This is a genomic window from Polaribacter vadi (genome assembly GCF_001761365.1).
Taxonomy (GTDB): Bacteria; Bacteroidota; Bacteroidia; order Flavobacteriales; family Flavobacteriaceae; genus Polaribacter; species Polaribacter vadi.
This window is the reverse complement of record NZ_CP017477.1, coordinates 2,621,371-2,736,713: the sequence shown is the minus strand read 5'-3', so window position 1 is coordinate 2,736,713 and position 115,343 is coordinate 2,621,371. Positions and strand designations below refer to the sequence as shown.

Annotated in this window: 105 protein-coding genes (2 of these 105 only partly in view); 50 read left to right on the top strand and 55 right to left on the bottom strand. The window is 29.7% G+C overall.

All coding sequences use genetic code 11. The features are described from left to right. From acs to kduI, 6 genes are all read right to left on the bottom strand, one after another. Nucleotides 1-1,747, bottom strand: partial view of an acetate--CoA ligase gene (gene acs / locus LPB03_RS11840; protein WP_065319810.1) — the 5' portion only. It extends 161 nt beyond the left edge of the window; 1,747 of the gene's 1,908 nt are visible here — the first part of the coding sequence; its start codon is at nucleotides 1,745-1,747; its stop codon lies off the left edge, out of view. Nucleotides 1,748-1,767: 20 nt separating this feature from the next. Next, complete coding sequence (locus LPB03_RS11835) at nucleotides 1,768-3,072, bottom strand: sugar MFS transporter (RefSeq protein ID WP_065319809.1); 1,305 nt, start codon at nucleotides 3,070-3,072, stop codon at nucleotides 1,768-1,770. A gap of 40 nt (nucleotides 3,073-3,112) precedes the next feature. Beyond that, entirely contained in the window at nucleotides 3,113-4,174 is a 1,062-nt protein-coding gene (locus LPB03_RS11830; protein WP_065319808.1) for a phosphotransferase enzyme family protein, read from the bottom strand. Between the two features lies 1 nt (nucleotide 4,175). Next, the gene (locus LPB03_RS11825; protein ID WP_065319807.1) at nucleotides 4,176-5,087 is read right to left on the bottom strand and encodes a nucleotidyltransferase family protein; all 912 of its coding nucleotides are present in this window, start codon (nucleotides 5,085-5,087) and stop codon (nucleotides 4,176-4,178) included. 354 nt (nucleotides 5,088-5,441) lie between these two features. Continuing rightward, the gene (locus LPB03_RS11820) at nucleotides 5,442-6,236 is read right to left on the bottom strand and encodes a gluconate 5-dehydrogenase (protein ID WP_065319806.1); all 795 of its coding nucleotides are present in this window, start codon (nucleotides 6,234-6,236) and stop codon (nucleotides 5,442-5,444) included. A 19-nt stretch (nucleotides 6,237-6,255) separates the two neighbouring features. Further along, nucleotides 6,256-7,098, bottom strand: a complete 843-nt coding sequence (kduI, locus tag LPB03_RS11815; RefSeq protein ID WP_065319805.1) for a 5-dehydro-4-deoxy-D-glucuronate isomerase — start codon at nucleotides 7,096-7,098, stop codon at nucleotides 6,256-6,258. A 174-nt stretch (nucleotides 7,099-7,272) separates the two neighbouring features. On the opposite strand from kduI, the gene LPB03_RS11810 reads away from it, so the two are divergent. Continuing rightward, nucleotides 7,273-8,298, top strand: coding sequence for a LacI family DNA-binding transcriptional regulator (locus tag LPB03_RS11810; protein WP_065319804.1), 1,026 nt, complete (start codon nucleotides 7,273-7,275; stop codon nucleotides 8,296-8,298). Here LPB03_RS11810 and LPB03_RS11805 read toward each other — a convergent pair. The 3 genes from LPB03_RS11805 to LPB03_RS11795 form a co-directional block, all read right to left on the bottom strand. After that, nucleotides 8,295-9,266, bottom strand: a complete 972-nt coding sequence (locus LPB03_RS11805) for a type I phosphomannose isomerase catalytic subunit (RefSeq protein WP_065320132.1) — start codon at nucleotides 9,264-9,266, stop codon at nucleotides 8,295-8,297. The genes LPB03_RS11810 and LPB03_RS11805 overlap by 4 nt on opposite strands. Before the next feature lie 158 nt (nucleotides 9,267-9,424). Continuing rightward, entirely contained in the window at nucleotides 9,425-10,093 is a 669-nt protein-coding gene (locus LPB03_RS11800) for a bifunctional 4-hydroxy-2-oxoglutarate aldolase/2-dehydro-3-deoxy-phosphogluconate aldolase (protein ID WP_065319803.1), read from the bottom strand. Between the two features lie 89 nt (nucleotides 10,094-10,182). Further along, nucleotides 10,183-11,229 (bottom strand): sugar kinase, encoded by a 1,047-nt coding sequence (locus LPB03_RS11795; RefSeq protein WP_065319802.1) that lies wholly within the window; start codon nucleotides 11,227-11,229, stop codon nucleotides 10,183-10,185. Between the two features lie 148 nt (nucleotides 11,230-11,377). Here LPB03_RS11795 and LPB03_RS11790 point away from each other — a divergent pair, with 148 nt between their 5' ends. Next, nucleotides 11,378-12,409: a LacI family DNA-binding transcriptional regulator gene (locus LPB03_RS11790; RefSeq protein ID WP_065319801.1), complete on the top strand. Its 1,032-nt coding sequence runs from the start codon at nucleotides 11,378-11,380 to the stop codon at nucleotides 12,407-12,409. A gap of 97 nt (nucleotides 12,410-12,506) precedes the next feature. Here the strand turns inward: LPB03_RS11790 and LPB03_RS11785 are convergent, their stop codons facing one another. The 12 genes from LPB03_RS11785 to pdxA form a co-directional block, all read right to left on the bottom strand. Continuing rightward, nucleotides 12,507-13,697 carry a DUF1501 domain-containing protein gene (locus LPB03_RS11785; RefSeq protein ID WP_065319800.1) on the bottom strand — a complete coding sequence of 397 codons (1,191 nt, stop codon included), beginning with the start codon at nucleotides 13,695-13,697 and terminating at the stop codon, nucleotides 12,507-12,509. A gap of 9 nt (nucleotides 13,698-13,706) precedes the next feature. Next, nucleotides 13,707-15,098, bottom strand: a complete 1,392-nt coding sequence (locus LPB03_RS11780; RefSeq protein ID WP_065319799.1) for a DUF1800 domain-containing protein — start codon at nucleotides 15,096-15,098, stop codon at nucleotides 13,707-13,709. 329 nt (nucleotides 15,099-15,427) lie between these two features. After that, nucleotides 15,428-16,126, bottom strand: coding sequence for a LytR/AlgR family response regulator transcription factor (locus tag LPB03_RS11775; protein WP_065319798.1), 699 nt, complete (start codon nucleotides 16,124-16,126; stop codon nucleotides 15,428-15,430). Between the two features lie 20 nt (nucleotides 16,127-16,146). After that, nucleotides 16,147-16,461 carry a hypothetical protein gene (locus tag LPB03_RS11770; RefSeq protein WP_065319797.1) on the bottom strand — a complete coding sequence of 105 codons (315 nt, stop codon included), beginning with the start codon at nucleotides 16,459-16,461 and terminating at the stop codon, nucleotides 16,147-16,149. Nucleotides 16,462-16,523: 62 nt separating this feature from the next. Continuing rightward, a complete protein-coding gene (locus tag LPB03_RS11765) occupies nucleotides 16,524-16,946 on the bottom strand; it encodes a response regulator (protein ID WP_065319796.1) in 423 nt (140 codons plus the stop codon). Between the two features lie 119 nt (nucleotides 16,947-17,065). Continuing rightward, a complete protein-coding gene (locus LPB03_RS11760; RefSeq protein WP_065319795.1) occupies nucleotides 17,066-17,515 on the bottom strand; it encodes an Lrp/AsnC ligand binding domain-containing protein in 450 nt (149 codons plus the stop codon). 90 nt (nucleotides 17,516-17,605) lie between these two features. Then, nucleotides 17,606-18,946, bottom strand: coding sequence for an acetyl-CoA carboxylase biotin carboxylase subunit (gene accC, locus LPB03_RS11755; protein ID WP_065319794.1), 1,341 nt, complete (start codon nucleotides 18,944-18,946; stop codon nucleotides 17,606-17,608). An 82-nt stretch (nucleotides 18,947-19,028) separates the two neighbouring features. Next, a complete protein-coding gene (gene accB, locus LPB03_RS11750; RefSeq protein WP_065319793.1) occupies nucleotides 19,029-19,502 on the bottom strand; it encodes an acetyl-CoA carboxylase biotin carboxyl carrier protein in 474 nt (157 codons plus the stop codon). A gap of 28 nt (nucleotides 19,503-19,530) precedes the next feature. Continuing rightward, on the bottom strand, nucleotides 19,531-20,526 hold the full coding sequence (locus LPB03_RS11745) for a beta-ketoacyl-ACP synthase III (RefSeq protein ID WP_065319792.1): 996 nt from the start codon (nucleotides 20,524-20,526) through the stop codon (nucleotides 19,531-19,533). Between the two features lie 157 nt (nucleotides 20,527-20,683). Continuing rightward, complete coding sequence (gene rpmF / locus LPB03_RS11740; RefSeq protein WP_026776022.1) at nucleotides 20,684-20,884, bottom strand: 50S ribosomal protein L32; 201 nt, start codon at nucleotides 20,882-20,884, stop codon at nucleotides 20,684-20,686. Nucleotide 20,885: 1 nt separating this feature from the next. After that, a complete protein-coding gene (locus tag LPB03_RS11735; protein WP_065319791.1) occupies nucleotides 20,886-21,422 on the bottom strand; it encodes a YceD family protein in 537 nt (178 codons plus the stop codon). Nucleotides 21,423-21,499: 77 nt separating this feature from the next. After that, nucleotides 21,500-22,540 (bottom strand): 4-hydroxythreonine-4-phosphate dehydrogenase PdxA, encoded by a 1,041-nt coding sequence (gene pdxA / locus LPB03_RS11730; RefSeq protein ID WP_026776024.1) that lies wholly within the window; start codon nucleotides 22,538-22,540, stop codon nucleotides 21,500-21,502. A gap of 58 nt (nucleotides 22,541-22,598) precedes the next feature. Here pdxA and LPB03_RS11725 point away from each other — a divergent pair, with 58 nt between their 5' ends. Then, on the top strand, nucleotides 22,599-23,183 hold the full coding sequence (locus tag LPB03_RS11725) for a riboflavin synthase (protein WP_065319790.1): 585 nt from the start codon (nucleotides 22,599-22,601) through the stop codon (nucleotides 23,181-23,183). Nucleotides 23,184-23,196: 13 nt separating this feature from the next. Here the strand turns inward: LPB03_RS11725 and LPB03_RS11720 are convergent, their stop codons facing one another. Further along, on the bottom strand, nucleotides 23,197-24,339 hold the full coding sequence (locus LPB03_RS11720) for a DNA polymerase III subunit (RefSeq protein WP_065319789.1): 1,143 nt from the start codon (nucleotides 24,337-24,339) through the stop codon (nucleotides 23,197-23,199). A 77-nt stretch (nucleotides 24,340-24,416) separates the two neighbouring features. On the opposite strand from LPB03_RS11720, the gene LPB03_RS11715 reads away from it, so the two are divergent. The 3 genes from LPB03_RS11715 (at nucleotide 24,417) to LPB03_RS11705 (ending at nucleotide 27,771) form a co-directional block, all read left to right on the top strand. Further along, a complete protein-coding gene (locus tag LPB03_RS11715) occupies nucleotides 24,417-25,208 on the top strand; it encodes a TspO-related membrane protein (protein ID WP_065319788.1) in 792 nt (263 codons plus the stop codon). Between the two features lie 134 nt (nucleotides 25,209-25,342). Next, on the top strand, nucleotides 25,343-26,530 hold the full coding sequence (locus tag LPB03_RS11710; RefSeq protein ID WP_065319787.1) for a phosphoglycerate kinase: 1,188 nt from the start codon (nucleotides 25,343-25,345) through the stop codon (nucleotides 26,528-26,530). 200 nt (nucleotides 26,531-26,730) lie between these two features. Further along, a complete protein-coding gene (locus tag LPB03_RS11705) occupies nucleotides 26,731-27,771 on the top strand; it encodes an aldo/keto reductase (RefSeq protein ID WP_065319786.1) in 1,041 nt (346 codons plus the stop codon). A 165-nt stretch (nucleotides 27,772-27,936) separates the two neighbouring features. Here LPB03_RS11705 and LPB03_RS11700 read toward each other — a convergent pair whose 3' ends face one another. The 4 genes from LPB03_RS11700 to LPB03_RS11685 form a co-directional block, all read right to left on the bottom strand. Next, nucleotides 27,937-28,515, bottom strand: coding sequence for an acyltransferase (locus tag LPB03_RS11700; RefSeq protein ID WP_065319785.1), 579 nt, complete (start codon nucleotides 28,513-28,515; stop codon nucleotides 27,937-27,939). 7 nt (nucleotides 28,516-28,522) lie between these two features. Continuing rightward, complete coding sequence (gene deoC / locus LPB03_RS11695; protein ID WP_065319784.1) at nucleotides 28,523-29,269, bottom strand: deoxyribose-phosphate aldolase; 747 nt, start codon at nucleotides 29,267-29,269, stop codon at nucleotides 28,523-28,525. 92 nt (nucleotides 29,270-29,361) lie between these two features. Continuing rightward, the gene (locus tag LPB03_RS11690; protein WP_065319783.1) at nucleotides 29,362-30,111 is read right to left on the bottom strand and encodes an energy transducer TonB; all 750 of its coding nucleotides are present in this window, start codon (nucleotides 30,109-30,111) and stop codon (nucleotides 29,362-29,364) included. Between the two features lie 401 nt (nucleotides 30,112-30,512). Continuing rightward, complete coding sequence (locus tag LPB03_RS11685; RefSeq protein WP_065319782.1) at nucleotides 30,513-31,088, bottom strand: DUF3109 family protein; 576 nt, start codon at nucleotides 31,086-31,088, stop codon at nucleotides 30,513-30,515. 84 nt (nucleotides 31,089-31,172) lie between these two features. On the opposite strand from LPB03_RS11685, the gene LPB03_RS11680 reads away from it, so the two are divergent. Together LPB03_RS11680 and LPB03_RS11675 are read left to right on the top strand one after the other, a co-directional pair. Next, complete coding sequence (locus tag LPB03_RS11680; protein ID WP_065319781.1) at nucleotides 31,173-31,757, top strand: MarC family protein; 585 nt, start codon at nucleotides 31,173-31,175, stop codon at nucleotides 31,755-31,757. Between the two features lies 1 nt (nucleotide 31,758). Then, nucleotides 31,759-32,364 carry an FAD-dependent oxidoreductase gene (locus LPB03_RS11675; protein WP_065319780.1) on the top strand — a complete coding sequence of 202 codons (606 nt, stop codon included), beginning with the start codon at nucleotides 31,759-31,761 and terminating at the stop codon, nucleotides 32,362-32,364. A 592-nt stretch (nucleotides 32,365-32,956) separates the two neighbouring features. Here the strand turns inward: LPB03_RS11675 and LPB03_RS11670 are convergent. The 6 genes from LPB03_RS11670 to LPB03_RS11645 all read right to left on the bottom strand — a co-directional run bounded on the left by LPB03_RS11670 (nucleotide 32,957) and on the right by LPB03_RS11645 (nucleotide 44,542). Next, nucleotides 32,957-33,328, bottom strand: coding sequence for a response regulator (locus LPB03_RS11670; protein ID WP_065319779.1), 372 nt, complete (start codon nucleotides 33,326-33,328; stop codon nucleotides 32,957-32,959). Nucleotides 33,329-33,405: 77 nt separating this feature from the next. Continuing rightward, nucleotides 33,406-34,059, bottom strand: coding sequence for a response regulator (locus LPB03_RS11665; RefSeq protein WP_065319778.1), 654 nt, complete (start codon nucleotides 34,057-34,059; stop codon nucleotides 33,406-33,408). Continuing rightward, a complete protein-coding gene (locus LPB03_RS11660) occupies nucleotides 34,056-40,070 on the bottom strand; it encodes a PAS domain-containing protein (RefSeq protein WP_083187229.1) in 6,015 nt (2,004 codons plus the stop codon). Before LPB03_RS11660 ends, LPB03_RS11665 begins: the two co-directional genes overlap by 4 nt. 217 nt (nucleotides 40,071-40,287) lie before the next feature. Beyond that, entirely contained in the window at nucleotides 40,288-42,144 is a 1,857-nt protein-coding gene (gene glmS, locus LPB03_RS11655) for a glutamine--fructose-6-phosphate transaminase (isomerizing) (RefSeq protein WP_065319776.1), read from the bottom strand. A gap of 24 nt (nucleotides 42,145-42,168) precedes the next feature. After that, nucleotides 42,169-43,722, bottom strand: a complete 1,554-nt coding sequence (locus LPB03_RS11650) for a DUF4270 domain-containing protein (protein ID WP_065320131.1) — start codon at nucleotides 43,720-43,722, stop codon at nucleotides 42,169-42,171. 10 nt (nucleotides 43,723-43,732) lie between these two features. After that, nucleotides 43,733-44,542: a glycogen/starch synthase gene (locus LPB03_RS11645; protein ID WP_065319775.1), complete on the bottom strand. Its 810-nt coding sequence runs from the start codon at nucleotides 44,540-44,542 to the stop codon at nucleotides 43,733-43,735. Between the two features lie 97 nt (nucleotides 44,543-44,639). Here LPB03_RS11645 and panC point away from each other — a divergent pair, with 97 nt between their 5' ends. The 10 genes from panC (at nucleotide 44,640) to LPB03_RS11595 (ending at nucleotide 52,458) form a co-directional block, all read left to right on the top strand. Further along, complete coding sequence (gene panC, locus LPB03_RS11640; RefSeq protein ID WP_065319774.1) at nucleotides 44,640-45,488, top strand: pantoate--beta-alanine ligase; 849 nt, start codon at nucleotides 44,640-44,642, stop codon at nucleotides 45,486-45,488. A gap of 27 nt (nucleotides 45,489-45,515) precedes the next feature. Further along, nucleotides 45,516-45,866, top strand: a complete 351-nt coding sequence (gene panD, locus LPB03_RS11635; RefSeq protein WP_026776382.1) for an aspartate 1-decarboxylase — start codon at nucleotides 45,516-45,518, stop codon at nucleotides 45,864-45,866. Between the two features lie 2 nt (nucleotides 45,867-45,868). Then, on the top strand, nucleotides 45,869-46,813 hold the full coding sequence (locus LPB03_RS11630) for a lysylphosphatidylglycerol synthase transmembrane domain-containing protein (RefSeq protein WP_065319773.1): 945 nt from the start codon (nucleotides 45,869-45,871) through the stop codon (nucleotides 46,811-46,813). A 197-nt stretch (nucleotides 46,814-47,010) separates the two neighbouring features. Next, entirely contained in the window at nucleotides 47,011-47,271 is a 261-nt protein-coding gene (locus tag LPB03_RS11625; protein WP_065319772.1) for a hypothetical protein, read from the top strand. Then, nucleotides 47,272-47,574: a type II toxin-antitoxin system RelE/ParE family toxin gene (locus LPB03_RS11620; protein WP_065319771.1), complete on the top strand. Its 303-nt coding sequence runs from the start codon at nucleotides 47,272-47,274 to the stop codon at nucleotides 47,572-47,574. Between the two features lie 8 nt (nucleotides 47,575-47,582). Then, entirely contained in the window at nucleotides 47,583-48,944 is a 1,362-nt protein-coding gene (gene radA / locus LPB03_RS11615) for a DNA repair protein RadA (RefSeq protein WP_065319770.1), read from the top strand. An 86-nt stretch (nucleotides 48,945-49,030) separates the two neighbouring features. Continuing rightward, nucleotides 49,031-49,612, top strand: a complete 582-nt coding sequence (locus LPB03_RS11610; protein WP_065319769.1) for a HupE/UreJ family protein — start codon at nucleotides 49,031-49,033, stop codon at nucleotides 49,610-49,612. Between the two features lie 58 nt (nucleotides 49,613-49,670). Next, on the top strand, nucleotides 49,671-50,096 hold the full coding sequence (locus LPB03_RS11605; RefSeq protein WP_065319768.1) for a deoxycytidylate deaminase: 426 nt from the start codon (nucleotides 49,671-49,673) through the stop codon (nucleotides 50,094-50,096). Next, nucleotides 50,089-51,684 carry a S41 family peptidase gene (locus LPB03_RS11600; protein WP_065319767.1) on the top strand — a complete coding sequence of 532 codons (1,596 nt, stop codon included), beginning with the start codon at nucleotides 50,089-50,091 and terminating at the stop codon, nucleotides 51,682-51,684. Before LPB03_RS11605 ends, LPB03_RS11600 begins: the two co-directional genes overlap by 8 nt. Before the next feature lie 15 nt (nucleotides 51,685-51,699). Further along, complete coding sequence (locus LPB03_RS11595; protein WP_065319766.1) at nucleotides 51,700-52,458, top strand: UDP-2,3-diacylglucosamine diphosphatase; 759 nt, start codon at nucleotides 51,700-51,702, stop codon at nucleotides 52,456-52,458. 51 nt (nucleotides 52,459-52,509) lie between these two features. Here the strand turns inward: LPB03_RS11595 and LPB03_RS11590 are convergent, their stop codons facing one another. Then, complete coding sequence (locus tag LPB03_RS11590) at nucleotides 52,510-55,485, bottom strand: TonB-dependent receptor (RefSeq protein ID WP_065319765.1); 2,976 nt, start codon at nucleotides 55,483-55,485, stop codon at nucleotides 52,510-52,512. 242 nt (nucleotides 55,486-55,727) lie between these two features. Here LPB03_RS11590 and LPB03_RS11585 point away from each other — a divergent pair, with 242 nt between their 5' ends. The 14 genes from LPB03_RS11585 to LPB03_RS11520 all read left to right on the top strand — a co-directional run bounded on the left by LPB03_RS11585 (nucleotide 55,728) and on the right by LPB03_RS11520 (nucleotide 70,253). Next, on the top strand, nucleotides 55,728-56,717 hold the full coding sequence (locus LPB03_RS11585; protein ID WP_065319764.1) for an AAA family ATPase: 990 nt from the start codon (nucleotides 55,728-55,730) through the stop codon (nucleotides 56,715-56,717). A 118-nt stretch (nucleotides 56,718-56,835) separates the two neighbouring features. After that, nucleotides 56,836-57,705 (top strand): DUF58 domain-containing protein, encoded by an 870-nt coding sequence (locus LPB03_RS11580; RefSeq protein ID WP_065319763.1) that lies wholly within the window; start codon nucleotides 56,836-56,838, stop codon nucleotides 57,703-57,705. A 90-nt stretch (nucleotides 57,706-57,795) separates the two neighbouring features. Then, nucleotides 57,796-58,794, top strand: a complete 999-nt coding sequence (locus tag LPB03_RS11575) for a BatD family protein (protein WP_231953095.1) — start codon at nucleotides 57,796-57,798, stop codon at nucleotides 58,792-58,794. Beyond that, nucleotides 58,778-59,788 carry a vWA domain-containing protein gene (locus tag LPB03_RS11570; RefSeq protein ID WP_065319762.1) on the top strand — a complete coding sequence of 337 codons (1,011 nt, stop codon included), beginning with the start codon at nucleotides 58,778-58,780 and terminating at the stop codon, nucleotides 59,786-59,788. Before LPB03_RS11575 ends, LPB03_RS11570 begins: the two co-directional genes overlap by 17 nt. Before the next feature lie 46 nt (nucleotides 59,789-59,834). Then, nucleotides 59,835-60,197, top strand: a complete 363-nt coding sequence (locus LPB03_RS11565; RefSeq protein ID WP_065319761.1) for a four helix bundle protein — start codon at nucleotides 59,835-59,837, stop codon at nucleotides 60,195-60,197. A gap of 65 nt (nucleotides 60,198-60,262) precedes the next feature. After that, nucleotides 60,263-61,309 (top strand): vWA domain-containing protein, encoded by a 1,047-nt coding sequence (locus tag LPB03_RS11560; RefSeq protein WP_083187226.1) that lies wholly within the window; start codon nucleotides 60,263-60,265, stop codon nucleotides 61,307-61,309. Nucleotides 61,310-61,314: 5 nt separating this feature from the next. Then, on the top strand, nucleotides 61,315-62,139 hold the full coding sequence (locus LPB03_RS11555) for a tetratricopeptide repeat protein (protein WP_065319760.1): 825 nt from the start codon (nucleotides 61,315-61,317) through the stop codon (nucleotides 62,137-62,139). A 103-nt stretch (nucleotides 62,140-62,242) separates the two neighbouring features. Next, a complete protein-coding gene (locus tag LPB03_RS11550) occupies nucleotides 62,243-64,063 on the top strand; it encodes a BatD family protein (RefSeq protein WP_231953094.1) in 1,821 nt (606 codons plus the stop codon). 1 nt (nucleotide 64,064) lies between these two features. After that, nucleotides 64,065-64,817: a tetratricopeptide repeat protein gene (locus LPB03_RS11545; protein ID WP_065319759.1), complete on the top strand. Its 753-nt coding sequence runs from the start codon at nucleotides 64,065-64,067 to the stop codon at nucleotides 64,815-64,817. A gap of 68 nt (nucleotides 64,818-64,885) precedes the next feature. Continuing rightward, nucleotides 64,886-65,182, top strand: coding sequence for a hypothetical protein (locus tag LPB03_RS11540; protein ID WP_065319758.1), 297 nt, complete (start codon nucleotides 64,886-64,888; stop codon nucleotides 65,180-65,182). 85 nt (nucleotides 65,183-65,267) lie between these two features. Beyond that, nucleotides 65,268-66,851, top strand: a complete 1,584-nt coding sequence (locus tag LPB03_RS11535) for a SulP family inorganic anion transporter (protein ID WP_065319757.1) — start codon at nucleotides 65,268-65,270, stop codon at nucleotides 66,849-66,851. 10 nt (nucleotides 66,852-66,861) lie between these two features. Further along, the gene (locus tag LPB03_RS11530) at nucleotides 66,862-67,647 is read left to right on the top strand and encodes a putative universal stress family protein (protein WP_065319756.1); all 786 of its coding nucleotides are present in this window, start codon (nucleotides 66,862-66,864) and stop codon (nucleotides 67,645-67,647) included. A 90-nt stretch (nucleotides 67,648-67,737) separates the two neighbouring features. Further along, entirely contained in the window at nucleotides 67,738-69,600 is a 1,863-nt protein-coding gene (locus LPB03_RS11525; protein ID WP_065319755.1) for a SulP family inorganic anion transporter, read from the top strand. A 17-nt stretch (nucleotides 69,601-69,617) separates the two neighbouring features. After that, complete coding sequence (locus tag LPB03_RS11520; protein ID WP_065320127.1) at nucleotides 69,618-70,253, top strand: carbonic anhydrase family protein; 636 nt, start codon at nucleotides 69,618-69,620, stop codon at nucleotides 70,251-70,253. Between the two features lie 79 nt (nucleotides 70,254-70,332). On the opposite strand, the gene LPB03_RS11515 is transcribed toward LPB03_RS11520, so the two are convergent. Then, nucleotides 70,333-70,842 (bottom strand): CvpA family protein, encoded by a 510-nt coding sequence (locus LPB03_RS11515; RefSeq protein ID WP_065319754.1) that lies wholly within the window; start codon nucleotides 70,840-70,842, stop codon nucleotides 70,333-70,335. 82 nt (nucleotides 70,843-70,924) lie between these two features. Between LPB03_RS11515 and LPB03_RS11510 the strand changes: the two genes are divergently transcribed. Next, on the top strand, nucleotides 70,925-71,284 hold the full coding sequence (locus LPB03_RS11510) for a hypothetical protein (protein ID WP_065319753.1): 360 nt from the start codon (nucleotides 70,925-70,927) through the stop codon (nucleotides 71,282-71,284). 228 nt (nucleotides 71,285-71,512) lie between these two features. On the opposite strand, the gene LPB03_RS11505 is transcribed toward LPB03_RS11510, so the two are convergent. Continuing rightward, complete coding sequence (locus tag LPB03_RS11505) at nucleotides 71,513-72,307, bottom strand: SDR family oxidoreductase (RefSeq protein WP_065319752.1); 795 nt, start codon at nucleotides 72,305-72,307, stop codon at nucleotides 71,513-71,515. A 98-nt stretch (nucleotides 72,308-72,405) separates the two neighbouring features. On the opposite strand from LPB03_RS11505, the gene LPB03_RS11500 reads away from it, so the two are divergent. Further along, complete coding sequence (locus tag LPB03_RS11500) at nucleotides 72,406-73,776, top strand: TlpA family protein disulfide reductase (RefSeq protein WP_170324221.1); 1,371 nt, start codon at nucleotides 72,406-72,408, stop codon at nucleotides 73,774-73,776. Nucleotides 73,777-73,847: 71 nt separating this feature from the next. Here LPB03_RS11500 and LPB03_RS11495 read toward each other — a convergent pair whose 3' ends face one another. Further along, complete coding sequence (locus LPB03_RS11495) at nucleotides 73,848-74,207, bottom strand: YraN family protein (RefSeq protein ID WP_065319751.1); 360 nt, start codon at nucleotides 74,205-74,207, stop codon at nucleotides 73,848-73,850. 49 nt (nucleotides 74,208-74,256) lie between these two features. On the opposite strand from LPB03_RS11495, the gene LPB03_RS11490 reads away from it, so the two are divergent. Continuing rightward, nucleotides 74,257-74,664, top strand: a complete 408-nt coding sequence (locus tag LPB03_RS11490; RefSeq protein WP_065319750.1) for a hypothetical protein — start codon at nucleotides 74,257-74,259, stop codon at nucleotides 74,662-74,664. Here the strand turns inward: LPB03_RS11490 and LPB03_RS11485 are convergent. After that, nucleotides 74,661-75,665: a S66 peptidase family protein gene (locus LPB03_RS11485; protein WP_231953157.1), complete on the bottom strand. Its 1,005-nt coding sequence runs from the start codon at nucleotides 75,663-75,665 to the stop codon at nucleotides 74,661-74,663. The genes LPB03_RS11490 and LPB03_RS11485 overlap by 4 nt on opposite strands. Nucleotides 75,666-75,807: 142 nt before the next feature. Here LPB03_RS11485 and metG point away from each other — a divergent pair, with 142 nt between their 5' ends. The 4 genes from metG to LPB03_RS11470 all read left to right on the top strand — a co-directional run bounded on the left by metG (nucleotide 75,808) and on the right by LPB03_RS11470 (nucleotide 80,685). Beyond that, entirely contained in the window at nucleotides 75,808-77,856 is a 2,049-nt protein-coding gene (gene metG / locus LPB03_RS11480) for a methionine--tRNA ligase (RefSeq protein WP_065319749.1), read from the top strand. Nucleotides 77,857-77,865: 9 nt separating this feature from the next. Further along, on the top strand, nucleotides 77,866-79,281 hold the full coding sequence (locus LPB03_RS11475; RefSeq protein WP_065319748.1) for a hypothetical protein: 1,416 nt from the start codon (nucleotides 77,866-77,868) through the stop codon (nucleotides 79,279-79,281). 8 nt (nucleotides 79,282-79,289) lie between these two features. Then, nucleotides 79,290-79,463 (top strand): hypothetical protein, encoded by a 174-nt coding sequence (locus LPB03_RS16645; protein WP_157579361.1) that lies wholly within the window; start codon nucleotides 79,290-79,292, stop codon nucleotides 79,461-79,463. A 319-nt stretch (nucleotides 79,464-79,782) separates the two neighbouring features. After that, on the top strand, nucleotides 79,783-80,685 hold the full coding sequence (locus tag LPB03_RS11470; RefSeq protein ID WP_065319747.1) for a histone deacetylase family protein: 903 nt from the start codon (nucleotides 79,783-79,785) through the stop codon (nucleotides 80,683-80,685). Nucleotides 80,686-80,919: 234 nt separating this feature from the next. Here the strand turns inward: LPB03_RS11470 and LPB03_RS11465 are convergent, their stop codons facing one another. From LPB03_RS11465 to LPB03_RS11455, 3 genes are all read right to left on the bottom strand, one after another. After that, nucleotides 80,920-83,070 (bottom strand): xanthine dehydrogenase family protein molybdopterin-binding subunit, encoded by a 2,151-nt coding sequence (locus tag LPB03_RS11465; protein ID WP_065319746.1) that lies wholly within the window; start codon nucleotides 83,068-83,070, stop codon nucleotides 80,920-80,922. A gap of 83 nt (nucleotides 83,071-83,153) precedes the next feature. Further along, entirely contained in the window at nucleotides 83,154-83,615 is a 462-nt protein-coding gene (locus LPB03_RS11460) for a (2Fe-2S)-binding protein (protein WP_065319745.1), read from the bottom strand. Nucleotides 83,616-83,761: 146 nt separating this feature from the next. Then, nucleotides 83,762-84,097: a single-stranded DNA-binding protein gene (locus tag LPB03_RS11455; RefSeq protein ID WP_065319744.1), complete on the bottom strand. Its 336-nt coding sequence runs from the start codon at nucleotides 84,095-84,097 to the stop codon at nucleotides 83,762-83,764. Between the two features lie 178 nt (nucleotides 84,098-84,275). On the opposite strand from LPB03_RS11455, the gene LPB03_RS11450 reads away from it, so the two are divergent. Next, nucleotides 84,276-84,629, top strand: a complete 354-nt coding sequence (locus LPB03_RS11450) for a hypothetical protein (protein ID WP_065319743.1) — start codon at nucleotides 84,276-84,278, stop codon at nucleotides 84,627-84,629. A gap of 37 nt (nucleotides 84,630-84,666) precedes the next feature. Here the strand turns inward: LPB03_RS11450 and LPB03_RS11445 are convergent, their stop codons facing one another. After that, nucleotides 84,667-85,134, bottom strand: coding sequence for a CBS domain-containing protein (locus LPB03_RS11445; protein ID WP_065319742.1), 468 nt, complete (start codon nucleotides 85,132-85,134; stop codon nucleotides 84,667-84,669). Nucleotides 85,135-85,239: 105 nt separating this feature from the next. Between LPB03_RS11445 and LPB03_RS11440 the strand changes: the two genes are divergently transcribed. Further along, on the top strand, nucleotides 85,240-87,537 hold the full coding sequence (locus tag LPB03_RS11440) for a M28 family peptidase (protein WP_065319741.1): 2,298 nt from the start codon (nucleotides 85,240-85,242) through the stop codon (nucleotides 87,535-87,537). A 78-nt stretch (nucleotides 87,538-87,615) separates the two neighbouring features. Here LPB03_RS11440 and pyk read toward each other — a convergent pair whose 3' ends face one another. From pyk to LPB03_RS11415, 5 genes are all read right to left on the bottom strand, one after another. Then, nucleotides 87,616-89,043, bottom strand: coding sequence for a pyruvate kinase (pyk, locus tag LPB03_RS11435; protein WP_065319740.1), 1,428 nt, complete (start codon nucleotides 89,041-89,043; stop codon nucleotides 87,616-87,618). A 4-nt stretch (nucleotides 89,044-89,047) separates the two neighbouring features. After that, nucleotides 89,048-89,518: an IPExxxVDY family protein gene (locus LPB03_RS11430; RefSeq protein ID WP_065319739.1), complete on the bottom strand. Its 471-nt coding sequence runs from the start codon at nucleotides 89,516-89,518 to the stop codon at nucleotides 89,048-89,050. A 93-nt stretch (nucleotides 89,519-89,611) separates the two neighbouring features. Continuing rightward, nucleotides 89,612-90,349 (bottom strand): ribonuclease III, encoded by a 738-nt coding sequence (gene rnc / locus LPB03_RS11425; protein ID WP_065319738.1) that lies wholly within the window; start codon nucleotides 90,347-90,349, stop codon nucleotides 89,612-89,614. Nucleotides 90,350-90,352: 3 nt separating this feature from the next. Beyond that, complete coding sequence (gene fabF, locus LPB03_RS11420; protein ID WP_065319737.1) at nucleotides 90,353-91,606, bottom strand: beta-ketoacyl-ACP synthase II; 1,254 nt, start codon at nucleotides 91,604-91,606, stop codon at nucleotides 90,353-90,355. Nucleotides 91,607-91,613: 7 nt separating this feature from the next. Beyond that, entirely contained in the window at nucleotides 91,614-91,850 is a 237-nt protein-coding gene (locus LPB03_RS11415) for an acyl carrier protein (RefSeq protein WP_004569249.1), read from the bottom strand. 175 nt (nucleotides 91,851-92,025) lie between these two features. On the opposite strand from LPB03_RS11415, the gene purN reads away from it, so the two are divergent. The 4 genes from purN to LPB03_RS11395 all read left to right on the top strand — a co-directional run bounded on the left by purN (nucleotide 92,026) and on the right by LPB03_RS11395 (nucleotide 97,877). Further along, nucleotides 92,026-92,598 carry a phosphoribosylglycinamide formyltransferase gene (gene purN, locus LPB03_RS11410; RefSeq protein WP_065319736.1) on the top strand — a complete coding sequence of 191 codons (573 nt, stop codon included), beginning with the start codon at nucleotides 92,026-92,028 and terminating at the stop codon, nucleotides 92,596-92,598. Beyond that, nucleotides 92,591-93,229, top strand: a complete 639-nt coding sequence (locus LPB03_RS11405) for a ribonuclease H1 domain-containing protein (RefSeq protein ID WP_065319735.1) — start codon at nucleotides 92,591-92,593, stop codon at nucleotides 93,227-93,229. The genes purN and LPB03_RS11405 overlap by 8 nt, the downstream gene beginning before the upstream one ends. A 74-nt stretch (nucleotides 93,230-93,303) precedes the next feature. After that, nucleotides 93,304-96,555, top strand: a complete 3,252-nt coding sequence (locus LPB03_RS11400; RefSeq protein WP_065319734.1) for a VCBS repeat-containing protein — start codon at nucleotides 93,304-93,306, stop codon at nucleotides 96,553-96,555. A gap of 2 nt (nucleotides 96,556-96,557) precedes the next feature. Next, nucleotides 96,558-97,877 (top strand): vanadium-dependent haloperoxidase, encoded by a 1,320-nt coding sequence (locus LPB03_RS11395; protein ID WP_065319733.1) that lies wholly within the window; start codon nucleotides 96,558-96,560, stop codon nucleotides 97,875-97,877. Between the two features lie 401 nt (nucleotides 97,878-98,278). Here the strand turns inward: LPB03_RS11395 and LPB03_RS11390 are convergent, their stop codons facing one another. The 5 genes from LPB03_RS11390 to LPB03_RS11370 form a co-directional block, all read right to left on the bottom strand. Continuing rightward, nucleotides 98,279-99,019, bottom strand: a complete 741-nt coding sequence (locus tag LPB03_RS11390) for a succinate dehydrogenase/fumarate reductase iron-sulfur subunit (RefSeq protein WP_065319732.1) — start codon at nucleotides 99,017-99,019, stop codon at nucleotides 98,279-98,281. 12 nt (nucleotides 99,020-99,031) lie between these two features. Beyond that, nucleotides 99,032-101,044: a fumarate reductase/succinate dehydrogenase flavoprotein subunit gene (locus LPB03_RS11385; protein WP_065319731.1), complete on the bottom strand. Its 2,013-nt coding sequence runs from the start codon at nucleotides 101,042-101,044 to the stop codon at nucleotides 99,032-99,034. A gap of 12 nt (nucleotides 101,045-101,056) precedes the next feature. Beyond that, nucleotides 101,057-101,734 (bottom strand): succinate dehydrogenase cytochrome b subunit, encoded by a 678-nt coding sequence (locus LPB03_RS11380; RefSeq protein WP_065319730.1) that lies wholly within the window; start codon nucleotides 101,732-101,734, stop codon nucleotides 101,057-101,059. A gap of 148 nt (nucleotides 101,735-101,882) precedes the next feature. Continuing rightward, nucleotides 101,883-102,494 carry a DUF6973 domain-containing protein gene (locus LPB03_RS11375; RefSeq protein ID WP_065319729.1) on the bottom strand — a complete coding sequence of 204 codons (612 nt, stop codon included), beginning with the start codon at nucleotides 102,492-102,494 and terminating at the stop codon, nucleotides 101,883-101,885. A gap of 106 nt (nucleotides 102,495-102,600) precedes the next feature. Then, nucleotides 102,601-105,432, bottom strand: a complete 2,832-nt coding sequence (locus LPB03_RS11370) for a VPS10 domain-containing protein (RefSeq protein WP_083187223.1) — start codon at nucleotides 105,430-105,432, stop codon at nucleotides 102,601-102,603. A gap of 120 nt (nucleotides 105,433-105,552) precedes the next feature. Between LPB03_RS11370 and LPB03_RS11365 the strand changes: the two genes are divergently transcribed. Continuing rightward, nucleotides 105,553-105,819 (top strand): GlsB/YeaQ/YmgE family stress response membrane protein, encoded by a 267-nt coding sequence (locus LPB03_RS11365; protein WP_065320123.1) that lies wholly within the window; start codon nucleotides 105,553-105,555, stop codon nucleotides 105,817-105,819. 169 nt (nucleotides 105,820-105,988) lie between these two features. Beyond that, nucleotides 105,989-107,308 carry a DEAD/DEAH box helicase gene (locus tag LPB03_RS11360; protein ID WP_065319728.1) on the top strand — a complete coding sequence of 440 codons (1,320 nt, stop codon included), beginning with the start codon at nucleotides 105,989-105,991 and terminating at the stop codon, nucleotides 107,306-107,308. Between the two features lie 101 nt (nucleotides 107,309-107,409). Here LPB03_RS11360 and LPB03_RS11355 read toward each other — a convergent pair whose 3' ends face one another. From LPB03_RS11355 to LPB03_RS11345, 3 genes are read right to left on the bottom strand one after another with little or no spacing between them, the layout of a single operon-like run. Continuing rightward, entirely contained in the window at nucleotides 107,410-108,177 is a 768-nt protein-coding gene (locus tag LPB03_RS11355; protein WP_065319727.1) for an MbnP family protein, read from the bottom strand. Between the two features lie 4 nt (nucleotides 108,178-108,181). Continuing rightward, on the bottom strand, nucleotides 108,182-109,519 hold the full coding sequence (locus LPB03_RS11350; RefSeq protein ID WP_065319726.1) for a hypothetical protein: 1,338 nt from the start codon (nucleotides 109,517-109,519) through the stop codon (nucleotides 108,182-108,184). Between the two features lie 12 nt (nucleotides 109,520-109,531). Beyond that, nucleotides 109,532-110,779, bottom strand: coding sequence for a choice-of-anchor B family protein (locus tag LPB03_RS11345; RefSeq protein ID WP_065319725.1), 1,248 nt, complete (start codon nucleotides 110,777-110,779; stop codon nucleotides 109,532-109,534). A 164-nt stretch (nucleotides 110,780-110,943) separates the two neighbouring features. Here LPB03_RS11345 and thiL point away from each other — a divergent pair, with 164 nt between their 5' ends. Both thiL and LPB03_RS11335 read left to right on the top strand, forming a co-directional pair. After that, entirely contained in the window at nucleotides 110,944-111,993 is a 1,050-nt protein-coding gene (gene thiL / locus LPB03_RS11340) for a thiamine-phosphate kinase (protein WP_065319724.1), read from the top strand. A 29-nt stretch (nucleotides 111,994-112,022) separates the two neighbouring features. Continuing rightward, nucleotides 112,023-113,192, top strand: a complete 1,170-nt coding sequence (locus LPB03_RS11335; protein ID WP_065319723.1) for an MFS transporter — start codon at nucleotides 112,023-112,025, stop codon at nucleotides 113,190-113,192. A gap of 30 nt (nucleotides 113,193-113,222) precedes the next feature. Here LPB03_RS11335 and LPB03_RS11330 read toward each other — a convergent pair whose 3' ends face one another. Beyond that, on the bottom strand, nucleotides 113,223-114,011 hold the full coding sequence (locus LPB03_RS11330) for an alpha/beta fold hydrolase (RefSeq protein WP_317039011.1): 789 nt from the start codon (nucleotides 114,009-114,011) through the stop codon (nucleotides 113,223-113,225). 42 nt (nucleotides 114,012-114,053) lie between these two features. On the opposite strand from LPB03_RS11330, the gene LPB03_RS11325 reads away from it, so the two are divergent. Then, nucleotides 114,054-115,343 carry the 5' portion of a serine hydrolase gene (locus LPB03_RS11325; protein ID WP_065319721.1) on the top strand. The gene runs 261 nt beyond the window's last position, so 1,290 of the gene's 1,551 nt are visible here — the first part of the coding sequence; the start codon lies at nucleotides 114,054-114,056; the stop codon falls past the right edge of the window.

Sequence of the window (115,343 nt, the reverse complement as noted above, 5' to 3'; positions counted from 1 at the left end):
CTAGTTTTGCAATCGGTCCAATTCTGTCTGTAATTAATTGGTTAATTTCTTTTCTTAAATTATTGTGATCTCTACTTTCTCCAATATCTTTTAAAGTTACATAGCCATACAATGCACTTCCTTTAATGTCATGTGGAAAACCAACAATCGCAGATTCTGCTACTGCAGGATGTTCATTAATAGCATCTTCAATAGGTGCAGTTCCTAAATTATGCCCAGAAACAATAATTACATCATCTACTCTACCCGTAATTCTATAATACCCAACTTCATCTCTTAAAGCGCCATCTCCTGTAAAATACATGTTTTCGTAAGCAGAAAAATACGTTTCTTTATAACGTTGGTGGTTGCCCCAAATAGTTCTTGCCATACTTGGCCAAGGAAATTTTATACACAATCTTCCTTCAACTTGATTTCCTTTTAATTCTTGTCCATTTTCATCCATTAAAGCAGGCTGAACTCCTATAAAAGGCAAGGTTGCATAGGTTGGTTTTGTTGGAGTTACATAAGGAATTGGGGTGATCATAATGCCACCAGTTTCTGTTTGCCACCAAGTATCTATAATCGGACTTTTCTTTTTCCCAATCGTATCATTATACCAATGCCAAGCTTCTTCATTAATCGGTTCTCCAACAGATCCTAAAACTTTTAAGGTTGATAAATCATATTGATCCACCAATTCTGTTCCATGTTTTGCCAAAGCTCTAATGGCTGTGGGTGCTGTATAAAATTGAGTTACTTTATGCTTCTGTATAATTTCCCAAAAACGACCAAAATCGGGATAACTTGGTACGCCTTCAAACAAAACTGTGGTGGCTCCATTGGCCAAAGGTCCATAAACGATGTATGAGTGTCCAGTGATCCAACCTATATCTGCTGTACACCAATACACATCATTTTCTTGATATTGAAACGCGTTTTTAAAAGTATAGGCACTATACACCATATACCCAGCAGTGGTATGCACCATTCCTTTGGGTTTTCCTGTAGAACCAGAGGTGTATAAAATAAATAAAGGATCTTCTGCTTCCATCGTTTCTGCTACACATTCTTTAGATGCTTTGTCTAGCAAAGGTTGTAACCATTGGTCTCTTCCTTCTTTCATATGGATGTCAGAATTGATTCTTTTTACAACCAAAACTGTTTTAACTCCTGCACAATCTTCTAAAGCTTCATCTACAATGCCTTTTAAATCGATTGATTTTTTCCCTCTAAAAGAGCCATCACTTGTAATGACTATTTTACAGTCAGAATCGTTAATTCTAGAAAACAATGCTGCTGCTGAAAAGCCTGCAAAAACAACAGAATGAATCGCACCAATTCTTGCACAGGCTAATGTGGCAATGGCCAATTCAGGAATCATGGGCACATAAATACAAACTCTATCGCCTTTTTTTACGCCTTGTTCTTTTAAAACATTCGCAAATTGATTAACTCTTTCTGATAACTGTTTATACGTAATATGTTGTGCTGGTTCATCTGGATTATTAGGTTCAAATAAAATAGCTGTTTTATTGGCTCTTGTTCCTAAATGCCTATCAATACAGTTTTCTGTAATGTTTAATTGCGCGCCTTGAAACCATTTTATTGCTGGCTTGGTAAAATCCCATTCTAAAACTTTATCCCATTTTTTTCTCCATAAAAAATGCTCTTCTGCTATTTCTGCCCAAAAATTTTCTGGCTCTCGAATCGATTTTCTATATACTTGATAATATTCCTCTAAATGTTTTATGTGATAATTGCTCATGTATATATTTTTAAAAACTATTATTTACTCCAATTTTTAATTTTATGACCCCAAATTGCAAAAAAGAGAATGATTGCATAACAAGGTATTAAAATCCAATAACTTTCTGTAGATGCTGTAGACATTGCATCTGCTTCTTGAATTCCGTTTGCAATTAATTCTGATTTATTGGCATCTACAATTCTACCATATAAAGGTGGAATAATGGCACCACCAGAAATTGCCATAATTAATAATGCAGAGGCTGTTTTTGTAAACTTGCCCAAACCTTCTAATGTTAAGGGCCAAATTGCTGGCCAAACCAAGGCATTTGCAATTCCTAAAGCTGCAACAAAAGCTACTGATGTAAAGCCAGAAGTATTTATGATACAAAAGCTAAAAATAATCCCCAGAATTGCACTTATAATTAATGCCGTTTTTTGTTTTACATATTTAGGAATTAAGAAAACCCCCAAACCATACGTGGCAACCATTGCTAATAATGTATAAGTTGTAAAATATTTGGCTTCTTCTCCTGTAAAACCAAGTGAAATTCCATAAGCGATAATAGTATCACCAGCAATAACCTCTGCACCAACATAAACAAAAAGTGCTAAAACACCCAACCATAAATTTGGGAATTGAAAAATACTAGTTTTTGCTGTTTTACCTTCTTCAATCACTTCATTTTCTTCAACATCTACATTTGGTAAAGGTGCTTTTCTAATTAAAACTCCTAATATAAATAGCACTATTGCCATTATTATATAAGGCATAAAAACGCTATCAGCCATGGTATCTAAAAGCACATTTTTTTCCTCTAAAGTTGCACCTGCTAATTTTTCTTTGGTGTCATCAATTCCAGATAATAAAATAGCTCCGAAAATTAATGATCCTAAAGCGCCTGCAGTTTTGTTCGCAATTCCCATAATAGCAATTCTTTTGGCACCACTTTCTATGGGTCCTAAAATGGTAATGTATGGATTTGAGGCTGTTTGTAAAATCGTCATTCCTAATCCTTGAATAAAAATACCTGCTAGAAAAACCCAATACGTTCTTGCTTCTGCTGCTGGGATAAAAACCAAAGCTCCAATTCCCATAATAATTAATCCTAAAGACATCCCTTTTTTATAGCCTATCTTATTTAAAATATAAGATGCTGGCAAAGCCATCACCACAAAAGAAATATAACTTGCAGATGCCACTAAATAAGATTGGGCATCTGTTAGTTCGTTAATGGTTTTCATAAACGGAATTAATGCTCCATTTATCCAAGTTACAAAACCAAATATGAAAAATAAACTTGCAATAATGATGATTGCTGTCGTATTGTTTTTTTGTTGCATTTTTATTTGTTTAGTTGATATTTCAATTTATTTTTCAATTTTAGAGCATCTTTTTATAAAAACTTTCTATTAATTTAAATTGATTTTTTGCCCTGTCTAAATTATGATCTTGGTAGATTGTTTTATAATACACATCGTTATTTAAGTAATCTGTTAAAAAACGAAGTGCCATTATAAAAATCATTGTTTTTGCAGCTAATGGTAAATACTTTAACTCTATTTCTGATAAAGATGCTTTCGTTTCTTCTAAAAATCCTTTTTTGTAAGCTTCATAAAATTCTAGATTAAACGTTACTTTTTCTAAATTCTTTTCATCTTCTGTAGCTGTGTTACAGATTGTTCTTATTGCATCACCAAAATCATAATGTATAATTCCTGGCATTACAGTATCTGTATCAATCATGCAAATACCTTTGTTGTTTTTATCAAAAAGAGAATTGGAAATTTTTGTATCATTATGTGTTACTCTTGTTGGTATTTCTCCAGCTTCTTTTAAATGTTGTAAAATGTGCATTTCTTCTTTTAAATCTGCAACTAGTTTTGTGTATTTTTCAGCATTTTGTAATCTAACATTTGATGCATTTTTTAATGCATTTTCATATTGAGAATACCTAAAAGACATATCATGAAAATTAGGAATTACATCTATCAATTGATTGCTCTCAAAATCTGAAGTATTATTTAAAAAATTTCCTAAAAGTTTGCCAGCTTCAAAAGCGATTCCTTTATCTTTTACTGTTTCATGTGTAACACTATTGTTGATGAAAATCATCAGATTCCAAAAATCTTGTCCCTTTTTAAAATAGTGTAAATCGCTGTTTTTAACTTTTACAAAACTTAATACTTTTTGGTCTAAATCTTTATCTGATTTATTTGAAAATTTACTTTTTAAATGATTACTTACCAATACTTTATTATTTACTAAACCAGCAACATCTTTAAAAATTTTATGATTTATTCTTTGTAAAATATAGTTTGTTTTACCTTCTGTTTCTATGAAAAAAGTATCATTTATATGTCCAGAATTTAATTCTGTATAACCTTTATAAATTGATTGATGTTCAAATTGATTAAAAAAAAATTTTAGCGTTTTTGCATCCATATTAACTCCATATTTTTTTTGGATACATACCTTTTTCTTTCAATGCATTAATCTCTTTTTGTACTTTTTCTTTATCATCACTATAAGTAACTCCAAACCATTTAGAGTCTGACTCTAAGACTTTTACAGATGCTTTTTTTGATGTTATCATTTTATTTACAATCGTTGGCAAATAAAATTCGGCTTTTAAATTTGATGCATTTTTTTCTAAAAAGTCTAAAAACAAATCCTCACCAAACTCAAAACATTTAGGCGTAAATCCCCAGAAATTCATGGAAACAATTGTGTTTTTATCAATCGATATTAATTCTCCGTTTTCAATTTCACTTTTAAGAATTCCATCAATTATTTCAATTTTAGTTCTTTCGATTATATTTTTTAAAAAACCATTTTTATCCACAAAACATTCTCCTCTAGACACAAATCCATTTTCCGATAATGTGTTTTTTAAAGAATAGCCAATCACACTAAAATTACAGCTATTTTTATCAGTATTCTTTAGCTGATTTACCATTGTTTTAAAAGCTTGTCTTCCATAAAAATCATCAGCATTTATAATGGCAAAATTTTCTTTTACAACATCTTTGGTCATCAACAAAGCATGTCCTGTTCCCCAAGGTTTTATTCTCTCTAGATTCATGTATTTTTCTGGAATACTGTCTATTTCTTGATACACATATTCTACATCAATTTTATTTACCAATTTTTGACTAAAATTTGCTTTAAATTCGGCTTGAAAACTTTTTCTGATGATAAAAATGACTTTACCAAAGCCAGCCTGAATTGCATCATATAAAGAAAAATCGATAATAGTATCTCCTTCTGGAGTAAAAGTATCCATTTGTTTTAATCCTCCATATCTACTACCCATTCCTGCTGCTAAGATGACTAATGTAGGCTTGTTGTGTATCATAATTATTCTTTCGTTATTCAAAATTGTAAGTTTTAAATATATAAAAAAATTGAGACTATCTTACTTAAAAACAAAAAAGGGATTGTATTGCTACAATCCCTTAATTTTTAAAATAAAATGTCATTGAATACTAACTCCTAAAGGATTATGAAGCATTGTGCTATTTTTCTCCTGATTACAAGTTAATAAAACAGATATAAGTACTAAAAAGGAAAAAGTCTTTATAATTTATATCTTATTCATGAAGGGTGTAAATTTTTTCTTTAAATAGCTCAAGACCTCACAGCTTTTAAAAAACTGTGAGGTCTAAAAACTTCTATTTTGTTATGACTAATTGTTGACTAAAACTGCCAACTAATCTTCATTCGCTGGTTTGCCAATCGTTGCTAAAATTCCACCATCAACATAAACAACTTGTCCATTTACAAAATCGCTAGCTTTAGAACTTAAAAAGATTGCTGCTCCTTGTAAATCATCTGGATTCCCCCATTTTCCTGCAGGAGTTCTACTTACTATAAAATCGTTAAAAGGATGTCCATCAACTCTAATTGGTTCTGTTTGACTGGTTGCAAAATAACCTGGTCCAATTCCGTTTGTTTGAATATTGAATTTTGCCCATTCAGTAGCCATATTTTGAGTTAGCATTTTTAAACCACCTTTTGCAGCTGCATAAGCTCCAACAGAATTTCTACCTAACTCGCTCATCATAGAACAAATATTGATGATTTTTCCATTTTTTCTGGCAATCATTCCTTTTACAACATGTTTAGAAACGATAAAAGGAGCCACTAAATCTATATCAATTACTTCTTTAAAGTCGGCAACTTCCATATCAACTAAAGGAGTTCTCTTAATAATACCTGCGTTGTTTACCAAAATATCAATTGCACCAACTTCAGATTCGATTTTAGCAATATTTTCTTTTACGGCCTTTTCATCTGCAACATTAAAAAGATATCCATAAGCATCAATTCCTAAAGCTTTATATGCTGCAACTGCTTTGTCTAATTTTTCTTGAGATGAATTTCCATTCACTACAATTTTAGCACCAGCATTTCCAATTCCAGTAGCCATTGCCATTCCAAGACCATGAGTTGCACCAGTAATTAATGCTATTTTTCCTGATAAATCAAATAAATTAATTGACATATTTTTGGTTTTTAGTTGTTTATCTTAACTCATTAATTTTACAATGATCCATATCACCATAATCTAAATTTTCACCAGCCATTCCCCAAATAAAAGAGTAACTACTTGTACCAGAACCAGAATGGATAGACCAAGGAGGAGAAATTACAGCTTGGTTATTTGCCATCCAAATATGTCTTGTTTCTGTTGGTTCTCCCATAAAATGAGAAACTGCTTGATCTGAAGGAATTTCAAAATAGAAATAAACTTCCATTCTTCTGTCATGCACGTGAGCTGGCATTGTATTCCAAGAACTTCCTGGTTTAATCGTTGTCATTCCCATTTGTAATTGACAAACATCTACTACAGAGTTTACAATATACTTTCTTAATGTTCTTGCATTTGCAGTTTCTGCAGAACCTAACTCAATTGTTTCAACATCGTTTCTACCAATTTTTTTAGTAGGAAAAGCTTTGTGAGCTGGTGTTGAGTTTAAATAAAATAGTGCAGGATTCTGAGCATCATCACTTGAAAATTCTACATTTTTATTTCCTTGCCCAACATATAAAGCTTCTTTGTGTTCTAAAACATACTCAGTGCCATCTACAGTAACTTTACCTTTTTGCCCAACATTTATAATTCCTAATTCTCTTCTATCTAAAAAATTTTCAGCTTTTAAAGCATCAATTGTTTCTAATTTTAAAGTTGATGAAGTTGGTACTGCACTTCCTGTTATAAAACGATCATAATGAGAATATGTTAAATTAATTTTATCATGTTCCATTAAATTATCGATTAAAAACTCTTCTCTAATTCTTGCTGTGTCATACGTTTTTACGTCTTGAGGAGATGCTGCATAACGTGTGCTATAAGTTGTTTTCATATTATATTATCTAAATTTAATTATTGATTCCTTCTTTATATTAAGACAAAAATAAGAAAAATTATTAAAATACAATCGATTGTATTTTAATAATTTTATATTTGCTTCATCAAAAATTGTAATTAAGAGTAATTTTACATTTTGATTATTACTAAAAAATTAGCCCTTTAAAAAATGGATAACAATCAAGTAACCATTCATGACATTGCAGCAATTTTGAAAATTGATAGCTCTACAGTTTCTAGAGCATTAAATAATAGCCCTAGAGTTGCTAAAAAAACAAAGGATAAAATATTAAAAAAGGCTGCTGAATTGGGTTATCAACGTAACCATTTAGCTTCTAATTTAAGAAAAAGTAAAAACTTTACCTTAGGTGTAATTGTACCTAGAATTTCGCGTCATTTTTTTTCAACTGCAATTGCTGGTATAGAAGAAACTGCTTTTAAAGCTGGTTATACAGTTATTATTTGCCAATCTTTAGAAAGTTTTGAGAGAGAAAAAAGTATTGTTGAAACATTATTAGCAAATAGAGTAGATGGTGTTTTAATTTCCATTTCTATGGAAACCAAAAATTATGATCATTTGTTAGGGTTAAAGCAGAGAAATATTCCGTATGTTTTTTTTGATAGACATTGTAATATTAACGAAAATAGCAATGTACTTATTGACGATTTTGATGCCGCTTTTAACGCAACTCAACATTTAATTGATCAAAAAAGTACGACAATTGCTCATTTTGCTGGTCCTCAAAATTTAGAAATTTATAAAAATAGATTTAAAGGCTATAAAAGTGCTTTAGAAAAAAATAATATAGTTTTTAAAGAGGAGCTTGTTTTTACATCTAGTTTAATGGAAAATGATGGTAAATTAAACGTGCAAAAAATGATGAATTTATCTTATAAAATAGATGGTTTATTTTGTGCAAATGATGTTATAGCCATTGGTGCTATTAAATATTTAAAAGAAATAAATATAAAAATACCCGAAGATATTGCCATTGTTGGTTTTAGTAATGAATCTATTTCTTCTGTTATAGAACCTGCATTGTCTACAATTAATCAACCTGGATTAGAGATTGGGGTTGCAGCAACAGAGTTATTAATTGCAAAAATTACTAATGAAGGTGAAAAATTAAAGAATGAAACCATTATTATTAAAACAAGTTTAATAGAGCGAAAATCTTCTTTGAGAAACTCTTAATAATACACTTCTAATATTTTAGCATTTTCAGATTTTAAAGACACAAAATTAATAGCTGCTGGTAATAATATTGTTTCTCCATTATTAATTTTATAGCTTTCATTTTCAACTATAATTTCAACAGAACCTTCCACACACATGTAAATTACAAAAGAATCTATGTTACTATAGTCTTTCTCTACATTGGTATTAATTTCTAAAATATTTGTTTTAAAATAAGGCGAATGCACTAATTCATTAGAAATATTTTTTTCAATTTGATATGCTGTTTTATAATTTTCATGAGTTTCAAAATCAATCACATCAATAGCTAAATCGTTGTGTAAATCTCTTTTTTCTCCTGTTTTAGCGTCAACTCTATCATAATCGTAAATTCTGTAAGTAACATCTGATGTTTGCTGAATTTCTGCTAACAAAACACCTGCTCCAATTGCATGCACTCTTCCTGTAGGAATGTAAAAAGTATCGCCTTTTTTTACATTTTCATGATGCATTGTATCTAAGATAGTGTTGTTTTCTAAATGTTTTTTATAACTTCCTGTTGATAATTTTTCATCAAAACCAACAATAAGTTCTGCATTTGTATCAGCTTGCATTACATACCACATTTCATTTTTACCAAATGAATTATGGCGTTTTTTTGCAATTTCGTTACTTGGATGCACTTGAATAGATAAAGGTGTTTTAGCATCAATAAACTTAATTAACAACGGAAATTCTTCTCCAAATTTCTCGTAAACAGCATGCCCAACAAAATCTCCTTTAAATTGCTGTGTTAATTCTTTTAGCGTTTTTCCTTGTAAAGAACCTTCTTCAACGATTGTTTCATCACCAGAAACATCTGATATTTCCCAAGATTCGCCAATGTTTTCTGCTGTATATTTTTTATTTAATTCAGTTTTTAATTTTTCTCCACCCCAAATTCTATATTTAAAAATTGGTGTAAATTTTAAAGGATATAATTTCATTTTAACAATTTTATTCAACAAAGATAAAGTATGTTGCTACTTTTTTAAAAATTTTCTAAAAAAATAATAGTAATTTATTTTTTACTAAAAAATACAAATAAAAAAAACTCTAACTTTTCAGTTAGAGTTTTCCTCGTTTTAAAGTAATTCAAATTAAACTAGCTCCTTAAATCTTTTATAATATTTAAAGCTTCTCTAGTTGTACTTTCTATTTTAGCATAGTCAAAATTACCATCAGCAGTTTTTGACATTAGTTTAGAACCCATTCCAACACAGGTTACACCTGCATTAAACCAGCCCTCTAAATTTTCTCTTGTTGGTGAAACACCTCCAGTTGGCATAATCGAAGTCCAAGGTTGTGGCCCTTTAATACCTTTTACAAATTGAGGACCATAAATATCACCAGGAAATAACTTCACGATTTCGCAACCTAACTCTTCTGCTCTTGCAATTTCTGTTAATGTTCCACAACCTGGAGACCATAACACTTTTTTACGGTTACAAGCTATGGCAATATCTTCTCTTAAAACTGGAGTTACAATAAAATTTGCTCCTAAAGCCATGTATAGAGAAGCTGCTGCTCCATCAGTTACAGAACCTACACCCATTACCATTCCTGGTAATTCAGCAATTGCATATTTAGTTAATTCGCCAAAAACCTCATGAGCGAAATCTCCTCTTGCAGTAAACTCCATTAAACGAGCTCCACCATCATAACATGCTTTTAAAACTTTTTTACTTACTTCTATATCTTTATGAAAAAATAAAGGAACCATTCCTGTATCTTTCATTACTTGTGCTACTTCTAATCTTGTAAATTGAGCCATAATATTGTGTAATTGTTTATTTGATTAATCGTGTAATTGTTGCCTTATGTAACTTTTAAACATTTACACAATTCAACAATTAAACCCTATTAACGTGCTACTCTTCCAGAAGCATCACCACCCATTAATTTCTCTACTTCTGCAACAGTTGCTAAGTTTGCATCACCTTTAATAGTATGTTTTAGAGCAGAAGCTGCCACTGCAAAATCTAATGCATTTTGATCGTCTTCTGGGTATTTTAATAAACCGTAAATTAAACCTCCCATAAAGGAATCTCCACCACCAACTCTATCAACAATATCTGTAATTTGATATTGACGCGTTTGTAATAATTGTTTTCCATCATATAAAACACCAGCCCAAGTATTGTGTGAAGCTGATATTGAACCTCTTAAAGTTGTAATTACTTTTTTAGCTCTTGGAAATTTCTCCATCATTTGCTCACAAACAGATAAAAATGCTTCCGCTTTTACATTATGACCTTCTGTTTGAACAGAAATTCCTGCTGGTTTAATTCCAAAGTGCATTTCTGCATCTTCTTCGTTTCCTAAAACAATGTCACAGTAAGATGTTAACTCTGTCATTATTTTTTCTCTGTGAGCATCATCACAAAAATTCCAAAGTTTTGCTCTATAATTTAAATCTGTAGAAATGGTAATTCCTTTTACACTTGCAGCTTTTACAGCTTCTAAACACACATCTGCAGCTCCTTGAGAAATTGCAGGTGTAATTCCTGTCCAATGAAACCATTCTACACCATCAAAAACAGTATCCCAATCTATCATTCCAGATTCTATTTCTGCAATTGCAGAATGTGCTCTGTCATAAACCACTTTAGAACCTCTAGAAACTGCACCAGTCTCTAAAAAGTAGATTCCTAATCTGTCTCCACCATAAACAATCTTGTTTACATTTACGCCTCTTTTACGCATTTCCATCATTGCACAAGCACCAATATCATTTTTTGGTAAACGTGTTACAAAATCTACATCTACTCCATAATTTGCTAAAGAAACTGCTACATTAGATTCTCCTCCTCCATAAACAACATCAAAACTACTTGCTTGAGAAAATCTTAAAAATCCTTGTGGAGCCAATCTTAACATAATTTCTCCAAACGTTACTACTTTACCCATTTTTATATAATTTATAAAATTAATTAACTTGCTTAAACGTTTAACCAAAAAATCAAAATAAAATCAAAACCCATAATTTGCTATTTGTTTTGATTATTCTAATTCAAACACTATATTTGTTTAAACGATTAAGCAAATATATAAAAAATTGGCAATTAAAAAGAAAACTACCATAAAAGATATTGCAAATGTTTTAAATATTTCTGCAGCAGCAGTTTCTAAAGCGTTACATAATGATGCTAGAATCAGCGATAAAACTAAAAAAGCAGTTAGGCAAGTTGCTGAAAATTTAAATTATCAACCCAATCATTTAGCAAGTGCTTTACGAAGTGGAAAAAGCAAATTGGTGGGTGTAATTGTTCCTAAAACAAACAGTAATTTCTTTTCGTCAGCAATTCATAATATTGAAGAAGGTTTAGATAAAGAAGGCTATAATGTAATTATTACACAATCTAACGAATCGTTTAAAAAAGAATGCAAAAATATTGACACTTTATTGTATTTGCAGGTTGATGGAATTATTGTTTCTATGGCAAATGAAACTGTAGATTTAGAATATCTTGAAAAGGTAAAAGCTGCAGGAATTCCGTTGATTACTTTTGATAGAGGTGAAAACGATTTAAATGTTGATTATATTGGAATTGATGATTACAATAGTAGTCATTTAATTGTAAATCATCTTGTTGAACAAGGTTGCAAACGAATTGCACATATTGGTGGTTATAAAAGAACAAGAATTTATAACAACAGAATTCGTGGTTATGTTGATGCTTTAAAAAAACATAATTTACCTTTAGATGAAGAACTTTTAATTGAAACAAACCTAACTATTGAGGATGGGAGAGAAAAAATGCTCCAATTATTAGGGTTGAAAAACAGACCTGATGCTGTTTATGCTGCTGGAGATTTTGCTGCTTTAGGTGCTTTACAAGTTTTAAACGAACAAAACATTAAAATTCCTGAGGAAATTGCTTTAGTTGGTTTTGGTGATGAACCTTTTACAGCTATGGTTACACCTTCAATAACTAGTGTAAATCAACATGCTTATAAAATAGGCAAAATTGCTGCTGAAACTTTTTTGGATCATTCTAAAAAACCAAATAGTAAACAGTCTTTAAATAAAATTATTTTAGAAGCTGAATTGGTGATTAGAGATTCTTCGTTGAAGAAAAAATCTTAATTTTTAAATAAAACTAATTTTTTATATTGATTTAATTATTGCTTATTAAATAATAGATTCTGATATTCATCAGAATTAATTCAACTAACAATTTTTATCAAATAAAATTTAACTTACTAAATGATTTATTTAAGATGGATGCATCATCAACTTGAAGCCATTTATCTAAAATAGTTGCATACACAGATCTAAAATCTACAGTGTGTATTAAATCTCCATTAGTATCTATATTCACCAAGTTTGGTGCATCATTATAAAAACCTTTTATCTTTAAATTTTCGCCAATTAGAAATACATTATTTGCTGCTCCATGATCTGTTCCTCCAGCAGCATTTTGTTGCACTCTTCTTCCAAATTCAGAAAAAGTTAAAATTAAAGTGTCTTTAAAAGTGTCGTTTTTCTTTAAATCGTTAACAAAAACCTCCACAGATTCACTATATGTTTTTAACAACTTACTTTGTTTATTTGCTTGGTTTGCATGCGTATCAAAACCACCCATAGAAACGTAATAAACTTTACTATCTAAATCTGAATTTATAAATTCTGCTGTAGTTTTTAATTGATTTCCAAAAGGATTATTAGGATATTCTAAACTGCTTTTATAAGTTTTTGATGTTTCGTAAATATACTTAGCAGATGATTTTGCTTCAATCATCGTTTTGTATAAATAACCCAAATTATGTTCACTTAAATGCGCATCTGTTTGCTGTTCTAAAACTTTTTTAAAGTACGCAGTATTTGTATTTGCAAATAAAATATTCGGGTTTTTAGTTGCAATTCCATTCATATTTTTTCCTTTCATAATTAAAGAAAGGCTATCATCTAACTCAATTGCAGTGTATGGATTTTTACCATATTTATCAATAAATCGACCAACCCAACCAGAACTTAAATACTCATCTGCATTACTTGCTGTTTGCCAAATATCTGTAGATCTAAAATGAGATCTGTTAGGATTTGGGTATCCAACATTGTTAATTATTGATACATATCCTTGATCATATAATTTTTTTAATGGCGCCAAACTTTTATGAAAACCTAGTTCATCAGTAGCTTTAATTACATTGTTTTTTGGAATAGAAAGTTTAGGTCTGTTTCTAAAATAAATATCGTTTGTGTAAGGAATTATCGTATTTAAACCATCATTGCCACCAGATAATTGAATAATTACCAACTTTTTATGCTTAAAAGTACTTTTTGATACATTCTCAAAAGCTTTTATAAAATTCGGAACAAAAAACAAACTGCTTGCTAAAGTGCTTTGTTTTAAAAAATCTCTTCTTTCCATATTTTTAAATTAACAAAGTTGATATTCTGGAATTGACATTAATTGAACACAAAAATTTCTATTCGATTTTATTTCTAAATTTTCTAAAAAAGTTGCTGTGTCTTTATCTAATTTTGATAGAATCAAAAAATCTTTCAATTCTTCCGCAGTTAAATCTTGATGTTTATCATCAAAAGACTCCCAGTTTTTTGTGATTTTTAAATATTTATTTCTTTGCTTTTGAACTTTATAATATTGTTCAAATGAATCTTCGAATTCGCCTTTTTCCTCTAAATTAATAACGGCATTGTTTAGTAATAAAGAAGGTAATTTCATTCTAAACATTAAAGTGTTAGAATCTATCCAGCTTTTTCCACCTTTCCAACCAGCAACATTATCTGGATATAATAAGGTTTGTCCCATCATTTTTTGCAGATAATTTAACTGTTGTTTTTTATCAAAAGTAACAGGTACAACTTTTTGAATACCCACCAATAATTCTATAGGAGATTTTATTTTAACGCCAATATTTTCATCATCATAAAACCATTTTGATGTAAAAATGTGCTCCATTAAAGTACTAATATTATAATCTTTGTAAAATATATTGGTGATTTCTTCTAGTCTTTTTTCATCAACTTTAGGATTGATAAAGTACCTGTAAACTTTATCGCAAATAAAACGTGCACATTGTTTTTGCTCTAGAATAATATCAATAATATCATCGCCATCAAAGTTTCCTGTTTTACCAAAAAACGTTTTTTCGTCGAAATCGTGTTGACTTTTCTGTAAATAGAAATCTCCATTATTCTTATAGCTCCAGCCAGTAAATGCTCTTGCAGATTCTTGGATATCTTGCTCTGTATAATTACCTACTCCCAATGTAAAAAGTTCCATTAGTTCTCTGGCAAAATTTTCGTTCGGTTTCTTTTTTTTATTTTGCTTATTATTCAAATATTTAAGCATAGAAGGCTGTTTAGCAACTTCTTTTACAAAAACTCTAAAATCACCTAAAGCATTTTTTCTTAAAGTATTATTATAATTTTGAATAAAGAAAATATCATTATCTCTACACACAAAAACATTCGCCCAAAAAAGTGTCATTTTTTCTCTTAATAAAGCTTTTGATTCACCTAATTTATCAATCCAGGCATAATTTAAATCTCTTACTTTTTTATTTCTCCTGTTTTTTAATTTTTGAAGTTCTTCTTCCGAAAATTTTTCACTAAGTTCTTTGTTGGTTTTGTATTTTATCTCATCAAATTCTGATAAATCTAATTCAAGTACTTTAAACTCTTTAGAATCAAAAAATAATTTTGAAACTACTTTCGATTTAGAAGCCGATTTTAAACTTACTATTTGTTTAACATCAATACCAAAACTAGCTCTCCAATATAAGTGTTGAATGTGTTTTTGCTTCATAATTAAAGAATTATTTAATTAAGACTAAAGAAACTATAAAAAGTTTAAAGACTTCTTAATAATTTCTTACTTCTATTAGCAAATTACGAAAAGAATTTCTAACAAATTAAAAGAAAAGGAGGCGAATTCTTAAGTAAAATAAAAACTTTATTGCAAAAAAAAAGAAGCTGATAAAAATCAGCTTCCTATATTTAAAACTTATAAATCCCCCAACTTATAAATGTTGATCAAAGAAACAAAACTTATACGTTTTTTGTATTTAAAATCGATTATTGGTTTTAAACCTTCGACGAATGGACAAAAAGTTACGCTGAGTTGTTTTTAAGAGTTTATAATAAATTTAATTTTTTCATTAATTCGCTTTTGTTAGATCTACTAACTGGCACAACATCTTTTTTTATTAAAACTGTATTATCTTCAATATCTATAATCTCTTTTGTATTGATAATAAAAGATCTATGCACTTTAAAAAAAGAATCCGAAGGTAATTTGTCTTCGATTTTCTTTAATGTAGAATGTACAATATAGTTTTTCTCGTCTGTTTTTATATTTATGTAATCACCTTTTGCTTCAATTAAATAAATACTTGGTATGCTTACTTTTACCAACCTTCTATCTACATTTACATAGATAAAATCTGACATATTTTTTTGTTTTGTTATGTTTTTTTCTGAAGTAGATAAAGAATCTAATTTTTCTAAAGATTTATTAAAACGTTCTTTTGTAATTGGTTTTACCAAATAATCTACCACACTTTTATACTCAAAAGCCTCAAGAGCCAAGTTTTTATCGCTTGTTGTTAAAATAATTATTGGTGGGTTTTTAAGTGTTTCTATAAAATCGAACCCAGAAAAAGTAGGCATGTGAATATCTAAATATACCAAATCTACGCTTTTTGTATTTAAATATTTTATAGCATCTATTGCAGATGAAAATTCATCAACGACATTTATCTGCTCAGAGTTTAAGCAATGTTGTTTGGTAATTAACCTTGCAGTTGCGTCATCATCAATTATTATACAATCCATATTAAAATAAAAAGTAGTTGTTATTTGGATAAATATACATGAATTTTATCTAAAATTTCGATAAAACTATGATGCAATTTTATATTTCCTTGTTTTAACTCTATTTCAAAAGCTGAGGCAGTTTCCAACCCTTTTTCTAAACCTAATAAACTTATTTTATGTTTAATTTTATGTATATTATTAGAAGCTTCAAGATATTTTTTATCTTTAAAATTAGTTTTAAATAATTTTACTTCTTCAGGAAATTCTAATTTTATGATATCTAAAATATTGTTTTCAAATTCAATATCATTGCCAGATATTTCTTTAATAAGAGATAGATTAGGTTTTTCCATTAAATAATTTTAAGCTTAGTTGCAAAGTTACATAAAAAAACAACTTAGATTAACATAAGGTTCTATGAAGCATTTAACCTAGAAGATAAGCTTGCTTTATCCCAATATTCTAATAAAGAAATAACACTGTCACTATAATCAGAAAATTTTAAAGGTTTTGTAAAGTAACCAGAAATTCCGAATTTATAACATCTATCTAAATCAATTTTATTTTGTGATGTAGACATAATTACAATAGGAATGTTTTTAAACTCGGGGTTCTTTTTTAAAGTAGATAAGAACTCAAAGCCATCAATTCCAGGCATATTTAAATCTGAAATAATCAAATCAAAAGGGGTTTTACAATCATTTAAAAGTAGTAAAGCTGTTTCACCATCTTTTGCTTCAATAACGTTACTTTCGAAGTTAACCTCTTGACAAACTTTTTTAAATTTTAGTCTTTCAATTTTATCATCATCTACTAAAAGTATACATAGGGATCTCATTTTAGGAATTTTAATTATAAACAAAAATGGTATAAATAAAACAACTCTCAAATATTTATTTGATAAGTAGTTTGTAAATATCCTTAAATGGTTATTTTTAATAGGTTAGCGGTTTTATACTAAATACTTATCTGTCTATCAATTTGTTGATCTAAAGAAATAAACGTTTCTGTTCTAGATACTCCTTTTATATTTTGAATATTTTTATTTAAAATATGCATTAAATCTTCGTTATTCTTACATAAAATTTTGATAAAAATAGCATAATTACCAGTTGTATAATGACTTTCTACTACCTCTGGAATTTCTTTTAATCTTTTTATTGCAGATGAATATAAACTTGACGAATCTAAAAAAACACCTACAAATGCTGTTGTATTATAGCCTAAAGATTTTGGGTTAATCGTCATTCTATAACCATCAATTAAAGCTGATTTCTCTAATTTTCTTAAACGTTGATGAATGGCTGCTCCAGAAATACCCACTTCTCTTGCAATACTTAACACAGGTGTTCTTGCGTCTTTTACCAACATTTTTATAATAATTTTGTCAATTCCATCAATTTTCATAGTTCCATTATTTAACCTTAAAGATAAAAAAAAAGAGAATACATAAATGTATTCTCTTTTCTAAATAATAATTTAAAATATTTTTAAGCTTTATGCTTCCATTTTAAAATCTTCCATAAACTTTGTTGTATAGTTTCCAGATACATAATCAGGATGATCCATTAACTGTCTATGAAAAGGAATTGTAGTTTTTACTCCTTCTATTACAAACTCATCTAACGCTCTTTTCATTTTATTAATTGCCTCTTCTCTTGTTTGAGCAGTAACAATTAATTTAGCAATCATAGAATCGTAATTTGGTGGAATCATATAACCTGCATACACATGTGTATCCATTCTAACTCCATGACCTCCAGGTGTGTGCAACACAGTTATTCTTCCAGGAGCTGGTCTAAAATTATTATAAGGATCTTCTGCATTTATTCTACATTCTATAGAATGTAATTTAGGATAATAATTTTTTCCAGAAATTGGCACACCAGCAGCTACTAAAATTTGCTCACGAATTAAATCGTAATTCACAACTTCTTCAGTAATAGGGTGTTCTACTTGAATACGTGTATTCATTTCCATAAAGTAGAAGTTTCTGTGTTTATCAACCAAAAACTCTACTGTTCCAGCACCTTCATATTTAATAAATTCTGCGGCTTTTACAGCTGCATCTCCCATTTTTTCTCTCAATTCATCTGTCATGAAAGGAGAAGGTGTCTCTTCTGTTAACTTTTGATGACGTCTTTGTACAGAACAATCTCTTTCAGATAAATGGCAAGCTTTTCCATAGGAATCACCTACAATTTGAATTTCAATATGTCTAGGCTCTTCAATGAGTTTTTCCATATACATATCGTTATTTCCAAAGGCAGCTTTAGATTCTTGTCTTGCAGAATCCCAAGCATCTTTTAAATCTTCTGCTTTCCAAACAGCACGCATTCCTTTACCTCCACCACCTGCAGAAGCTTTTAACATTACTGGATATCCTGTTTCTATAGCTATTTTTTTACAGTCTTCAAAGTCTTTAATGACTCCTTCAGAACCTGGTACACAAGGTACGCCTGCTCTAATCATGGTAGATTTAGCGTTTGCTTTATCTCCCATTTGATCAATCATTGCACCAGTTGCCCCAATAAATTTAATATTATGCTCTTCACATAAATTAGAGAATTTAGCGTTTTCTGATAAAAATCCATAACCAGGATGAATGGCATCTGCATTTGTAATTTCTGCAGCAGATATAATGTTAGACATTTTTAAATAAGACTCTGCACTAGAAGGAGGGCCAATACAAACAGCTTCATCTGCAAAACGAACATGCAAACTTTCTGCATCTGCAGTAGAATATACAGCTACAGTTTTTATACCCATTTCCTTACAGGTTCTTATTACACGTAATGCAATTTCACCTCTATTGGCAATTAATATTTTTTTAAACATAATATATGAGTTTTGAGTTATGAGTTATGAGTTATGAGTTAGAAAATCTAATATCTAAACTCCAAAAACTAAACTATATTTATTATGATGGATCAACCAAAAATAAAGGTTGGTCAAATTCTACTGGAGAAGAATCATCTACTAAAACTTTAACAATTTTACCTGAAACTTCAGATTCAATTTCGTTAAATAATTTCATTGCTTCAATAACACAAACTGTATCACCTACATTTATATCTGTCCCAACTTCTACAAAACTAGGTTTATCTGGAGATGGTTTTCTGTAAAAAGTTCCAATAATTGGAGATTTTACAGTAATATATTTTGAATCATCGCTTTCTACTTTTACAGGTGCAGTAGCTTCAGTTGCGTGCGATACTGTTGGAGCAGCAGCTTGAGGCATTGCAGCCATTGGTGCAGCTTGTACAATTGTAGTTTCTGTTTTCTCAGAACCTGTTTTAATGGTAATCTTTATATCTTCCATTTCTAACTTTACCTCGCTTGCGCCAGATTTTGCTACAAATTTTATAAGATTTTGAATTTCTTTAATATCCATTTTTCTTATTATTTAGTTAATTAGTTTGTTAAGAATTATAAGCCCATTTTAGGTAAATAGCTCCCCATGTGAAACCACCACCAAAAGCGGCAAAAATTAAATTATCTCCTTTTTTTAATTGTTCTTCATAATCAGCTAATAAAAGTGGTAAAGTTGCAGATGTTGTATTACCATATTTATGGATGTTCATCATTACTTTCTCTGAACCAACACCTACTCTTTTTGCTGTTGCTTCTATAATTCTTTTATTTGCTTGATGTGGCACTAACCACTGAATATCTTCTTCTGTAAGATTGTTTCTAGTCAACATTTTTTCTGATACATCTGCCATGTTAGAAACTGCGTATTTAAACACCGTTTTTCCTTCTTGATATACAAAATGTTTCTTCTCTTTTACAGTATCTAAAGTTGGAGGCATTATAGAACCACCAGCCTCAATACGTAAAAAATCTCTTCCAATTCCATCACTTCTCATATACTCATCTTGTAAACCTAATCCTTCGTGATTAGGTTCAAATAAAGCAGCTCCTGCTCCATCACCAAAAATAATACAAGTTGCTCTGTCTTTATAATCTATAATTGATGACATTTTATCTGCACCAATTAACAATATTTTTTTATATCGACCAGATTCTATATAACTAGCAGCTGTAGACATTCCATATAAAAAGCTAGAACATGCAGCTTGCAAATCGTAAGAAAAAGCATTTACAGCACCAATTTTTGAAGCCACATATGCAGCTGTAGAAGCTACTGGCAAATCTGGTGTTGCAGTTGCAACAATTACCAAATCTATTTCTGCTGCATTTCCTTTTGATTTTTGCAATAAATCTTCTGCTGCTTTTATTGCCATATAAGAAGTACCTAACCCTTCTCCTTTAAGAATTCTTCTTTCTTTAATACCTGTTCTAGAAGTAATCCATTCATCATTAGTTTCTACATAGGTTTCTAACTCTTTATTTGTTAGAATGTAATCAGGAACATATTTTCCTACTGCTGAAATTGCTGCAGTGATTTTTGTCATAATTAAAGTTTAGTTTCTAAAGTTTAGAAGATTCAAAAGTAGTGAAAAATAATTCACCTTTTAAGGTAAATTTCACCAAAAGTATTCGTTTTTGACTATAAAACGTAAAAAAACCCTCAAAATTGAGGGTTTTCGTAGAATTTTGAAAAGCGTTTTTTTAAGCCTCTGCAGATGCAGATGCAGATTCTAAAACAACTTGTCCTCTATAATATAGTTTTCCTTCATGCCAATGAGCTCTGTGATATAAGTGAGCCTCACCCGTTGTTGGATCTTTAGCAATCTGTTGATAAGATGCCTTATAATGTGTTCTCCTTTTATCTCTTCTTGTTTTGGATATTTTTCTTTTAGGATGTGCCATTTTATGTCTTTTTTTCTGTTATTAAATTCTTTAATTTATCCCATCTTGGGTCTGTAATTTCTACAGTTTTTACTTTTTTTATCTCTAGTTCTTTTAACTTTTTTAATGCTTCAGATTCCATGGTGCCATCTAATACTTTTGGATGCACTCTTTTATTAGGAACTGCTAAAACAATCATTTCGTAAATAAATTGAGCCACATTAAACTCATAAGCTTCATGAGGCAATATTAAAATCTCCTCATTATCATCATTAAATTCTGGCCCAAACTTTACAACTAATGGTAATTCTGAATCTATTTCTTGATCATATAACTCATTTGTTACATCACAAGGAACTTCTACAGAACCCTCAGCAATAAAAACCAGCTCAAACAATGTGCTTTTTTTTACAAAATTTAAAGAAACTTCTATAGATGAACTTACATATTCATCAAAATTAAAAGCTTCAAAGAACTTATTATCAATTGAGTACTTAAACTCGTGTTTACCTTCTTTTAATCCTACAAACTGTATGCTGAATTCTTTCAAGTCTTTCATAATCAAACATCAATTGAGCGTGCAAAGATACAAAAAAATGTATTTCTGCAATATTTTATATTAAAAAAGAATAATTTTTAACTATACCTTACTAATAAAGGGTTTCCTGTTAATTCTTTATATTCTTTTCGCTTTTTAAAAATTTCTATAGCACTAAATAACGCTTCTATAAACGAAGATGGGTTCGCTAAATTTTTACCTGCAATATCATATCCTGTTCCATGATCTGGAGAGGTTCTTATATGACTTAAACCTGCTGTAAAGTTAACTCCTTTTCCAAAAGATAAGGCTTTAAATGGCGCTAAACCTTGATCATGATAGGTTGCTAAAACTCCATCAAATTGCTTATAGGTTTCTGAACCGAAAAAACCATCTGCTGCATAAGGGCCAAAAACTAATTTACCTGTTGCTGCAATTTCTGCGATTGTTGGCACTATAATATCATCATCTTCTTTACCAATAACGCCTTTATCTCCACAATGTGGATTTAAAGATAAAACAGCAATTTTGGGTTTATTTATTCCAAAATCTTGTTTTAACGAATTATACATGGTTTCTACTTTGCTTTTAATCAATTCTGGAGTAATCGATTCTGCAACTTTAGCAATAGGAATATGACCTGTTATTAAACCAATGCGTAATTCGCTGGTCATTAAAATCATTAAACTCTTCCCTTCTAAATTTGCTTCTAAATATTCTGTATGTCCAGGAAAGTTAAAAGTTTCAGACTGTATATTTTCTTTGTTGATTGGTGCTGTTATTAAAACATCAATCGTATTATTTTTTAGATGTTCTACTCCAGAAGCTAAAGATTTTGCTGCATATTCTCCAGATATTTTAGTTGCTGTGCCTAATTCAATAGCAACTTCTTCTTTCCAAATATTTAAAATATTTATTTTAGAATGTGTTACTTGATTAATTGATGTAATTCCATGTACAGGAGTTTCTATCCCTAAAACTTTTTTATGATAAGAAATTGTTTTTGTTGCGCCAAATAAAACTGGCGTGCAAAATTCTAACATTCGTTTGTCTTCAAATGTTTTCAAAATTACTTCAATACCAATTCCATTTAAATCGCCAATTGAAATTCCAACGATTATTTTATCAGTTTTATCCATAGTAAACCTTGTAATATGCTTATTTTTGTAAAGTACAAAAGTAACCAATTTTAACGATATGTTTACAGGAATTATAGAAACACTTGGCACAGTAACAAATGTTGTAAAAGAACAAGAAAATGTTCATTTAACAATTAAAAGTAGCATTACTAATGAACTTAAAATAGACCAAAGTGTAGCTCATAATGGTGTCTGTTTAACAGTTGTAAACATCAATAATGATGAATATACAGTTACTGCCATTAAAGAAACGTTAGATAAAACCAATATTGGTAAATTAAAAACTGCTGATATTGTAAATCTTGAACGTGCAATGAAATTGGGTGATCGGTTGGATGGACATATTGTGCAAGGTCATGTTGATGAAACTGGCATTTGCAAAAGCCTAAAAGACGAAAATGGAAGTACTGTTTGTACTTTTAGCTACAATTCCGATAAAAATAACATTACTATAGAAAAGGGTTCAATTACTATAAATGGAATTAGTTTAACTGTTGTAAACTCTAAAAAAGACGAATTTTCGGTTGCTATTATACCTTATACTTGGCAAAACACCACTTTTAAAACTTTACAGGTAAATGATGTTGTGAATTTAGAGTTTGATGTGATTGGAAAATATGTGGCTAGATTAACGAATTTTTAATTCAGTTTAAAAACTAAACCTTCTCTTCTTTCTTATGCAAAAACCTCGTCAATTTCATTGATAAATCTAACAAGATAATTTTTGCATTTCCATTTCTTTCTATATGATACATGGCTTCACCAATTTCTTTTTCGATGTCTAAAATATTTCCTGAATGTACAAAAGGTGCAAATTTAGACAAATCAAAACCAGATTTTGATTCCATAAAAACCAACTGCTCAGACTTATAATTTAATAAAAGTGCCTGTCTAAAAAATTGTAAACAATATTCTAAAAATTGTTTTTGGGTTTCTCTACCTGTTTTTGCAATCGTCTCTGACCATGAAATTAATTGTTGAATTACAGCTGCATTTCCTTTGGCTTTAAAAGCAGTTCTTATCCAAGCAACAAACCATTCTTCAAAAACTAGGTCTGATGAATCGTTTTGTAAAAGATGCAAAGCTTTGTTGTAATTTCCTTCAGATTGATGTGCAATTTTATTTGCTTCATTTTCTGAAACTTGATGATTTACCTGCAAAGCACTTGCAATATCTTCTTCAGATAATTTTGGAAAATGCAATGCTTGACATCTAGATCTTATAGTACCAATAATTTGTTCTTCGTTTTCTGTAATCAACAAAAAAACAGTTTTTTCTGGTGGCTCTTCAATTAGTTTTAATAATTTATTGGCTGCAGCAATATTCATTTTTTCTGCCATCCAAATAATCATCACTTTAAAACCACCTTCGTAACTTTTAAGTTTTAGTTTTTTTACAACAGCTTCAGCTTCATCAACCCCAATTAAACCTTGCTTGTTTTCTACACCAATATGTTGCAACCAGTTAAACAAACTTCCAAAAGATTGATAACTTATAAATTCTCTCCAATCTTCTAAAAACAAATCACTAACAGCGTGCTTTTTTACAGAATCGTTTGTAGTTACAGGAAACGCAAAATGCAAATCTGGATGTTGTAATTTGTTACATTTTATATTGCAAGCATCTGCATCATCAGAAAAATTACACAACAAATACTGTGCATACGCAATTGCCATTGGCAAAGTACCAGAACCTTCTTTCCCCACAAATAATTGTGCATGAGGAATTCTGCCATTTTCAGCAGACGTTTGTAGGTGTTTCTTAATATGTTCTTGACCTATTATTTGGTTGAAAAGCATGCACAAATATAAAGTTTTAGAAAGATGTTCTTCTAAATTTTTGTTACTTTTATATAAAATTTATTAAAAATAAATAGATGAAAAAAATACTGCAAATAGGAAATGGAATTGCTTTTATTTCGGTCGTTTTTATAAATTACCTTTCAAATACTGGACTTTTAAACAACACAACTATAGGCGAAATTTCAAAAGATTTAAACTCTCTTTTTACACCTGCAGGTTACGCTTTTTCAATTTGGGGACTTATTTATTTGCTGTTATTAGGTTTTGCAATTTACCAAGGAAGAAGCTTGTTTGTAAAGGTTAGGAATGATGATTTTGTACTAGAAACTGGCCCTTGGTTTATACTTTCTTGTATTTTTAATTGCGCCTGGATTTTTAGTTGGATTTACGAATACACAGGTCTTTCCTGCATTTTTATATTTCTATTATTATTTTCTTTATTAAAAATTGTTTGGAAAAATAAAATGGAACTTTGGGACGCTCCTTTTCCTGTAATTCTATTTCTTTGGTGGCCATTTGTAATGTATAGTGGCTGGGTTACAGTTGCAAGTATTGCAAACGTATCTTCTTATTTAGTAAAAATTGAGTGGAATGGTTTTGGAATTTCTTCAGAAATCTGGACGTTGATAATGATTATAATTGCGACTGCAATCAACTTAATCATCACTTGGAAAAGAAATATGAGAGAATTTGGAATGGTTGGTGCTTGGGCTTTAATTGCAATTGGTGTTGCTAATAATGGAGATAATTTATTGATTGCGTACACTGCATTTACAACAGCTGCCATTTTAATTATTAGTAGCTCCATACATGGGTTTAAAAACCGACACACAAATCCTTTTAAAAAAATGATGCAAAAGAAATAATTTTTTTGGTTGATATTTTTTTGTGAACAGCTTGTTTTATAGAAATTTATTTACGCAAACGTTAACTTAACTTTTCGATTTTCGATTTCTTTAACGAAAAATAAAAAAGTATTTTTGTTAAAAATACAACCCACATGAAAACATTAAAAGATTTTAATTTTAAAAATAAAAAAGCCATTATTCGTGTAGATTTTAACGTGCCTTTAAACGATAAATTTGAAGTTACAGATGCTACCAGAATTGAAGCTGCAAAACCTACCATTATTAAAGTTTTAGAAGATGGAGGAAGCTGTGTTTTAATGAGCCATTTAGGAAGACCAAAAGGAAAACAAGAAGAGTTTTCTCTAAAACATATTGTTCCTAAAATTATAGATATTATAGGTTGTAACGTAAAATTTGTAGAAGATTGTATTGGTGATAAAGTTGAAGAAGCTGTTGCCAATTTAGAAGATGGAGAAATTTTATTATTAGAAAATTTACGTTTTTACGAAGAAGAAACAAAAGGAGATGTTGCTTTTGCTGAAAAGCTATCTAAATTTGGTGATATTTATGTAAATGATGCTTTTGGAACTGCTCACAGAGCGCATGCATCAACTACAATTATTGCGCAGTTTTTTGATGATAAAAAATGTTTTGGTAGTTTATTAGCTCAAGAAATTGAAAGTATTGATAAGGTTTTAAACAATTCTGAAAAACCAGTTTTAGCAATTTTAGGAGGTGCAAAAGTATCCTCTAAAATTACTGTAATCGAAAATATTTTAGACAAAGTAGATCATTTAATTATTGGTGGTGGAATGAGTTTTACCTTCGTAAAAGCACAAGGTGGAAAAATTGGAAACTCTATTTGTGAAGATGATAAAATGGACTTGGCTTTAGATATCTTAAAACAAGCCAAAGAAAAAGGTGTTCAAATTCATATTCCTGTAGATGTTATTGCTGCTGATGATTTTAGCAACGATGCAAATACTATAGTTTGTGATATTAATGCAATTCCTGATGGTTGGGAAGGTGTTGATGCTGGACCAAAATCACAAGAAATTTTTGATGGAATTGTAAATAAAGCAAAAACTATTTTATGGAACGGACCTTTAGGTGTTTTTGAAATGGAGTCTTTTGCAAAAGGAACCATTGCTCTAGGACATTCTATTGATAACGCAACAAAAAACGGAGCGTTTTCTTTAGTTGGTGGTGGAGATTCTGTTGCAGCTGTTAAACAATTTGGTTTTGCTGATAAAGTAAGTTATGTTTCTACTGGAGGTGGAGCCATGTTAGAAATGTTAGAAGGAAAAACATTACCTGGAATTGAAGCGATTTTAAAATAGAAAGCCTTTTTTAATCTTTCTATTTCTATAACTCAATATAAACTCGGGTATAAATATGTATGTGAATTAGCATATTTGTTCTATATAATTTATAATGATAAGCGTATAATTTTTAAAAATTGTACGCTTTTGTTTTATTTTAGAATTAAGATTAATTTCGTTCTACTAATTATTATAATTATACCTACAACATCAAAAAAATGAAATACACAACATTACCAAATACAGATACTAAAGTTTCTAAAATATGTTTAGGAACCATGACTTGGGGAAATCAAAACACGGAAGCAGAAGGCCATGAGCAAATGGATTATGCTTTAGAAAATGGTGTGAATTTTTTTGATGCTGCAGAGTTATATCCTGTACCTGCAACACCAGAAACCTATGGAGGAACAGAAAGAATTATTGGAACTTGGTTTAAAAAAACGGGAAATAGGGAAAAAGTAGTTTTAGCAAGCAAAATTGCTGGTGGTGGAGATTATACTGCTCACATTAGAAATGGTGGCTTAAGCAAAGCCAATATTTTTGATGCTATTGATAAAAGCTTGCAACGTTTGCAAACAGATTATATAGATTTGTATCAATTACACTGGCCAAATAGAGGTGTCAACTGTTTTGGTGTTCGAGATTTTCCTTTAAAAGCTGCTAATGATGAAGTTGAAAATTATTTAGAGATTTTAGAAGGTTTGCAAGAGTTAATTAAACAAGGAAAAATAAAACACATTGGTTTATCGAACGAAAGTCCTTGGGGAACTATGAAGTATTTACAAGCTTCAGAGCAATACAATTTACCAAGACCTGCAACTATTCAGAATTCGTATTCTATGATTCACAGAGGTTTTGAAGTAGGAATGAGTGAAGTTTCTATGAGAGAAAATGTTGGGTTACTGGCATATTCTCCATTAGCTCAAGGTGTTTTATCTGGAAAATATTTAAATGGAAATTTACCTGAAGGTGCAAGAGGAACTTTATACCCGAGGTTTATTGCTCGTTATCAAAATGAAGGTTCAGAAAGAGCTGTAATTAAATATCAAGAAATTGCCAAAAAACATAATTTAACAATATCTGAATTGTCACTAGCGTTTATAAATCAGTTGCCATTTGTAACTGCAAATATTATTGGAGCTACTAAAATGAGTCAATTAAAGGAAAATATCAACTCTATTCATATTGATTTATCAGAAGAAATTTTAAAAGAAATTGAGGAAGTACATAAAGAAATTCCAAATCCAGCACCTTAATTAGTTGGCTGTATTTCAGTATTCAATTGGCAGTATCAGTTAGCAGTAAAAAAAATCCAAAGTAATTATTTTATTTTGGATTTTTTGTATGGAAATATTTTGTGAATCTTAATGCATTTTTAGTGAAAAAACTGATTCTCTTTCCTTTTTATTTTTGATGATTATTTACTGAGTCTTAAATTTAAAAACAGCACCATCTTTAAAACCATAAACCTCTTTACTTTCTTTGCAAGTACCAAAACCATCTTCGTCGAAATTTAAAGTATGTCCATATTCACTAACCCAACCAATTTGTTGTGCAGGATTCCCAACGATTAAAGCATAAGGCAATACTGGTTTTGTAACTACTGAACCAGCCCCAATAAAAGCAAATTCGCCAATATTATTACCACAAATAATGGTTGCATTGGCACCAATAGAAGCGCCTTTTTTTACAATCGTTTTTAGATATTTATTTTTTCTTACAATAGCACTTCTTGGATTTCTAACATTGGTAAAAACCATAGAAGGCCCTAAAAAAACATCATCTTCGCAAGTAACGCCTGCATAAATAGATACGTTGTTTTGCACTTTTACGTTGTTTCCTAAAACTACACTTGGAGAAACTACTACATTTTGTCCCAAATTGCAATTTTCACCAATTTTACATTTTGACATAACATGGCTAAAATGCCAAATTTTTGTTCCTTTTCCTATTTGGCAATTATCATCTATAACTGCTGTTTCGTGTGCAAAATAATCCATAAAATTTTTAATAATCGTTATTGTTCTTTTCCTTTTTTAAGCAAATTTCTTTAGCTGATGAGGTTCCAATCCTATCAACTCCTAAAGAAATCATTTTTAAAGCTGTACCATAATCTCTAACACCACCTGCAGCTTTTATTTGAAGTGGTTTCGCATTTTCTGAAATTAGCTTTATAGTTTCAAAAGTTGCTCCATTTGGTTTATTATCATCCGTTTTAAAAAATCCTGTAGACGATTTTACAAATACTTTTTGAGTAACTTGCTCATCAAAATTATTTAAAATGACCTCTTTTATCAATTGTGAAATTACAATAATTTCTTTAGTTGATAACGCAGCAACTTCTATTATAAATTTTACAACTTTATTATGTTCTACACAAAGCCTTGTACATTCTAATATTTCCTCTTTTATTAAACTTATATTACCAGCTTTAAATGCAGTATAATTAATCACAAAATCGAGTTCGTCTGCATGTAATTCAATTGCTTTTTTAGCTTCTTGTAATTTACTTTTTGTTGATGAAAGTCCTTCAGGAAAATCAATTACAGTGCCTACTAAGACTGATGAAGTAACTTTAGACAGCATTTCTTTAGCAAGTGAAATATAGTTGGCACGAATCATAATTAATTTATAATTATATACAATTGATTCATTTACCAAATCAATTACTTTCTGCTCATTTTCTGCTTCAGAAATATTGGCTTGAGTGGCTGTTTTTAAATAGGTTGCGTCTAAAAAATGATTCATTTTCATAAGATCAAAAATACAAAATAAATAAAAAACCCAACTTTTTATGTTGGGTTTCTATTTAAATTTGAGGGAAAATTTATATTTTTTGAGAAAAATTAATCTACTCTAAACGTAATTGGTAAACTATATCTAACTTTTACTGATTTATTACGTTGTTTTCCTGGCGTAAATTTTGGTAATTTTTCTATTAATTCTTGCGTTTCTTTTTCAAGTTTAGAATGTGGTGCTCTAATTTTAATATCTACAACATCACCTTTATCATCAATAATAAATTGTGTACTAATTCTATATTTACCAGCTCGTAAACCAACTTCGTTTGCAATGTTCACATCAAAATTACGTTGCACAAACTTTAACATTTTTTCATCAAAGCACTTTTTATTTTCTGCTTTCGATAACCCTTCACAGCCTTTAAAAACGGGTGCATTTTCAATCATTATAAAAGGCACTGTATCTGGAGTAGTATTTTCCTCTGGATCATCAACAGTTACAATCGTTGTTAAATCTAAATCTACTTCTACAGATTTTTCTTCAGGAGTTAAAAGTATTGTTTCCTCTATATTTTTTTCATCAACTTTAATTTCTTCATCTAAAAATAAAACTGTTTTTGGTGGTGTTTCAACTTTTGGTTGGTGAGTAACTTCTTTTATAAAAACAACTTCTGTAGTTGGATCTACATACATATTTGATGTGAATACTTCAGATTCTTTGGCTAGAGATATTTCTTCTGTTTCATGTTCTAACGTTACATAAACGATAAACAAAACCAATACTAACCCTAGTTGTGTAAAAATGTTTGAGAATTTCTCTAACTGCTTTTTAGGATTTTTTTTGATGTTTTTCATGGTGACTAAGTTTTAAATGTTAAGACTTTGTTAAAACAAAGAACGTGCCAAAAACTAATTAAAACTCTCAAGTTTAATTATTTACTTAATTTCACATGATAAAGAAGTTGAAAATAATCTTAAAATTGATTTATTTTTCAAAGAATTATAAGCGTTAGAAGTTACTTAAATCTTTTATTAATTGTAAGTTTCATAACTATTAACTATCATAATTCGAATAAATGCAAGTTTCAGTTAAATTTTAAACAAAGGCTTTTATAGAAGAATAACACTATCTTTCTGTTATTTACTTTTTTCTGATAATGTAGAATATCATAAAGAGCAACTAGAAAAAGAAGCTCTTATTAAAGAACAATTTATAAATGAAATAGTTCTTTAGGTTTTGTCGGTAAAAAATTAATCTAAAGAGTTTTTAAATGTTTTTCTGCAACTTTCTCTAATTCATCATACCAATTTTGCCCAAATTTACGCACCAAAGCTTGTTTTACAAACTTATAAACAGGCACTTGTAGTTCTTTTCCTAAAGTACAAGCATCATCACAAATTTCCCATTTATGATAATTTACTGCAGAAAATTCGCTGTAATCTTTTACTCTAATTGGGTATAAATGGCAAGAAACTGGTTTTTTCCAATCTATTGCTCCAGAATTATAAGCTTCTTCAATACCACAAAGTGCGGTTTTTTTCTCATCGAAAATTACATAAGCGCAATCTTTTCCATGAAGCAAAGGTGTTTCTAATTCTCCCCATTCACTAGTAACCCAGGTTCCTTCTTTTTCAATGACAGCAATGCCTTCTTTTCTTAAAAAAGGTTTTACTTTCGGATAAATTTCTTCTAAAATTTTGGCTTCTTCTTTATCTAATGGAGCACCTGCTTCACCATCTACACAACAAGCACCTTTGCAAGCAGATAAATTGCAAACAAAATCTTTTTCTATAATGTCTTCAGAGACTATTGTTTTTCCTAATTGAAACATTCCGCAAAAATAACATTATTTTTTTCTGTTTTTTCCGATTTCGTTAAATTAGTTGACTAATTTTGTACAAAATTTAAAAACAAAATGGAATTCAATTTTAAAGAAATAATTACGGCTTTTATGGTTTTATTTGCGGTAATCGATATTATAGGAAACATCCCAATTATTATAGATTTACGTAAAAAGGTAGGCCATATTCAGTCTGAAAAAGCTTCTTTAATTGCTGGTTTTATTATGATTCTTTTCTTATTTGTTGGCCAAAGTTTACTTAGCTTAATAGGAATAGATGTAAATTCTTTTGCTGTTGCAGGTGCTTTTGTACTGTTTTTTATTGCTTTAGAAATGGTTTTAGGAATTACATTGTATAAAGATGATCATAACAATGCACCAATGACAGCTGCAGTTTTTCCTTTAGCTTTTCCTTTAATTGCGGGTCCAGGAAGTTTAACAACACTATTATCTTTAAGGGCAGAATTTGATTTACAAAATATTATTGTTGCTGTAGTTTTAAATGTTATTTTTTTATACATCGTTTTAAAAACATCTTCTAAAATTGAGCGATTGTTAGGAGCTGGAGGAATTCAAATAATTCGTAAAGTTTTTGGTGTAATCTTATTAGCTATTTCTGTAAAGTTATTTGCACAAAATATTAAAATGTTATTTGTTTAATATGATATTCGACTGTTTAATTATTGGTGGTGGCGTTTCTGGAATGCAATGTGCTTTAGTTTTAGGTTCTGCGAAAAACAAACCTTTTGCTATTGATAAAAACATTGGAATTATCATGCATCAAAGAGCCTCTCATTTAGAAAATGCTTTGTTTAATAATGTTTTAGGTTTACCACCAAAAACATTAGGGAAAGACATTTTAGCGGAAGGAAAAGAGCAATTATCAACTTTATACGCTGAAATTCATCAAATAGAAAAAGAAAAAGTAATTTCTGTTGATGAAGTTGAAGGTGTTTTTAAAGTGATAACAAACAAGAATGTGTACCAATCTAAAATTGTTGTACTTGCTTTAAATTATTCGAAACCATTTACTATAAGAGGCTTAGAAACGTATATAATTCCTCATAAAAAGTCAAATATAGAAAAAGATAGAATTCAGCTTAGAAACGAAAATCATCTGATTAAAAAAGGATTATATTGTTGTGGAACCATTGCTGGTCATAGAAGTCAGTTTGCAATTGCTGCTGGAAGTGGAGCTTCTGTAGCAACAGATATTTTAACGCTTTGGAATCATGGAAATCACACAAAGGTTCATGATAAGATTTAAATAAACTGTATTTAAGTTTCTTGTAAGTATTGCCAATCTAATTTTATAGTAAATAATTGAACTTTATAGTTAAGTTTCTTGAATTAAGGAAATTACCTATTGGGTAAACTTGCCTTCTTAAATATCTTTGTAGTATAATATATAATTTCCCCCACTTTATATGTTCTAAAATCTAAGCTATTTCCCCCGAAGTTTAGATTTTTTTTTGTCCATATTTTTTAAAAAACTTTTTGGATAATATTTATTTTATCCTAAAAAATTAAGTTTGCATTCATTTCGAAGTAAAAATGTAAATTTGAAAGTTTAGAAGAATATCAAAAAGAAAACTTGAAGCTATTACAACTTCAATCAGTCTAATTATTCTCGCAAAAATTTTTTGTTTTTATGTAGAATCTATTTTCTTAAAATATTTAAAAATCTAGAAAAAGAAGAGAAGTTACCTAAAATTTGATTTGTTATCTAAGTAAAGTACTTAATCTCTTAAATATTAAGCTCGCTAAACGTATATTTTTTAAAGCCTAAAAAATCTTCACAAAGTTTAAATGTTTTAGACGCATTTTTTTTAAAGAATAAAAAAAAAGGAATGTAACTCTTAAAAAATATTTTTATTTTTAATGGTTTCAATTAATGCATCAAAATCATTGGCTTTGTCAAAAAAGGCATACGCACCATATCTTAAACACACATTTTTTAAATCTGTATTTGTAGAAAAGACCAAAACTTTCTTTTTTTCTTTTCTTTCTTTAAGTAATTTTAACAACTCTAAGCCATTACCATCTGGCAAACTTAAATCTAATACTATTAAATTAAAATCGTTAATACTCAATAAAGAAATAGCTTCATGTAAGGAAGTTGTTAATTGAAGACTTTTAACATTGCTAATAGTATTTATTGCATCAACAATGCTTTTACCAATTAGTGGGTGGTCTTCTACTATTAATACGTTATTTGCAGATTTTTCCAATATAAGTTTTAATTGCTTGGTTATGTTAAAGGTACTATATTAATATATATCTATCTATAGGTAAGATGCTTACTTTACTAAAAATCTAAAGTTGTTAATCCTTTTTGAATTGCGTACTTTGTTAGTTCAGGAATGGTGTATAAATCTATTTTTTTCATAATATTATTTCTATGAACATCTACTGTTTTAGAACTTAAAAATAAAACCTCCCCTATTTCTTTAGAAGATTTTCCTTCAGTAACTAATTGTAAAACTTCTTTTTCTCTTGAACTTAACTCAACATCTTCTATACTTTCTCCTTTTTTTAAAGCGCTAAGATATTCTTGATCGATGTCTTTAGATAAGTATTTTTTATTTTCCATTACTGTAGTAATTGCAGTAATCAATTCATCAGAATCTCCATCTTTAAGCAAATAACCATATGCACCTGCTTTAAACATTCCTTGAATAAATTGTTTGCTAGAATGCATAGAAAGACCAATTATTTTAGTCTGTGGACATTCTTTAATAATTTGTCTTGTAGCTTCTACACCATTTAAACCTGGCATAGCTACATCAATAACCACAACATCTGGAGATATTTTTGAACATATTTTTATACCTTCTCTACCATCTGAAGCCTCTCCAATAACATGCATATTAGATTTTTGTTCAATAATATTTCTTAAACCATCTCTTAATAGTTTGTGGTCGTCTACTAATATTATTTTAATTCCGTTTAAATTATTCATTCCTTTGTGGGTATAAAAATAGTAACTTTTGTTCCTTTATTTATTTTGGATGTTATTTTAAATTCTCCTTGTATATTTGCTATACGTTCTTTAACAGTAAACAAGCCAAAACCTGATCCTTTTTCATTATGATGATAAAAATTATTTAATTTTTCGGTATTAAATCCAACTCCATTATCTCTTATCGTAAAATCTACTCCAAGTTTCTTTTTGTTAACATCTATAGTTATTAAAGTAGCTTCCGCGTATTTTATAATGTTGTTAATTAGTTCTTGTATACTTCTATATAGTAAAATAGATTCTACGTCACTAAGTTTTATTCCATTTGTATAATCGTTAATTTGATGCTTAATTTTATGTTTCTTTTCAATATTTTCTAATAACCCATAAAGTGCTTCAATGATACCCAGTTGATATAATATTGGTGGCGAAAGTTCTGATGTAATTTTACGGCTATTTGCCAAAGCCTCAGATACGTGCTCATATATAAAATTTAAGTCATCATCAATAGCTTTTAACTTTGTGTTTTTTTTCAATTCTTTAATTTTCATATTAGAAATAACTAAAGATTGACTTAAGTGATCATGAATATTTGAAGCAATTTCCTTTTTTTGTTTCTCTTCTATCAAAGTAATTTCTGTAGTTAACTTTTGAAGAGATGTTTGGTATTCTTGTATTTCTTGTTTTGCTAATACTTCATTTGTAACATCTCTAGAAGATGAAATAAAATATTTCCTTTCATTATTTTTATTAACTGGAGAGGTAATAGATTCTAACCAAATATAATGACCTTTTTTATGAACAGCTTTAAAACAAAAAGGATTATTTACATTACTTCTAAATATTTTTTTCTCGAAAGCATTTCTTATAAACTCTATACTATCTTTATGAATAATAGTAAACATTTCTTTACCTATAAGTTCGTTCTGATCATAACCCAGTAACGTTTTAATAGAAGGACTTATATATTTAAAAGTATTATCTAGCTCATGCAAACAAATTAAATTACTTGAGTTATCTGCCAATAAACGATACATCTCTTCTGCATTTTCAATTTGAAGTCTTATCTTTTTTTCTTCTGTAATATCTTGGGCTGTACCATAAGCACCTATTATTTTATTATTTTTATCTTTAATGGCTTTACCTCTAGATATTATATGTTTTAAAGAACCTTTAGTAGTATAAATATCTAATTCTAAGTTATAAGGCATATCATTTTCAATACAGTTTGCAACTGCTTTAGTCACTTTAGCAAAACTTTCTTCAGTATAAAGTTGTTTATGCTCAGCATAATTTGGTGCTCCTAATTCTGGTGAACGTTCAAATATGCTTAACAATTCTTTAGACCAAGTTACTTTGTCTGTTGCAACAATATATTCCCAACTTCCTAACTTAGATATTTCTTGTGCTTCGTTTAAAGCATTGTTTAAATAACTTAGCTTGTCATTTTGTTCATCTAACTTAATTTGCTTGTTTTTTTGTTCTGTAATGTCTTGGAAAACTCCTATTAAACTAGTTATTTCTCCTTCCTTATTTATTATTGGATATCCAATAGAATGAACCCATAACTTTTGATTTTGCTTGTTTTTAAACCTTAATACAAGGTCAAATTTTTTCTTCTCTGCAATACTTTCTTCAATAGCTTTTGCTAATTTTTCTTCAGAACCTTCAATATAAAAGCTTATACATTCTTCAAGAGGAGGTACTTCACCAACTGGAAGTCCATGAATTGCAAAAACCTCTTTAGCCCAACGTATTTCTTGCGATGGAAGTTTCATTTCCCAGCCACCAACCTTAGATAATCTTCCTGATTCATTTAAAAGAAACTCGCTCCTTTCTATTTCTTTTAGTGCATTTCTTATTTCAGTTTCACTATTTTTTAAATTATTCTCTACTATTTTTTGTTTAGTAACATCATTCATTACTATTACAGCACCTAGTTTATTACCTTCTGCATCAAAAAAAGAAGTTCCATTACAAATAACAATTCTTGGATTTTGATTTTTTGCTTTAATAACTATTTCGAAATTAATAACTTTTTTTCCATTAAAAGCCTGTAAAAGTGGTATTTCATCTAATGTTAGCAACGTTTCTGCATCAAGTTTATAAAGCCCATAGTTTTCTGCCCATTTATCTTGTGGTATATTCATAACATTAATACCATGCCACTCTTGTGCTGATTTATTAAATAACACTAATTTACCTTCGGAATCACAAGCTACTATTCCTGAGGGTTGGTTTTCTGTCATTGCAAGCACAAACTCGCTTTGTTTTTTTAATTCATATTGAGTTTCTCTTATTTGTGTAACATCCTCAATAATACTCAATGCATATTCTATATTATTAATTTGAATAATTTCTGCTGAGATTTTCCAAATTCTTGTTTCGCCTGATTTTACAACAAATTCAGTTTCTAGATTTTTTATATGACCTTTTTGTTTTAATTTATCAAAATATTTTTTTCGATTATCTAGAGACTTCCAAATATGTCTTGGAGAGTTAGCATCACCAATTAAATCACTTGAACTATAACCAGTTATCTTGAGAGATGCATCATTTACATCTACAATTTTATAATCATCTAATCTAGTAAGAATTATTAAATTGGGACTAAATTTAAAAATACTAAAAAATTTCTCTTCGTTTTCTCTTAATTTAATTTCAGTATTTTTTTTATCAGTAATATCTTGTGTTACACCTCTTCTTCCAATAATTTCATTTTTATCATTATAAATAGGCTGTGCTACACTTCTTACCCAAATATCTTTATTTTTAATTTGATTAAAAACCTTCATTTCAATATCATAGGAGATACCTTTTGTATTAAGGTTTAGTATAGCATTATTTAATACTTCAAGAGATTCTTTATCTAAATGTTTTATAAATTCTTTACTTGAAGGTACTGGTTTTTTAGGATCAAATCCATGAATATTAAAAAGATAATCTGACCATTTAAAAATATCTGTGGCAATATCATATTCAAAATATCCTATTTTGGCTACTTTACTAGCTTCATCCATAGAATACTTACTGTTTTCTAATAAATTTAAAGATTCTTGAATTTTTTGTTCTGTTTTTTTTGATGCTGTTATATTTTGTAAAAGACCTCTTCTGCCAATAATTTTATTTTGTTGATTATAAACTGGCTGAGCTAAAACACGAATCCAAACATTTTCATTTTTGAGGTTTTTAAAGTTTATTTCAATATCATAAGGAATCCCTTTTAACGTAATTTCTTCGGTAGATTTTGTAAATAATTCAAACGATTCTTTGCTTAGGTGTTTTTTAATTATACTTTGATCTGGAATACCATCTCCTGGGTCAGATCCTAAGGCATAGTGAACATAATCGGACCATATGGATGTGTTCTTTTCTGTATTAACATCCCAGTAGCCTATTTTTGCTAATTTACCAGCTTCATCCATAGAGTATTTTCTTTTCTCTAACAACTCTAAAGATTCTTGAATTTTTTGTTTAGACAACTCTAATTCTATTTGTGCTTTTTTTGATTCTGTAATATCTTGTACAATACCTCTTCTACCAACAATCTCATTTTCTTTATTTTTTATTGGTTGCGCTACACTACGTATCCAAACTTCTTGTTTTTTGTGATTTATAAATTTTAATTCAATATCATAAGAATTACCTTTAGTAGTTAAGTCTAAAGTTACATGTTTTAACTTCTCTTGTGATTTACTATCAAATCTTTTAAATAATTCATTCTCATCTGGAGCTCCGTCTTTTGAATTTAATCCGAAAACAGAATAGGTATGTTCAGACCATTTAAGACTAGAATTTATAGAGTCGCGTTCCCAATAGCCTATTTTAGCTACTTTACTTGCTTCTCTTATAGAATACTCACTTTTTTCTAATTGTTGTAAAGATTTCTGAATCTTTTCTTTAGAGAGTTCTAAAGCAAGTTGTACCTTTTTAAAATCTGTAATATCTTGTACAACACCCTTTCTTCCAACAATTTCATTTTGTTGGTTGTATATGGGTTGTGCTACACTACGTGTCCAAACCTCTACATTTTTAAAATTGATTAATTTCAATTCAAGATCATATGGAGTTCCCTCTTTATAAAGCTCTTCAGTAGCTTTTTCTAGCTTTTTTAAAGATTTTTCATCACATATTTTTATAATTTCTTTTTGTAATAGTACTTTATCTTCTAATTCTAAACCACACAACTTATAAACATAATCAGACCAAGTATACTCATCTGTAGCAATATCATATTCCCAATAGCCAATTTTTGCCATTTCACTAGCCTGTAACAAAGAATAGTCTCTCTTTTCTATCTGGGTTAGTGCCGTTTCAATTTTTTCTTTTGCTTGTTTTGATTCAGTTATATCTTGTAATAAACCTCTTCTACCAATAATTTTATTTTGTGCATCATATACAGGTTGTACTACATTTCTTACCCATACTTCTTTATTTTTTTGATTGATTAATTTAACTTCAATATCAAATGCAATACCTTCTGTATGTAGTTTTGAATTTGCTTTTTCTATCTTTTCTTGAGATTCTTTATCAAAAAATGAGAAAATTTTTTCTCTAGGAGGAATTCCATCTTTTGGGTTTAATCCGAAAATTTCATAATGATAGTCTGACCAAATAACGTTAACATTATCTATACTATACTCCCAATAACCAATTTTTGCAACACTACTAACTTCATGTAAGGCAGCTTCTTTAATTTTTAATAATTCTAAAGAATTTTTAATCTCTTGTTGAGATAGTTGTAATTCAAGTTGTGCTTTTTTAGAATCTGTTATGTTGTGTATAACACCTTTTCTTCCAACAATTTCATTTTGTTGGTTACGTATTAGTTGCACTACATTTCGAACCCAAACCTCTTCATTTCTCTTATTTATTAATTTTAATTCAATATCATAAGGAATCCCGTTTTCAGTAAGATCTTTAGTTGCTTTTTCTAGTTTTATTCTAGAGTCTTCATCATAAAGTTTTATGATTTCACTCCTTGGAGGAATCTTTTCATTAAAATCAACCCCATACATCTCATAAATATATTCAGACCATATAAAAACATCTGTTGCTATATCATACTCCCAATGCCCAATCTTAGCCACTCTACTTGACTCTTCTAAAGAATGATCTTTTTTTTCTAACAACTCTAAAGAATGCTGAAGCTTTTGTTTAGAGAACTCTAATTCTTTTATTCTTTCTTCTTTTTCTTTATTAGCAAGTACTAGTTCAATTTCACGCTTTTCTTCAGCCTTTTTAATATCATATGTTATAGATTCAAATTTTTGCTTATAAGTTAAGGGATGAAATATATCTCTTAGGTTAAATAAATTTTTAAACGATTTACTTAAATCAAAATATCTTATATAGAAATAAAAAGGAATACTGTAAAATATTGCAAATATCCCTTTAGAAATTAGCCCAGATATTAAAATTGAATTTAAATTATCTGAATTCCAGAAAACAAATAGAGAAAAACAAATCGCATCAAAACTTACTACAAATAACATTGTTAAGCAGATTTGCAAGAATAAGTAACGTGTTTTCTTTGATATAAATTCAAAAACTATTATTATTATTAACGAGTCTATAAATAATAACAAGGTTCCAACAAATAACACCCAAGCACTAGTATCAAAAAGTTTAGTGGATACGTTTAATGGATTATGTGTAACATCTTTAAGGCTCCAACCAAAAACTTGCAGGTAAACAGAAATTAATATGTTTACAATAAATAAAGCATAAATTATTTTTTTTGTTTCACTTGCATCTTCTTTTATATATATAATTAGCATTGCAAATAGAGTTGCCGTAAATAATACAGAAGAACCTGGTGAAACAATTAAATTGTCTGTAATTGATATATATACAGTACTTGATAAAAATACTTGCATAAACTGAATTAAACCCAAGCAAGCAAATAAAACTCCAATACCTAATTGTTTTCGAAGCCGAAATAATAAGAGTATTACAAAGGCAATTAATGTAGCTTGCAGAAACAAGATACCTATCTGATTATAATTCATAACTTAACATTAATTAATAAGGTAAACCTTATAATAATTTATATTGTCAATTTTTTGAGCAAAAGATAAGCATAATCTTACTTTTTTTTAACTTTTATAATAAATATTTTAATAAAGTAAACGAATATGCTTTTATATTTTTGGTATTTATTTCTTTTTTAACAAAAAAAATCCAGCTTAAAAAAAAGCTGGATTTTTATATATAAAAATAAAATTATTATTCTACAGTAACTGATTTTGCTAAATTTCTAGGTTGATCTACATTTTTACCTAACATTACTGCAATATGATAAGATAGTAATTGTAAAGGAATTGTAGTTAACAAAGGCGTTAAAGCTTCTTCTGTATCAGGAACTTCAATTACATGATCTGCAATTTCTCTTACTTGTGTATCACCCTCAGTAACCACAGCAATAATTTTACCAGCTCTAGATTTTATTTCTTGAATATTACTTACTACTTTCTCATAATGACCTCTATTTGTTGCAATAACAAAAATTGGCATATTCTCATCAATTAAAGCAATAGGTCCGTGTTTCATTTCTGCAGCTGGATATCCTTCTGCATGAATATAAGAAATTTCTTTTAACTTCAAAGCTCCTTCTAAAGCTACAGGAAAGTTAAAACCTCTACCTAAATATAAACAGTTAGTTGCATCCTTATAAACAGCTGCAATACTTTTTACATGCTCATCAATTTTAAGCAATTTTTCAACTTGCCTAGGAATTAATTGCATCTTTTTAAGATAATCTTTAAAAGTATGGTCTGCTAACGATCCGTTTGCTTTTCCTAATTTAAGTGCTATTAAAGTTAACACAGTAATTTGTGTTGTAAATGCTTTTGTTGATGCTACTCCAATTTCTGGACCTGCATGTGTATAAGCACCAGAATGTGTTTCTCTTGCAATAGAAGATCCTACAACATTACAAACACCGTATACAAAAGCTCCTTTAGATTTTGCTAATTTAATAGCAGCAAGCGTATCTGCAGTTTCACCAGATTGTGAAATTGCTATAACAACATCTTTATTGGTTATAATTGGATTTCTGTATCTAAATTCAGAAGCATATTCTACTTCTACAGGAATTCTAGCCATATCTTCAAAAAGATATTCTCCAACCAAACCTGCGTGCCAAGAAGTACCACAAGCTATAATGATAATTCGGTTTGCGTTTAAAAATTTGTCAAGATTATCATCTATACTAGACATCTTAATCATATTTTCTTCCACTAACATTCTACCTCTAAAAGTATCTGTAATTGCTTTAGGTTGCTCATGAATTTCTTTCAACATAAAATGATCGAAACCACCTTTTTCAATCTGATCTAGACTCATTTGAAGTTTTTGGATAGTTGGCTCTACTTTAGAGTCATCATTTATCTTAAAAACTTTAATTCCTTTATCTAATTTAATAACTGCCATTTCTTCATCTTCTAAATAGATGGCATTTTTTGTATATTCTAAAAAAGGTGAAGCATCAGATGCTACAAAAAACTCTTTGTTACCTTGCCCAACTCCAATTGCAATAGGACTTCCTAAACGTGCAACAACAATTTCATTAGGTCTATTTTTATCGAAAACAGTAATTGCATAAGCTCCAACAACATTTGTTAATGCTAATTGAACAGCTTTCCCAAGTTTACACCCTTCCGTTTTTTTAACTTCTTCAATTAAGTTAACTAAAACCTCAGTATCTGTATCACTTTTAAAAATGTAACCTCTTGAAATTAATTCCTTTTTAATAGTATCGTAATTTTCAATAATACCATTATGAACAATTACTAATTCTCCAGATTGAGAATAATGTGGATGAGAATTTACATCATTTGGAACTCCATGAGTTGCCCAACGTGTATGACCCATACCGATTTTACCCACTTTTCTTTCTTCTTCTGCGTCCGTGATTTTTTCTAAATCTGAAACTTTTCCTTTGGTTTTAGAAAGATGCATTTTTTCACCATCATAAATCATGACACCTGAACTATCATAACCTCTATACTCTAATCTTTTTAAACCATTAATAACTATTGGATAGGCATCTCTATAACCTATATAAGCTGAAATTCCACACATTGCATTTTTTTTTAGTTAGTTTTTTTATTTTTTTTCTGAGTATGATATTTTTAATATTGGTCTTTTATTATCGTTTGTAAGTAAATTATTAAAAATTGTTACAGCTTTAGGGTTCCAGCTATAATTTACAAAGGAATCATCAGTAGTAGAACTTGGTAAATCTGAAGGATTAAAAGCTTTTAATTTTAATGTAGAATCATACGTAATTTCTCCGCTTAAAATATCAGATAAATAATCAGTAAGGCTAAAAGTATATTGATCTCTATCTGCATTTAAAAAACCAAGGATACCTCCAAAATCACCTTCACTGTATGCATCTTTTATTTGACTAAATGTAGGGTTTGGTGAAACTCCATTACTTTTATAAAGGTATAATCTTTCTGGAATATTCTCTGTATCTGCAGAAGGATCTACATAAAAAGTTAAAGTAGCTTCATTAATCAACCAATCTTGCGCTTTTATTTTTAATTCATCTATTTTATTCTGATCAAATAAAGTAATATTACCTTCACTGCCTGCAGTTCCTTGTATCTTTATATTATCATTATCTGTATACCCTTTCTCCTCCATCTTGTAAGTATTAATTCTAAAACCTGATAATGGAAAAGAATTATTTTTTGTTACTGTTCTTAAAGTATCAGTTGTTCCTTTATTTAACACAGTATTTGTATAATATACTTCTATAGATGGTCTTAAATTTGAGTTCGCATTATTAAAATTAAATGATGTTAATGATCCTTCATTACCTGAAGCCTCTAAAATTACTCCTCTAAAATAATCATTAAAAGCTGCTTGTGAAGAAAATTCAGTTTCTTCGTATTTATCTAAAAATAACGTTTTAATTGTAGCTTTGTCTAAAGGAATTCTAGCAAAAGGTACAGGAATTGTACTTGTTGCAGAAGCGAAATACCTCACAGTATCTGTTTTAAAAGTCGTATTATTATACAGCTTTCTTTTTACTAAAACCTTTGTACTATCTTCACTTGGTATTAAAGGATAATTAAGTTGACTATTTAATGGATCTCCAATTTTCTCAAAATCAGCATCAGAAAAAAACTTATTTGTCTTTGTTGGATCTTCTAAATTTAATTGACTAATATATGTATTAGTTCTATAAATATTTAGATTAAAAGGTTTGGTTTTATCTCCAATTACAGAATCTATCTCAAATTTTGTTGCATCAGCATTTAAACTAACTTGGTAAGGTAGTTTTAAAAAGACTGTATCAATAACACTAAAAACATCTGTTGTATCTGTAATATCTGCATCATCTATAACTTTTAAACCTAAAGTTATACCAAGTTGAGAAACTATAGAAGCTTCTAACTTTTCATAATCTGGGCTGGTATAAACTCCTAATAAATATTGTCCCAGTTGTCTTGATATATTATCTGATTGAATCCTTACTAAAGGACTATTTTCTGCAGTAACATAAACTGAATCAACATTAGTATCAAATTTTATGTTACTAATAACGTTAGAGCCAATATCGGTAAAATCTTTTTCGCAAGATACAATTGCAATTGATAAGCATACAAATACACTTATATAAACACTTTTTCTAATAAAATTTCTCAATGTAAAATAATTAATTGGCTGCAATTAAATCAGCATAAAAATTCAAATAAGCTTCTTTTAAATTCTCTTCTTGATATTCTAAAACTGGCATTTCTTGTTTTTCAATAAAAGAAATTAAATCCTCATCAATAGATTCACTTCCATGAATAATTGCATCAGAATTTTCGATAGCACTTTTTAAAATATTAACATGGTTTGGGGTTTCAATCGTATCTGTTTTTGCAGACTTGTTTAAGTCAAACTTTACTTTATCTGCTAAACCTTCATTTAACTCACCTTGAAAACCATTACTATATAAAGAAGTTACAATTTTACTTTCTGTAAATAAAGGTTCTTCTTTATAAAATTCTTTTAAATAAAGGGGCAATAAAGAAGCCATCCAACCATGTATATGAATAACATCTGGAGCCCAATTTAATTTCTTAACAGTTTCTACAACACCTTTTGCAAAGAAAATAGCTCTCTCATCATTGTCTTCAAAAAGCTCATCATCTTCGTCTGTAAAAACGGCTTTTCTTTTAAAATATTCTTCATTATCGATAAAGTAAACCTGCATTCTTTCTTTAGGAATAGAGGCTACTTTTATAATTAAAGGCATATCTATATCATTAACAACTAGATTCATTCCAGAAAGCCTAATGACCTCATGTAACTGATGTCTTCTTTCATTAATTACGCCATATCTTGGCATAAAAATACGGGTTTGAACCCCTTTAGAATGGGCATTTTTAGCAGAGGTAAAAGCTGTTTTCGACAACTCTGTTTCTGGTAAATAAGGCACAACTTCAGACGATACAAATAAAATTCTTTTGTCTTTCATTAAATCAAACTCTTTTATAAGATGCGCAAAAGTACAAATTATTATGCTAATATGATGTTAAATTGGTAAGTTTGCACTCTTTATACAGTATCTTACTATGATAATTTTTACAGAAAAACACGCTTTAAAAGTTTATTTATCAACCTTAAAAGCTCAAGATAAAACAATTGGTTTTATCCCAACAATGGGAGCTTTGCATCAAGGACATTTGTCTTTAATTAAACAAGCTCAGCAAAAAAACGACGTTGTAATTGTTAGCATTTTTGTAAATCCTACACAGTTTGACAATAAAGAAGATCTTGTAAAATATCCTATAACTTTAGAAAGTGACACCAAATTATTAAAAAGCATTTCCTGTGATGTGCTTTTTCATCCTTCAGTCGAAGAAATTTATCAAGAAAATGTCGTTTCAGAAAATTTCGATTTTGATGGTTTAGAGCATCAAATGGAAGGCAAATTTAGAGATGGGCATTTTAATGGAGTTGGTACCATCGTAAAAACATTGTTTGAAATTGTAGAACCAGACAAAGCTTATTTTGGACAAAAAGATTTTCAGCAATTCCAAATCATCAAAAAAATGGTTGAGAAACATCAACTAAATTTAAAAATTAAAGGATGTAAAATTTTTAGAGAAAAAGATGGTTTGGCAATGAGCTCTAGAAACACAAGATTAACCAAAGAACAAAGAGAAATTGCACCCTTTATTTATAAAACACTTAAAAAAGCAAAGAAAAAGTTTACTACAGAAAATGTTGAAAAAGTGAATGAATGGGTAGAAAATCAATTTAAAAAAGAACCTTTATTGGAGTTAGAGTATTTTACAATTGCTAATGAAAAAACATTAGAAACTATTAACAAAAAAGAATCTGGTAAAAAATACAGGGCTTTTATCGCTGTTTTTGCTGGTGAAATTAGATTGATAGATAACATTCAATTAAAAAATTAGTAATTAAAAAATGTTTATTTTTGCAAAATGTTAGTACAAGTTGTAAAATCAAAAATCCATCGTGTAAAAGTTACAGGTGCAGATTTAAATTATATAGGAAGCATTACCATAGATGAAGATTTAATGGATGCTGCTGGTATTATTGAAGGTGAACGTGTTCAAATTGTGAACAATAATAATGGAAATCGTTTAGAAACATATGCAATTCCTGGACCTAGAAAAAGTGGAGAAATCACTTTAAATGGTGCAGCTTCTAGATTGGTTGCTGTTGGCGATGTTTTAATTTTAATTGTATATGCTTTTATGGAATTAGAAGAAGCAAAGAAATTTAAACCACAATTAGTTTTTCCAAACGAAAAAGATAACACACTTACATAATTTTGGATATTAAAAAAGTTTTAAAAATAATAATACCTCTCATTTTGGGAGGTTTTTTGGTTTGGTATTCACTAACAATTGTTTCTCCAGAAGAATTAGTTCAATATTTTAAAAGCGCTAACTATTGGTGGATTGCTCTAGGGTTATTCTTCGGAATTTTAAGCCATTTATCGAGAGCTTATAGATGGAAATTCCTATTAGAACCTTTAGGCTATAAACCAAAATTCATTAATTCTACATTAGCAGTTTTAGTAGCGTATTTAATGAATATCTTTTTACCAAGAGCTGGCGAAGTTACAAGAGCAGCAGTCATGACGAACTACGAAAATATTCCGTTTGAAAAAGGTTTTGGAACCATTGTAGCAGAAAGACTTGCAGACTTAATAATGATGTTACTCGTTGTTGGTATTACTCTTTTTATCCAGTTCGATTTTATTTGGGAACTCTTAACAAAAGATTTCAATCCAGTAAAAACCTTTGGTAGTTTACTAATCGTAATAATCGTTTTCACTGCTTTTATCTTATACATCAAAAAAGGAAAATCAAACTTTGCAATCAAAGTAAAAGGCTTTTTTCTTGGTTTAAAAGAAGGCGTTTTTAGCATTCTAAACATGAAAAACAAATGGGCTTTTATATTCCATACTGTTTTTATTTGGGCAATGTATATAGCTATGTTTTGGGCAACAATTCCTGCTGTTAATGGTTTAGAAGTTCCTGTTGGTGGTATTTTAATTGGCTTTATTGCAGGTGGTTTTTCAATTGCTGCAACCAATGGTGGTGTAGGTTTATATCCTGTTGCTGTTGCAAGTGCACTCGCACTTTTTGGTATAGATAAAGTAACAGGAAACGCTTTTGGTTGGATTATGTGGACAGCACAAACTGCCATGATTATCGTTTTTGGAGGGTTGGCATTTTTGTTATTACCAGTCGTAAATAAAAATAAATAACTTCGAGTAATTTTTTTAAAAAAATTGTATCGAGAAGTTGGGCGTTTCCTAAAAAGGTCGCGCTTTCCACTATATCTTTTTGCTGAAAAAGCAAAAAGGATGTCGTTTCAATCGCTAACGCAAATACTTGCTAGCTTTTGGGAAACCTTTGAATTTATTTCTTGTTTAAAATTACTATCTTTGGTAAAAGCAACCTCATGAACACAGAAGAAAAAAGAAAAACATTATCTAAATGGATTTTAGAAACAGATGAAAATGTTTTAAACGAAGTGGAAGCTATTTATAATTTAAAATCTAAAGAAAAACAAAGCTCTAATGATATTGTCGCTTATACAATATCTGGCAAAGCCTTGAATAAAGAAAAGTACATAAAAAAAATTAAAGAAGCAGAAGCTTCTTTTGATGAAGGCAACTTTATTACATCAGAAGAATTAAAAAAGAAAATGCTTTCTTGGTAGATGAAATTAAAAATTATTTGGACTATAAAAGCTGAAAATGATTTAAATTCTATTTTTGAAAAAGTTAAAGAAATGACTTTATCAGAAAATTTAGCACAAAATGCTGTGAATGAAATTTTTGAAACTTCAACAAACATTCACTTTACTGAACAATTTCAAGTCGATGAATTTTTAGGTAAACCTTATAGAAGAATTATTGTAAGAAATTATAAAGTAATCTACATTTCAAAAAACGATAAAGAAATCCTAATACTTCATATTTTTAACACATCTCAAAGTCCATCAAAACTTTTAAGAGAATAATAATTTAAATGGCAAAAACTAAAACAACCTTTTTCTGTCAAAATTGCGGAACTCAACATGCAAAATGGGTAGGACAATGTGGTGCTTGTAAAGAATGGAACACCATTGTTGAAGAAGTAATTCAAAAAGAAGAAAAACGCGTTTGGAAACAATCTACAACAGCGAAACAAACTATTAATAAACCCTTAAAAATTGCTGATATTCAGTTAAACCCTGAAGAAAGAGTAATTACAAACAACAACGAATTAGACACAGTTTTAGGTGGTGGTTTGGTAAAAGGTTCTGTAACACTTTTAGGTGGTGAACCAGGTATTGGAAAATCGACTTTATTACTACAAGTTGCCTTAAATATCAGCCAAAAAGTATTGTATGTTTCTGGCGAAGAAAGTCAATCTCAAATAAAAATGAGAGCAGAAAGATTAGAAGGCATCAACTCTAAATGTTTAATTCTTACTGAAACAAATACGCAACAAATCTTTAAAAATATTGAAGAAACTGAACCAGAAGTTTTAGTAATAGATTCCATACAAACATTACACACAAGCTCCATTGAAGCTTCTCCTGGAAGTATTTCTCAAATAAGAGAAACTGCTGCAGAATTGATAAAATTTGCCAAAGAAACTGCAACTCCAGTTTTGTTAATTGGGCACATCAACAAAGAAGGAAACATTGCTGGACCAAAAATTTTAGAGCATATGGTAGATGTCGTTTTGCAATTTGAAGGCGATAGAAATCATACCTACAGAATATTAAGAAGTCAAAAAAATAGATTTGGTTCAACATCAGAATTAGGAATTTACGAAATGCTTTCAAATGGTTTGAGAGAAATTTCAAATCCGTCTGAAATATTAATTTCTAAAAAAGATGCAGATTTAAGTGGAACAGCAATTGCATCAACTTTAGAGGGAATTCGTCCTTTAATGATTGAAATTCAGGCGTTGGTTTCAACAGCAGTTTATGGAACTCCACAACGTTCTACAACTGGTTATAATCTAAAAAGATTAAACATGATTTTAGCTGTTCTCGAAAAAAGAGCAGGTTTTAAACTAGGTGCAAAAGATGTTTTTTTAAATATTACAGGTGGTATAAATGTAGATGATCCTGCTATAGATTTGGCTGTTGTTGCTGCAATTTTATCTTCCAATCAAGATATTGCGATCAACCCAAATGTTTGTTTTGCTGCAGAGGTTGGTTTGGCTGGAGAAATAAGACCTGTTTCTAAAATAGATCAACGAATTTTAGAAGCAGAAAAATTGGGTTATAAAACTTTTGTGGCATCAAAATACAATAAAATCTCATCAAAAAATCACGGAATTAAATTGGTTTTAGTTGGTAAAATTGAAGAGGCTTTTGCTACTTTGTTTGCTTAAGTAAAGTAAAATTAACACACAAAATCACTTTAAAAACAGTAATACTTTTTTAATATCTTTGGTGCTTTCTTAATCTAAAATTTAAAATGGACGATTTTATTCTATATTTTAAAATGGGGCTTACACATGTGCTCGATTTTTCTGCTTACGATCATATTTTATTTTTGATAGTTTTAGCGGTTATCTTTACTAATTTTCAATGGCGAAAAGTAATTTGGTTGGTTACCTTATTTACACTTGGCCACTCTATAACACTAGCTTTATCTGCTTACAAAATTTTGGAAGTTAGAATGGATTTAATAGAGTTTTTAATTCCTTTAACCATTTTTATAACAGGATTAATCAACATTATAAACGCAAAAAAAGAAGCCAATAAAACAGGAAATATCAACTTAATATTAGCGCTGTTTTTTGGTTTGATTCACGGTTTAGGTTTCTCTAATTATTTTAAAATGATGATTGGTAAAGAAGAAGACAAACTATTTCCTTTAATAGAATTTGCATTAGGTATTGAAGTAGCTCAAATAATAATCGTTTTAAGTATTTTAATTATTGGCTATCTTTTAAAATCTTTCTTTAAAGTACAAAGAAGAGATTGGATTTTGGTCAGCTCATCAATCGTAATCGGATTTTCTACACAAATGATGCTTGACCGCGTTTTTTGGTAATCAAAATTTTGTCTATTAATTAACGTTACATTTCTACAAATCTTTTTAATTTCGTTGCATGACAGAAAAAAAGCAATTAAAATACGATAAAGCCTACTTAAAAATGGCTTTAGAATGGGGTAAACTATCTCATTGCAAACGCAAACAGGTAGGTGCTTTAATTGTAAAAGATAGAATGATAATTTCTGATGGTTTTAATGGCACACCAACTGGTTTCGATAATTGTTGTGAAGATGAAAATGGCGAAACAAAATGGGAAGTTTTGCATGCAGAAGCCAATGCAATTTTAAAAGTAGCTTCCTCTACACAGTCTGCAAAAAATGCGACTTTATACATCACTTTATCACCTTGTATACAATGTAGTAAACTTATTCATCAAGCAGGAATTAAGAGAGTTGTGTATGCAAAAAACTACAGAGATTCTTCAGGATTAGATTTTTTAGAAAAAGCAGGAGTTGAACTTCAATATTTGCCTTATGAATAAAAACAACTTACCTATTTACTTTTCAATTGCGGTTGTTCTGGGAATTTTAATTGGCGTTTTTTTTGGCGGAAATTCAAGTAATTTATTGGCTTTTACGGAAACTCAAAAGCAAGAACAAAAAATAAAAAAGCTCATCAACTTTATTGAACAAGATTATGTAGATGATGTAAATACAGAAGAATTATTAGATGGCGCAATTACACAAATGTTGGGAAAATTAGATCCACATTCTGTGTATATTCCAAGAGAAAATCTGCAAGCTGTTACAGAAAATATGCAAGGTAATTTTGTAGGTATTGGCGTTCAGTTTAGAATGATAAAAGACTCAATTACTGTTGTGCAACCCATTAAAGGTGGCCCAAGTATTAAAGTAGGAATTAAAGCTGGAGATAGAATTTTAATGGCTGATAATGACACTTTATACAACAAAAATATGTTTAACAAATTTGGAGTAAACATGTTTACAAACAAAGTTCCTGCTTATTTAAAAGGAGAACCAGGCACTAAGGTTACACTACAAATTTATCGAAAAAGCACAGATTCCCTTTTTAAAGTTGATGTTACTCGTGGCAAAGTAAATATTAAAAGTGTCGATTTAGCGTATATGATTAATGATTCTGTTGGTTATATAAAATTAGATCGTTTTGCAAGAAACACATACAGAGAATTTAAAACTGCTCTTGGAGATTTGATTGATCATGGAATGACAGATTTGGTCTTGGATCTGCGTGGAAATGGAGGTGGATTTATAGATATTGCCAACAGAATTATCGACGAATTTTTAGAGAATAAAAAGCTAATGGTTTTCACAAAAAACAACAAAAATTTTGTGGAAGAATATTTTGCAACCTCAATTGGTTCTTTCGAAAAAGGTGGTTTGTATGTTTTAATTGATGAAAATTCGGCATCAGCATCAGAAATTGTAGCTGGTGCATTACAAGATAATGACAAAGGAACCATTATTGGAAGACGTTCTTTTGGTAAAGGCTTAGTGCAAGTAGAAATGGATTTGGGTGATGGTTCTGCAGTTCGTTTAACAACTGCAAGATATTACACTCCAACAGGACGTTCCATTCAAAAACCTTATGATAAAAATGGCGATAAAGACTACAGAAAAGATTATCAAGAAAGAATTGCAAATGGAGAATTATTAAATAGAGACAGCATAAAAGTAGTAGATTCTTTACAATACAAAACGCCAAAAGGCAAAATAGTTTATGGTGGTGGAGGTATTATTCCTGATGTTTTTGTAGCTGTAGATACCACTTCTTACATGTCTAGTTTTTATTTTAATTCAATTAATAATTTTGCCTTTGATTATGTTGATAATAATAGAAAAAAATTAGCAAAATGGAACATTGCAGATTTTGTAAATAATTTTGATACTGATGAAACTGTTTTAGATTCTTATTTATCGATTATAAAAGATAGAGAAAACCCATCTTTCAAGACCAAAGAAAGTTTAAAAAAATACTTAAAAGCCTCAATTGCAAATGTGCTTTTTGGTGATGTTGGTTTCTACAGAATTATGCATCAAGATGATAAAATGTTGCAGAAAGTTTTGGAGTTGGAAAGTAAGGTAGAATAGCTTTTCTTTGTTGCAATGATTTCCATAACAACATCCAACAACAAAAAAGTATATTTTGCTTCAGATCAGCATTTAGGTGCTCCAACTCCTGAAACTAGTTTTCCTCGTGAAAAAAAGTTTGTTTCTTGGTTAGATGAAATAAAAGAAGATGCAGAAGCCATTTTTTTACTAGGCGATTTATTCGATTTTTGGTTCGAATATAAAACTGTTGTTCCCAAAGGATTTGTTAGAGTTTTAGGCAAATTAGCCGAAATCAAAGATTCAGGAATCCCAATTTATTTTTTTGTTGGGAATCACGATTTATGGATGAATGATTATTTTGAAAAAGAATTAAACATTCCTGTTTATCATAAGCCACAAGAATTTATCATCAACAATAAAAAGTTTTTAATTGGTCATGGAGATGGTTTAGGCCCTGAAGATAAAGGCTACAAACGCATGAAAAAAGTGTTTACTTTTCCTTTCTTTAAATGGCTTTTTAGATGGCTTCATCCAGATTTAGGCGTAAAACTAGGGCAATATATGTCCGTTAAAAACAAAATGATTTCTGGTGATGAAGATGCCAAGTTTTTAGGCGAAGAAAACGAATGGTTGGTACAATATTGCAAAAAAAAGTTAACCGAAAATCATTATGATTATTTTGTTTTTGGCCACAGACATTTGCCTTTAGAAATTAATTTATCAGCAAAAAGCAAGTATGTAAATCTAGGAGATTGGATTCAGTATTTTACCTATGGTGAATTTGATGAAACATTTAAACTTCTTAAACATTAAGCATAAAAAAAGCGACAATTAAATTGTCGCTTTTTAAACATATAATTTTTATTATTTTAAATTAAAACTTACTCTAGCAAATAAGAATCTACCTCCAATACCAAATTGTTGAGATCTTCTAGACCAGTCAAAACGACCACCACTTCTATTTGCTTCAATAGCTCTATCTGGATATACATCTAATAAATTATTAGCACCAACAGTTAACGTTAAATCTTGTGTAGCTTTGAAACCAAGAGATAAATCCGTAACAATTTTAGAACTAAAAGTTTGCTGATTTGCAATGGTATTCGTTGCTTCTGATACCTCACCAAAATAGACGTTTCTTAAGAACACATTAAAACGACCCGCTGTTAAACTATTTGTCAAGTTTATTTTAGTTCTTGGTACAGCTTCTTCTAAAAATATTCTACTGTCTTCAGGAAAATAAGTTCCTTCTAAACCTGCATTTTTCAAAATTTGAGAAGAATTTATACCACCTACTTGTTCTGTTTTAGAAAATGTAGCAGCTAAATCAGTATTTAACCTCATATTATTTCCAAAAGTTGCTTTGTGCGTTATTACTAAATCAATTCCTTTGGATTGTGTATCGATTGCATTTGCAAAGAAAGAGGCAGCTGTTGCATTAGCTTGTACTAACAACCCTTGTAATTCTGTATTTGCTGCATCAATTGGATCTCCATTTCCATCTACTTGTGGTGCAAACTGACCTGTATACACTACTCTATCATCAATATTTACAATATAACCATCTACCGTAAATGTAATATTAGCATCTGGTAATTTAGTTGTAAAACCTGCACTAAAACTATTAGAAGTTTCTTCTTTTAATTGAGGAATTCCTAATAATTTAGCAGCTTTACTATCATTAGAAAAAGTACCAACTTCTACAGGAATACCATCTTGAAAAATAGTTGAAGTTGAGTTATAATTTAATTGATGTAAAGATGGCGCTCTAAAACCTGTGTTAAAAGAAGCTCTCAATCTTAAATTATCGGAAACTTTATAAATTGAAGCTAATTTAAAGTTTAAAGTAGAACCAAAATCTGAATAGTTTTCAAAACGTGTAGCAAAAGTAGTTGAAAATGTTTCAGAAAACTTTGCATCTAAATCTACATATGCAGCAACACTACTTCTATCTCTGTCCAATTCGTTTTTTGGACCAAATCCAGGAAATACTTGAGAACCACCAGGTCTTCCACTGCCAAAAAAGTCATTTAAAGGACTTGTACCTGCAACACCATTAAAAGGACTTCCATCTGCTTGATACTGTGTATAGGATGATTCTTCTCCAGCAACAATTTGGTAATTCTCAATTCTATGTTCTGCTCCAAAAGCAACACCAAAACCATCAAATGTATCCTTATAAAATTTAGATATATCTAAATTAGTAGTGTTTTGTGTAAATGAAAATCCACCAGCATCAAAAGTTGTTGGAGATGCAACTCCTTGAGATGCATTATAGGTATTTCCAATGATAAAATCGAACGCATTTTTCCCATACGTGTTTGAAAAATCCACATTCCAATCACCAATTTTACCTTTAATACCAACAGCTAAAGATTGATCTGAAATTGTTGAATTAATTTCTGGTAAAAAACCATCAATATAAGCTGGCGTAAACGTTCTACTTTGATTTGGTAATCTATAAAAACCAGCAGAATTACCTGCTCTAGAACCTACACCTGCAAAAGAGTAAATTTCTGTTCCATTATCATCTAAAGGAAGTTTAAAGTTTGCAAAAAATCGCCCACTTCTTACTTTAGATTGTCCAACTCTCATATTAAAATCGGTTCTGTTTAAACCTCTTGCAGCTAACTCAGAAGTAGTATTGTCAATAGGAGAAACCCCTGTAATATCACCTGAACTGTTAAAAGTAAGTTGTGTTAAAACACCTGCAACAGAGTTTAATCCATCATTAATTCCAATTAAATCAGTTTTAGTGGCATTAGAATTTATTCCTAAACCTGCTTGATTTCCATATTTTATAACATCAGTTAAGTCAGCATCAAACAAATCATTTAAACTAGCACCATCTGCATTTGCAAGACGTTCTATAGTATTAAAAGTATTAAAAATAGAACCTTCCCATTCTTTCATTCTGTTGTAATCTTCACGCACATCAAAATCTCCAGAAAATGTAATAAAACCTCCATTGTCTCCTAAAGGTAAACCATAGCTTGCACTAATATTGGTAGTTTCTCCATCTGAACCACCAGTTTGTTCGTTAGAATTTTTACTAAAATGAGCTCCAGTAGTTACAGCAATCGCTAATTCATTTACAGTTTCATTTAAAACAATATTTATAACACCTGCAATTGCATCAGAACCATATTGTGCTGCTGCACCATCTCTTAAAACCTCGATTCTTTTAATAGCTGCTGCTGGTATTGCATTTAAATCTGTACCTACAGAACCACGTCCAAAAGTTCCATTTACATTTATTAAAGAAGAAGTATGTCTTCTTTTTCCGTTGATTAACACCAATACTTGATCTGGCCCTAAACCTCTTAAAGAAGCAGGATCTACGTGATCTGTTCCATCTGAAATAGTTTGTGTGTTTGATGTAAAAGAAGGCGCCACAAAATTTAAAATCTGATTTAAATTAACCTGTGGTGCCATTGCTGTTAATTCTTTAATATCTACAATATCAATAGGTACAGGAGAATCTATAGCAGTTCTATTAGGATTTCTAGATCCAATAACTATTATTTCTTCTAAAGATTCACTTCCTTCTTCAATAATAATATTTAAAAAAGAGGTGTTTTTTACATTCACTACTTTGGTTTTAAAACCAATTGATGAAATCACTAAATTTACTGGTAATTCTTTTACAGTAAGACTAAACTCACCATTTTCATTAGTGGTGGTTCCATTTGTAGTGCCTTGAACTACAACATTCATAAAAGGTAATACTTCACCAGAAGCATCTGTTAATTTTCCTTTTATATTTTGCGCAACCAAACTTATTGGAAGCAACATTAACAAAGAAAAGATTAAAAATTTGGTAAGTTTTTTTTGTGTCATAGTAAATTGGATTTTCAGTTATACACAAATATTAGCATTTTAATTTTAAAACACAAATAAAATTAATATTAATATAAAATTTTATTAATATTTTTAATGATTATATAATATATTAACAAAATTAACATAATTTTTTTATTTTTATTCTAAAACTATCTTTAACCTTCTTTTAACAAGAATAATTTTGTTAAAATTGTAGCTTTGTTTGTCGTTAAAATTAACACCTAATACACAATATTATAATGGATGTAGATGTAAGAGCTATTAATGAAAAAATAGAAAGAGAAAGTGCCTTTATAGACATTCTTACTCTAGAAATGAATAAAGTTATTGTTGGGCAAAAACAAATGATAGAAAGTTTGTTAATTGGCTTGCTTGGTAATGGACACATTTTACTAGAAGGTGTGCCTGGTTTAGCAAAAACACTTGCTATTAATACATTGGCTAAAGCTGTAGATGCTTCTTTTAGTAGAGTACAGTTTACGCCAGATTTATTACCTGCAGACGTTGTTGGAACCATGATTTATAACATGAAAGAAAACGACTTTGCTATTAAAAAGGGACCAATTTTTGCAAATTTTGTTTTAGCAGATGAGATTAACAGAGCTCCTGCAAAAGTACAGTCTGCTTTGTTAGAAGCGATGCAAGAACGCCAAATTACTATTGGTGATACTACTTTTAAATTAGATGAACCATTTTTAGTAATGGCAACTCAAAACCCTGTAGAACAAGAAGGAACGTATCCTTTACCAGAAGCACAGGTAGATAGATTTATGCTGAAAGTTGTTATTGATTATCCAAAATTACAAGACGAGCAAATTATTATGCGTCAGAATTTAACAGGCGGTTTTGCTACTGTAAATCCTGTAATTTCTGTTGAGCAAATTATTAGAGCAAGAAAAGCTGCTAACGAAGTTTATATGGATGAAAAAATTGAGAAATATATTCTTGATATCATCTTTGCAACTCGTTATCCAGAGAAATATAATTTACCAGAATTAAAAGATTTAATTAGTTTTGGAGCTTCTCCAAGAGGAAGTATCAACCTTGCAAGAGCAGCAAAATGTTACGCTTTTATTAAAAGAAGAGGCTATGTAATACCAGAAGATGTTAGAGCTGTTGTTTTTGATGTTTTACGTCACAGAATTGGTGTTACCTATGAAGCTGAAGCTGAAAATGTAACGTCTGTTGAGATTATCAACTTAATTATTAATGAAGTAGAAGTACCATAAAGTTAAGTTGGCAGTAAAAACAGTGGCAGTAGGCAGTAGCTTACTTAAACTTGTTATTAAACTGCTTACATGATACTGATGATTGCAAACTGATGAGTGAAGACTGCTTACTGAAAAAATGGATACAAAAGAAATACTAAAAAAAGTTCGTAAAATAGAAATTAAGACAAAACGCTTGTCTAATGATATTTTTGGAGGTGAATACCACTCCTCTTTTAAAGGACGAGGTATGACTTTTTCTGAAGTTCGCCAATATCAATTTGGAGATGATGTAAGAGCAATTGATTGGAATGTTACTGCACGTTATAACGAACCTTATATTAAAGTTTTTGAAGAAGAACGCGAATTAACAATGCTATTAATGGTAGATGTTTCTGGTTCAGAATCTTTTGGAACTATCAATCAATTTAAAAAAGATACAGTTACAGAAATTGCTGCAACTTTAGCTTTTTCTGCAACTCAAAATAACGATAAAGTTGGTTTGATTCTTTTTTCTGATGATATTGAACTTTTTATTCCTCCAAAAAAAGGAAAAAGTCATGTGTTACGAATTATTAGAGAGTTAATTGAGTTTAAACCAAAAAGTAAAAAAACAAATATTAGTGTCGCTTTAAAATTTTTATCAAGTGTGATGAAAAAAAGAGCCATCGTTTTTATGCTGTCGGATTTTATGGATGATGATTATGAAAAAACAGCAAAAATAGCCAGTAAAAAACACGATTTAACAGGAATAAGAGTCTATGATAAACATGATGAGGAAATTCCTAATTTAGGAATGGTGCCAATGTTAGATGCAGAAACTGGCGCAATTCAGTATGTAAATACATCATCAAAATCAACAAGAAACAGTTACAAAGCAAACGCATTAAGACTTACTGATTATTACCTAAATACATTTAAAAGAAGTGGTGCAGGTACTATTAATACAAGAGTTGACGAGAGTTACGTTAAAAAATTATTAGGTTATTTTAAATACAAAGGGAAATAGAAAAAAGCCCATCTTAATCTTCCCAAAGGGAAGAAACACTCAAAAGGTAGATGTTTCGAATATAACAGAGAAAAAAGAGAATTTAAAAAGTTGAAAAAAAGTAATATATATAAAGGTTTTCAGTCAAGTGAAAAATACACACAAGCCAAGTGCTCTCTCTCTTTTGGAAAGAGAGAGAGAGAGATAGGTTTTTTTCTTTTTCTTTTTTGTGGTTTTGTCACTTTTGCTCAAAATTCGGTAGTAAAGTCGCAAGTTGAAACTTCTAGAATTAGAATTGGGGAACAGTTTACATATAGAATTTCTGTAAATGAAACCGATAATGTAATTCTGCCAAAACTTGAGTTAAAAGGCTTAGAAGTTATAGATTCTGCTAAAATAGATACTTTAAATAATATGCTTATTCAGAAGTATATTTTAACGGGTTTTGATAGCGGTGCGTTTTATATTCCTCAACAACAAGTATTCGTAAAAAACCAGGCATATTTAACAGATTCTTTGTTAATAAACGTTGCTACAGTTGCAATAGACACTACAAAAATTAAAAAATTCCCAATAAAATCTATCAAAAAAGAACCATATACGTTTGATGATTTTAAAATGTACATCTATTTATTAATAGCAGCTTTATTAATTATTGGTTTCTGGATTTATTGGTTTGTAATCAGAAAAAGAAAACTTGAAGAAGATGAACCTACTTACATTGCATTACCTCCTTATGAGGAAGCAATGCATAAATTAGGCGAATTAGACGATAAATTATTATGGCAAAATAATAAAGTTAAAGAGTACTATATTGAGTTGACAGAAATAATTCGTGGTTATATAGAGCGTGAATTAAAAGTACCTGCTTTAGAAAAAACTACGGATGAAATTATTGAAACTTTGAATGATTTCCATGATGCAAACACGATTAATACAAATAAAGAAACCCTTAGAAAATTAAAAGCTTTATTACAAGAAGCAGATTTAGTAAAATTTGCAAAATCGAAACCATTAGCTCCAGAAATAGAGGAAGATAGAAAAGACGCTGAAGAAGTAGTTCATAATTTGAAACCAAAACCAATTAGCAAAGATGAAGAACTGGAGTAATTTTGAATTTCTAAATCCTGAGTTTTTATGGCTGCTGATATTAATTCCTTTATTAGCTGTTTGGTATTTCTTTGTCCGTAAAAAAGATGCTGCTGTTTTAACAGTACCAAGCATTAAAGGTTTTAAAACAAAGTCGTCTATTATATCAAAATTAAAACCAATTTTAGGGCTTTTAAGATTATTGGCTTTGGCAGCTATTATTATTGCTTTAGCAAGACCAAGAAATGTATCTGTTAGTAAAAAAACAAAATCTAACAAAGGTATAGATATTGTTATGGCCATTGATGTTTCTGCAAGTATGTTGGCTAGGGATTTAAAACCAAATAGATTAGAAGCTTTAAAGAAAGTTGCAGTAGATTTTGTTGATAGAAGACCAAATGACAGAATAGGTATTGTGGTTTATGCAGGAGAAAGTTTTACACAAACGCCTATTACAAGCGATAAAGGAATCGTAAAACGTACCATTTCTAGTTTGCAATGGGGCCAATTAGATGGTGGAACTGCCATTGGAATGGGTTTAGGTTCTGGTGTAAACAGGTTAAAAGAAAGCAAAGCAAAAAGTAAAGTAATTATTTTATTAACTGATGGTGTAAATAATTCAGGAAATATAGACCCAAGAACTGCTACAGAATTGGCAAAAGAATTAGGTATAAAGGTTTATACAATAGGAATTGGCACAAATGGAATGGCAGATTTCCCTTGGAGTAAAGATCCAAGAACTGGACTTTTAAATTTTAGAAAACAACAAGTAGAAATAGATGAAGCCTTGTTAAAAGACATTGCAAAAGAAACCAATGGAAAGTATTTTAGAGCAACAGATAATGAAACTTTAAAAGAAATTTATGATGAGATAGATAAACTTGAAAAAACAAAAATAGAAGAATTTAAATATTATAATTATCAAGAAATGTATAGAGATTTAGTCTTTTTAGCACTTGGTTTTTTACTATTAGAATTCTTGTTGAGAAATACGTTATTTAAAAGTTTTATATAAAATCATGTGTAATTGTTGAATTGTTTAACTGTGTAATTGAAAAAGTATGTACGTATTTTCATTCGAAAAATTAAAAGTTTGGCAGGAAGCAATTGACTTTTCTGTAGAAATATATAATTTAACAAAAAGTTTTCCTTCGGATGAAAAGTTTGGAGTTACAAGTCAGTTAAAAAGAGCGTCAAATTCAATTTCTGCAAATATTGCAGAAGGCACATCAAGAATTACAAATAAAGATAAAGCACATTTTTCAACAATTGCATTTAGCTCTACAATGGAAGTTTTAAATCATATAATTCTATGTAATAAGCTTCAATTTATAAATGATGAAATTTATTTAGAATTAAGAAAAAGAATTTATAAAATATCAAATATGTTAAATGCTTTAAGAAAATCACAATTAAACAGTTAAACAACAATTACCCAGTTAAAGAACAATTAAACAGTTAAACAATTACACAATTATACCTTTTCACAATGTATCGTTTAGAAGAACCAATTTATTTTTATTTATTAGCAATCATTCCTGTAATGATTGTTGTTTTTCTATTGGTTTTATGGTGGAAAAAAAGAACACAACGTAAATTTTCTAATCCAGAATTATTAGAAAAATTAGCTCCAAATTCATCAACCTTTAAATCGAGTTTAAAGCTGTTGATGTTACTCTTAGGAATTGCTTTTTTAGTAATTTCTTTGGTAAATCCAAAAATGGGTTCAAAATTACAAACCGTAAAAAGAGAAGGTGTAGATATTGTGTTTGCTTTAGATGTTTCTAAAAGTATGCTAGCAGAAGATATTGCTCCTAACAGACTAGAAAAAGCGAAACAAATCATTTCAAAAATTATAGATCAATTAGGTTCAGATAGAATTGGAATTATAATTTACGCTGGTAATGCATATCCACTTTTACCAATCACTACAGATCATGCAGCTGCCAATATGTTTTTGCAAAATGCAAATCCAGATATGGTTTCTAGCCAAGGAACAGCTATAAATGAAGCTTTAGAACTTGCAAAAACGTATTACAATAATGATGATCAAACCAACAGGTTTTTAATTATTATTTCTGATGGTGAAGATCATCAAGAAGAAACAAAACAAGTGGCACAGAATTTGAATAATGAGGGTGTAAAGATATTTACTATTGGAGTTGGTACAGAAAGAGGTGGCCCAATCCCAATGTATTTAAATAACGATATGATTGGTTACAAAAAAGATAACCAAGGAGAAACTGTAATTACCAAAAGAATGCCTGAAGTTTTACAGGAAATTGCAGACGTTGCAAAAGGTAATTATATAGATGGTAATGTTACTGAAAACCCTGTAAAAATAATGGCAGACATTATTGCAAATGCAGAAAAAAATGAATTTGAAACCAAACAATTTTCAGATTATAAAGATCAGTTTCAATGGTTTTTAGGAATAGGTATTATATTTTTACTTTTTGATATTTTCTTGTTTGATAAAAAAACAAAATGGGTGAGAAAAGTAGATTTATTTAACGAAGAAAAAACGAAAAAATAATAAACATGAAAACATACTTAAATATACTTATTGTGTTCTTAATGATCTTTTCATCAAATAAAATTATTGCACAAAAAGATTCAACTGCTTTACAACGTAAAGCTAGAAAAATGGTTAGAGAAGGTAATAAATTGTACAGCCAAAATCAATTTACAGATGCTTCTGTAGCCTATAAAAAAGCGTTAGGAAATAATGCTAATTATGACAAAGCAAGTTATAATTTAGGAAACGCAATGTATCAAAATAAAAATTTTAAAGAAGCTGTTCCTCAATACGAATTATCAGCAAAAACAGCAGAAGATAAGTTTTCAAAAGCAGAAGCTTACCATAATCTTGGCAACACAATGATGGAAACTAAAAACTATCAAGGTGCTGTAAATGCTTATAAAAATTCTTTAAGAAACAATCCTAATGATGATGAAACTCGTTATAATTTAGCAGTTGCTCAAAAAATGCTTGATAAAGAAAATCAAGATAATAAAGACGACAAAGATAACAAGGACAATAAAGACAAGGATAAAAAAGACAAAGACGATAAAGATAAGGACAAAGACAAAAAAGAGGGAGATGATGAAAAGGATAAGAAAGATGATGGAAAAGACGATAAAGATAAAGACGGAAAAGACGAAAAGGATAAAAATAAAGATCAGAAAGACGATCCTAAAAAGGATGATAAAGATCAAAAGCCTAAACAGCAACAAGGAAAAATGTCTCCTGAACAAATTAAGCAGTTGTTAGAAAGCTTAAATAACGAGGAAAAAAAGACACAAAAGAAAATGAATGCTCAAAAAGCAAAAGGTAAAAAAGTAAAACAGGAAAAAGATTGGTAAGAATCTATCTTCAAACTTTCCCTAAAAGAAGTAAGCACCACTTTTTCTCAATAAAAAATAGATCAAATATTTCTTTCCTTTAGGAGAGTCAGAAAGGATTATTATGGATTTAAAAGATTATTTCACAAAGTCAGCATTAAAGGTTACTTTCTTTCCAAATATGGAATTTAGAAAGGGCTATTTGTTTCTTATATTTAGCTTCCTTACATTTTCTGTTTTTGCACAACAAGCAGAATTAGAAGTAAATGTTAGTAAAAATAAATTGGGTTTAAACCAGCGTTTACGAATAGAATTTTCTATAAATAAACAAGGTGCAGACGATTTTACACCTCCAAAATTTAGTGACTTTAAAGTTATTCAAGGCCCAAGCCAATCTGTTAGCCAATCTTGGATTAATGGAAAAGTAAGTTTTTCTCAATCTTACACTTATATTTTACAACCTACAAGAAAAGGCGAATTGATTATTGATGCTGCAAGTATTAAAATTAATGGAACTACATTAAACTCTAAGATGATAAAAATTATTGTTTTAGATGCTATTGATGTTCCTGAAAACCCTAATGATCCAAATTATATTGCAGAACAAAACATTCATTTAGTAGCAGAAATTTCTAAATCTAAACCTTATGTTGGCGAAGGTATTTATGTAGAATATAGATTGTACGTAAGTGAAAATATAAGCGTTTATGACACTTCTGTAACTGAAGCTCCACAATATAATGGTTTTTGGAATCAAGAAATTAAAATAAATGGTTTTCCTGTTAAAATGGGAAAATACAATGGAGAAAATTATAGATATATCGTGCTTCAAAAAGCATTGTTGATTCCAACAAAAACGGGTAGACTTACGTTAGATCCAATGAAAATGGATATTACAATTGGAGTACCAACAGGAAGAGCAGATTTTTTTGGAAACGTAATTACCAAAAATATAAGAAAAGAATTTTCTTCGCCAAAAAAAGTAATTAGTCCAGAAAGCCTTCCTTTTGAAGGAAAACCAGAAAATTTTACTGGAGCTGTTGGTCAATTTAACTTTGATGTTTCTTTAAGTAAAGATATTTTAAAAGCAAACGAATCTTCTCAAATAAAAGTAGTGGTTTCTGGAAAAGGAAACTTAAAATTATTTGAATTGCCTACTGTAGAAACACCTGCTGAATTAGAAAAATATCAACCAGAAAGAAAAGAAAATGTAAGAATTACAACTGATGGTTTGAGTGGTTCTGTAACAGATTCTTATACAGTTGTTCCTCAATATAAAGGTAAATATAAAATACCAAATGTATCTTTCTCTTATTTTAATCCTGATACAAAAAAATACAATACTATAAATACTGAAGATTTATATGTAGATGTTACTGAGGGTAAAGAATTATTAACAAATAATGCTAATTCTGCTGAAAAGAAAAATGTTGTAACAACAGGTAATAATTTTAGGTATATACAAACTCAAAGCACTTTTACAACCTCTGAAAATAACGATTTTTACAAATCGTACCTATTCTATATTTTATTATTACTTCCTTTAGCTATTATACCTATAGGAATTATCATTGCCAAAAACAATGAGAAACGTAATAGTGATCTTGTGGGGCTTAAGTTGAGAAAAGCTGAAAGATTAGCTAAAAAATATTTATCTGAAGCACAAAAGCAATTGGGTAAAAAAGAAGCTTTTTACGAATCTTTAGAGCGTGCTTTACATAATTATTTAAAAGCAAAATTAAATATAGAAATTGTTGATATCAGTAAAGAAAATATTGCTAAAATTCTAGAGAAAAGAAATGTTAATGAAACCTCTATCAAGCAATTTATAGATGTATTAAAAGCTTCCGATTTTGCACGATATACGCCTGTAACAGATACTGAAATGAAGCAAGAATTTGAGAGAGCAAAACAAGTAATCGTTGAATTAGATAAACAGTTATAAAATGAAAAAGGTCCTTTTTTTATTGTTGATAATTGCCAACTCTGTAGTTGCTCAAAATGCTGAGAGTTTATTTTCTACTGCTAATGATTTATATAAAAATAACAAGTACGAAGAAGCTATAGAACTTTACAAAAAAATAGAAACCCAAGGAATGATTTCTTCTGAATTGTATTATAATCTTGGAAATTCTTACTACAAACTAAACAAAGTTGGCCCTTCTATTTATTATTATGAAAAAGCTTTAAAAATAAATCCTTTAAATGAAGATGTGCAAAACAATTTAGTTTTTGCTAAACGTTTGGCTTTAGATAATATTGAAGAATTACCAAAAACTGTTTTTCAAAAGTTTAAAATTAATTATTTACAAAAGCTTTCTTATAACCAATGGGCAATGATTCTTGTTGGCTTTTCCTTTTTGGGAAGTTTCTTTTTTCTTTTATTTTATTTTGCGCATACACCTTCAAAAAAACGTTTCTATTTTGTGAGTTTTTCACTTAGTTTTATCTTTTTATTTATTACTCTTTTTATTACTTTAAATCAATATTCCTTTTATAAAAATAACAAAGAAGCTATTGTTTTTGCAGAAAAAACAGAAGTAAGAAACGCACCAACTTTCAACTCAGAAGAAGTTTTTACCTTACATGAAGGCACAAAAGTTATTGTTTTAGATGCAATTGATAACTGGAAAAAGATTAAATTAGCAGATGGAAAAATAGGTTGGATTATTGCTAATGAGATAAAATTGATTGAATAAATTTTAATTTTATTTAACACACTATTAGAAAAGCTTTCTTATTTTTACAAAAAAAATCCAAATTTAATTTGAGAGCTAAATTAGCACTTTTTTTCACTTTAATATTTTCAATTTTATTGATTGCTCCTACAGTAATTAGTGTGGTTGATGATAGCATAAATCTTTCTTTTCTTCTTAACATGAATGAAGAAGAAGAAGGAAACAACTCTATTAAAGAAATTAAAGTAAAAATAGCTTCAGAAAATGAAAACTCTTTTTTGGTTTTAAATAAAATTCAGAAGAAGAAAAATATTAGTTTTCAATCTAAAAACTATATTTCTGAATATCCTAAAATTACTACTCCACCACCTAAATACTTAATATAACATATCGTTTATTAAGTCAAAAATCAATTATTTTTTAAATTTAAAATACTCTAAATAAATTATTTAGAGTGAAAATCTTTTATATATGTTTAAATATATCAAAAACGATTTACCTGCAAGTGTTGTAGTGTTTTTCGTAGCATTACCTTTATGTTTAGGTATTGCATTAGCAAGTGGAGCGCCTTTATTTTCTGGAGTAATTGCTGGAATTATTGGAGGAGTTGTTGTAGGTGCTCTTAGTGGCTCTAAAATAGGAGTTAGTGGCCCTGCAGCAGGTTTAGCTGCAATAGTATTAACAGCTATTGGTACTTTAGGAGGGTATGAAAACTTTCTGGTAGCAGTAGTTTTAGGGGGAGTTATTCAATTAGTTTTTGGTTTTTTAAAAGCAGGAATTATTGGATATTATTTTCCTTCATCTGTAATTAAGGGAATGTTAACGGGTATTGGTATTATTATAATATTAAAACAAATACCACACTTTTTTGGATATGATTCTGACCCAGAAGGAGATTTTGCTTTCTTTCAAGTAGATGGACAAAATACTTTTTCAGAAATTTTTAAAGCCATTAATAATATTAGCTTAGGTGCTACAATTGTAGGCTTTATAGGTTTGGCTATTTTAATATTTTGGAGTAGTATTTTATCTAAAAAAGGTAAATTTTTTCAAATAATACAAGGTCCGTTAGTAGCTGTGGTTGTAGGTATTGTATATTATTTTGCAACAAGCGAAAATTCTAAATACGGTATTAGTCCACAACATTTAGTAAGTGTGCCTGTTCCAGATAGTTTCGATTCTTTCTTAGATCAATTTAGTTTCCCAAATTTTAGCGCAATCTCAAATCCTCAAATATGGGTTACTGCATTTACAATTGCATTAGTAGCAAGTTTAGAGACATTATTATGTGTAGAAGCTACAGATAAATTAGATCCTCATAAAAATGTAACACCTACCAATAGAGAATTATTAGCACAAGGTACAGGAAATATAATTTCTGGTTTAATTGGTGGTTTGCCAATTACACAGGTAATTGTAAGAAGTTCTGCAAACATACAGTCTGGAGGTAGAACAAAGTTATCTGCAATTATTCATGGTTTTTTATTATTGATCTCTGTGATTTTAATTCCTACTTTATTAAATAAAATTCCGTTATCTGTATTAGCAGCTATATTATTAGTTGTTGGTTACAAATTAGCAAAACCTGCTGTTTTTAAAGAAATGTTACAATTAGGTTGGAAACAATGGATACCATTTACAGTAACAGTTGTAGGGATTGTTTTTACAGATTTATTAGTAGGGATTGGCTTAGGTTTAGCTGTTGGTATCGTAGTTATTTTAATTAAAAGTTTTCAAAATTCTCATTTTCTTCATATTGAAGATAAAAGTAATGGCAAACACAAGATTAAAATGACCTTTGCAGAAGAAGTAACTTTCTTTAATAAAGGTGCTATTTTAAAAGAATTAGATAGTTTGCCAAGAGATACATACTTAGAATTAGATGTAAGAAAAACTAGATATTTAGACAACGATATTATAGAAATTTTAGAAGATTTTGCTTTTAAAGCAAAAGAAAGAAACATTGATATTCAATTAGTTTCAGAAAGAGGAATTGTTGAAAACCCTCCAAGTTATATCGAGTTTTTTAATTTAAGACCTAAAAAATCTGCCTAGAATAATTATTATGAAAAAAATAAAAATATTAATTCTGTCAGATATTAACACATCCACAGAAAAAATTGTTAAGAACGGTTTAAACTTAACAAAAATTTTAGATGGTGAAATTGATTTTTTCTGTGTAAAAAAACCAACAGATATTGTAAAAAAAGAAAGTCAGCTTTCTGTAATGAGAACTATTAATGAAAAATTTTTAGAAGCTGATACTCAAATAAAAAAATTAATAACAGAAATCAATAACGATCATAGTATTGCGATTCATCATCAAGTTTCATTTGGAAATTTAAAAGATGAAATTAGTAATCGAATAAAAGAAACACAACCAGATCTTATAATTCTAGGCAATAAAAATTCTAAAATATTATCATTTTTAGGTGATAATATTTTAGAATTAGTTTTAAAAGAACATCAAGGTACAGTGATGATTGCTTCTGATAAAATTACTTTAGAAGCAAGCTCAGAGTTATCTCTAGGTTTGCTAAATGAATCTAGATTAATAAGTGCAAATAATTATAGAGACACGATAGTATCTTTTGCTAAAAAGCCTTTAATATCTTTTCAAGTAAAGAGTGATACAGTTACTGATCAAAATAAAGACTCAAAACCAGAAAACATGGTTGAGTTCGTTTTTGAAAATGGAGATAACACGTTAACAAACATGGGTAAATATATGTCTAAAAATAATGTCCAATTGTTGTTTGTAAATAGAGAAAGAGACAAAACAAAAGAAGCGAAATATAAATTTGGAAATTTAGCAAAAGAGCTAAATTGCTCAATTATGCTAACCCATTAAATTTTAAAAAACCCTTTTCAAATAATTAATAAATTATCAAAATAGAATCGTTAACTTGGTTTCTCAAAATTTCAAAACAAAAAAAATAGAATGAAAAAATTATTTTCAAACATTAAAGGTGATGCTTTTGGTGGTATTACTGCTGGTATTGTTGCTTTACCTTTGGCTTTGGCATTTGGAGTTTCCTCTGGTTTAGGACCAAGTGCAGGTTTATATGGTGCTATTTTTATAAGTTTTTTTGCTGCTCTTTTTGGTGGAACAAACACACAGATTTCTGGACCAACTGCACCAATGACTGCAGTAAGTATGATAATTATTGCTGGTATTATTGCAGCGAATGATGGAGACGTTTCTAAAGCTTTACCTGCTATTTTAACTGTTTTTTTATTGGCTGGTTTATTTCAAATAGGTTTAGGTTTAATAGGCTTAGGTAAATACATTAGATACATTCCTTATCCTGTAGTTTCTGGTTTTATGACGGCTATTGGTGTTATTATTTTACTGACTCAAATATTACCATCTTTAGGGTATTATCCAAAAGAAGATATTGTATTTGTTGAAACATTTAAACCACAAGCAGAGGAAGTAATTTTAGAAAACATTTTAAAAGAAGAAGCAGGAGAAGGAATATTAGTTTTAGAAAACTTTGAAGAAACCATTAAAAGAGCAGAAAATATTGCACCTGAAGATATTTTAAAAGAATCTCAAACATTAGCTGCTAAAGAAACTTCTGGAGCTTTAGGAGCTATAAAAGCTATTCCAAGAGCTTTGCAAAACATTAATTTATTAGAACTATTACTGGCTCTAGGAACTATTTTTATTATTTATGGCTTTAAACGGATTACAACTAAAATTCCAAGTACACTCGTTGCTTTAGTTGTTGTTTCTGGTATTGCTGTAGGTTTTGGATTAGACTATAGAACCATTCAAGAAATACCAAGTGGAATACCAACAATTAAGTGGGAAATTTTTTCGGGTTTTTCTCTAAATAGCATTAGCCCTTACATTTTTACAGCCTTAACTTTATCACTTTTAGGAGCAATAGATTCACTTTTAACAAGTGTTGTTGCAGATAATATGACCAAAACAAAACACAAACCAAATAAAGAATTGGTTGGGCAAGGAATAGGAAATAGTATTGCTGCTTTGTTTGGTGGTCTTCCTGGTGCAGGAGCAACTATTAGAACTGTTGTAAACATTAATGCTGGTGGTAAAACCAAAATTTCTGGTATGATTGCAGGTATTATGTTACTCGTAATAATGCTAGGCTTAGGACCCATAGCATCTAAAATTCCAGCTGCAGTTTTAGCAGGAATTTTAATAACGGTTGGTATTGGAGTTATGGATTATAAAGGGTTAAAAGCGATACCAAGTTTACCAAAAGATATGAAGTTAGGACCTATAAAATTAAGTTCAGAGGTTTTAATTATGATCGTAGTTTTAATTCTATCTACCTTTTGGAATTTAGTTTATGCTGTAGGAATTGGTTTGGTAATTGCCTCCTTAATGTTTATGAAAAAAATTGGAGATTTAACTGCAGAAAGATCAGATGTTAAATCTTTAAAAGAAGAATCTTGGCCAGATGAAGGACAATTCCCTATCAATTTAAAAGAAGAAGTTTTTATCAAACATATTAAAGGTCCTTTGTTTTTTGGTTCTACTAGCGATTTTCAAGCGCTTTCACTACAAATACCAAACACTGCTAAAACAGTAATTATGCGTTTAGGTAGAATGCAATATATGGATCAGTCTGGCTTATATGCTATGGAAGATATGTTGCAAGATTTAAAAACTAAAAACGTTGAAGTTTTATTTGTAAATTTATTAAAGCAACCAAGATATATGATGGAACGAATTGATATTATTCCAGATTTTATACCAAAAGAACACATCTTCAAAAGCTTTGAAGAATGCATTATTTGGGTAAAAAGAAATATAAAAGACACAGTTTAAAATTAAAAAATATAATTATGCCACACAGAAACAAAGCAATAACAAAAGAAGCACAAGATCAATTAACACCTATGAAAGTGTTACAAGATTTTATAGAAGGTAATGCTCGTTTTATAAGAGATGAAGTTCACACTATAGATCATAAAGCATTAATTTCTCAAACTACAGATGGTCAGCACCCAAAAGCAATTGTTTTATCTTGTATAGATTCTAGAGTTCCTGTAGAGTTAATTTTTGATCAAACAATTGGAGATGTTTTTGTAGCCAGAGTTGCTGGTAATTTTGAAAATACAGACATTTTAGGAAGTATGGAGTATTCTTGTAAAGTAGCAGGGAGTAAGCTAGTTTTAGTTTTAGGACATGAAAGTTGTGGAGCTGTAAAAGCTGCTTGCGATCATGTAGAACTTGGTAATATTACATCTATGTTAAATAATATTCAGCCTGCAGTTAGTTTATCTGAAACTCAAATAAAAGGAAAACACAACTCTTCTAATAATGAATTTTTAAACAAAACTATTGAAAACAATGTTAGTTTAACAATTAAAAGGATTAGAGAGAAAAGCCCTATTTTAAAAGAAATGGAAGAAAATGGTGAAATTAAAATAATTGGTGGTGTTTACCATATTAGCAGTGGAAAAGTAGAATTACTATAATATAAATTTAAAAACTAAAGGCTTGCAATTGCAAGCCTTTTTTTATTGATCTATCTTTTTTTAAATATGATTAAAGCTATTAATCAAACTTTAAAGTAGGGTTTTCTTTATCCATAATAGCAGGAAATAACGTTGGTATTATCGATTTTACTGGACTATAAAGTATAGATTCTTCCAAAGTTTCTTTTTCTACAAAAGGAATCGTTTTGTTGAATTTATCAAACAAAAGAAAAATAACACTTAGGATTAAAGACCATTTTAAAGCTCCAAATATCCCACCTAAAATCTTATTTAATAAGCCTAAAGAACTAATATCTGCCAATTTAGTTAACAATTTTCCTAAAAAAAGAATCGTAAGAATTACTACCAAAAAAGTGATTGCAAAAGAGGCTATTTTATAAGTATTGCTAGACCACTCTAAAACAGAATCTTGAAATTCGGCTTCTACATAATGAGAATAATGAATGGCACAAAATACACCTGCAATTATTGCTACTAATGATGCAACAGAAGAAAAAAGTCCAGTTATAAAACCTCTTACAGCAGCAAAAATTAGAATTACAATAATTATGATGTCAACAATATTCATTTTTTAATAATTTCTGTAAATCTACATCCTTTTTTTACAAATTAAAAATGGGCATTGTATCTTTACACCTTAAATGTTTTTTATGACAAAAGTGAGCGATTTAAAAGAAAAATGGAATTTTTTAGTTGAAAAATTAACCAATGATTTTTCTGAAGGTGATGAATTAAATGTAGATGGAATTCTATATTTAGTGGGTGTGCAAGAATTAGGGCAAGGTTATAGAGAGTTTAAAAAAGACGAAAAAATGAACTTAATGCACATAGCAATCTGCAAATTGTTAGAGCCTTATGGGTATTATGAGTTCGATTATTTTGATGATGATGGTTGGCCACATTATAAAACACTTACAGAATTACCAAATCTAAAACCTGGTGAACAAACTGTGCTAATGAAAGAAGCCATTGTTTCTTATTTTGAAGGTTTGGATTATTTTAAAGACTAAATTATCTTTTAAAATATTTGGCACGAATTCAAGAATTTTGCTAATGTTTAGCACACAAAAATCTGTGTCTTTTAAAAAAAATTAACATCTTTTATTATAAATTATAATACTTTAAATAGCCTGTGGATAAATCCACAGGTCATAATATTTGGTATGTTGTTGGCTTTAGCCAAATTTTAATTTTTAACATCAAATAAAATAATTTGTGAATTAGTGGCTAAAATGCAATCAAGTAACACTCATTTTCTTGATCATTTTAGAAAATATTTTTGGGAAGAAGCGTTTCACATACACCCCTAATTTCTCTTTTGCACCAGAAATGTAAACCTCCTCTTTTCTTTGTTCAATAGCCTTTAGCATTAATTTCGCAAAACGTTCTGGCTGAATTCCGTTTGCTGTAGCAGTATCCATTTTTTGTTGTGGAGTTCCATTCCCTGTTAAGGCATTTTTAGAAATATTGGTATTTATAAAGCCAGGACAAACCAAGGTTACTGCAATATTTTCTTGATGTATTTCTGCTCGTAAACTATCGAAAAAACCATGCAAAGCATGTTTGCTTGCTGCATAACTAGAACGTAAAGGAGTCCCAATTTTCCCAACAATACTTGTTGTTACTACAAAATGTCCGTTTTTATTTTTGATAAAATGAGGTAAAATAGCTTTCGTTAAAGCCACAGTTCCTAAATAATTAATATCCATAATTCTTTTATCAACCAAAATAGTAGTGTCTTTTACCAAAGAACGCTGGCTAATTCCACCATTATTTACCAAAATATCTACAGTACCAAAAGCAGCAATAGCTTCGTCTGCCTTAGATTGTAAATTTGTATAATCTTCTAAATCTAATGTGATAATTTTTACCTTATCAGGATTTTTACAAGCTGCTTTCACCAACGCTAAATCGTCCTTTTTTCTAGAAGATAAAATCAATTTTGCATTTTGGTTTGATAATTCTAAAGCCAACGCTTTTCCAATTCCAGAAGAAGCACCTGTTATCCAAACAATTTTATCAGAAAAAAACATAACATATAATTTAACGTTACAATATAATTCATTTTAAATGAGAAATGTTATTTTTGGTACACTTGTTGACAAATATCTTCATAGAAAAACTGATTAAAATGATAAAAAAAATACTACCAATCTTATTATTGATTTCTTCCATTTCGTATGCTCAACATACAATAAAAGGTGCAATGAGTCCAAAATTAGAAACAGATTGGCTAATTCTTTATAAAATTGAAGGTACAAAGCAAGTCTTTGTAAATAACACCACTTTAAAAACAGATTCTCTTTTAATTGGAGGTAAAAAAGAAGCAGTTAGCTCTTTTGCATTAAAATTACCTGCATCTGCAAAACCAGGAACTTATAGAGCAACCTATGCTTTAGAAGGTGCAACTTTTATTGACTTTTTTTACAACAATGAAGATGTTTCTTTTATTTTTAACCCTGAATATCCACAAGAATCTGTTGCTTATACAGAATCGTCTGAAAATACTCTTTACAACAATTATAATAGAGATATTTCTATGATGCAACAAAGGTTAGACTCTATTCAAATAGCGGTTTTACAAAACCCAAGTTTAGATTTTAAAGAGAAATATAAAAAAGCTTATAGAGATGTAAATGCTGTTCAAAACAAATATGTTGAATCTGCAAAAGGTAAATATGTTGCTCCATTTATAATCGCTAGTGCAAGAAAAAATACTCCAGAAATTTTAAATTCTGCCAATGATTATTTGGCGAATATTAAAAATACTTTTTTCGATTATTTAGATTTTTCGAACAAAACTTTAATGAATTCATCTTTTTTAATAAACAGAGTTTTAGATTATGTGTTTTATATAAATTATGCCGAAGATTTAGAGCAACAACAAGTTCTTTTTAAATCTTCTATTGATACTGTGCTTTCTAAAATTAATAATCAAAGTTATAAGAGAGATATTATTCAGTTTTTAATAGAGCAATTTGAGACTTCTAAAAATTTAGAAATTATAGATTATCTGTTTGAAAAACATTACAATAAATTACCCATAAATTTGCAAGACTCTAAATTCAAAAACGAAAAACAAGCGTTGTTTGCTGCTGAAATTGGCAGAATTGCACCCGATTTTTCTTGGACTGAAAATGGTAGAAACTTAAAGCTATCTACTTTAAATGATGCAGAAAATTATGTTTTAGTCTTTTGGAGTACAGGTTGTTCTCATTGTTTAAGAGAAATTCCTGAATTATATTCGTACATGAAAACCAAGCCAAATACGAAGGTTATTGCGTTTGCTTTAGAGAACGATTCTTATGCTTGGAGCACTTATAAAAACACAAATTTACAAGGTTGGCACAATGTTTTAGGTTTAAATAAATGGGTAAACGAAACAGCTAGAACTTATCAAATAAACTCTACTCCTACATATTTCGTGTTAGATAAAAATAAAAAAATTATAGAAAAACCTAATGAAATTAATGATGTTAAGGAGTTTTTAGAAAAGAAATAAGAATCTTTAAAATTGATATTTTGATTGATAAAAAGATGCTGAAATAAATTCAGCATGACAAGTTAATTCTATTAAAAATACAAAAAAGCATCTTCAAAATGCTCCATTGTAAACTTGTTGTTTTGATGTAAAATAGCAATAATATCAAAACGAACCTCAACATCTAAATCTCTTTGTACCACATAATAATCGATTGCAGAAACTAATAATTTTATTTTTTTAGGGGTGATAAAATCTTGTGGATCTCCAAAATAATCTGAGCTTCTTGTTTTTACTTCAACACCAACTAAAGTGTTTCCTTTTTGTGCAATAATATCTACTTCAGCTTTTAAATATCTGTAGTTTTTTTCAAGGATTTTATAATCGTTTTTGAGTAGATATTCGACTGCAAATTTTTCTCCTTTTTCACCAAGTTCGTTATGTTCTGCCATTTTTTTTAGTCTTCAGTTTTTCAGTAGGCAGTTTGCAGTCATCATTTTGATGAAAATTGCCAAGATTGTTAAATTACAAATTATTGGTTACTTTTATAGAGATATGAAAGCACAAACTTTAATTATATATTTAGAATTCCTAAAAACAGAATGTTTAAGGCATCAAAATGATAAAATAATTACTGATGATGAAATAAATCAATTTAAGATTGAAATAAAAGGATTTATTGATAAAATGAAAAAAACATTACTTTCTCAAGACATCAAAAAGGAAATTTTAAATATCGATTTCAATTTAAATGAAGAAAATCATAATCACTCTAAATTCAAGGTATTTAAACTTATTGGAGGATTTCAAGGTAAAGAATTTAGAGAACAAGAAAATAGAAAACAACGATTTTCAAAACTTTACAATGATATAGACTCAACTTTATTTAAAATAAAAACAATTATTTAGTCTTCAAAAATCACTGAATACTGTTCACTGCCAACTGCCAACTTAATCACTCTCCCAAAAATCATTGCTCTATTTTCTGCTTCATGACCAGCAGGAAAATCAAATAAAACAGGAATATCTTTTGGAATTACATCTAGAATAAGTTGCTCAATAGAACTTCCCCAATTTGTCGTATTTTTTTTGATCAGTGACATATCACCAACAATAACAGCGTTTACCTTGGTAAAATATCCTGCACGTTTTAAACTCTGCAACATTCTATCAATCGAATACTTATACTCGCCAATTTCTTCAATAAATAAAATTTTATTTTCTGTTTTTAACTGACTTTTAGAACCTAACATGGAAGTTAAAATTGCCAAGTTTCCTCCTATTAATTCTCCTTTTATTTCTTTGGATGATGCTTGTGCTGAGCTTGACGAAGTAACTCTATTGTAAGGTGATGATGGTATTTCGTATTTTAAATTTTCACCAAAAAGTGCTTTTTTAAAAGTTGCTATTGTTTCAATAATTTCTTCTGGTTTTTCCTCTAAACTTGTTGGCATCATTGCATGCAAGGTTTCAAAACCTAAATTATGAATATGATTGTGAAACGCAGTAATATCAGAATACCCAATTACCCATTTTGGATTCTTGTTAAATTCAGTAAAATCTAACATATCTAAAATTCTTACAGAACCATAACCACCTCTTGCAGCCCAAATTGCTTTTACCTTTTTATTATCTAAAGCGTCTTGAAAATCTTGACAACGTTCATCATCAGTTCCTGCAAAATGATTATTTTGACTGTAAATATTTTTCCCTATTACAACTTTTAAACCCCAACTTTCTGCTAATTTTTGCGCTTGCTGAATTGTTGCTTGTCTACCTTGTAAAATTCCTGCAGGTGCAACAATAGCAATAGTATCTCCAACTTTTAAATATGGTGGACTTATTAATTTTTCTTGAGCGTTTACTGATGTAATAATCAGTAATAAAGCAATCGTAAAAAGTGATTTAATATTCAAAATGTGTATTGTTTCTTGTTTCTATTAATTTAAATAATTTATTGACGTAAATGTATCAATTTTCAATGGTTATTAAAACGCTGTTTTTTGTACTTTTGCACTTCAATAATAAGTACCTAAAATAAAGAAATATAGGATGAATACTCCAAAAAGATATACAATTACAGCAGCTTTACCTTATACAAATGGTCCAATTCATATTGGTCATTTAGCAGGTGTGTATGTGCCAGCAGATATTTATGCACGTTATTTACGCTTAAAAGGCAAAGATGTTGCCTTTATTTCTGGCTCAGATGAACATGGTGTAGCCATACCAATGAGAGCCAAAAAAGAAGGTATTTCTCCTCAAAATATTATTGATAAATATCATACAATTATTAAAAAATCTTTTGCCGATTTTGGTATTTCTTTTGATAATTATTCAAGAACTTCTGCAGAAATTCATCATAAAACAGCTTCAGATTTTTTTACAAAATTGTATAATGATGGTGAGTTTATTGAAGAAACTTCAGCACAATTGTATGATGCTGAAGCAGATCAATTTTTAGCTGATAGATTTATTGTGGGAACCTGCCCAAAATGTGGCTTTGAAGAAAGTTATGGAGATCAATGTGAAAATTGTGGAACGTCTCATAATGCAACAGATTTAATTAACCCAAAATCTGCAATTACAGGAAATGTACCAACCGTTAAAGAAACAAAACACTGGTTTTTACCTTTAGATAAACATGAAGCTTTTTTAAAAAATTGGGTTGGAAATAAAAAGGACTGGAAACCTAATGTTTTAGGTCAAGTTAATTCTTGGATTAACGATGGTTTAAGACCCAGAGCTGTAACTAGAGATTTAGATTGGGGAATTCCTGTTCCTTTAAAAGATGCTGAAGGAAAAGTTTTATATGTTTGGTTTGATGCGCCTATTGGCTACATTTCATCTACCAAAGAATGGGCAGCAAGAGAAGGTGAAAATTGGGAAGATTATTGGAAAAAAGACGATACTAAACTCGTTCATTTTATTGGAAAAGACAACATTGTTTTTCATTGTATTATTTTTCCATCGATGTTAAAAGCTCATGGAGACTATATTTTACCTGATAATGTACCTGCAAACGAATTTTTAAATTTAGAAGGTAATAAATTATCAACTTCTAAAAATTGGGCAGTTTGGTTACATGAATATTTGGAAGAATTTCCAAATCAGCAAGATGTTTTACGTTATACGTTAACTGCAAACGCTCCAGAAAGTAAAGACAACGATTTTACTTGGAAAGATTTTCAAGCGAAAAACAACAACGAATTGGTTGCCATTTTTGGTAATTTTATCAATAGAGTTGTAGTTTTAACAAACAAATATTATACAGGAATTGTACCTGAACCAAACGATTTTTCAGAAATTGATGAAGACGTTTTAGCGGCTGTTAAGGAGTTTCCAAATATTATTGGAAAATCGATAGAAAGATATAGATTTAGAGAAGCAAGCCAAGAATTAATGAATTTAGCAAGACTTGGTAACAAATATTTAGCTGATGAAGAACCTTGGAAAATGATTAAAGTTGATGCAGAGCGTGTACAAACAATTATGTTTGTTGCTTTGCAAATATCAGCAGCTTTAGCAGTTTTAGCAGAACCATTTTTACCTTTTACAGCGTCAAAATTAAAAGGAATTTTAAATCTTGATGCAAACTTATCTTGGGAAAACATCACCGAAAAAAACGTTTTAATTGATGCAAATCATCAAATAGAAAAAGGTGAATTATTGTTCTCTAAAATTGAAGATAAAACAATTGATGCTCAAATTGAAAAATTAGAAGCAACTAAAATTGCCAACGAGCAAGAGAAAAAAGTAGTTGCTCCTCAAAAAGAAACCATCGATTTTGAAGATTTTACAAAACTAGATATTAGAATCGGAACAATTTTAGAAGCTGAAAAAGTTGCCAAAACTAAAAAGCTTTTAAAACTTAAGGTTGATGTTGGTATTGATGTGAGAACTATTGTTTCTGGAATTGCAGAAAGTTTTTCTCCTGAAGATATTATTGGGCAACAAGTGTCTGTTTTAGTGAATTTAGCACCAAGAAAAATACGTGGTGTAGAAAGCCAAGGAATGATTTTGATGACAGATACTCCTGATGGAAAACTAGCATTTATGGAACCAGGAAAGAAAGTTAAAAACGGACAAGAAGTTAGCTAAAAATATAAAATGATAAAGAATATAGTAAGTGCAGTACTTATAAGTTTTAATGTTTCTGTTTTCTGCCAAGAAACATTAGTAAGTTTTCAGAACGATTTAAAAACCTCATCATCAGACATAAAAGATGTAATTCCTGTTGTAAATACAGAAACTGATGAAATAGCTTTTTTTGTTGCTGATGCAAAAAACGTGTATGGATACAAAATTGATGCTAATTTTAAGGTTTCAGAGAAAATATCATCCGAAGAAAAAAGAAGAAAATTTAAGGTTATTATTGGTTCTAGCGCTTCTAAAGACGATTCTTATCGTGTGTTTTTAACCAATAAAAATCAAACAGATTTTGCTTCTGTAAGATTTTCTTTTAAAGATGGTTCCACTTCATTGAAAGAGTTTTCTATCGATAAAAATGAAACATTTATACAAACTGTAGTTTCTAAAAATAAGTTTTACTTAATTGCTGGTTCTAGGTTACATAATAGTTTATCTATTTATACTTTTAACGAAAATGGAGATCCACAAAAAAATAATATAAATGTTACTGACCTAAGGTTTATAGATACTAAAGGTAAAAATAAAAACCTTACTTCTCTTTTAGTAGAAGGTGACGATTTGAATAAATTTGAAGAAAATACACCAAATTCTATCGAATTAACTTCTGAATTTAGAAAAATGTTTGTGAGAGATCATACAATTTTGATCACATTAGATCATCATAAAATGTTTACGCAAGTTCTTCAAATAGATTTGAACACGTTATTAGCAACCTCTTTTCAGTTTAGAAAACCCAAATTAGGTGAAAAAGCAAAAAGAACAAATTCTTATTTAAATGGTGATTATCTTTTTACGTTAGCAACCACTAAAAATGAGTTTACAGTTGAAATTTTAGATTTTGAAACAGGTAATTTAGTAAAAGAGTATTCTGCTACTAAAAACGATTCTATCACTTTTAAAAACACCCCTATTATGCAAGAAGGTGGTTTGCTCGATTCTTATAGAGAATTAGGAAAAACAAAACGATTTTTAGGAAGAATTGCAAATGGGAATACAGGTTTATCTGTTAGAAAAGTAAAAAATAGATACCATTTAACAATTGGTGGTTATATAGTTCAAAATACTGGTGGAGGCATGATGATGCCTTTTGGAGGAATTCCAATTGGTTCTATTGGAGCTGTAACTGTGTTTTTTAATCCTACTCAAATAGCTTTTAATTCTTTTACGAACAACAAAACTACTAGAATTGAATCTTTGTTAGATACCGATTTTAATCATATTCAAGGAGAAATTGAGGAAAATGCTTTTGATAAAATGAAGGAATTTAAATCTAAGAATAAAGGAGGTACCGTTTTTAAGTATAAAGATTTTTTTATAAAAGCAAGGTATAATTCTTCTTCAAAAGATTTTAATTTTAAGAAGTTTACGGATTAAGTTTTTCAATGCTAAAAATTGCGCATCACCCAATTTATTACGATTCAGAATACTTCTTCGATTTACAAAATATTACCTTAAATCAAAAAAAAACTAGAAAAACAGGTATTCCATTATCTGAAGTTTTAATTGAACGTGAAATGATAAATGCTGATGACAGCATAAAAGCTATTCTTAATTGAAAACATTCTTATGTGAAACCTGAAAAGGTTCTTAAAAAAAGGATGAGATGTGAAAAAAACTCCCTTAGAAAAACATCTTCAACCTATAAAACCTTCTATTTAAAGAATTTAATATTCCGTTTATCTAATTTATTACAAATATACTATGCATGCATAGTATATTTGTATGCGCTTAAAAATCCCTCAACAGAAATAGTTTCCCCCAGTTTATCCTGGATTGCTGTTGTAGTTACAACAGCAATTCTTTTTTTTACTTTAATTCTTTTAAACACAAAGCCCTTTTTCTTATTTTGTAGAAATTAAATATTAAGAGTCTACAATGCTAAAAATTGCGCATCACCCAATATATCATCATCCTTTAAAAGAAGGACATCGTTTCCCGATGATAAAATATGATTTACTTCCAGAACAATTAATCTACGAAGGAACTTGCAATAAAGAGCACTTTTTTGAGCCAGAAATTCCTAATAACAAACATTTTTTTACGGTTCACGATTCAGAATACTTCTTCGATTTGTTAAATATTACCTTAAATCAAAAAGCAGCTAGAAGAATAGGTTTTCCATTATCTGAAGTTTTAATAGAACGTGAAATGATTATTGCTGATGGCACCATGAAAGCCAGTGAATTTGCTTTAAAAAATGGAATTTCGATGAATATTGCTGGTGGAACACATCATGCATTTTCGAACAGAGGTGAAGCTTTTTGTATGTTAAATGACCAAGCAATTGGTGCAAAATATTTGCAAAATAAAGGTTTAGCAACTAAAATTCTCATTGTAGATTTAGATGTTCATCAAGGAAATGGAACTGCAGAAATATTCCAACATGATAAAACAGTTTTTACATTTTCGATGCATGGAAAAGGCAATTATCCTTTTATAAAAGAAAAATCTGATTTAGATATTGCGTTAGAGAACGAAACAAAAGATGATGCATATTTATCAATCTTAAAAACAGTTTTACCAAAACTCATCAACCAAGAAAAACCAGATTTCATTTATTATTTATGTGGGGTTGATGTTTTAGAAACTGATAAATTAGGAAAACTTTCTTTAACTATTGAAGGTTGCAAAGAACGAGATCGATTCGTTTTACAAACTTGTTTTAATTTAAAAATTCCTGTAATGTGTTCTATGGGTGGTGGCTATTCTAAAGATGTAAATATTGTTGTAGATGCTCATGCAAATACTTTTAGATTGGCTCAAGAAATTTATTTTTGATGATTTTTGATATCAATAACATTTTACTATTAAAAAACAAGATCAGTATAGAACATACCAACTTCTAGTATAGATAATTTAAAGAGTAAGTAGACCTACTTATCGAAAAAAGCTAAAAACAACTTGTATAATATACTATTTTTGAACTCTCTAACAGAAACACAAAAAATTGTTCCCCAAAATTTATCAGCGTTAAATTTGTCAAGATAAAATTATTTTGGCAAATTTTTTATTTTAACCTAAAACCGAGCTCTTTTTTAACTCATTTAAAAATGGTTGGCTATATAAACGCTTATTTAAAGCTACGTTAATTGCATTCGCAACTGCACCACCTGCAGGAGGTAAACCTGGTTCTCCTAAACCTGTTGGCGATAAATTATTTTCTATAAAATAAACCTCAACTTTTGGTGTTTCTTGCATTCTAATAAGTCTATACGTATCGAAATTTTTGTGAGCTGGCTTACCATCTTTAAAAGAAAAATCTGCATACATTGCATGTCCAATTCCATCTAAAACACCACCTTCAACTTGATTTCTAGCACCTGTTGGATTTACCAAAATTCCACAATCTACAGCAACTGTTACTTTTTTAACGACAGGAAAACCGTCTTTTAAAACAATATCTGCAATTTCTGCAACATGAGTGTTATGAGAGTAATAAGCTGAAAATCCTTGAAAAACTCCTTCTTGTGTGTTGCCCCAATTTCCTTTTTCTCTCACCAATTTAATAGTGTCTTCCATTCTTTGACCAGAATATTCTATTTTATCATCGGTTGAACTTTTTACGTTTTGTAATAAATCTAAACGTAATTGAATCGCGTCAATATTTAATTCAGTGGCTAATTCATCAAAAAATGATTGCTCTGCAAAAGCTAAAAAGTTGGTGTAAGGAGCTCTCCAAGCACCAGTTGTAATATTACTGTTATAATTTGCAGTGTCTACTTTAAAATTTGGAATACAACCTGCAGGAAAAAAGTTAGCAATTGCGCCATACATATTTCCATTAATGCCAGCTTCTTTTAAATAATATCCTGTAACTTTTCCATCTTTTAAAGATGCTTTTATTCTATATTTTATTGCTGGTCTGTAAGTTCCTGCAGTCATGTCATCTTCTCTAGTAAAAACAACTTTTATTGGTTTTTTCGCTAAGCTTGAAATTTCTGCAGCTTCTAAAGCAAAATCTCCATACAAACGTCTTCCAAAACCTCCACCCATTCTTGTCATTTCGCAATGAATTGTTTCTGGTTCTCTTTCTAACAATTGAGCAACTCTACTTACAGTCCATTGTGGCGTTTGAATTGGCCCAACTAAATGAACTTTATCTGCTGTAACATCCGCATAAAAATTCATTGGTTCTAAACAATTATGAGGCAAAAAAGGTGAATGATAAGTTCTTTCAATCACTTTGTCTGCAGTTGCAAAAGCTTGTTTTATATTTCCATCTTCACGTCTAGTCTCAAACTTTTTACCATCTAAAATATCCGTTAAAATTTTATCGTGATTTTCTGTACTTTCTGGATGATCATCTTTATAATTTGCAGTTAAGGCTTTTTTACCTTTCATTGCTGCCCAAGTTGATGTTGCTAAAACAGCAATTTTATCACCAAATTTTATCACCTCTGAAACTCCATTTACAGCTTTTGCTTTGGTAGCATCAAAATCTACTAATTTTTGACCAAAAGCTGGTGGTCTTAAAACAACTGCTATAGCCATTCCTTCAGCTTTATAATCTAAACCAAATAAAGGTTTTCCTGTGATGATTTCATCAATATCTACATTTATAGCATCTTTACCAATAATTGTAAAATCTTCAATTTCCTTTAGTTTTACATTTTCAGGAACTTCCAATAAAGCAGCTTCTTTTACAACTTCTCCATAACCTAATTGGTCTCCATTTGCATTGGTTATAATTCCTTTTGATGTTTTTAATGTTGATGCATCTACATTCCATTTTGCAGCTGCAGCATTTACTAACATTTGTTTTGCAGTTGCTCCTGTTTGCCTTAATGCATCCCAACTACTTCTTATAGATTGACTTCCTCCTGCAACTTGCCTTGTGAAATTTTTAGTATCTAAAGCACCTTGAGCTACTGTTACTTTGCTCCAATCTGCATCTAATTCTTCTGCAATAATCATTGGCATTGCAGTTTTTACTCCTTGCCCAATTTCTGGATTTGGAGAAAAAATTGTTACATAACCTTCATCAGAAATTTTTATAAATGCATTAAAATCGTTGAAGTTTAGACTTGCAACATCTACTGGCATTGCTACTTCTTTTTTACATGCTGTTAAGAAGTTAAAACCAATCAACATTCCTCCACCTGCTAAAACCGACGTTTTTAAAAAGTTTCTTCTACTAAAATTTGTATTAAGTTGAGATTTCATTTTTGTGTAATTTAAGTTCCTATTTTACAGGAAAAACAATTTGAGGTTTTCTCTAGATAAAATTAAGAGAAACAATTTTTATGTTAAGACATTTTTTCTGCAGCCACTTTTACAGCTTTTTCAATTCTATTATAAGAAGCACATCTGCAAATATTGCCATGCATTGCTTGTCTTATTTCTTCTTCAGATGGGTTTTTATTTTCAGCTAAAAAGGCAGAAGCTGTCATAATTTGCCCTGCTTGACAATACCCACATTGTGGTACATCAATTTCTTTCCAAGCTTCTTGAACAGGATGTTTTCCATCTTCAGACAACCCTTCAATCGTTGTTATTTTTACATCGTCTAAAATAGAAACTTGCATTTGGCAACTTCTTGTTGCAATGCCATCTATATGTACTGTACAAGCGCCACATTGTGCAATACCACAACCAAATTTTGTACCCACTAAATTTAGTTCGTCTCTTAAAACCCACAACAAAGGTGTGTCTTCATCAGCAGAAACAGCACGATCTTTTCCATTAATATTTAGTGTATAATTTGGCATCTTATGTATTTTAGAATTGATGTTGTAAGTTACAAAAAAATGATATTATTTTTTAAAATGTTATTATAAATTGATTTTTTACTTTTTCTCCAAAAAAAAGCCTATTCCAAAAGGAATAGGCTAGGTTATATCAACTTTTAAAAATATTACTTTCCTCCCATTAACAACAATTCGTTCACTAAAATTTCAGTAACATATCTTTTTTCGCCTTCTTTAGTATCATAAGATCTGTTGGTTAATTTGCCTTCTACAGCAATTTCCTGCCCTTTTTTTACATACTCTTCTACCACTTTAACCAAACCTCCTTTAATTACAATATTGTGCCAATATGCACGCTCTATTTTGTTTCCTTGATTGTCTTTATAACTATCATCTGTAGCCATCGAAAATTTTGCCATTTTGTTACCATCATTAAAGGTAATAATTTCTGGCTCTTGACCTAATCTACCAATTAACTGTACTTTGTTTCTTAACGTATTCATAAGATAAGTTTTTGTGCACTTTTATTTTAAATGCAAGTTTATAATTTGTTTTTGTTGATGATTTTCAACACTGCAAATTTGCGACACTACTCCACTTTTATTCGGTTACAAAACAATTACTTTCGGTTGTAATTATTTGTAGTCGTTTGTAATTGGATAAATAATTGTATATTTGAGTATGGAAAATAGAAAATGTTTAGAATGCGAAGAAACTGTAAAAGGTAGAGTAGATAAGAAGTTTTGTTCAGATTATTGTAGAAATTCTTATAACAATCGTGTAAATAAAGACAGTAAAAATCTCATCAGAAATATTAATAACCGACTTCGAAAAAATTATAAAATTTTATCTGAATTAAATATTTCTGGTAAAACTAAAGTAAGCAGAACCAAATTATATGATAAAGGTTTCGACTTTCAGTTTTTTACATCTATCTATACTACAAAAACTGGAAACACTTATTTTTATGTTTATAATGAAGGATATTTAGCCCTAGAAAATGAAATGTTCTTACTAATTAGAAAAGAAAAATAATACTTTAAAATCCAAGCAACCTTCGTTATTCCAATTCTTATTTCCAAGTATTTCCTTTCACTTTAATAGCAGCTTTTAAGACATCTTTTTGGCTTAATTGTCCAATTAATTTTCCATTTTCAATTACAGGAAATCTTCTTCTATGTGATGAAATAAATTTAAAAGCAGCATCAAAAATATTCATATCTTTATCAATTGTATCTACATCTGTAACCATGTATTTGCCAACAGTATTGTTCATATCAGCAGGCATATTGTAATATTTTCTTTCAGAAATATGTTTAATACAATCCGTTTCAGAAATAATACCAATCAATTCATTTTTGTCATTTACAACAGGCCCACCAGAAATTTTATGCTTTATCAACAAGTTTATAACATGATCTAAAGAATCATCTGGTTTAAAAGTGATCAATTTCTTAGTCATATAATCTGAGACTAAAATTTGTTCCACCGTTTTTTCTTGTGATGAATCTCGTTTTCCTTGAAAGCTCTTTATACCCATAATAGTTGATTTTAAATTGACTTAAATTTACAGAATTTTATCATTCGTTTTACATTTATAAAAAGTTTTTTTTATTTAGTACATTTATAAAAACTTAAAACCCAAATGAAAAGAGTATCTTTTATCTTATCTGTCCTGATTATTTTGGGCGTTATTTCTTGGAGTTTTTCTGATTTAAAACCTGCTTTACCGAAAGAAAAATCAACTTTAAAAACAGATTTCTCTTTAGATAATGCATTATTTCATTTAAAAAATATTAGCGAAAAAGCACATTTTGTAGGTTCTGAAAACCATAAAAAAGTACAAGATTACATTGTTGCAGAATTGCAAAAAATGGGATTAGAAACTGAAATTCAGACACAAACTGCCATCAATAAAAAATGGATTGCTGGAACTACAGCCGAAAATATTTTAGCAAGAATTAAAGGTTCTGAAAATAGTAAAGCTTTATTGCTGCTTACACATTATGATTCAAACCCACATTCTTCTGTGGGTGCAAGTGATGCTGGCTCTGGAGTTGTAACAATTTTAGAAGGAATAAGAGCGTATTTAGCGAAAAACGAAACTCCAAAAAATGATATCATTATTCTTATTTCTGATGCTGAAGAATTAGGTTTACTTGGTGCACAAGCTTTTGTGGATGAACATTCTTGGACAAAAGACATTGGTTTGGTTTTAAATTTTGAAGCTAGAGGAAGTGGAGGCCCAAGTTATATGTTGATGGAAACCAATGGAAAAAACAGTAAATTATTATCAGAATTTTTAGCTGCAAAACCCAATTTTCCTGTGGCAAATTCTTTAATGTATAGCATTTATAAACGCTTGCCAAATGACACAGATTTAACCGTTTTTAGACAAGATGCCAACATTAACGGTTTTAATTTTGCTTTTATTGATGATCATTTCGATTATCATACAGCACAAGATTCTTACGAACGTTTAGATAGAGAAACCTTGTTACATCAGGCAGATTATTTAACGACTTCGCTTAATTATTTTGCAAATTCTGATTTAACAAATTTAAACTCTGATGTTGATTATGTCTACGTTAATTTTCCATTTATAAAAATGTTAACGTACCCATTTTCTTATGTTACACCAATGCTAATTACTGCTGGAATTATTTTTCTAATGTTACTTTTTTTTGGTATTTCACTAAATAAAATTACTATAAAAGGTGTTTTAAAAGGATTTATTCCGTTTTTAGTTTCAATCATTTTATGTGGTGCAATTTCTTTTTATGGTTGGAAATTATTAGAAATAATTCATCCACAATATCAAGACATGTTGCATGGTTTTACTTATAATGGTCATGTATATATTATCGCCTTTGTTTTCTTAAATCTTTGGATTCTTTTAAAAACCTACAGCTATTTTAGAAAACAAGAAAAAATTATAGATTTAATAGTTGCACCAATTTTCGTTTGGTTACTCATCAACTTTTTAATTTTGGAAGATTTTAAAGGTGCTGGTTTTTTAATAATTCCTGTTTTTACAGCGTTATTAATCTTTGCAATTGGCGTTTTTATGAATTTAGAACATCGTTCTAAACGAATTTTATCAACCCTATTATTTATACCAACTATTTATATTTTTGCTCCTTTAATACAAATGTTCCCTGTTGGTTTAGGACTTAAAAACCTAGTAATTAGTGGTGTTTTAATCGCTTTAATTTTTGGATTGATGATTCCTGTATTTTATCAGAAAAAAACAACATGGTTATTAAAGTTAACGGGTGTTTTTGCTATTATTTTCCTCGGTTATGCAAGCTACACAAGTGGTTTCTCTGTTGATAACAAAAAACCAAATAGTATTGTTTACATTCAAAATTCAGATGATAAAACAGCTTATTTTGGCACCTATAATACCACTTTAGATACATACACAAAACAAATTTTTGATGATACCTCTATAAAGGGAAGTATTGCAAATGCAGAAACAAAAAGTAAATACAATACACGTTTTACGTATCATAAAAAAACTGATTTTAAAAACATTCCATCTTCAGATATTAGTGTTGATTTAGATACTATTATTGGCGAAAATCGTTTTTTAGAGCTTGTTGTAACTCCCAATAGAAAAGTAAATAAATTAGAGTTTATTACTAAAAATAAAATAACGCTTAAACAATTTAAAGTAAATGATGCTTTGGTTTTAAAAGGCAAAAATTACAGCACCAAAACAGGAACTTTCTTGGTCTATACTTTAGGAAATGCTGATGAAGATGTTACACTATCCTTTATGGTAAACAAAGACGAAAAATTAGATTTTATCTTAAATGAAGTTTCTTATGATTTATTAACAAATCCAAATTTTTCGATAAACGCAAGATCAGAAGAAATGATGCCAATGCCTTTTGTAACGAATGATGCTATTATTATCAGCAAGAAATTGGAGTTATAATAAATTTATTAAACACTTATAAACTAAAAAAGCATTCTGAAAAATCAGAATGCTTTTTTATATATTGAAAAAAATTATTTATCCAATTTCAGAAACACGTAATGTATTTACCATTCCTTTTGCTTCTGCTGGCATAGATGCAAGGTTAATTACAATATCGCCAGTTTTTACAAAACCTTTGTCTTTTGCTATTTGATTGATATCTTCTACAGTATCATCTGTCGTTAGATTTTTATCATAATAAAAAGCTCTTACACCCCAAAGAAGGTTTAGTTTCCCTAAGATTCTTTTATCAGTAGAGAATGCTAAAACGTGTGTTCTTGGTCTCCAAGCAGAAATTTGAAATGCTGTATAACCACTGTTTGTTAATGTACAAATTGCTGATGCATCTGTATGATTTGACATCATTGCTGCATGATGACAAATTGATTTTGTGATAAATCTATTCGTTCTAATATGAGGTGCTTCTTGTGGCACTTTTATCATTCTAGAATTTTCTACACTTCTAATAATTTCAGACATTTTCTGAATCACTCTAATTGGGTGTTTCCCAACAGAAGTTTCTCCAGAAAGCATTACTGCATCTGCACCATCCATAATAGAATTGGCAACATCATTAACCTCTGCTCTTGTTGGTACAGAGTTTTCAATCATAGTTTCCATCATTTGTGTTGCAATAATTACAGGAATTCTTGCTCTTTTTGCTCTTCTAACTAATTTTTTCTGAATTAAAGGCACATCTTGCATAGGTATTTCTACACCTAAATCTCCACGAGCTACCATTAAGGCATCACAATAAGGAATTAATGCATCTAAATTTTTAACAGCCTCTGGCTTTTCTATTTTTGCAATAATTGGCACTCTGTATTCTGAATGTTCTGCAATTAAATCACGTAACATTCTTAAATCTTCTGGAGTTCTTACAAAAGATAAAGCCATCCAATCTACATTTAAACCTAATGCAAAAATGGCATCTTCTTTATCTTTCTTTGTTAAAGCTGGTAAAGAAATTGCTGTGTTTGGTAAGTTTACACCTTTTTTAGATTTTAAAGCACCACCAACAATTACATTTACAATTACTTCGTCTTTTTTGTTGGTAGAAGCAACTTCAAACATTAATTTACCATCATCAACCAAAATATGTTCTCCTACTTTTACATCTTTAGGAAAACGTTTGTAGGTCATAAAAGCTTTTTCTTTTGTACCAATACACTTTTCAGTTGTAAATTTAAAGGTATCTCCGTCATTTAAAACAACTCCATCTTCCATAACTCCAACACGAAGTTTTGGCCCTTGTAAATCTGCTAAAATGGCAATATTAAAACCATTTTCTTCATTAATTTCTCTAATGATTTTTACTTTGTTTTTAACATCTTCATAATCTGCATGAGAAAAATTGATTCTAAAAACATTCACTCCGTTTTTAGCTAACTCTGTTAAAATTTCTTTTGTATCAGTTGCTGGTCCTAAGGTTGCAACTATTTTTGTTTTATTATTATGTGGCATATTTTTAAATTATTAAAAAGTCTTTAGACTTTAATGTATTTTTATCAATTGAATAAGAGGTAATTACTTGATCTATCGTTTTAATTTTATCGATTGTTTTTACAACAAAACTATAGGATACGTTTCCAGAAATTTTAATAAAGAAATCAACTTTTTTCTTTTCTGGTATTAAATATGTTTTTGTTTCTGTTGTTAATAATAGCTCATTAGATTCTGTTTGATTTTCTCTTTTCGAACTATTTGCTATTAAAAACCATTCAAATTCATATTCTAAATTTGAGTAATTGTATAATGAGAAAGCTGTTTTTTTTGACAACTCCTCGATATGTAAATCTTTTTTAGATTTAGAAAAACTAGTTCCTAAAATTTTATTCAGTAAATAGGCTAGTTTATAATCTTCTAATGTAGTATGAATTCCTATTAAAGAGTATTCGTCTTCACATAAACTATCTAAACCTAATGAATGAATTTGCATAAACAGAAATTAGCTTTTTATCCTTTTAAGGGAGTGCTAATTTACTAATAGTTTATGAGATTTTTGAGGATATTCACGAAAACGTTATCGTAGTTAGTCAGCTGAAATTTGACTTTGAAACGCATAATAAACTCTTTTGGAAGCTTGTTCTTCTGCCTTTTTTTTTGATGTTGCTCTGCCTTTTGCAACTTGCTCACCATCTATACTTACCTTAACACTAAAATGTTTTATAGGTTCATTCCCAGAATCTTCATAGGTATCAAACTTATATTTTTTCTTTTGCTTTTGGCACCATTCTATAATTAAACCTTTGTAGCTTGTTATCTTTCCTTCTAGTTTTTCAATATCAACATAAGGATCAATTACATTTTCAAAAATAAATTTTTGAGAAAAATTATATCCTTTATCTAAATAAATAGCTCCTACTAATGCTTCGAAAATATTACCATGAATATTATCGCCAACATTGGCTTCATCTACATTACTATTTATAAAACGAATTAAATCTAAATCTTTCCCTAATTCATTTAAATGCTCTCTGCTTACAATTTTAGAGCGCATTTGTGTTAAATATCCTTCTGAACCTGTAGGAACCTTTTTGTATAAATAAGCAGCAATAACAGAACCTAAAATAGAATCTCCTAAAAACTCTAAGCGTTCATAATTTATAGGATTCCCATCTTCATCTAACATTTGCACAGATCTATGTGTAAATGCCTTTTTATATTTATTAATACTTCTTGGAGAAAAATTAAGTAATTTCTTTAATTCGTTATATAACTCTTTATCTTCTATAGATTTAGTGTTAACTATTTTACGAATAAAGTTCATATATTATTCCTCTAGTTTCTTAAAGGCTACACAAGCATTATGCCCACCAAAACCAAACGTGTTGCTCATAGCAACATTAATGTCTCTTTTTTGAGCTTTATTAAGTGTAAGATTTAAAGCTGGATTAATATTTTCATCTGCAACAGTATGGTTTATTGTTGGTGGAACTATGCCATGTTTCATTGCCAAAATAACAGCAATGGATTCTATAGCACCAGCTGCACCTAATAAATGCCCTGTCATAGATTTTGTAGAATTAATGTTGATGTTTTTAGCATGTTCACCAAAAACAGCTGAAATTGCTTTTAATTCTGCAACATCACCTAAAGGTGTAGAAGTACCATGTGTATTAATATGATCTACATCTTCTGGTTGAATTCCTGAATTTTCTAAACAGTTTTTCATTACTGCAATTACACCCAAACCTTCTGGATGTGGAGCTGTCATATGATACGCATCAGAAGACATTCCTCCTCCAATTACCTCTGCATAAATAGTTGCTCCTCTTGCTTTGGCATGTTCGTATTCTTCTAAAATAATAGCGCCTGCACCTTCACCTAAAACAAAACCATCACGTTCTGCATCAAAAGGTCTTGAGGCAGTTTCTGGACTTTCATTTCTTGTAGATAAAGCATGCATTGCATTAAACCCTCCAACACCAGCAAAAGCAATAGCAGCTTCAGAGCCACCAGTTACAATTACATCACAGTGTCCAAGTCTAATGTAGTTTAAAGCATCTATCATTGCATTTGCAGAAGACGCACATGCAGAAACAGTTGTATAATTTGGCCCCATAAATCCATTTTTAATGGAAATATTTCCTGGAGCAATATCTGCAATCATTTTTGGGATAAAGAAAGGATTAAATCTAGGAGTTCCATCACCAGCCTGAAAATTCATAGCTTCGTTTTGGAACGTTTCTAAACCACCAATTCCTGCTCCCCAAATTACGCCAACGCGAAATTTGTTAATTTTGTCTAAATCTAAACCAGCATCTAAAATTGCTTCATCTGAAGCAACCATAGCATACTGTGTAAATCTATCCATTTTACGTGCTTCTTTCCTGTCTATAAAGTCAGTTGCTGTAAAACCCTTTAATTCACATGCAAAACGAGTTTTGAACTTGGCAGCATCAAAATAAGTGATAGGCGCTGCTCCACTAACTCCGTTAATTAAAGCGTTCCAATATTGTTCAATATTATTACCAATTGGCGTTAATGCGCCAAGTCCAGTGACTACAACTCGTTTTAACTGCATATAAATATTACTTTTTTGCTTCTTCTATATAGCTAACTGCCTGACCAACTGTTCCGATATTTTCGGCTTGATCGTCTGGAATTTGAATATCGAATTCTTTTTCGAACTCCATAATAAGTTCAACAGTATCTAAAGAATCTGCTCCTAAATCGTTTGTGAAGCTAGCTTCTGTTGTTACTTCATTATCGTCTACTCCTAATTTATCTACGATAATAGCTTTTACTCTTGATGCAATGTCTGACATAATTTTGTTTGTTTTTAAAATTTTAATCGAGGCAAAAATACGAATCTTATTAATTCTAACTAACTTTTGCTTAAAAAATTGATGACGAAAGATAATTAAATTTGTTTAATCCCTTTTAATAATTACCCTTTTTCTTAATTATTATTCTTTTTTTTGTACTCTAGAGATGTAAGTTATGAAGCGTATTGTTATTTTTGCTTCTGGTTCTGGAACGAACGCAGAAAACATTATTAAATTTTTTAATCATACTAAAACTGCTAAAGTTACTCAAGTGCTTTGTAACAATGAACATGCCAAAGTTTTTGATCGATGTAAAAACTTGAATGTAAATTGTTTACACTTTAACAAAGAAGCTTTTTTTACTTCGGATAAAATACTAAAGCTCTTAAAAGAGCAAGCAGATTTTATTATTTTAGCTGGTTTTTTATGGAAAATTCCACAGAAAATTGTGGATGCCTTTCCTAATAACATCATTAATATTCATCCTGCATTATTACCAAAATATGGTGGAAAAGGAATGTATGGAATGAATGTACATAAAGCTGTAAAAGAAAATAAAGAAGCAGAAACTGGCATCACAATTCATTATGTAAATGCTAATTATGATGAAGGAGCTGTCATTTTTCAGGCAAAAACACCTTTAAATGATACAGATACTCCTGAAACTATTGCTCAAAAGATTCATATTTTAGAGCAACAATACTTTCCTAGAATTATAGAAAGCACAATTTTAGAAATTAATGAGTAAAAAAAAGAAGTTTTACGTAGTTTGGAATGGAAGAAAAACAGGTGTTTTTACTTCTTGGAAAGTTGTTAAAAAACAAGTAGATGGCTTTGAAAATGCGCAATATAAATCTTTTAGTAGTTTAGACGAAGCCGAAATTGCATCTAAAAAAAAATATGATGATTATAAAGGTAAAAACACGACCAAACCAACTTTATCATCTTTAGAAAAAGAGAAATATGGGAGACCTATTTTAGAGAGTATTTCTGTTGATGCTGCTTGCGCTGGTAATCCTGGTAAAATGGAATATAGAGGTGTTTTAACGAATAATAAGCAGCAAATCTTCATAAAAGGACCTTTTAAAAGAGGTACCAATAATATTGGTGAATTTTTAGCTTTGGTGCATGGAATTGCGCTCTTAAAAAGTAAAAATCAGCATAACTTACCTATTTATTCGGATTCTAAAATTGCCATGAGCTGGATCCGTCAAAAGAAATGTAAAACGAATCTTCATTTTGATGCTTCCAATAATGATCTTTTAGAACTCATTAAAAGAGCTGAAAACTGGCTAAAAGAAAATACCTTTAAAAACCCAATCTTAAAATGGGAAACCAAAGCTTGGGGAGAAATTCCTGCAGATTTTGGGAGGAAGTAACAAATGTTAATTTTGTTAAAATTATGTTAACATAATTTTATATATTTGTGAAAACCAATCATTTTTTAGCAAATATGTCGAAAAAACTACCTTTTTTGATTTTATTTTCATTGATATTAATCAGTTTTAGTTGTAAAAACGAAGATGAAAATATACATCAAGATTACCTTTTAAATAAAATCCCAAATTCTAAAACCAAAATAAACTTTAAAAATCATCTAACAGAAGATGCGCAACATAGTATTATAAATTACATCTATTTTTATAATGGTGGAGGTGTTTCTGCAGGCGATATAAATAATGATGGCTTACCAGATTTGTATTTTGTTTCTAATCAAAATGAAAACAAATTATACCTCAATAAAGGAAATTTAACGTTTGAGGATATTACAGAAAAAGCAAATGTAAAAGGAAGTTCTGATTGGAGCACTGGAACAACAATGGTAGATATTAATAACGATGGTTTATTAGATATTTACGTCTGTGTAGTTTCAGAATTATTAGATTTTAAAGGTCATAATGAATTATTTATCAATAATGGTGATGGAACTTTTACTGAAAAAGCCAAAGAATATGGCTTAGATTTTAAAGGATATTCTACACAAGCTTACTTTTTTGATTATGATAAAGATGGTGATTTAGACGTTTATATTGTAAACCACGCAGTTCATACAAGTTTATCTCATGGAAAAGCATCACAAAGAAATAAAAGAGTTGCTTTGACTGGTGATGTTTTAATGCAAAACAACAATGGAAAATTTAAAGACGTAAGTGAAAAAGCGAATATTTTTGGTGGCGTAAATGGATATGGTTTAAGTGCTTCTATTGCAGATTTTAATAATGATGGTTGGGATGATATTTATGTTTGTAACGATTTTCATGAAGATGATTATTATTATATTAACCAAAAAGATGGAACATTTTCTGAAACTCTAGATCAATCATTTTCTACCATTAGTCGTTTTTCTATGGGTAGTGATGCTGCTGATATTAATGGAGATGATTTGCAAGACATCATTACTTTAGATATGTTGCCAAATGAAGAAAAATGGTTAAAAGAAACTGAAGGTGATGATGCTATGTTAAATATGCAGACTAATCTTAAAGATTTAGGTTATAAAGACCAATATTCTAGAAATATGCTTCAGATAAATACATCTAAAAATTATTTTTATGAAACAGCCCTTTTTAATGGAGTTGCAGATACAGATTGGAGTTGGGCTCCACTTTTTGCTGATTTTAATAATGATGGACATCAAGATTTATTTATTTCTAATGGTATTTTAAGAAGACCAAATGGTTTAGATTTTAAAAAATATGTATCTAGTACCTTCAAAAAATATGGACAACAAAAAGGGTTAGATTGGTTGTATAAGTCAATTAATGAAATGCCTAGTGGAAAAGTTCCGAATCAAATATTTGAAGGTAATTCGAATCAATTTAAAGAAAAAACAGGTAGTTGGATTGAGAAAACACCATCACTTTCTAACGGTTCCTTATATGTAGATTTAGATTTAGATGGCGATTTAGATCTTGTTACCAATAATGTAAATGAATTCGCTAGCGTTTTTGAAAACACAACAAATGGCACAAAAAATTACACCACAATTCAATTAAAATATCAAGAAAAAAATAAGGAAGCTATTGGTGCTAAAGTGTTTTTATACGCCAATGGCACAAAACAATCTAAACAAGTTTTTAAGTCGAGAGGTTTTTTATCATCTACTGAAGCAAAAGTAAATTTTGGACTAGGTAGTATTTCTAAAATTGATTCTATTGTTATTGTTTGGCCAAATTTAATGCATCAAAAAATTGAGAATTTACAAGCAAACCAGCTTTTAAAAATCGATTATAATAGTGAACTAGCTGTTCTAAAAAATGAAAAAGTTGAGAAACCACTAACTTTTTTTAGTGAAGAAAAATTAATTTCTTATAAACACGAAGAAGATACCTATAACGACTTTTTTAACGAACGTTTAATTCCTTATAAAATATCCACTTTAGGACCTGCTTTTGCTATTGGTGATGTTGATAAAAATGGTTTTGATGATATTTTTATTGGTGGCGCTTCTGGACAAACTGCTACTTTATATTTAAATAACGGAAAATCATTTAAAAAATCAACACAAAATCAATTTGAAAAAGATGCAAAATTCGAAGATAATGATGCTGTTTTTTTTGATGCTGATAATGATGGTGATTTAGATTTGTATGTTGCAAGTGGTGTAAACAAAAGCAGAAATAAAAACTTTGAGATTGACAGATTGTACATCAATCGAAATGGCACATTTGTTAAGAATAATAAAAAAATGATGTTAAATCCTTTAAATACCTCTACAGTAATTGCTTATGATTATAACACTGATGGAAATGATGATTTGTTTATTGGTAATTTATCGAATCCTGATAGTTTTGGAGCAACAGTAAATTCAGCAATTTTAACCAATGATAATGGTAACTTTAACGTTGGTTTAAAATTTATTTTTAATGGTAGAATTACAGATGCAATTTGGAGCGATATAAATAACGATAATCAAAAAGATTTGCTAATTGTGTCAGAATGGGATTCTCCTAAAATTTATATTAACAAAAACGGAAATTTAACATTACAAGAAATGCCAAATAACTTGAATGGTCTTTGGCAAAGCATTGCTACTTTTGATGTTGATTTAGATGGTGACCAGGATATTGTTTTAGGAAATTGGGGAGAGAACAATCGTTTCTCAAAATATATTGAAAATCCTATTTATTTATATCATGGAGATTTTGATAAAAACGGAAAAAAAGAAAGTATCATCGCTTATAAAATTGGCGACAATTACTATCCTTTACAAACAAAAGATGAGCTTTCTTCTCAAATGAATTTTATTAGTAAGAAATTTTTAAATCACACAGATTTTGCATTACAATCTATAGAAACCATTTTTGGAGCAGATGTTTTAAAAGACGCTAAAAAAAGCAGTATAGATATTCTTTCTTCAGGGTATTTGGAAAACGAAAATGGTACTTTTAAGAACTTCGTTCCATTTATTGCAAAATTACAAGTGGCGCCAATTACCTCTTTTTCTGAAATAGAAATAAACAAACAAAAACAACTTTTAATAAGCGGAAATTCTTTAAAAGTAAATACCTATCATGGAGGTTATAAATCTTTAAAAGGCTTTTTAATGGCTTCTAAAGATGATGTGAAACCAGTTTCTGAAATGGGCTTAAAACCTTTTAATAATCAAGTAAAAGAAACAGCTGTTATAAAAATGAAAGATAAAAATGTTTTATTAATCATTGCTAATAACGATAGTTTAAAAACTTACACTTATAAAAATTAACAATGCAATTTCTCTCACGTTTTATCCTATTCATATTTTTATTTTCTTTTTTATCTTGTAACAAAGAGTCTATTAGAATTACTCCAAACGACTATCATTTAATGGTAGATAAATTAACGGAGGTAATGATTCACGATATTTTTTCTCCACCAGTTGCTAGTCGTATTTACGCCTATCCAAACATTGCTGCTTACCAAGTTTTAAATTCAGAAAATGGTGTTTATCAATCTTTAGAAAACCAACTAAATGAATTAAAAAATATTTCCACTATTTCTTTTGATAAAAAGGCAAACAAACAATTAGCTGCCTTAATTGCTTATTTAGATGTTGCCAAAGAAGTTGTTTTCTCCAAAGAAAAAATAACTGTTTTTAGAGATAGTTTATATAACAATTGGGAACAAAAAAATAATACAGAATTTACAGCTTCAAAAAAATATGCATTAGCTATTTCTAAATCTATTTTAGAATGGATGCATGCAGATATGTATAAAGAAACCCGAACTATGCCAGCTTTTAATGTGTATTCTGATGATGCTTCTAGATGGCAACCAACACCTCCTGCTTACATGCAAGGTATCGAACCTAACTGGAGTAAAATTCGACCATTTGTTTTAGATTCTGCTGCTCAGTTTAAACCAATTCCGCCTCCAAAATTTTCTATGGAAAAAGGAACTCCTTTTCATACAGAATTAATGGATCTTTATAATTTAACGAACGAAATTATAAAAAAAGGAAATGATTCTGAAGAAGTTGCTATTGCCCAGTTTTGGGATTGTAACCCTTTTGTAGTTGTTAATAAAGGACATTTTATGTTTGCCTCTAAGAAAATAACTCCAGGTGCTCATTGGATTGGTATTTGCAAAATAGCCACTCAAAAGAGTAATTCAGATTTTGAAAAAACCGTTTTTGTATACACTAAAACTTCCATTGCAATTACAGATGCTTTTATAAGTTGTTGGGATGAAAAATATAGAAGTAACCTTATAAGGCCAGAAACTTTAATTAATAAATATATTGATGAAGATTGGTATCCATTATTACAAACGCCTCCTTTTCCTGAATACACAAGTGGACATTCTGTTGTTTCTGGAGCTTCAGCAGAAGTTTTAACTGATATTTTTGGAGATAATTTTGCTTTTGATGATACAACTGAAATTCCCTACGGATTGCCAACAAGAAGTTTTACATCGTTTAGAGATGCTGCAAAAGAAGCTGCAATTAGCAGAATTTATGGAGGAATCCATTACAATGCTGCAGTTGAAAATGGTTTAACCCAAGGCATCAATATTGGTAATTTTATAATTAAAAAATTAGAATTTTAGTTTACAAATTGTACCCAATACTAAACATCACAATTCTTGGTAAAATAAAGGTTTTACAATCTGAAATTAAAAAATCTGAAAAGCTATTGCTTTGTTTAAATTGTGCATTAAACACATTTTGAGAGGTTATTTTATAGCTCCAAGCAGAATTTTCGCCTTTGTAAGAAAGTGTGGCATTTGCAATTTCATAGGTGTTTTTTTTACCTAATGTTTTATATTCATCTTAAAAATTTTTGATGCAAACCTTAGCGATTTTTTTAAAGATTTTAAGGGTTTTAAGGAAAAAGAAATACTATTATAAACTGCAAAACCCAAAACTAAAATTAGTTTTGGGTTTTGTAATAAGTTCTCGATACAATTTTTCAAAAAAGAAAAAATCACTCAAACTGACAGTATTATAATTAGATAGAAGCTTTCATTAACTCTCTGTTCATTCTTGCAATATTTTCTAAAGATATACCTTTTGGGCATTCTACTTCACAAGCACCAGTGTTTGTACAGTTTCCAAAACCTTCTAAATCCATTTGTGCAACCATATTTCTAACTCTGTCTGCAGCTTCTACTTGTCCTTGAGGTAATAAAGCATATTGAGATACTTTTGCTCCTACAAATAACATTGCTGATCCATTTTTACAACTAGCCACACAAGCTCCACAACCAATACAAGTTGCAGCATCCATTGCTGTATCTGCAGCAACTTTAGGAATAGGAATTGAGTTTGCATCTTGCGTATTTCCAGAAGTATTTACAGAAATATATCCTCCAGATTGCTGAATTCTATCAAAAGAAGTTCTATTAACCACTAAATCTTTAATTACTGGAAATGCAGCAGATCTAAATGGCTCTATAGTTATAGTATCTCCATCTTTAAACATTCTCATGTGTAATTGACACGTTGTTACGCCTCTGTCTGGTCCATGAGCTTCTCCATTAATATACATAGAGCACATACCACAAATTCCTTCTCTACAATCATGATCAAAAGCTACTGGTTCTTCACCAGCATTTACTAATTGCTCATTCAAAACATCCATCATTTCTAAAAAAGACATGTGTTCTGAAATTTCAGTAACTTTATAATCTACCATTTGACCCTTTGAACTTGAGTCTTTTTGTCTCCAAATTTTTAATGTTAAATTCATTTATTGACTTTTTTATTTATATGAACGTTGTTTCAATTCAATATCGTTAAACTCTAATTGTTCTTTATGCAAAACTGCATCTTTTGGCTCACCTTTGTATTCCCAAGCAGAAACGAATGCAAAATTTTCATCATCACGTTTAGCTTCTCCTTCTTGTGGACCATCAATTTCTGCAGACTCTTCTCTAAAATGCCCACCTGCAGATTCTTCTCTTACCAAAGCATCTTTTGCAAATAATTCTCCTAATTCTAAGAAATCTGCAACTCTACCTGCTTTTGCTAATTGCTCATTATATTCATGATCATCTCCAGGAACATTTACATTTTTCCAGAAATCTGTTCTTAGTTCAGAGATTTCATGAATCGCTTCTTTTAAACCTGCTGCGTTTCTAGACATTCCACATTTATCCCACATAATTTTTCCTAATTTTTTGTGGTAATAATCTACAGAATGTGTTCCTTTATTATTGATAAAGAATTTAATTCTATCTGCAACTTCTTTTTCTGCTGCTTCAAATTCTGGAGTATCTGTTGATATTTTTCCTGTTCTAATATCATCAGCTAAATAATCTCCAATGGTGTATGGTAATACAAAATAACCATCTGCTAAACCTTGCATTAAGGCAGATGCTCCTAATCTGTTTGCTCCATGATCAGAGAAATTAGCTTCTCCAATTGCATAACAACCAGGTATTGTCGTCATCAAATTATAATCAACCCAAACACCACCCATTGTATAATGTACAGCTGGATAAATCATCATTGGTGTTTCATACGGATTTTCATCTACAATTTTCTCATACATTTGAAATAGGTTTCCGTATTTTGCTTTCACAATCTCTTGACCTAATTCTTTAATTTTTGCATCGGTAGCATTTACAATTCCGTGTATTTTTGCTTGTTCTGTTCCATATCTTACAAAAGATGAAGCAAAATCTAAATATACAGCTTCACCAGTTGCATTTACTCCATAACCTGCATCACAACGCTCTTTTGCTGCTCTAGAAGCAACATCTCTTGGTACTAAGTTTCCAAAAGCTGGGTAACGTCTTTCTAAATAGTAATCTCTATCTTCTTCTTTTAATTGTGTAGGTTTTAAAGTTCCTGCTTTTATAGCTTCTACATCTTTTAAATGTTTAGGAACCCAAATTCTACCATCGTTTCTTAAAGATTCAGACATCAATGTTAATTTCGATTGATAATCTCCAGAACGTGGAATACATGTTGGGTGAATTTGCGTATAACAAGGGTTTGCAAAATACGCTCCTTTTTTATGGATTTTCCAAGCAGCAGTTACATTAGAACCCATTGCATTGGTTGATAAGAAATAAACATTTCCATAACCACCAGAAGCAATTACAACTGCATGTGCAGAATGCCTTTCTATTTCTCCTGTAACTAAATTACGTGCAATAATTCCTCTTGCTTTTCCATCAACAATAACAACATCTAACATTTCATGACGATTGAACATTTCAATCTTTCCACGAGCAATTTGTCTGTTCATTGCAGAATAAGCTCCTAATAATAATTGTTGACCAGTTTGTCCTTTAGCATAAAAAGTTCTAGAAACTAAAACCCCACCAAAAGAACGGTTATCTAACAAACCACCATAATCACGTGCAAAAGGAACTCCTTGTGCCACACATTGATCGATAATGTTTGCAGAAACCTCTGCTAATCTATATACGTTTGCTTCACGAGATCTATAATCTCCACCTTTTACAGTATCGTAAAATAATCTGTAGGTAGAATCTCCATCTCCTTGATAATTTTTTGCTGCATTAATTCCTCCTTGTGCTGCAATTGAATGCGCTCTTCTTGGCGAATCTTGATACGCAAATGATTTTACATTGTAACCTAATTCCGCTAATGTTGCAGAAGCAGAACCACCTGCTAAACCTGTACCTACAACAATAACATCTATATGACGCTTGTTAGCAGGATTTACTAAATTAATGTGATTTTTATATTCTGTCCATTTATCTTTTAACGGACCTTGTGGTACTTTTGAATCTAAAGCCATAATTATATAAGATTAATGGTTTAAGTGATGATATAAAGCAATAAAAATAAAACCAGCTGGAATTATAATTGAATATGCTTTACCAAATATTTGTAAATTTCTCTTTCTGATTGTTGATGCTCCCATAGATTGGAATGCAGATGCAAAACCATGTGCTAAATGCAAGCCTAAAAAGACAAATGCAAGCACATAAGCACCAACTCTTAAAGGACTTACAAATTTATGAACTAATTCTTCATGATATCTAAAACCATCTACACCAGCCATTGTTCCTGACCAATCTCCTTGTATAAATTTTGTATTGATTTCTGGAAACCAAAAATCTATAAAATGCAATACAATAAATGCTAAAATGGTAAGGCCACTCCAAATCATGTTTCTGCTCATCCAAGAAGAATTTGCACTTCCATTGTTTTTTGCATAAGATACTTTTCTTGCTCTTGAATTTCTTATTTCTAAAATAAAACCCATTACAAAGTGAAAAACAACTGCAAAAATTAATACAGGTTGTAATGCAAACTGAACTACAGGATTTGTTCCCATAAAATGAGAAACTTCATTAAAAAGTTCTGGGCTAAAAACCGATAAAATGTTTATTGATAAATGCTGTAAAAGGAAGAACATAAGGAAAAATGCTGAAAGTGCCATCGCCACTTTTCTTCCAATTGAAGATTTGAAAAATCCGCTCATTGTTTAAATTGTTATAATTTTGAGCACAAAAATACGGCTAAACAATTCCGAAAACAAAGAATTTACAACGTTTTCGACTGTATTTAGAACAATTTTAAATAAGTTGGTTAAACGTTTAAATAACAGTAAGACTTTGATTTAATTTATACTAATTTGAAGCAGCCAAACATTTATTATTTTTCCATTTTCCTTTTAAAGATTCTGGTGATATAACTTCTCCTTCACAAGTTAAAAAATCGCCCTTTTTATTTTTTTTAATCACCTTCATTTTACCTTTTTTAATAGCATTTACTACTTTATAAATAAGGCTTTTTTGAGATAATTCGCTTCTTTTTACTGTTAGTTTTAATCCTTCTTCATTGTTATGTAAATCCATTATTGATGAGATTTCATCTGGCACTACACCATCTTCCAATTGATTTTTTTTAAAGGTTTTATAATTTTCCTTTTCATGTGCTTTTCCTAAAGAACGTGCTGCAGATTTACCAATTTCTTGTCGTAAACGAGCCATCCAATAAGCATGTCTAAAAGCATCTACTTGACCTCCAGAAGCATCTCCATCTAGTAAATTTGTTTTTTTTATGGAATCTGAAACTCTGTTTGCTTCTTGAGAAATTCTGTACGATTCTTTTGCTTTAAAAGGATGAAAAAAAACCCAAACTCTTTTTGGTCCAGATAAATCAAAAAAACTTTTAAAGTTTGATTGCGCATTTGTTAGCATCGAAATCATAAAAAATAATAGGGTAAGCTTTTTTTTCATTCCTTTTTTTTAACCCAAAAAAGCTTTCGAAACTTTTTTGGGCTTAATTATTTACTTTTTAAATGATTATTTTTATAAAGGTTATCGTTAAAAATAACATCATATTTTACTTTATCTCAAATGCCGATTTTGCATCACCAATTTTTACAACATATTTTCCTTTCGGTAAATAATAAACATCGTTTGCAGCAGCTTTTAATTTAGCTTCCTTGTTTGCTTTTTCATAATTTTTTAAGCCTTTTTTAGAAAAAGAAACATCAAAATTGAATTCATTATAACCTTTATCAGCATTTATAGTAATAGCATTTAGCAACGTTTCTCCTTGGTAAATTTCTAAATCTACTTTTTTATCAGCATTTACATAAAAAGGAATAGTAATTTCTGGCTCATATACATCTCTCCACTGGCTCCAAGAACGTCCCCAACTTCTGTTTTGTCTGATATCTGAGACATCAAAAACATAACTTTGTTTTGCTAAAATTGCATCCGTCATTTTCTGTATTGATGAAACATCTGCTTTATACAAACTACGTCCATGTGTTGCTACAATTAAATGTTTTGCTGTTGGCTGAATTACCAAATCATGCACTGCAACATTAGGTAAGTTTTTATTGAAAATACTCCAAGAACTTCCTTTATCAAAGGAAACATACAAACCATTGTCTGTCCCAACATATAAAATGTTTTCGTTTTTTGGATCTTCTTTTATGACGTTTACTGGTGATGTTGGAATATCTTTTCCAATATTCTCCCACGTTTGTCCATAATTATCAGACTTATAAACATAGGTTGTAAAATCGTCAAATCTATAGCCATTTAAAGTTGCATACACTGTTTCTTTTTTATGTGCTGACGCAATAACTCTAGAAACCCATAAATCTTGTGGTAAATTATCTGAAACACGCGTCCAACTTCCTCCTCCATTTTTGGTTACGTTGATATAACCATCATCTGAACCTACATAAATTAATCCAAATTGAAACGGACTTTCAGATATTGAAGTTAGCGTTCCGTAAGCAACATTTCCTTTTTTTCCTCCAGTTGTTAAATCGTCTGAAATAGTTTCCCAATCATCTCCTTGGTTTAAAGATCTATGTAATTTATTACCTCCTAAATATAAAATATCTTGATTATGTTTTGATAAATGAATAGGAGTTTGCCAGTTAAATCTGTAAGGATTTTCGCCTAAAGTATGTTTTGGCTGTATGTATTTTTGGTTTCCTTTTGCTCTATCAATTCTATAATAATTTCCAAATTGAAAACCTGTGTACACAATATTTTGGTTTCTCTCATCAACTTGAACTTGCATTCCATCTCCACCCATAATTGACTCATAAGGGTTTTGACCTCTTTGCAGCCAACCTTTATCAATTCTTGCAGTATTGTCTGCCACCCAAACTCCATTATCCTGCAAACCACCATACACTTTATAGTTTTTTTGAGTATCTGCATATACAGAGTAAAACTGCCCAACTGCAGGTTCGTTTAATTTTGTCCAATTTTCTCCATCATCATAAGAAAGGTTTAAACCACCATCATTTCCGTTTAAAATATGTCCAGATTTTTTAGGATTTACCCATAAAGCTTGATGATCTGAATGCACATTTTCTGCATTAATTGAGGTAAATGTTTTTCCACCATCTTTCGATTTTATAATCGGAACTCCTAAAACGTAAATTCCGTTTTCATCTTGTAAATCAACTCTAATTTCGCCAAAATAATACCCATAAGAACTATATACACCTTCCAAATAATTATCGTGAGTTTTTTTCCAAGACTTCCCTCCATTTATAGTTTTAAAAACCTCTGCTCCTATTACTTCTGAATCAAACAACATTGAGTTTGCATCTTCTAAATAACTAGCTAAATCCATTGGTTTTACAGAACCAACACTCACCATTTGTTTTACATTTTGTGCTCTGTATTTTTCTTGGAAACCGTTATTTTTTAAATAATTATTTAACCTACCATCATCTAATTTTAAAAAATCATTCGTAGACATGGTTTTAAAATCTTCTTTCGTTAATTCGTCTGAAGCTTTTTTAGCAGCACCTTTTGGTCTTCTAAATTGACTATCATGCAAAGCATACACTGTATTTTCATTAAAAACGGCTAAACCAATTCTACCAACTCCATCTCCTGTAGGAAAACCACTTTTGTCTGCAATTTTTGTCCAAGAAGTTCCTGCATCTGTACTTTTATAAATCGCAGAATTTTTTCCATCACCATCAAAATTCCAAGCTTTACGTTCTCTTTCCCAAGAAGCTGCATACATTATATTAAAATTTTCTGGAACAAAATCAACATCAATAATTCCTGTGTTTTCATCTATATAAAGAGATTTTGTCCATGTTTTTCCTCCATCAATAGTTTTAAAAATACCTCTTTCTTCATTTGATGAATATAAATGACCAATAACAGCCACAATAACTTCGTTTGTATTATTTGGATTGATGATAATTCTACTAATATGATGAGAATCTGTTAACCCAACATTTTGCCATGTTTTACCTTTATCCGTAGATTTTAACATTCCAATTCCTGCATAACTTGAACGTGAAGAATTTTTTTCTCCTGTTCCCACCCAAATTGTTTCTGAGTTCCAATCTACAGCAATATCTCCAATATTTTGTGTTGGAGAATTGTCTAAAACAGGCGTAAAAGTTGTACCATTATTATTCGTGTACCACAAACCACCAGAAGCATAACCTACATAAAACTCTGTTGAGTTTTCTGGATTTACAGCAACATCTGCAACTCGACCACTCATTACTGTTGGCCCCATATTTGTAAAGTTGATGTTTTTTACAAGCGAGTTTTTGGTTAATTTTTCTTTATCAATTAAAGCACTCTCAACAGTTGAAGAACTTGTTGGTTTTGATTGACTTAAAATAATTGATGTAAAAAAAATGAAGAAATAAAAGGTAAATTTTTTCATAAAATATAAAGTTTGGTCTTTTTTAAAGCCACTAAAATATTAGTTTTTAAAGATATACTTTAGTTTTTATTGTTAATTTTTATTAAATTTGAAGTAATTAATCAATTAAAAATTATTACAATGGGAATTTTGTACACAATTATTATTGGAGCCATCTGTGGTTATATTGCAGATGTTTTAATGAGAGACAATGGCTTTGGCTTATTAGTAAATATTATTATTGGAATTGCAGGAAGTTTTGTAGGATCTTGGATTTATGGCGAATTAGGTTTAAATATTAATGTAAATCCTTACTGGTTAAGAGACATTATAATTGGTGCAACTGGTGCAGTTGTAATTCTTTTTTTAGTTGGTGTTTTAAGAGGAACTCGAGGCAGAAGAAGGTAACTTTTTAGCAATAAAAAATAAAAAAGATGCTTTGTAGCATCTTTTTTTATGCCTAAAAAGTACTCAAACAAAATATTAATAGAATATTAATAGACTACAAGCCACAAATGAACGTACATTTGTAGCCTATTTAGAAACAACAAATTATTTGTTTCTTTAAAATATAATTATGTCGTTCAAATCATTAGGATTATCTGATGCTTTAATAAAAGCAGTAGAAGAAAAAGGATACACAACTCCTTCTCCAATTCAACAAAAAGCAATTCCACATATTTTAGAAGGTAAAGATATTTTAGCTTCTGCACAAACAGGAACAGGAAAAACAGCAGGTTTTACCTTGCCAGTTTTACAATATTTAACAGCTACAAAACACCCAAAATACAGACCTTTACGTGTTTTAATTTTAACACCTACAAGAGAATTAGCAGCTCAAGTACACGAAAATGTTAGAGAATATAGCAAATATGTAGATATTAGATCTACAGTTGTTTTTGGTGGTGTAAAAGCAGCATCGCAAATAAAAACATTAAGACAAGGAGTAGATATTTTAGTAGCAACTCCTGGTAGATTATTAGATTTACATGATCAAAAAGCCGTTTCTTTTAAACGAGTTGATGTGTTAATTTTAGATGAAGCTGATAGAATGTTAGATATGGGTTTTGCAAGAGACTTAAACAAAATTATTAGTTTTATGCCTACAAAGCGTCAAAATTTGATGTTTTCTGCAACTTTTTCTAATGATATTAAGAAATTAGCAAGTGGTATTTTACATAATCCTGTGGAAGTAGAAACTGCTCCACAAAACTCGACTGCAAAAAAAGTATCTCACAAGGTTTATAATGTTGATAAAAATCAAAAAACGCCTTTAATTATTAAGTTGATAAAAGACAATAATTGGGAGCAAGTTTTAGTTTTTACAAGAACAAAACATGGTGCTAATAAATTAACTGAAAAGTTGATAAAATCTGGTATTTCTGCTGCTGCAATTCACGGAAATAAAAGTCAAGGTGCAAGAACAAAAGCGCTTAAAAACTTTAAAGATAATTCTATTAAAATTTTAGTAGCAACAGATATTGCTGCTCGTGGTTTAGATATTCCTTTATTGCCTCACGTTATTAATTTTGAACTGCCAAATGTACCTGAAGACTATGTGCATAGAATTGGTAGAACAGGAAGAGCTGGTGCAGAAGGAGAAGCAATTTCTTTGGTTTGTAGTGAAGAAACTGAATACCAAAAAGAAATAGAAAAAATCTTAAACGAAAAACTAAAAACTTCTGTTTTAGAAGGTTTTGAACCAACTGATACTGCACCACCAAAAAGAGCAGCAACACAAAGTAAAGGTTCTTTTGGAAAGAAGAAAAAAGGAGGAAGTTCAGATTCTGCTAATCAAAATAAACCAAAAAGAAAACCACATTTTAAAGGCAATAAACCTGCAGGTGCAACTTCTGGAAGAGGAAGAACTGGCGCTCCTAAAAAGAAAAGATATTAAGTTTCTTTTTTTCAACAAAAAATAAAATTAGCAAATTTTAGATAAATTTTTAAAAACTACATGATTCTCGGTTTTAGACTGAATCATGTAGTTTTTAAATATTACTGAGTAACTTCACCTAAAGAAAAAACAGATTTTCCATTAGCGCTCATTAAAATTTGAGCATCAAAATTTGGCATTAAAACTGTGTTTAATTCGTTTAAATTCCAAGTATTTGGATTTTTAAACCATTCTGCAATATTTGCTTTAATTGTTATTTCTGAATCATTTATAAAACTTAAAGTGCCTAAATCAACTTCAAAAGAGGTGTCTTCAAAAATTAAATTATTTGGATCTGACCTGTTTACAGCTCTAATTACATGATAATTAAAATTTGCATCTGCATTATTTGTGTCTTTATATTTGCCATCAAATTGCATATAGTGATAACCTCCACCCAACATTCCTGGAACATTAAAAGAAGCTGAATTTAAATCTTGATAAACGCCATCTTTGTTATCTTCATCAGTAAAACCAAATGTGAATTTTAATTGATAACTGCCAGGAAATATTTTTTCTGGTAAAGTTAAATTGAATCCTTTTTCTTCTTCTATATCAATTAAGTTATAATTACTAAAAGTAAAAATTTCATTTCCATTGATAAGTCTAATATTAGAAATTACATATCGTAAACGTGAAACGCTAACAGATTCGCCATTTTTAGTGGTGAATTTAAAGTTGTTAAAATCTGATGAACTGATATTACTTCCATCCCAATTATGAGTAAATTTCAGGGAAACATTTTTTGACGGATTTACACAACAGTCTTTTTCATCTTTACATGATGAAAATGCAATTATTACAAATAAAAGCATGATTATTTTTTTCATTTTTCTATTTTATTTTGATGATTAAACCATCTGAAAAACCTTTATTTTCAAGAATTTTATTGTCTGAACTACTAGTTTCTCCAACAGCAATTATACTTTGATCATTCAACTCTATAGCATCAAATAAAAACTCGTTTTGTGAGCCACCAACAAATTTTTGCCATACTTTGTTACCTGAGTTATCAACTTTTAAAATCCAAGCATCATTTTGACCTTGATTTGTGAAATCTACATCTGAACTTCTTGAATTTCCTGCAATAATAAAGCCATTATCTTGCGTTTTAGAAATGGAACGAGCCACATCAAAACTGCTTCCTCCATGGGTTTTTTCCCAAATTAAATTTCCATCCGTAGAAATTTTTATAATCCATAAATCTGCACCTCCATTATTTACACGAACGTCTTTATCTTGACTTCTTGTATCGCCAACAATCACAAAATTACCATCGTTTGTGTTTGTAATTCCTCTTGGCTCTTCTATTTCTGAACCTCCAAAACTTTTTTCCCAGATTAAATTTCCATCACTAGCAATCTTTAAAACCCAAAAATCATACGTGCCTTTATTGTTTGTAATATTAAAATCTTCACTGTCTGATGAAGCTGCAATTAGATAATTATTATCTGCAGTTTCTACAACTCCAAAAGGCGTATCTGTAAAGGAACCTCCAAAATATTTACTCCATTCTAAATCCCCTGAATTAGTTAGTTTAATTGCCCAAACATCTCCACCTGCATGTTTTTGAGCAACTTTGGAATTTCCTTGTCCATTAGAAGCTGTAACATCTAAAACACCTGTAATTAAATAGCCATTATCTGAAGTTTGTATAAATGTTGTGCCAGAATCTGAACCTGAATATCCAAATGTTTTTTGCCAAGAAATAACACCATTTGCAGTGATTTTTAAAAACCAAAAATCTTGATTTCCTTTATTGTCTGAAACATCTCCATCTGCACTTTTACTAAAACCTAAAAGTGCAAAACCACCATCTTGAGTTGCTACAACATCATAACCTCTATCATCATCTGAACCTCCAAAAGTTTTTTGCCAAAGCAAAGTGTCTTCGGATGAAAATTTCATCAACCAAAAATCGAAACTTTCGTTTGTTTTATCAGTAATATCAAAATCGTTGCTTTGTGTGTATCCTAAAATTGCATAACCTCCATCAGCAGTTTTTACAACAGATTGAAAAACATCGTTTTTAGAACCACCAAAAGTTTTTACAAATTTGGTTTCTTCTAAATTTGTTATAGGATTTTCTGTCCCTTCATCTTTTGAACAATGAATACATAAAAAGAGTATTGCTAAAAAGGATATTGCTAAAAAGGGTATTTTTTTTATCAATTTTAGTAATTATTATTCAGATTTTTTAATCAGAAATAAACCTCTTTCAATATCACTTACAGCAATAACATCACTTTCAAAATAAGGATATACGTTCCAAGCACCATGAAAAGAAGTGTTATTATTTTCTGGATACGTATCAAAAAATGCAATTTCGTTTAAGTTTTTGTTCCTAATATCAGAAATATCAATCATCCTTACACCTGCAGTATAATTTGCTTGATAATAGGTATTGTCTTTTACGTAACCATTATGATCTATGGCTTCAGTTGGCCCAAAATACTCGCTTGATAATACTGGATTATCCAAATCCAATAAATCGAAAATTAAGATTCTTGTTTTATCAACTTTACCATCAACTTCATCTAACTCATCACCAACAATAAAATAACGTTGGTTTTCTGTAAACCAACCTTGGTGCGTATATGCTTCATTTGCATAGGTTATTTTAGAAATTTCTATAGGATTTGTTTTATCAGTTACATCTACAATAACTACTTCATTTGTTCCAAATCTTTCTCCATTGCTAGACACCATAATTTCTTTAGATGCATAATCTGTATCTGGTCCTTTATAATTAATTACTTGTGCATCATGTGCATAACCAGCTTCTACAAAATTACCTTCTATTACTGGATTTGTAGGATTTTGAATATTGATAAAAAGTGGACCTCCACTTGCTTGTGAAGTTCCTACAGCATAAGCATATCCTGAATCTTCGTTTATTACAATATTATGTGCGTTTCCAAAATCTGATAACGTAGTTTCTGCAGTAAATATTTCTGGTGGATTTACCACATTTCTTAAACGTGTTAAATCGAAAACTTGCATTCCATGACTTGTAGCTTCACTCACTACAAAAGCGTGATTATTATAAACTTTTATGTCTCTCCAATCGCTATTTACGGTTGCTGTTGGTAAAAAACCAAGTACAATTGGCTCTGTTGGATTGCTAATATCTACAAAAGAAACTCCTGAATTTAAGCCCATTAAAACATACTCTTTATTTGTTGTACTATCTGTCCAACCCCAAGAATCGTTTCCTTCTACATTTGAAAAAGCAGTAGTTGTTGGATCTAAATCTTCTGTACTTATGTGTGCCAGTAAATCGTAACCATTACAAGGATAGATATCTGCAAAACCATTTTCGCATTTTGCTAAAGGCATAATTTCGGAATCAACGTTTAAAGTTGGAGTTTCTATGTTATCTTTAGAACAGCTAAATGCTAATATTAGTGACAAGAAAAGGATTTTTTTCATTCTTTGTGTTTTAATATGATGACTTACAATTTAATAACGAATTTATAAATTTTAAAGTATTTTTAATGAGAAACAATCTTATAAAATAATTTATATTTTTTTTTGATTAAAAATCTCTGGGAAACTAATCAACTCAATTTTTAGAATGTACTTATCTTTGCAATATGTTAGAAGATAAAAATACGCAAAAAACATCATTAGCTGAATTAGGAGAATTTGGCTTGATTAATCATATTACAAAATATTTTAAGGTAGCAAATTCATCAACCATAAAAGCTGTGGGAGATGATGCAGCAGTTTTAGATGCATCAGAACAACAAACTTTAGTAACTACAGATTTGTTGATTGAAGGTGTGCATTTCGATTTGAGTTATATGCCTTTAAAGCATTTAGGCTACAAAGCTGTGATGGTTAATTTGAGCGATGTGTATGCAATGAATGGAGTTGCAGAACAAATTACAGTTTCAATTGCAGTTTCTAATCGTTTTCCTTTAGAAGCTATTGAAGAATTGTATGCAGGAATTCAATTGGCTTGCGAAACGTATAATGTTGATTTAATTGGTGGAGACACAACCTCATCTACCAAAGGAATTTTAATTTCTGTGACTGCAATTGGTAAGGTTGATAAAGGTGAAGCTGTGTATAGAAATACAGCCAAAGAAACCGATTTAATTGTGGTTTCTGGAGATTTAGGTGCAGCTTATTTAGGCTTGCAAGTGCTAGAAAGAGAAAAACAAGTTTTTAAGGTTGATCCAAATAATCAGCCAGATTTAGATAATTATACGTATTTAATTGAGCGTCAATTAAAACCTGAGGCTCGTAAAGATGTTGCAGGTTTATTAAAAGAATTGGACGTAAAACCAACTTCTATGATTGATGTTTCTGATGGATTATCGTCTGAACTTTTTCATATTTGTACACAAAGTAAAGTGGGTTGTAAAATTTATGAAGAAAAATTGCCTTTCGATCCTCAAGTAATTTCTACTTGTGAGGAATTTGAATTAGATTCTACCATGGTTGCTTTAAGTGGTGGTGAAGATTACGAATTGTTATTTACAGTGCCAATCGCAGATTTTGATAAAATAAAAGGAAATCCACATTTTTCTATTATTGGGCATATTACAGCAGAAAACCAAGGTTTACAATTAGTAACAAGAGCAAACCAAGAAATTGAATTAAAAGCTCAGGGTTGGAATTCTTTACAGAAAGATTAATTTTTAGTTAATTAATATTTTCATTTTTGATGAAATCATTACGTTTAATTCTTTCTAATTTAATTTATTTTGCACCTTCTTGGGTATTTTCATCTATCAATATTTTAATTGGTACTTGGATTCTTTACATTCCGTTTATCAAACTTAAATTTGTTTTAAATGATGGTGAAGTTGGTTTTGCGTTGTTTTTTACAGCTTTAGGTTTGTTGATTACCATACCTTTTATACCAAAAATAAACAAAAGAATAGGTGTTGGTACATCAACCAAAATAGGAATATTTCTTTTGGCAATTGCATTTAATTTTCCATTATTAGCACCAAATTATATATTGCTTTGTGCATCATTAATGGTTGTTGGCGTTTTTTCTGCGTTTACAGATGTTTCTTTAAATGCACTAACATCAAATATCGAAAAAAGAGAACAACAAAATTTTATGTCTGCTGCACATGGTTTTTTTAGTTTAGGTGGTTTTGTAGGTGCAGGAATTGGGAGTTTGTTTATTAGTCAATTTTCTAATCCTCAATTACACATGGGTATCATTTCTGTTTTTGTAATGATTACCAACTTATTTTTATCAAAAAATTACGCATTTGTAGTTGGCGACAAAAAAGAAAAATCAACAAAGAATTTATCATTTTTTAAAAGCATAAAACCTCTTTTGGTCCTTGCAATAATTGCTTTTATAATTATGTTTAATGAAGGTGCTGTAGAACATTGGAGCAATTTATTTCTTTTTGATATTGTAAAAGTTTCTGAAAGTAAAGCTGGTTTAGGATTTATTATTTTTTCTTTAACGATGACAATAGGTCGTTTTTTAGGCGACGGATTTAGCCAACAATTAGGTTCTAGAAAAACGATTGTATTTTCTACGATCATTGCATTTGTAGGCTATTTATTTATAATAATGTCTAGCTTAACTTTTAGTGTTTTGGGCTTTGGTTTATTAGGTTTCGGACTTTCCGTAATTATTCCAGAAGTATATAGAATTGCAGGAAATAACAAAGATTTAGAAACTTCTTTTGCTATTTCAATTGTGTCAGGAATTGGTTTTGTTGGTTTTTTAGTGGGTCCAGTAATTTTAGGAGCTATTTCTAATTTTAGCAGTTTGGTTGTTAGTTATGTTTTTTTATCAATCTTGATAATTATTGCTTTTGGTTTGGGCTTGTTTGGGTTGAAAAAAAAGGTTGATAATGTTTAATTTATAGTTAATTTTATAATACTATAAAATTTAACAGTCTTTTATAAACGCTTTTAAAACCCCAATAAGTTCCTCTCTATTTTCAATATGACTCATATGTCCACCAGATAAAACTTTAAGTTCAGCATTTGTTTTTTCGGACTCTAAAATTGCTGTTTTAGCATCTAAAACAGGGTCTTTTTCGCCAACAATAATTAATTTTTTAAAATTATTTTCTGATAAAATATGATTTCTATTTGGGCGAATTCGCATACCTTCGCTTGCAGCAATATATCCTTGAACTGGTGTTTTTAATGCTTCTTGCAAAGCCAACTTGATTTCTTCTTTAAAAGTTGTTCTACTTTCTAAACTGAATAAGTTTGAAAAAGACATTTTTACCAAATTTTCAAAATTATTTTGAGCCATTTTATTAGCGCGAATTCTTCTAATTTTTAAAGCTTCTGAATCTGCATTAGAAGTTGAATTTAATAAGCATAAACCCTTTATTTTAGTAGGATTATTTTTGGCAAGAGCCAAAGAAATATAACCTCCTAAAGAATGGCCAACCAAAATATATTTTCTAATTTTTAAGTGTTTCAAAACAGTTTCAATAGCTTCTGCAAAAAGTTCCATAGAATGTACATAACCCAAACAATCGCTTTTTCCATGACCTAAAATATCAACAGTAATAATTCTATTATTATTAACAAGTGCTGGAATTATATTTTTCCACATGGTAGAATTTTCTAAAAATCCGTGGATTAACACAACAGCTGTACCTTTTCCTTCGTCAGAAAAAGAAATGTTTGCATTTTTAAAAAGTATTGATTTTTGCATCATACAAAAATATGTATATTTCAACTTTAAAAGAACCTAGCAATTATGAAATTCTCAAAACTATTTACTTTTTTATTTTTATCTTTTTCCTTAGCGTTTTCAGCGCAAATCAAAGAAAAAAATTTAGACAAATTAATCAATGAAACATTAAAAACTTTTGATGTTCCTGGTATTTCTGTCGGTATTTTAAAAGATGGGGAAATGGTTTATACAAAAGGATTTGGAGTTCGTTCTCTTACAAATAAAAAAGAAATGAATGAAAATACCTTGGTTGGAGTTGCCTCTAACAGCAAAGGTTTTACATGTTTTGCATTGGCAATGATGGTGGATGAAGGCAAACTAAATTGGGATGATAAAGTAAGAAAACACATTCCAGAATTTCAATTATATGATGCTTGGGTTACAGACCAATTTACGGTAAGAGATTTAGTAACACACAGAAGTGGAATGGCTTTAGGTGCTGGAGATTTATTGTTTTTTCCAGAAGGCAATGATTTTACAGTAACAGATGTCATCAACAATGTAAAATATTTACAACCAGAAAGTTCTTTTAGAAGCGAATTTGCATACAACAACAATATGTTTATTATTGCTGGCGAAGTTTTAAAACGTGTGAGTGGTTTAACTTGGGAAGAATTTATTGAGCAAAAAATTATGCAACCTGTTGGCATGACAAACAGTAAAGCATCTTATAACAGAGTTACAAACAGAACAAATATTATTGATGCACACACAAGAACCGAAGGCAAAGTTGTACAAATTCCACATGATTGGAGCGAAACTGCAAACGCTGCTGGAGGAATTGTAAGCAATGTAAAAGACATGCTAACTTGGGCAAAATTTTTAATGAATGATGCTGTAACAGCCGAAGGAAAAAGATTGTTAAGCACAAATCAATTTCATGAACTTTGGCAACTGCAAACGCCCTTAAAAGTTGGTAAAAACGATTGGTACAATTCCAATTTTAGAGGTTATGGTTTAGGTTGGTTTTTAACGGATGTAAAAGGTGGTTACAAGCAGGTTTATCATACAGGAGGTTTGCTGGGTACAGTTACACAATTCACCATGATTCCAGATTTAGATTTAGGCATTATTGTTTTAACAAATCAAATGAATGGAAATGCTTTTAACACGATTACAAATACAATTAAAGATAGTTATTTAGGTTACAAAGACAGAAATTGGCTAAAAACCTATGGAGATAAAAACACCAAATATTTACAGTTTAATGATAGCTTAAAAGCAACTGTTTACAATAAAGTTGAATTAGCAAAAACCAATAAAAATTTACCAAAACCAGCTCAAATTACGGGTACTTATACTGATAATTGGTTT

Bases quoted from the DNA above. Each gene is read 5' to 3' on its own strand.
- LPB03_RS11835 (WP_065319809.1), bottom strand. From the start codon at position 3,072: ATGCAACAAAAAAACAATACGACAGCAATCATCATTATTGCAAGTTTA.
- LPB03_RS11830 (WP_065319808.1), bottom strand. From the start codon at position 4,174: ATGGATGCAAAAACGCTAAAATTTTTTTTTAATCAATTTGAACATCAA.
- LPB03_RS11825 (WP_065319807.1), bottom strand. From the start codon at position 5,087: ATGATACACAACAAGCCTACATTAGTCATCTTAGCAGCAGGAATGGGT.
- LPB03_RS11820 (WP_065319806.1), bottom strand. From the start codon at position 6,236: ATGTCAATTAATTTATTTGATTTATCAGGAAAAATAGCATTAATTACT.
- kduI (WP_065319805.1), bottom strand. From the start codon at position 7,098: ATGAAAACAACTTATAGCACACGTTATGCAGCATCTCCTCAAGACGTA.
- LPB03_RS11810 (WP_065319804.1), top strand. From the start codon at position 7,273: ATGGATAACAATCAAGTAACCATTCATGACATTGCAGCAATTTTGAAA.
- LPB03_RS11805 (WP_065320132.1), bottom strand. From the start codon at position 9,266: ATGAAATTATATCCTTTAAAATTTACACCAATTTTTAAATATAGAATT.
- LPB03_RS11800 (WP_065319803.1), bottom strand. From the start codon at position 10,093: ATGGCTCAATTTACAAGATTAGAAGTAGCACAAGTAATGAAAGATACA.
- LPB03_RS11795 (WP_065319802.1), bottom strand. From the start codon at position 11,229: ATGGGTAAAGTAGTAACGTTTGGAGAAATTATGTTAAGATTGGCTCCA.
- LPB03_RS11785 (WP_065319800.1), bottom strand. From the start codon at position 13,697: ATGGAAAGAAGAGATTTTTTAAAACAAAGCACTTTAGCAAGCAGTTTG.
- LPB03_RS11780 (WP_065319799.1), bottom strand. From the start codon at position 15,098: ATGAAGCAAAAACACATTCAACACTTATATTGGAGAGCTAGTTTTGGT.
- LPB03_RS11775 (WP_065319798.1), bottom strand. From the start codon at position 16,126: ATGGATTGTATAATAATTGATGATGACGCAACTGCAAGGTTAATTACC.
- LPB03_RS11770 (WP_065319797.1), bottom strand. From the start codon at position 16,461: ATGGAAAAACCTAATCTATCTCTTATTAAAGAAATATCTGGCAATGAT.
- LPB03_RS11765 (WP_065319796.1), bottom strand. From the start codon at position 16,946: ATGAGATCCCTATGTATACTTTTAGTAGATGATGATAAAATTGAAAGA.
- LPB03_RS11760 (WP_065319795.1), bottom strand. From the start codon at position 17,515: ATGAAAATTGATGGAATTGACAAAATTATTATAAAAATGTTGGTAAAA.
- accC (WP_065319794.1), bottom strand. From the start codon at position 18,946: ATGTTTAAAAAAATATTAATTGCCAATAGAGGTGAAATTGCATTACGT.
- accB (WP_065319793.1), bottom strand. From the start codon at position 19,502: ATGGATATTAAAGAAATTCAAAATCTTATAAAATTTGTAGCAAAATCT.
- LPB03_RS11745 (WP_065319792.1), bottom strand. From the start codon at position 20,526: ATGACAAAAATCACTGCAGCAATTTCAGCAGTAGGAAAATATGTTCCT.
- rpmF (WP_026776022.1), bottom strand. From the start codon at position 20,884: ATGGCACATCCTAAAAGAAAAATATCCAAAACAAGAAGAGATAAAAGG.
- LPB03_RS11735 (WP_065319791.1), bottom strand. From the start codon at position 21,422: ATGAAAGACTTGAAAGAATTCAGCATACAGTTTGTAGGATTAAAAGAA.
- pdxA (WP_026776024.1), bottom strand. From the start codon at position 22,540: ATGGATAAAACTGATAAAATAATCGTTGGAATTTCAATTGGCGATTTA.
- LPB03_RS11725 (WP_065319790.1), top strand. From the start codon at position 22,599: ATGTTTACAGGAATTATAGAAACACTTGGCACAGTAACAAATGTTGTA.
- LPB03_RS11720 (WP_065319789.1), bottom strand. From the start codon at position 24,339: ATGCTTTTCAACCAAATAATAGGTCAAGAACATATTAAGAAACACCTA.
- LPB03_RS11715 (WP_065319788.1), top strand. From the start codon at position 24,417: ATGAAAAAAATACTGCAAATAGGAAATGGAATTGCTTTTATTTCGGTC.
- LPB03_RS11710 (WP_065319787.1), top strand. From the start codon at position 25,343: ATGAAAACATTAAAAGATTTTAATTTTAAAAATAAAAAAGCCATTATT.
- LPB03_RS11705 (WP_065319786.1), top strand. From the start codon at position 26,731: ATGAAATACACAACATTACCAAATACAGATACTAAAGTTTCTAAAATA.
- LPB03_RS11700 (WP_065319785.1), bottom strand. From the start codon at position 28,515: ATGGATTATTTTGCACACGAAACAGCAGTTATAGATGATAATTGCCAA.
- deoC (WP_065319784.1), bottom strand. From the start codon at position 29,269: ATGAAAATGAATCATTTTTTAGACGCAACCTATTTAAAAACAGCCACT.
- LPB03_RS11690 (WP_065319783.1), bottom strand. From the start codon at position 30,111: ATGAAAAACATCAAAAAAAATCCTAAAAAGCAGTTAGAGAAATTCTCA.
- LPB03_RS11685 (WP_065319782.1), bottom strand. From the start codon at position 31,088: ATGTTTCAATTAGGAAAAACAATAGTCTCTGAAGACATTATAGAAAAA.
- LPB03_RS11680 (WP_065319781.1), top strand. From the start codon at position 31,173: ATGGAATTCAATTTTAAAGAAATAATTACGGCTTTTATGGTTTTATTT.
- LPB03_RS11675 (WP_065319780.1), top strand. From the start codon at position 31,759: ATGATATTCGACTGTTTAATTATTGGTGGTGGCGTTTCTGGAATGCAA.
- LPB03_RS11665 (WP_065319778.1), bottom strand. From the start codon at position 34,059: ATGAATAATTTAAACGGAATTAAAATAATATTAGTAGACGACCACAAA.
- LPB03_RS11660 (WP_083187229.1), bottom strand. From the start codon at position 40,070: ATGAATTATAATCAGATAGGTATCTTGTTTCTGCAAGCTACATTAATT.
- glmS (WP_065319776.1), bottom strand. From the start codon at position 42,144: ATGTGTGGAATTTCAGCTTATATAGGTTATAGAGATGCCTATCCAATA.
- LPB03_RS11645 (WP_065319775.1), bottom strand. From the start codon at position 44,542: ATGAAAGACAAAAGAATTTTATTTGTATCGTCTGAAGTTGTGCCTTAT.
- panC (WP_065319774.1), top strand. From the start codon at position 44,640: ATGATAATTTTTACAGAAAAACACGCTTTAAAAGTTTATTTATCAACC.
- panD (WP_026776382.1), top strand. From the start codon at position 45,516: ATGTTAGTACAAGTTGTAAAATCAAAAATCCATCGTGTAAAAGTTACA.
- LPB03_RS11625 (WP_065319772.1), top strand. From the start codon at position 47,011: ATGAACACAGAAGAAAAAAGAAAAACATTATCTAAATGGATTTTAGAA.
- LPB03_RS11620 (WP_065319771.1), top strand. From the start codon at position 47,272: ATGAAATTAAAAATTATTTGGACTATAAAAGCTGAAAATGATTTAAAT.
- radA (WP_065319770.1), top strand. From the start codon at position 47,583: ATGGCAAAAACTAAAACAACCTTTTTCTGTCAAAATTGCGGAACTCAA.
- LPB03_RS11610 (WP_065319769.1), top strand. From the start codon at position 49,031: ATGGACGATTTTATTCTATATTTTAAAATGGGGCTTACACATGTGCTC.
- LPB03_RS11605 (WP_065319768.1), top strand. From the start codon at position 49,671: ATGACAGAAAAAAAGCAATTAAAATACGATAAAGCCTACTTAAAAATG.
- LPB03_RS11600 (WP_065319767.1), top strand. From the start codon at position 50,089: ATGAATAAAAACAACTTACCTATTTACTTTTCAATTGCGGTTGTTCTG.
- LPB03_RS11595 (WP_065319766.1), top strand. From the start codon at position 51,700: ATGATTTCCATAACAACATCCAACAACAAAAAAGTATATTTTGCTTCA.
- LPB03_RS11590 (WP_065319765.1), bottom strand. From the start codon at position 55,485: ATGACACAAAAAAAACTTACCAAATTTTTAATCTTTTCTTTGTTAATG.
- LPB03_RS11585 (WP_065319764.1), top strand. From the start codon at position 55,728: ATGGATGTAGATGTAAGAGCTATTAATGAAAAAATAGAAAGAGAAAGT.
- LPB03_RS11580 (WP_065319763.1), top strand. From the start codon at position 56,836: ATGGATACAAAAGAAATACTAAAAAAAGTTCGTAAAATAGAAATTAAG.
- LPB03_RS11570 (WP_065319762.1), top strand. From the start codon at position 58,778: ATGAAGAACTGGAGTAATTTTGAATTTCTAAATCCTGAGTTTTTATGG.
- LPB03_RS11565 (WP_065319761.1), top strand. From the start codon at position 59,835: ATGTACGTATTTTCATTCGAAAAATTAAAAGTTTGGCAGGAAGCAATT.
- LPB03_RS11560 (WP_083187226.1), top strand. From the start codon at position 60,263: ATGTATCGTTTAGAAGAACCAATTTATTTTTATTTATTAGCAATCATT.
- LPB03_RS11555 (WP_065319760.1), top strand. From the start codon at position 61,315: ATGAAAACATACTTAAATATACTTATTGTGTTCTTAATGATCTTTTCA.
- LPB03_RS11550 (WP_231953094.1), top strand. From the start codon at position 62,243: ATGGATTTAAAAGATTATTTCACAAAGTCAGCATTAAAGGTTACTTTC.
- LPB03_RS11545 (WP_065319759.1), top strand. From the start codon at position 64,065: ATGAAAAAGGTCCTTTTTTTATTGTTGATAATTGCCAACTCTGTAGTT.
- LPB03_RS11535 (WP_065319757.1), top strand. From the start codon at position 65,268: ATGTTTAAATATATCAAAAACGATTTACCTGCAAGTGTTGTAGTGTTT.
- LPB03_RS11530 (WP_065319756.1), top strand. From the start codon at position 66,862: ATGAAAAAAATAAAAATATTAATTCTGTCAGATATTAACACATCCACA.
- LPB03_RS11525 (WP_065319755.1), top strand. From the start codon at position 67,738: ATGAAAAAATTATTTTCAAACATTAAAGGTGATGCTTTTGGTGGTATT.
- LPB03_RS11520 (WP_065320127.1), top strand. From the start codon at position 69,618: ATGCCACACAGAAACAAAGCAATAACAAAAGAAGCACAAGATCAATTA.
- LPB03_RS11515 (WP_065319754.1), bottom strand. From the start codon at position 70,842: ATGAATATTGTTGACATCATAATTATTGTAATTCTAATTTTTGCTGCT.
- LPB03_RS11510 (WP_065319753.1), top strand. From the start codon at position 70,925: ATGACAAAAGTGAGCGATTTAAAAGAAAAATGGAATTTTTTAGTTGAA.
- LPB03_RS11505 (WP_065319752.1), bottom strand. From the start codon at position 72,307: ATGTTTTTTTCTGATAAAATTGTTTGGATAACAGGTGCTTCTTCTGGA.
- LPB03_RS11500 (WP_170324221.1), top strand. From the start codon at position 72,406: ATGATAAAAAAAATACTACCAATCTTATTATTGATTTCTTCCATTTCG.
- LPB03_RS11495 (WP_065319751.1), bottom strand. From the start codon at position 74,207: ATGGCAGAACATAACGAACTTGGTGAAAAAGGAGAAAAATTTGCAGTC.
- LPB03_RS11490 (WP_065319750.1), top strand. From the start codon at position 74,257: ATGAAAATTGCCAAGATTGTTAAATTACAAATTATTGGTTACTTTTAT.
- metG (WP_065319749.1), top strand. From the start codon at position 75,808: ATGAATACTCCAAAAAGATATACAATTACAGCAGCTTTACCTTATACA.
- LPB03_RS11475 (WP_065319748.1), top strand. From the start codon at position 77,866: ATGATAAAGAATATAGTAAGTGCAGTACTTATAAGTTTTAATGTTTCT.
- LPB03_RS16645 (WP_157579361.1), top strand. From the start codon at position 79,290: ATGCTAAAAATTGCGCATCACCCAATTTATTACGATTCAGAATACTTC.
- LPB03_RS11470 (WP_065319747.1), top strand. From the start codon at position 79,783: ATGCTAAAAATTGCGCATCACCCAATATATCATCATCCTTTAAAAGAA.
- LPB03_RS11465 (WP_065319746.1), bottom strand. From the start codon at position 83,070: ATGAAATCTCAACTTAATACAAATTTTAGTAGAAGAAACTTTTTAAAA.
- LPB03_RS11460 (WP_065319745.1), bottom strand. From the start codon at position 83,615: ATGCCAAATTATACACTAAATATTAATGGAAAAGATCGTGCTGTTTCT.
- LPB03_RS11455 (WP_065319744.1), bottom strand. From the start codon at position 84,097: ATGAATACGTTAAGAAACAAAGTACAGTTAATTGGTAGATTAGGTCAA.
- LPB03_RS11450 (WP_065319743.1), top strand. From the start codon at position 84,276: ATGGAAAATAGAAAATGTTTAGAATGCGAAGAAACTGTAAAAGGTAGA.
- LPB03_RS11445 (WP_065319742.1), bottom strand. From the start codon at position 85,134: ATGGGTATAAAGAGCTTTCAAGGAAAACGAGATTCATCACAAGAAAAA.
- LPB03_RS11440 (WP_065319741.1), top strand. From the start codon at position 85,240: ATGAAAAGAGTATCTTTTATCTTATCTGTCCTGATTATTTTGGGCGTT.
- pyk (WP_065319740.1), bottom strand. From the start codon at position 89,043: ATGCCACATAATAATAAAACAAAAATAGTTGCAACCTTAGGACCAGCA.
- LPB03_RS11430 (WP_065319739.1), bottom strand. From the start codon at position 89,518: ATGCAAATTCATTCATTAGGTTTAGATAGTTTATGTGAAGACGAATAC.
- rnc (WP_065319738.1), bottom strand. From the start codon at position 90,349: ATGAACTTTATTCGTAAAATAGTTAACACTAAATCTATAGAAGATAAA.
- fabF (WP_065319737.1), bottom strand. From the start codon at position 91,606: ATGCAGTTAAAACGAGTTGTAGTCACTGGACTTGGCGCATTAACGCCA.
- LPB03_RS11415 (WP_004569249.1), bottom strand. From the start codon at position 91,850: ATGTCAGACATTGCATCAAGAGTAAAAGCTATTATCGTAGATAAATTA.
- purN (WP_065319736.1), top strand. From the start codon at position 92,026: ATGAAGCGTATTGTTATTTTTGCTTCTGGTTCTGGAACGAACGCAGAA.
- LPB03_RS11405 (WP_065319735.1), top strand. From the start codon at position 92,591: ATGAGTAAAAAAAAGAAGTTTTACGTAGTTTGGAATGGAAGAAAAACA.
- LPB03_RS11400 (WP_065319734.1), top strand. From the start codon at position 93,304: ATGTCGAAAAAACTACCTTTTTTGATTTTATTTTCATTGATATTAATC.
- LPB03_RS11395 (WP_065319733.1), top strand. From the start codon at position 96,558: ATGCAATTTCTCTCACGTTTTATCCTATTCATATTTTTATTTTCTTTT.
- LPB03_RS11390 (WP_065319732.1), bottom strand. From the start codon at position 99,019: ATGAATTTAACATTAAAAATTTGGAGACAAAAAGACTCAAGTTCAAAG.
- LPB03_RS11385 (WP_065319731.1), bottom strand. From the start codon at position 101,044: ATGGCTTTAGATTCAAAAGTACCACAAGGTCCGTTAAAAGATAAATGG.
- LPB03_RS11380 (WP_065319730.1), bottom strand. From the start codon at position 101,734: ATGAGCGGATTTTTCAAATCTTCAATTGGAAGAAAAGTGGCGATGGCA.
- LPB03_RS11375 (WP_065319729.1), bottom strand. From the start codon at position 102,494: ATGAAAAAAAAGCTTACCCTATTATTTTTTATGATTTCGATGCTAACA.
- LPB03_RS11370 (WP_083187223.1), bottom strand. From the start codon at position 105,432: ATGAAAAAATTTACCTTTTATTTCTTCATTTTTTTTACATCAATTATT.
- LPB03_RS11365 (WP_065320123.1), top strand. From the start codon at position 105,553: ATGGGAATTTTGTACACAATTATTATTGGAGCCATCTGTGGTTATATT.
- LPB03_RS11360 (WP_065319728.1), top strand. From the start codon at position 105,989: ATGTCGTTCAAATCATTAGGATTATCTGATGCTTTAATAAAAGCAGTA.
- LPB03_RS11355 (WP_065319727.1), bottom strand. From the start codon at position 108,177: ATGAAAAAAATAATCATGCTTTTATTTGTAATAATTGCATTTTCATCA.
- LPB03_RS11345 (WP_065319725.1), bottom strand. From the start codon at position 110,779: ATGAAAAAAATCCTTTTCTTGTCACTAATATTAGCATTTAGCTGTTCT.
- thiL (WP_065319724.1), top strand. From the start codon at position 110,944: ATGTTAGAAGATAAAAATACGCAAAAAACATCATTAGCTGAATTAGGA.
- LPB03_RS11335 (WP_065319723.1), top strand. From the start codon at position 112,023: ATGAAATCATTACGTTTAATTCTTTCTAATTTAATTTATTTTGCACCT.
- LPB03_RS11330 (WP_317039011.1), bottom strand. From the start codon at position 114,011: ATGATGCAAAAATCAATACTTTTTAAAAATGCAAACATTTCTTTTTCT.